The sequence below is a fragment of the Ferrovibrio sp. GW821-FHT12E11 genome (assembly GCF_058806975.1).
In genome coordinates this window covers 3,679,736-3,787,027 of sequence record NZ_JBXAQG010000001.1, presented here as the reverse complement: position 1 = coordinate 3,787,027, position 107,292 = coordinate 3,679,736, and the positions used below count along the sequence as shown (strand labels likewise).

Sequence of the window (107,292 nt, the reverse complement as noted above, 5' to 3'; positions counted from 1 at the left end):
TGCCGGCGGCAGCGTCCAGTTGGGTCAACACGACGTCTGCGCCATTGACCCGCAACACCAGCGCCGGATGCCGGGCCGCTATGGTGACCTGCAGGTCCTGAGTATCGGCAGTGAAAGATGTCAGCATGATGCCTCTCAGTTCCGCCAGTGACCGATAGCCGCATGCAGCGCCGGCACCGCGAACAGTGCCGGCTGCAGATCGGCCTGCACCAGGGTCGCGGCGGCAGCGGCGATGGCCATCTGGGCCGGATCGGGAGCCGGTTGACGCAGATCCTGCTCATGCTCCAGCAGGAAGCCCGTATGCAGCCGGCCTTCCAGGAAAACCGGATGCGCCAGCACGCGCGCCAGATAATCGGCATTGTTGGCCACGCCCAGAACCGCGATGTCTGCCATGGCGGCCTGAAGCCGCGTCGCCGCCATCAGGCGATTCTCGCCATGGGCAATGACCTTGGCCAGCATGGAATCGAAGGCCGGCGTGACCGACTGTCCTTCGCGGATGCCGCTGTCGAACCGCAAACCCGGGCCCGATGGCGCACGCAGCAGACCGATGCGGCCGATGGCGGGACGGAAATCCTTATCCGGCTCTTCAGCACACAACCGGCATTCGATCGCATGGCCGTGACGCTTCAATTCAGACTGCGCGAACGGCAGACCTTCACCCGCCGCGACCTTGAGCTGCAATTCGACCAGGTCGATGCCATAAACAAACTCCGTCACCGGATGCTCGACCTGCAGTCGGGTGTTCATCTCCAGGAAATAGAAATCGCCGTCGGACGCCAGGATGAACTCGACGGTCCCGGCATTCCGGTATTTCGCCGCGGCAGCCAGCTGCACGCCCGCTGCACAGATCCGTGCGCGCAGGTCATCGGACAGGTTCGGCGCCGGCGCCTCCTCGACGATCTTCTGATACCGGCGCTGCAACGAACATTCGCGTTCGCCAAAATGCAGGACATTGCCGGTGCCGTCGCCCAGAACCTGCACTTCTATATGGCGGGGCTTCTCGATCAGACGTTCGGCGTAGATTCGGGGATCGCCGAAATAGCGCTCGGCCTCACTGCGCGCCAGTAGGACCGCCTCTGCCAGTTCGGCGGCGTTACGAACAACCTTCATGCCCTTGCCGCCGCCACCGGCCGAGGCCTTGATCAGCAGCGGAAAGCCGAGGGCGCTGGCAGCGGCGGGCAGATTGCCGGTGCCGTCGATCTGGATACTCGGCGCGACCGGCACGCCCTGTGCGCGGGCAAAGTCCCGCGAGCGGATTTTATCGCCCATCAGCAGCATGGTTTCAGCATCGGGGCCGACAAAGGTGAAACCGGCCTTGGCGACCAGGGCAGCAAAGCCGGCATTCTCCGACAGGAAGCCATAGCCCGGGTGAATGGCATCGACAGCCTCGGCCCGGCAAACAGACAGGATCTGTTCCTGATCCAGATAGGCCGCCGTCGGGACCGCGCCGAACAGTTCAACGGCGGTATCCGCCATGGATACATGGGGCGCGTTGCGATCCTCGTGGTGATAAACTGCGACAGCCCGCAGGCCCAATCGCTGCACTGTCCGTATTACGCGACAGGCGATTTCGCCGCGGTTGGCCACCAGCACAGTCCGGAATGTCGTCACGCCAGGGCCTCCGGTATTAATGAACCAAGTTCATTATGCGATGCTGCGTTTGCGCGAACAGCCATGGGCATCTCAGGCGAGCCAGCGCCGGCGGCGGCGATAGTGTTTGACGGCGTGATAATCGACGCGATGCGCGCCACCCAGATAGGCCGCCTGCACATCCGGATTGGCTTTCAGCACATCCACCGCGCCATGCATCACCACCCGTCCGTTCTCGATCAGATAGGCCGTCTGCGCCACATCCAGGGCGGCGGCGGCATTCTGCTCGACCAGCAGAACTGCAACCTTCGTTTCCGTGTTGATGCGGCGGACGATGTCAAAAATTTCGTCGACCAGATACGGCGCGAGGCCCAGGCTGGGCTCGTCCAGCATGATCAGCTTCGGTTCGGTCATCAGAGCGCGGGCAATCGCCAGCATCTGTTGCTCGCCGCCGGAAAGATAGCCGGCCTTGGCCTTGGCGCGCTCCGCCAGTCGCGGAAACAGCGTGAACATCTGGTCGATCAGGGTGCGGACATGGGCGCGGTCACGGTGCATCGTGGTCGCGGCAATCAGATTCTCGGCTGGCGTCAGATGGCCGAAGACCCGTCGTCCTTCCAGGCAGTGGACGATGCCGCAGCGAACCCGCTCGGGTGGATCGAGGCGCAGGATATCCCGCCCCTCGAATGTCACCTCGCCGCGGGTCACCGAACCGCGCTCGGGCTTCAGCAAACCGCTGATAGTCTTCAGGACCGTACTCTTGCCAGCACCATTCGCACCGAGCAAGGCGACCAGACCGCCAGCGGGCACGGCAATGGAAATGCCCTTCACCGCCAGGAAGACTTGGTCGTAGACGACCTCGATGTTGTTCAGCTCGAGAAGCGGCATGGCAGCGTGACTGTTCTCCGGCAGCAGAAAGACCGGCCCGGCACCACCGAAGCAGCGCCGGACCGAGGGGTTACTTGCCCGTCTTGGCAAACTCGGACGAGTATTTCTTCACTTCTGTCCAAACGACATCCTGGTTGGCAGAGAACCAGTCGGTCACCGGCACAAACTTGGCGCCATCCCAACGGGAGATCCGGCCCTTGCCGCCACCCTGGTGATCCGCCGTGGAGATCGTGGTCGCCGGGATCATGCCGTCGGCCGTGAAGTCCTTGATGCCATGCAGGCCGGCATTCAGCCATTCACCCGTGATCGGCCCGTTCGGATTCTTCTCGAAGGCCTTGCGCACGCCTTCGACAATCAGGGCCGTGATCATGACACCATAGCTGTAATAAACCGTGCCGACCTTGTTCTCGGGTCCCGATCCCTTACCGGCGGCAATCACGGTCCTCTGGATTTCCTGGATCGGCTTGGCCTCACGACCCAGCACGCAGGGATCGACCTTGAGCACGCCCTTGGCCTGGTCGCGGCCGACCACATCCATGTCGGATTCCGAGACCCAGACGCTGGACGACAGGCGGTCCATGCGGATGCCGTTGCGGATGGCTTCGGTCAGCGCCACGGTCTGGCCGACGCCAGCACCCCAGAAGATGACCCAGTCCGGCCGCGCCCGGCGAACCTGCGGCCAGATCGCCGACTGGTCATTGCCCGGCGGCGTGTAGGGGAAAGTCTGCAACTCGTAGCCGAGCTTGTCGCGCAGCGCTTCGAGAATCGGCAGCGGTTCTTTGCCAAACGGCGTGTCGATATGCACGAAGCAGATCTTCTTGCCCTTCAAATCGCCGTCTGTCTGCCGGAAATAGTCGATCAGCAGGCCCATCTGCGTCCAGTAATTGGGCGACAGCGGGAAGATATACGGAAAGACCGAGCCATCGGCGGCATCGGAACGGCCGGAGAAGGCCGTAATCATGTTGACCTTGTCCTGCAGAACGCGGGTGACAAGCGCGCGCGCAACCGGCGTCGAGAGCGGATCGACCAGCACCGTGCCTTGCCCCTTGGCGCGTTCATAGGACTCGATGGCGCGCGGCAGATCATTGCCATGATCGGTGACTTCGGCCGCGATCTTGTAGCCGTTGATGCCACCGCGCTCGTTGATCAGCGTAATATAGTCGCGCTGGCCCTGGCTGTATTCCGCGGTCACAAAGGTATAAACGCGGGTGAAATCCTGGGTCATCAGGAAGCGGATGGTCTTGTCCTGGCCGAAGGCGATCTTCACCGGCAGGTTGGCCAAAATGGCGGCGGCGGAAGCGCCGGCAATCAGGTTGCGACGATCGATCTGCATAGTTTCTCTCCCATCTTCTGGTTATACGCGGTTGATTGGCTCACCGTTGGGCATGGCGGAATGGCCACACCAGAAAGTAATTCCGGGCATTGTTGTAGATCTTGGCCAGGCCAAGCGGTTCCCAGAGCAGGAAGGCGATGATCAGGCCGCCATAAAGCATCATGGGCACATGCGAACGCAGATCGGTGCTGATCGACAGGTCCATCGTCGTTGCCAGCAGGCCGATAACGTTGTTCAAGACAATCGGCGCAAACAGGATCAGGGCGGCCCCGAAGAACGAGCCCAGCACGCTACCCATGCCGCCGACGATGACCATGGCCACCAGCTGGATCGAAAGCTCGATGTGAAACTGGTCCGGCGAAATGCTGCGCAGATAGCAGACGGCCAGGACCGATCCAACGACACCGCCGATGAAGGAACTGACCCAGAAGGCCAGCAGCTTGAAGCGGAAGGTGTCGACACCGATCACTTCGGCCGCATAATCCTTCTCGCGCACCGCCGCCAGCGCCCGGCCGAAGCTGGTGCGCCGCACATTCAGCATGAACAGCGTGACAAGAATGCAGACGGCCAGCGCCATATAATAGGTCGCGGTATCGCCGACGATGGGAATGCCAAAGAACCGCACGGCGGGCACGGTGATCGTGGCCTGTCCGCCACCGCTGATCGCCGGCACATGGGAGATGACGAAATCGACGATGTACTGCATGGCCAGCGTCGCCATCGCCAGATACAGACCCTTCACCCGCAGGGCCGCTGCGCCGAACACAATGCCGACGGCGGCACTGATCAGCCCGCCGGCCAGCATGGCCAGCTCCAGCGGCGCGCCGGCCCGCACCAGATGCACCGACCCATAGGCGCCCATCCCGATCACAGCGCCATAGCCCAGATGGACCTGCCCCGCCGTGCCCATCAGCAGGTTGAGGCCCAATGCCGCAGTGGCCCAGATGATCCAGGGCAGCATGTAACCGACCAGGTAAAGCCGATCCAGCAGATAAGGCGCGGCCAGCGCCAGCAGCAGGACCAGCAGCATCAATCGCCGGTCCAGCGGCAATGGCCAGATCTGCCGCTCATCGCGGTAGCGGGTAAAACGGATACCGGCGCGGCGATAGAACATCAGATCCTCTCGATATGCTCACGGCCGAACAGGCCGTGCGGCTTGAGAAGCAGGGTCAGCAGGATGATGGCGGAGGCGACAATGTCCCGGGTGCCGCCACCGACGATCGGATCGAGCACGCCGGTCGCGATGCTTTCCGCAACACCGACAATCACGCCGGCGATCAGCACGCCCGGAATGGAATCGAGACCGCCCAGGATGGCGATGGCCAGCGCCTTGATCAGCAGCAGCGACAGGGACCAGTCGACGCCCTGTGTTGCCCCCCAGATCACGCCCGCAACCGTGGCGCTGGCCGCAGCCAATCCCCAGGAAATCGCAATCGCGCGTTCCACGCGGATTCCGACTGCCCAGGATGCCGTCTGGTCATCGGACACCGCCCGCATGACCACGCCAAGCCGCGAGTTGAACAGGAACAGCGACAGCAGGATCATGACGAAGGCGACGCCGCCCCCGATCATCGTCGCGCGATTGAGGAGTAGTTCACCAAAGAAAATCGGCGCATTGGGAATGCCGATATCGAGCCGCTTGACCGCAGATCCGGCCAGGCCGGGCAGCAGGCCGCGCAGCATGATCTCGATGCCAAGCGTCAGCATGATGGCCATGATGACCGGCTGGCCGATCATGCGCCGCAGCGCCAGCCGCTCGGTCGCCATACCGAAGCCGAACATGATGATGAGAGCGACGGGAATCGCCAGCCAGATCGGCAGTCCGAGCGGGCCGGAAATGGCCCAGGTAGCGTAGCCGCCAGCCATCGCCAGCGCACCCTGCGCCAGATTGGCCAGCCCCGATGTCTTGTAGATCAGTACAATCCCGAGCGCGACGAGGGCGTACATCAGGCCAACGAAGATACCGTTGATACCGAGTTCCGAAAGCAGCAGAACATCCATCAGACCGGCACCTCCCGAACCGCCAGTACGCGACTGAGCTTGCCGCGCGTCCCATCCTCGTAGGTAATCTCGGCGTCGAAGGCGACCTCACCGGTTCCGGTATAGAGCGCCCGGATCAGGGTGTCGTAACGGCTTTCGATGACGGTACGCCGCAGCTTGCGGGTCCGGGTAATTTCGCCGTCATCCGCGTCGAAATCCTTGTGCAGATTGACGAAGCGCCGCACACGCAGCCCTTCGGGCTGCATCGCGTTCAGCCGCCGGATGACATCGGCGACGAGATTGTAAACATCATCATGCTGTGACAGGTCGGCATAGGATGAATAGGCGATCGCGCGCCGTTGTGCCCAGTGCCCTGTCGCTTCCATATCGATACAGACGATGGCCGTCAGGTCGGCACGCCCGCTGCCGACAACGGCGACATTGCGCACATAGGGGCTGAACTTGATGCGGTTCTCGATGTAATTGGGAATGTAACGTTCGCCGGCAGCGGTGCGCACCACCTCGCTGACACGGCCCAGCACCACCAGATGGCCGTCGTCATCCAGGTATCCGGCATCACCGGTATGCAGCCAGCCACCCTCCAGCGCCTTTGCGGTGGCTTCGGCATCATCGAAATACCCCTGGATAACCGAGGCCGAGCGGATCAGGATTTCGCCGCTGTCATCGATCCGGATATCGACATTGGGCATCGGGCGCCCGACGCTGTTGAGCTTGACCTGCCCTTCGCTTTGCGCCGCCGACAGGGCCGATGTTTCGGTCTGGCCGTAGAACTGCTTCAGCTTAATGCCCAGGGCGCGGAAGAACAGGAAGGTATCCTCCCCCATCGCCTCGCCGCCGGTGAAGGCCCGTTCGGCACGCGACAGCCCCAGCAGATCCTTGATCGGACCATAGACCAAGGCCTCGCCGAACAGGTGCAGCACACGCTCGCCCAGGCTGGGATCCTGGCCGGCGAGCCGGCGGCGCTCCAGCTCGATAGCGCGCGGCATGAAGAAATCGAACAGCCGGCGCTTCAGCGGCGTCGAATCCGCCATGCCAACCTGGATGCGGGTCAGCATGTTGTCCCAGGCCCGTGGCGCCGCGAGATAGAAGGTCGGTGCGATGGCGCGCAGATCCTGCAATACGGTTTCCTGGCGCTCGGGGATATTGATGGTGGCAACCAGCAGCAGGCCGGCGCCGAGCGTGAACACAAAATCGCCAACCCAGGCGGTCGGCAGATAGGCGAACAGCTCTTCATGCTGGCGGAAATAATCGCCCAGCTCGGCATTGCGAATGCCGCCCACAACATTGCTGTGCCGCAACGGAATGCCTTTGGGCAGGCCCGTGGTACCGGAAGAATACAGCAGCACGGCGATATCATCCGGCCTGCTGCGTGCCAGCAGATCAGCCGCCAGTCCGCTCTCGGCTTTCAGGCGCTCCCGACCCTGGGCTTCCACTTCGGCCAGCGACAGCACGCCTTCCGGCCGGTCTTGCCCCAGACCGCGCGGATCGTCGAACAGGATGACGCGCGGCCGGCCGGACCGTTCGCGTAGTCCCAGAAGCTTGTCGACCTGCTCCTGATCCTCAGCTACCGCGAGGGCCGGATCGCCGAAGCGGGTGTAAGTTTCCAACTCATCGACCGGCACATCCGGGAAGATCGGCGCGGGAAAGGCCCGCAGCACATTGGCGGCCAGCATGGAATAATAAAGATTGGCGCGGTTGTCGCCGACCACGATAACTGCATGGCCCGGTGCCACCCCCAGCATCTCGAACCCGGCGGCGAGCGCCAGAACACGGTCGCGCACCGCGCTCCAGGTCTCTTCCTGCCAGATCCCGAAATCGCGCTCGCGAAAAGCAATGCGATTGCCATGTTCGAGTGCATTGCGGGCCAGCGCGGCGACCAGCGTCTCGGGCACAGCCGGATTTGCCGTGGTCATCGTGTTTCCTCGATGACACGCGCCGCAGCCCGTTTGCCCAGATAAGCCGCGATCACTTTCGGGTCGGCGATGGCGGCCTTCGGCTCGCCCTGCGCGATGATCTCGCCATAGCTTAGCACCACGATGCGGTCGCAGATGGCCGTGACCACATCCATGTGATGTTCGATCAGCAGGATGCTGACATTGCGCTCATCGCGGGCATCCAGGATGAACCGGGCGATATACTCCTTCTCTTCCTGGTTCATGCCGGCCATCGGCTCGTCGAGAATCAGGAAGCGCGGTTCCGCTACCAGGGCGCGCGCCAATTCGACACGCTTCTGCAGACCCATCGGGATGACCTCGACCGGTTCGTCGCGGATATCCTGCAGCTGCATGAAATCGATCACATCCTCCGCAACCCGGCGGTGCGCGATTTCGTTGCGGGCGGCCCAGACCCAGTAAAACAGCGTGGACAACGCGCTGGGCTGCATATGCACATGCCGGCCGAGCAGAATATTGTCGAGCACGCTCATGCCCCGGAACAACGCCAGATTCTGGAAGGTGCGCGCCACGCCCTGATGCGCGATCCGATTCGGCTTGCGGCCAGTGATGTCCTCGCCGAACAGATGGATAGTGCCGGCATTGGGCGGATAGAAACCGGTAATGACATTGACCATCGTGGTCTTGCCCGAACCGTTCGGTCCGACCAGGCCGAATATCTCACCCTTATCGACGTGAAGATCGATGCCCTTCAGGGCCTTGAGGCCGCCGAACGAACGCTCGATCCCACGGCAGTCCAGTATCCGATCCGGATCAGGTTGCTGCACAGGTCACACAGAATCGCATAGCCACACGGGCATCGCGCCGGGCGAGATCACGCTTGTTTCCTCCACGTTTTATTCGGCTTCTGCGAGCCTTTGTGTCACAAGCTGGTTCTTATTGAATGCGGTTCATTAAGAGGAGTCAATCACCATTTCAGTGTCGGGTTTGTTTTAGAATTGCAAAGCCTGACCGTGCTGCAGCGCACTGTCTCAGCTTGTCGAAAATCAAACGCACAAAGAATAAGGAGCGATGAGCAGTCAGTCGCTCATTGGGCCTGCAAGGATGATCGCTTGAGGAAACAGATATCTACCAGCCAATGCTCATCGGCCTGGCGTTACCACAGCTGCCACTGTTTCTCTGTGGACTGCGCATTCGGTGATCCGCCATTTCCAGCACAGCGGCTGAACCAGTCTCGCCGACATGGAAAATCGACAGGATGGCCGCAGCTGTTGCGGACAGTCTCCCGCACTGCCCCGACCTTCTCCGGCACGGCATATTTTCTGGAATCCGGGGAGCCGATCATCTGACCGTTCATTGGCAACTCCCGGTTGCCCGGACAGAGTGCAGCCGAACCGGTTGAACGGGTTTGGGGGACCGTGGCAGGCCGGGCAGCCAGCAGAAGCGCGAATGCCCGCCGAACGAAAATGGCCGACCAATGGTTAAGCCATTGATCGGCCATTAGAATTAATGGGGCGAGGAACGGGACTTGAACCCGCGACCCCCAGAGCCACAATCCTGCGTGATCGCAGCAATTTCAATGACGGTTTGCAAAAAGCCGTCCGCAGGATTACGCCGCTGCATGATGTCTGTCCTGCGATTTGCAATCCTCGGCGCGCTGTCGATTCTCACCATTGCCGCCCTGCCCGTTCGCGCCGAACCGCCGCGCCCTGAACCGATTCCGGGCGAATACCGCCTGGCCGGCACGGTGCTGCAGGTGGAAGACGGCGACACGCTGACTATCCGCGGCGCGCGCCATGGCAAGCGGCATCGCATCCGCCTCTCCGATATCGACGCGCCCGAGACGCGCCACAAGGATCGCGCCGGCCAGCCATTCGGCCAGGCCGCTGGCGCTGCCCTGCGCAGCCTCGCACTCGGCCGGCAGGCCGCGGCCGAGTGCTTCGAGGCCGACAGCTATGGCCGCCATGTCTGCCTGGTTTATATCGACGGCCGCCAGGTGAACGCCGCCCTGCTCGATGCCGGCCTCGCCTGGCCGGCCGAACGCGGCGCATGGCAGCGCGATCCGCAAACCCCGGCGCGCGCCGCCGCCGCCCAGGCCGCCGGCCGCGGCCTCTGGGCCAGCCAAGACAGAATCAGCCCCTGGGCCTGGCGCCGTGTCTGCTGGCAGCAGCAGGTCTGCCCCAACGGGGAGTAGCGCCGGCGCCGCCCGGCCCCATCATCTTGGGGTTAGCTAAGTGAATATTTTCCTGTAGAAACGGGCGAATGTTCTGCTTTATGTCTCACGGCATGCCATACCGTGTCGACACCATCCAGTCCTGCCGCGCCGCCCGCCGCCTCGCCCGCCTGCAGATCGATCTCTATGCCGTCTGCGACACGTGCAGCGGCCACTGGATGGTCAACAAGGCCGAGGCCGTGCGCGAACTGGGCGAGGCCGCCACCATCCTGTCGCTGATCGGCCGCGCCCGCTGCCAGTTCTGCGACTCCGGCCACTGCGGCGATGTGATGCTGGATATCGGCAAGGATGTATCCGACCCGAGCCAGCGGCCGGCGACATGGACCTTCGGCAGTTTCGAAAAGGCCGATGGCGACAGCGTGTTCGGCACGGTACGGCCGCACCGCCGTGGCAAGCCGCGGCCCGAGCGCAAGCCCTGGGAATGGGACGAAGGCTGATGTGCAACGCCGTCGCCATCTTCACCGACCTGCGCGTGATGGCCAGCCGCTTCGGCGCCCAGCGCAGCAGCGGCATGCCCGAGCGTTATCCGCCGCGATCGCTGATCAAGCCGAAGGACACCCTGCCGGTGATTGCGCTCGGCCGCGATGAATCGCCCGAGGCCCGGGCTGGCCGCGCGGCGCCGGGCCGCCTGGTGCGCAAACTGGTGCCGATGCGCTGGTGGCTGGTGCCGCCGTTCGAACCGGTGCCGGAAACCAAGCTGACCACCTTCAATGCCCGCGCCGAGAAACTGTCGCGCGGCCCGGTCTTCGGCCCCAGCTTCCACATGCAGAAGGGCAAGGGCGGCCGCTGCCTGGTGCCGTTCGACCAGTTCTATGAATGGAGCGGCCCGCGCCGGCCGAACACCATCCGCGTGCGCAGCAACCGCATGCCGGCCTTTGCCGGCCTGTGGGCGCACTGGCAGCCGCCGGCGGGATCGCCGCATGCGCCGCTGCTCAGCTGCACCATCATCACCGTGCCGGCGAACGAGACCGTGGCCCCGTTCAACGACCGCATGCCGGCGATCCTGGACGAAGACGCCTGGCCGATCTGGCTGGCCGAGACCGCCACCGGCGACCGCGAACTGGTCGACCTGCTGCAGCCCTATCCCGATGACCGCATGACGGCCACCGAGGGCGCGCCGTTCTAGGCCGAGTCAGCCCAGCCAGCGGTCCAGCAAAAGAAATAGCGTGATCAGGTCAATACGGAATACGAATTTGAAATGGCGCATGTCGGCGCTCCACTGCATGCGGCGCCCAACAGAGCGCGGCCGTGATTTAAGGATCAATGTGGAGATCGTCGGACATCTGTACGGCGGCGGAGTGCCTTTGGCATGCGGCCGTACGAGCGTTTCGATCTGCAGGGCGGCCTATTCTGGCGCCGGGCAATCAGGACAATAACCGATTCCGGAACGGCCGGCACCAACAAAAAAAAAGCCCCGCCCTGCACCGGCGCGAGGCCGGGCAGGACGGGGCTAGTCGTTACAGGGAGGAGCCGGCCGAAGCCGGTCGTGGCACCCCTTGCGGGGATCTCAGGCCGGCGCGAGTTCCACGCCGGACGTTTCGGCCGCGGCGGGCGCAAGCGGCGAGGCCGTCTCGGGCAGATCGGCAATATGCTCGGCATCGCCATCGATGGCGCGCAGCATCACACCGGTGTTGATCGCGCCGAAGTGTTCCTTCGTGCCGTCCGGCCGGCGGCCGATGACGCTTTCGGCGCTGACGTTGCAATACTCTTCGCCGGCATGCAGGGCGGTGATCTTTGCCGGAATCAGAACGGTGTCGCCGACCTTCAGCGGTCGGCCCTTGGCATCATGCATGGTAATCATCCTGGTTTGAGTAGCCGCCGCGCCGGCCGATGCTCCACTGTCGCGGGCTTTGGATTCTGGTCAGCTACGTCGACGCAGGCGCCGTCCGGCGATGTAGTCATCAACCGCAGGCGTATCGTCTCCGTCCTCGCTGTCAGTGAAAGCGTGCGCTCCACGCGCATCCCAGCCTGCGCCGGCGTTGCTCTCCGGGGGCGCCCATACCTTTTTCTTTGTGGCCGCATCAAGCGGTACGATGCGCTTCAGCGGCATGGTCATTTCACCTTGCCAGCCATTTTCTCTGCAGTACGCAGGCCGCCGAGACCCAGCATGGCAAACACCAGTTCCTGCAGCCCGGCGATCTCGCTGACCGGATAGGCAACGACGCCATCGGCCAGCAGGCACAGCTTGATCCAGATCACCGAGGCCAGCGCGAATTGCGGCCAGTAGAACAGCGCCAGCGACAGCGCGCAGACCCAGCCCACGGCCGGGCGCCAGCCCGCCACGAACCAGTTGCTGCTGGCCGCCTCGATCTTGTTCAGCTCGACCTGCAGTTCCGCCGGATGCTGCCGCAGCTTCTCCAGCACGGCCTGCGCCTGCGCCTTCTCGTCGTCGCTGGTGAACAGCTTGTCGAACACGTTGCCGATCGCCTCGATCGGCGCGGCAACACCCTTGCCGGCCTCGGCCGCGCCGCCGCCCAGCAGACTCATCAGCCAGCCCATGCCCCTACCCCCTCAGTTCGAAATGCGGCAGATCCACAAAGCGTTCGTCCGCGTCGCCGTCATGGCGCGCCTTGCCGTCGCCATCCCAGTCGCCGCCCCAGCGCAAGGCCACGCCCAGCCGTTCGGCATGGCCCCAGATATGGTCGCGCAGCGAGCGGAACACCGCATACAGCCGCGCATCGATCTCGGCCGCGCTCGCGCCGGCGGCCTTCTGATCGGCCAGCCAGCCCCAGGCATTGCGGCCATCGATCACCGGCAGGATGTCGACGGCGCGCGACGGCAGCCGGTTATGCTCGCCCTGCGGCCATTTCAGTTTCGACAGGCCCTTGGCAAAGGCCTCGTTCTGCTCGGCCTCGTTGCGATGGCCGCAGGCGATGCCGAAATCATGCGGCGCATCGGCGATGGCGGCGCGCATCACGCGCTGCAGGTCGGTATGGCAGCTGTTCAGCCGCGCGATGCTGGTGGCGCCGAAGTTAAACATGGCCGTTGCCCTTGGTGGATTTCTTGCGGATGGCCAGCAGGATCAGGGCCTCGATGCCCTTCGGCCCGAACCAGGCGGTCATACCCACGATGGCCAGCTGCATCTTCGGGCCGGTCTCGACAAACTCGGCGGCGCCGGCGCCGACGAAGATGCAGAACACCGCCGTCAGTGCTTCGAAGACCAGGTGCCAGGACCAGAATTCGCGGCGGCCGTCCTGCACCATGTGCCAGTGCCACAGCATCCGGGCGGCGCCGGCCGGCACGAACAGCAGGATGAAGGTGCTGCCGGCATCGATCAGCGAGGCGATCACCTTTTCCATTACAGCGCGCCCCTGCCGCCCGGCGTGACAGACGGCGCGGCAGACGGCGCCGGCTTCATCCGCTCGGCCCAGCCGTCGCCGCCGGTCTCAATGCAGCTCCAGCCCTGCAGCGTGGTGCGGATCAGGCTCCAGCTGCCGGATGTGGGATTGACCAGCAGTTCGGCGATCGCAGTCTCGCCGACCACGCCGGCCGCCCAGGGCTGTTCGCCGAAGCGGTCCTCCAGCATCTGCACGATCTCGGCCCGCGGGCCGCAGAGCCGCCGCGCCGTCGTCGGCTGCGCCAGGGCCGGCGCCGCCAGGTCCATCAGGCAAAGCCCGCAAAGACCAAGAATCGCCGCTGCCGCGGCCAAGGCTGTCCGCTTCATGTCGCCCCCCCCTGCATGGAATTGTCCGGTTGGTATTCGTTGCCGCGCCGTCAGCTCCGGCCGGTCGACTTCGGATGCTCGGCCTTGATCGCATCGAAATCCGCAATCATATGATCCAACTTGGTGCGGTCGCCTCCGGCCGCATCGACCAGCGCTTCCAACTGCGCGGACGGCGGCCATTGCCGGAGATAGGCTTCGCGCCGCGCGCGCTTCCAGGACTTGCCTAAAGATTCACCCATGGTTTACTCCTAGAAAAGCGGCACGCAGCCGACCGCCTGCTTGAAACGGATTTCCTTGCCGTTCGCCGTCTCGATGCTGTAGCGCAAGGTCGATCCAGACTTGGCCGACATATCGGCATCAAGTCGCCACAATTCGAAGGCGCTGCCATAGGCGCCGATCTTGGTCCAGGTGCCGATAACCCAGTCCGGACTGCCGCCATCGGCGATACTGATCTTGCCCACCACATCAGTGCCGAAGGTGACGGCGTCCACCGGGTCGAACAGGAAATACCCCATCACATCGAGTGGATCTGGCGCCGGCAGCGTGGCCGGGGAAGCGCGCAGGGTCATGTCACCGGATACACCAGCTTCGAAGAATTGCACTTCAGCGAACGCACCCTCGCCGCCGGCCGAGGTATACGCCACCCAGTGATAACGGTAGGCCGTTGTCGTGGTGATGCCGCTGTTGACAGTGATGACTTCGTTGGGGCTGGCATTCGCCGCCGCCGTGGAATTCAGCAGCGTGCCGTCGGTGGGCGAGGACGGGGCTGTGGCCTTGCCGTAAAGATTGACCGTGAAGGCCCCGCCGGAATTGCCAGAGATCGTGGCATTGTTCGGCCCGTAGACTTTGTATTCGACGATGGTGCGGGTGACGCCGCTGCCCCAGTCCTTGCCGACATATCCAGAGGTGGCGGACTTGCGCGCCGAGGCCGCAGCGGCCTGGCTTGTGACGCCGTCGAAGGCCGCAGCATTGCCGCCGCCACCGCCCGACGCCATATCCCCGATCACACTACCGGTGCCGGCAGCAACCATCACCGGCGTATCGGGATTGCTATACCAGTCGTTGATGCTGTCATAGGTGGCGTTGGTCTTGGTTGCCAGGGAATCCGAGGTAAAGGGATCAGCCAGGTAAAAGGCGCCCACAGGCCCGGCGACGCCGGTGGCATCGGCCAGCGCCATCGCCGAGGCCGCCATATCACGGGCCACCTGGTCGGCCACAGCAGCCCAGCCATCGGTGCGGAGATACTTGCCGGCGTCCGCCACGGCGGGCGCAGGCGCCAAGCCGGCCGTGCCGGGCTGCGGCGGACTGTCAGTCAGGGTCGGCCCGGTGAATTCCGGCGCCGAGCCGCCAACGCGAAGATCATCGATCTCGGCATTGGTGATCTCGGAGATACCGGGAGTCAGACGCAGCCGCGCCACCGCGGTCTTGCCGGCCGGTATCACCGGATCCGCAGGGCTGGGCGCTTCCGTCCCGAAGACCAGTCCCAACGTACCGGTGGCGCTGTCGATATAGACGATGTCCCGGCGGGGATTGCTGACCGGTGCGACGATGGGTCCGCTTGCCTGCTGGGCCACCTCCAGCGGCACAAGGCCGGCGCGCGTCAACGCGCCGGCATCCACAACCACCATCATGTTCGGCGCAGCCGGACTTCCAAGCGTGTTCTGGTGACAGGCAAAGGCGCCACCGATGCGGTCATGCACATGGGTGATGCCGTCGATCGCCGTCTTATAGGCCGCCCCCACCTGTGCGGTATGGTCGGGCTGCACCTTGGTGGAAACGCTCATGCTGGACTCCCTGACATCATGGTCCGACCGCCTGCCAGTCGATCACGCCACCGACATCGCTGCCGGCGGCATCGAAGACGCGGGCGCGGAAGCCGGTCGCGGTCTTGGCTTCCCAGGTACCGAAGCGCGCCGCCGGCGGGCTGCCGGTGGCCGCAGCCGTCACCATCACATTGGGGGCGCCATGGAAGCGCTCTGTGAAATCGATCTGCAGGCCACCGGGCGGCACCACGATGACACTGCCGGTCTCGATGCGCTCCGCCACATCCATCATCGGACGGAACTGCCGCAGGAAGGCGCATCCGGTGACGGAATCGAGGGCGACGCGGAACAGGCCGTAGCGCGCGTCGATATAGCCGATAGTCCACGGTTCGAATCCGTCGAAACTGCCGGCGTCGAGGCGGTAATCGATTTCCAGTTCCGGATTGGCCAGACCGGTGGTCTCACCCGGACCCAGAGACGCATCCATGCCGGCATAGGCCCGCATCTGCATGGCGTCGAAGCCGATATCCAGCAACGGCGCGGTGTAAATGGCGCGCGGCACCGGAAATGCGTTGAAGCGATCCCAAAGATCCTCATCAGACATCGCGGATGCCAGCACGGTTGAATCGGGAACCAAGGTTCCACTCACGTCATGGCGCAGGAATCCTGAAAGCGCGCCACGCCAGCGCGGGCCCTCGACGCCGGCGAAGATGACATCGTTGCCGCTGGTGACAGTGATGGCGAAGGTTGTGGCAATGATCGAGTAGTTGCCGCTGGTGTCGCGCGCCTTGATGCCCAGAACCCAGTCGCCTGGCGGGATAGAGGCATTCGTCACCAGCGTGCCGCGCGTTACCGAGGTCAGCACGGTAGCGTTGGCCCAGACAAACGGCGCGGTCATATAGCGCAGTTCGTAGCCGGCCAGATCGGCATCAGGCACCTGATTCCATCGTTCGGTAACCACGTTACCATTCTGCTGGGCGGAAAAACCGGTAACATCGCTTGGCGCTGCCGATTTGCCCTCCACCACATGAGTGGCGCTGACCCAGGCTTGACTGCCATCGTCGTTGAGCGGCCGAACGCCCGCGGCATTCTGCGCGATCGCCTGCACTTCATAGTGTTCGCCATCCTGTACATCCAGGATATACAGGGAATTGACGCTGCCATTCAGAAACAGTGATGGCTGGAAATCCGCCAACGGACTGTCACCCAACCGCCTGTAGCGGACCTCGATGCGACCGCCGGAGGTGACAAAAACATCAGCAGGCGCCGTCCAGCTCACCTTCAAGCGGCTGAACACCGTACCGTCCTGCCGCGTGTAGAGTTCGGCCGAACCGCTCTGCAGCGTCAGGCCGGACAGGTTCGCCACGCTGAAAGCATCCGGCAGGTCGGTTGTCGGTGCCGGCGTCAGCGTCGCCTCGTCGACGGTTTCATCCCAGGCAAAGACGCTGGCGTCGATCTCGGTCAGCGACAGGTCGACGCCCAGGCGCTGGTCCTCGCCCTCGCCGCGGCCGTCGCGCGAGACGAAACCCAGCGTCGTCGCCTCGAAGGTTTTTCCCGTCCAGCCCCACAGCCGGTTGCTCAGCGCTACCGTATCCATCGCCTGGGCCAGCAGGCCGCGCAGACTCAGCGGCCAGCGCGTGGTCACCTGACGGCGCAGGCGCTCCAGGGCGATGCGGGCGCAGCGCTGCGCCATCGATGGCGAGTTGGTCCAGGGCAGTTCGTAATCGAGCCAGATATCCTCGCCGTTATCCTCGGCCACATAGGCGGCGCTGATATAGGCCGGATAGTCGGTGGCCTGGAAATTGTCGTCGGGATTGGAAAAGATGCCCTTGATGCCGTTGGCGAGATCGCGGCGCGAACGGCGCGTCTGTACGGTGATGCCGCCGTCGCAGTCGCCTTCGTCGAAACTGACGGTTGCCATGCGCCAGACACCGGCATAGAGGTGCCACTGGCCGCCGCTCCAGACCAGGCCGCCGGCCATGGCCGACAGCATGTCCTCCAGGATCTCGCGCGGCTTGTCGCTGGTGCGGAAACTGCCGTTCAGGGTGTAGCGCGGCTCGGCATTGACGGTCAGCGCCACGATGCCGCTGCTGTCGGCCGACAGCGCGATCGCGGTGCCGGCGCGGGCATCCGCCAGGCTCAGCGCCAGGCGGCCGCGCAGGTAATCCAGCGGCATCCAGAAATAGTCGGTGCCGGCGGTCAGGCCGCCCGGCAGTACACCGGGCGGCGAGCCGGCCGGCGCCACGCGCAGGCGGGTGCCCAGACGCAGGGCGGCATCGCGGCTGGCCACGGTCAGCACGCCGTCCGCTGCTGTCGCGGTGAAGTCGACGCTCACCGGCTTGCGCGCCACCATTTCGTCGCAGGCATTGGCGGCAGAGATCAGCGCGTCGTCGTAGATTTCGAAACTGGTGGCGCCCAGGCCGCCATCCACCGCCGGGGTGCGGATATAATCGGCGATGCACAGCGGCGGATTGTCGGTGAAGCCGGTGAAGTCCGGCGAGGCGGCGACGCGCGGATCGCGGATGCCATAGGCGGTATCGAGGATCACCGAGGCATTCGGCAGCGAGCCGGGGAACTTGTCGCTGCTGTATTTCAGCCGCAGATACATCTTGGTGCAGCCGGTCTGCCGGTGCCGCTCGGTCCACTTGTCCGGGCAATGCTCGATCAGCTTGGCTTTCCAGGTGGCATCGGAGTCCGGCGTGCCCAGGCCGAACCAGCAGGACACATAGCCGGCATATTTGCCGGTGGCGTTGCCGTCATCATCCAGGGGAACGACTTCATCATCCAGCAGCAGGGCCCGCACACCGCGGCACGGATGCCCCAGCACCGTCACCACCATATGCAGATATTCGCGGCTGCTGCCGCTGGTATGCAGGAAGGTCTGGCCGCCCGACAGCCGCGTCTGCCCGTAGGCGCGGCTGCGCACCATGATGGCCTGGCGCACCGACAGCGTGCGGTCCTGCACGGCGGCGGCGAACCCACCGGCATCCTGGCTTTTCGGTTTCTTCGCCGTCGCCGCGGTCACGGCGGTGCTGATCACCGTGGTGACCACCGAGGTGATAAAGGCGGCCAGCGAGATATAGCCGGCTGCATAGCTGGCGGCGGCGACGGCGACGGCGGCTATGGCCGGCGGCATCGTCAGCCCACCCGCCAGGCACGGCGGCAGCTGCGCAGGGTCACGCGCACCAGGCCGCGATCCTGCAGGAATATCGCCGTGCGGCCATCGGGGGCGGTCACGCCCAGCGCCGGATCGGGCACATCGGCCAGCACCAGGTCGCCGCGCTGCGCCAGCAGCCGCGGAATCTCGACGCCGCCCCACTGGCTGCGAAAGGCCTCCGCCGCCGCATCCATCGTGGTGACGCCGAAGAGACTGCGCATGCGGCGCAGCGCGCCGGGGCCGCTGCTGTAATGGCCGCGCAGGCCGGTCGTGAAATCGCCGCCGGTGACGGCCTCGGCCGCGCCGAGCGCGAACAGTACGCAGTCGTGATGCCCCCAGGCAAAGGGCTGCCGTTCGGCAGCGGTCAGATACAAGGCCAGTCGTTGCGGCCAGTCGCTCAGCCTTGCGATCGCGGCCATCAGTCTCTCCCGCCAGACAGGTCGATGCCCGGCAGGTCGATGCCCGACCCGGCGGCCCGTGATCCTGCATCATGGGCCTGCAATGCGATGGCATGGCCGGCATTGGCCGGCGCACCGACCCAGTCCAGCCCAACCGTGGATGGCCGGCCGGACAGCCAATGCTGCACCGACAGGAAGGCGGCGCCACCGCCAAACACCGTCAGGTCATGCCAGTCCTGCGGCCCCACCCGCACACCCCGCCCCCACCAGCGCGACAGGCCATCGGGCCGGCGGTCCTGCAGGTGATCGAGCGGGATGGCGCTGACGCCGTTGACGCGGAAATCGTAGTCTCCCGCCACATGCATCTCGATCGTGTCGACATGCGGATGACGATGTGGCGGCACCGTACTGTGCGGCGGAAAGATAAACAGCTGCACCTGGAAGGCGCCATGCCGGTACAGCGCCAGGCCGGGCAGATTGCCGGCCCAGACAAGGCCATCGGCCGGCGCCATCGGCATGGCGGCGCCATGGACGCCGAACCAGGCGAGGAAATCCTGCAGCGGATCGGCCGAACCGGCAGCCGGCGTAAAAGGCGGCGCCGGCATAGCCCCGCTGCGCAGCCAGCGCGGCAGGCTGGAACGCCGGCTGTTCGTGGCGGGATTTGTCATGCCTTGCCCCAGACGCCGTTCCAGTCCTGCAGGCCCGGCACGAATTCAAAGCCGAGATCATCGGCATCGGCGATTTTCTGATCCTCGCTGGTGTAGCGCCGCTCGCGCGGGCGCTCCAGGTCGATCAGGCGGTTCTCGGCGGTGATGCGGATGGTGACGGTGGCGCCGTCATCCACGATCTCGGGCACATCGGTCAGGCCGCCGAATATCTGCTTGGGCGTGCCGTCGAAGCGGTTGCCCTGCAGGACCCCGAGCCAGACCCGCGCGGTGCGGCCCCAGCGCATGGAGGCAAGGCTGATCGCCAGCAGGTCGGACGGGATGCCGGCCAGTTCGAAGGTGACGCCGCCGGCTTTCAGTTCGGCGGTTTCCTCGATCGCCGAAATCTTGCCGAAAATGCCGGTGCCCAGGAAGGTCTTGCCGTCCCAGTCCAGGTTGCCGATGCCGTTCCAGCAGCGCACCGGGTTGTCGGGATCCGCCGTGCCGATCTCGGCCAGCAGCACCGGTTCCAGCACGGCATCGGACAGCGGCAGGTCGGTATCGCGGCTCATGATTCAAGCTCACTCATGATCTGGGCTCACTCGTTGCCGAGGGCTTCGAAGATGCTGAAACCGAGCCCGTAGATTTTCGCCTCGCCGACATCCCAGTCCATTTCACCGGGCATCATGCGGAACACGCCCTGCGGATTGACCAGGGTCACCGCCTCGCCATGAGCGATGTTGCGCCGCAGGCGCGGCCAGATATCCAGCGCGGCATAGCCGCCGGCATCGGCATTCACGGCGGTCAGGTTCACATGCAGGGTCGCCGTGCTGCCGGCGCCAAGCATCAGGTAGTCGCGCGGGCGCAGCACATTGGCGGCCAGCGGTGTCCAGCCCGCGGTGTACAGAACCTCATCGCGCACCAGGTTGCGGGTCGGGCTGCCGCTGCTGGCGGCGACCGGATTGCCGGCACCGCTGCCGCGCGGCAGGCGCTTGGAAACGTCGCCGAACAGGAAGGTTCCGAAACTGCCTTTCAGGCTCAGCCGGAAGGCGATCCAGGCGTCGGCCTGTTCCTCGGTCATCGGCGGCAGCATGCAGTCGAAGGCCCAGAGCTGGCCCTGATGGCGCTGCACCTGCTGCTGGAAGGTGAAGGGCGAGCGGTTGATGCCGATCGCCTCGGCGGCACGCACCTTCAGGCTGCTGAAGGTCGGCGCAGCCGGCATGGTCAGGGGATAGGTGATGGTCATTTCCAGGCCGAACGGTTGCGCTGCCAGTCGGAACGCGAGGCATTCACCGCACGTTTCTCGATGCTGCCGTTCATGTCGCGCACCGTCTGCTCCAGCCGTCGTATGCCATCGCTGTCGGCACCGCGCGCATCGATATAGACGGTCGGGCCACCGCCAAGGCTGCCGACCTGGTCGCTGCGCAGCACCTGCTCGCCGCCACGGAAGTTGACGAATTCCGTACCGCGCTCGCCCACCTTGGCCCAGCCGGCCGCTGCACTGCTGGTGCCGGTGGCGTAGCCGCCGAGCGCCATGGCGTAATCCGCCGCCATGGCGGACGAATAGTCGCCACCCGGGCCGCCGCCACCGCCGAACAGGCTGGAGAAGAAACCGCCGAGACCGCCGCCGCCTCCCCCGCCACCGCTGCCGGCGGTGGAGAACACGCTGGCCATGGTCTTCTGCAGCTGCAGCAGCGCCGGCTGCAGCACCAGCATGTCGAAAATGGCATCGGTCAGATCCAGCACGGCATTGCGCAGGATATCGGCGCCGGTGGCGCCCTCGCGGAAGCCGCGCTTCAGGTTGCTGCCGATCACGTTGGTCAGCTCGCGGGCATTTTCATTCGAGCGCCGCACCTGCTCGTTGACGCCATCGGTGCTGCGCTTGATCTCCTGCTGCGCATCCACGTAATCGGTGGCCAGCTGGCGCGCCTGCTCGGCGGTCAGCGCCAGATTCTCGCGCAGCAGCGACTGGGTGCGGATCACGATCTGCAGCTCGCGGTCGAACAGGTAGAAGCTGCCGGTCAGATCGTCGAAGGCGACCGTGGATTTGGCCGCCGCCTCGGCCTGCTCGCGCAGCAGCCGCACATCCTCGTCATTGGCCTGCGTCACCTTGATGACCTGGCCGCCCAGCGCCGCCGCGGCCTGCTCGGCCGCCAGCATGGCGTCGACCTGCTCGCCCAGCGCATTGGCGAAGGCCTTGACGTTCTCGGTCTCGGTTTTCTGCGCCTCGATGCGGCGGGTCTGCACGCCCAGGCTGTTGATCAGCGCCACCTGTTCGGCATTCAGCGCCGACACGCCCTTGCTGCGCAGCATGGCCAGCGCTTCCTCGGTGGCCCGCGCCCGCGCCTTCACCTCTTCGGAGGCATTGACCGTGTCGGCCTCGGCCTTCAGCGCCGCGACCTTTTTCTGCAGCTGGTCGGTGACGCTCTTGATGGCGTCGGATTCTTCCTTGCTCTGCGGGTTGCGGTTGGCGCCGCCTGCGCCAGTCCCCGCGCCGCCGGCCGCGCCCGGGGCCGCGGCCGAGGGCTGCCGCAGCCGGTCGGCCAGGGCCAGCAGGGCCTGGTAGCGCGCCTGCAGATCATCTAGCTCTTTCTGCAGCGGGCCGTTCTTCAGCTTGCCGATATTGCCGAAGGGTCCGAGATTTTCGTTTTCCTTGATCTTGGACTGCAGCTCGGTGATGCGCACCAGCAGCGAGCCCAGCTCGTCATCGATGCTGGCGATCGAGCGCGCCGTGTCCGGGCGGAAGCGCTCGAACAGCAGGTTGATCTTGGTGATCAGGTCGAGCAGTCCCGGCGCCGCGAAAGCCGCGCCCAGCTGCGACAGCTTTTCGAACTGCTTGACCAGCGCCGCCAGCTGGTCCGCCGCCTTGTCGGCATCGGCGATCATGGTCTCGTTGATCACCGCGCCGGCATTGCGCGCCTCGGCGGTGAATTTGCGGATACCATCGGCGCCGCCGGTCAGCAGCGGCAGCAGCCGCTGGCCCGACCGCCCGAACAGGTCGACCACCAGGGCGGCGCGGCGCGCCGGATCGTCGATCTTCGACAGGCCATCGGCCACATCCAGCAGGATCGCTTCGGTGCTGCGCAGATTGCCGGCCGCATCCAGGATGCCGACATCCAGCTTGGCAAAGGCATCGATCGCCGCCTTGTTGCCATCGGCGGCATCGCCGATAGTGCGGCTGATGCGGGCCAGGCCGGATTCCAGCTCCTGGGTGCTGACCCCGGCCTGGGTGGCGGCATACTGATAGGCCTGCAGCGCATCGGTGCTGATGCCCAGCTGCTCGGCCAGTTCGCTCAGGCCGCCAACGGCATCCAGCGAGCGTTTGGCAAAGGCGGCCAGGCCCACCACGCCGAGGCCGCCGGTGAAGACCGACGCCGCCGAGGCGACGCTGCGAAACCCTTTTTCGATATTGGCCAGCGAACGGTTCATCTGCACGCTGGTGCTGGCCAGATTCTGTCGCACCCGTGCCAGGCCGGAATCGAACTGCCCGGTATTGGCGACGAAATCGGCGGACACCACACCGGCTTTGGTCATGCGGCGCCGCCTTTCCCGTCAATGCTTCGTCTGTTTGGACTTGAACCAGGCCGCAAGTTCGGCCTCGGTCATGCCCGCCTGTTTCCGCACCGGCCTGGGCAGCAGGCTGTCCAGCGCCGGCAGTTTCTTGGCGCGGGTCAGGGCCGCCAGGTTCCAGGCCAGGGTGACGCGCTGGCTGTGGACGCCGCCGGCCAGCCGCACGGTCTGGTGCGGCGTCAGGGACCAGAATTCGGATGGCGCGATCCCGGCAGCCGCAGCCACCTCGAAAGCCGTCTGTAGAGTGTCGCCATCCGCCCCGGAGGGTTTTCCGGGGCATCCTCCGGCATGCCGTCCATACCCCAGATCGCCAGATCGAGCGCCGCCTTAACCGCGCTCAGGGTCGGCATCAGCGGCGGCGACAGCGCCCGGATGCTGTCGGCCGTCAGGTCCGGATGATGGCGGCGCAGGCCGATGCTGACCAGCACCGCCAGCTTCGGCATGTCCATGCCGGTCAGCACCAGGCCCAGCACGCCGTCGCCGACCTCGTCCTTGATGCGGGCCTGCGCATCCCAGTCATAGACCAGGATGCAGTTGCGCCCGCCCAGCTGGATTGCCGCTTCGCCGCGGTAGCGGTTTGGCATGGCTTACGGATCCAGCGGGCCGAGCGGTTCGCCCGAAATCTTGATGCTGAAATTGCCGTCGGTCTTGGCATCGACGCCGCCCGACAGCGGGTTGCTCTTCACGCCGCCGTTGAACAGGAAGTATTTGCCGTCCGACAGCGCGAACTTGAACTGGCGCTGGGCGCGGTCGGCCTTGGCGGCGCGCATCTGGATCTGGCCAGGGTCCTCGGGCAGGTAGTTGCCCGAGAAGGCGAAGTTGCCGAAATCCTGCAGGCCGGTCAGGAATTCCTTGGCGGTGGAATCCAGATCGGTGACATCGATATCGGAGGCCTCGCCGTCAAAGGCGGTGAAACTCTGCATGCCCTTGACCTGCACCCAGGCCGTGGGCGAGCCCACGCCGATATAGAGCTTGGAGCCCTGGGTTTCGATAGCGCCATTCGCAGCGGCCATGATGATAGTCCTTTCTGTTTTTCGGGTTAGTCGGGTTCGGTGCCGGTGACGAGATATTCCAGCAGCACACGGTGCAGCATCGGATCGATATCGGATTCCACCAGGTCGGTGCTGCCGATGCGGGCCACCGCCTTCACGATGCAGAGCAGCGCCGGACTGTCGGCGCTGACCGCCACCGCGCCGTGGTAATCGCTGATCGCGGCATGCACGGCGCGCGCCGCCTGCTGGGCCAGCAGATAGGTCTGGGCATAGACATCGATCTGCACGCGCGGCTGCAGCAGGCCGCTTTCGCCATCCAGGTCGCGGGCGATATCGGGCTTGTCGACGCCAAGCACCACGATGTAAGGCCCGGCGACATCCTGGCCGGCCAGACCGGGATAGACCCGTGTGCCCGCCAGCGCCTGCACGCCCGCATCCGCCGCCAGCAGTTTCAGGATCGCCAGCGCCAGCATGGTCAGCGGCTCCGGAGCAGCGCACGGCGGACGCTGCCGTATTTGCCGGCCAGCCGGGTCACCTCGCGTTCCAGCCCCTTCAGCAGGCCACTGCGCATGACATCGAAGGCTTCCGGTGCGGTCTGGTCGAAGGCCGGCCGGAACCAGGGATGGGCGCGCATGCGGCTGGTGCCGTATTCCAGGAACCAGCCCCAGAAGGCCCGGCCGGTGCTGACCGTGTAGCCGACCAGGCCGCGGCGCAGACGGCGCCAGCGGCGCAGGCGCAGGTTGCGCGACAGCCGGCCGTATTTCCGGCTCGCCGCCGAAGCCTGTTCACCGCGCGGGGCATTGGCGCGCGCCGCTTTCAGGGTCGGCTGCGCCGCCGCCCGCACGGCGGTGTCGTAGACGCGGGATTCCATTGCATCGGGCAGTTCGCGCGCCAGCGCGATCAGGTCTTCGAAACCCTGAAGGCTGGTCTTGACCTGCATCATGGCGAAAGCAGCCCCTTAAGCAGCGGTATTCCTGACCACGACCACCCGGGCCAGGATCTGCAGCCATTCGCGGCGGCCGATCTCGGCCGGCCGTCCGGCGATGTCATACTCGACGCCCTCGCAGATCAGGCGGTGCTGTTCGGTCACATCGCTGCGCCAGCGGATATGAAACTTGGCGGTCGCTTCGCTGTTCACCTGCTGCGCGGCGAAAACTTCGCGGCCCAGCAGGTCCAGCCGTTCGGCCCAGACCACGGCCAGATCGACATAGGTGACGATTTCCTGGTTGGCGAAGTCGCGCGCCTTCACCGGCCGCAGGATGGTCAGGCGACGGTCAAGCTGGCCGATCTTCATGAGAGGTGCCTATCGCTGCGCGCGTGGGTTGACAGGGCGGCCACGCGCGCAGCGTCAGCCAAAGAGATCGACACGGTAGGGCGCCAGCAGCGTCGCCACCGCCAGCGGCAGTTCGGTCACGATATTGCCGACATTGACCGTTTCGCGGTTCTGGTAGAGGTGCCCCAGATGCAGCAGCATCGCCTGGGTCAGCGGCTTGGGCACATCGCCGATCGCATCATTCGCTGCGTCATAACCGCAGGTGAAGGCGATGCAGACGCTGTCCGGGCTGCGCCGCGCCGCCGGCCAGCTGCGGCCATAGGCCGGCGCCAGCCGGCCCCGCATGCCCTTGCGCAGGATGAAATCGCTGCCTTCGGTCAGGGTCTGCGTCACCCCGGCGCTGTCGGTATAACTGACGCTGTCGACGCTCTGCAGCGGCGGCAGCGGCAGCCGGATTTCACCGCCGGTGCCATCGGCGCCGCAGGGAAAACCGTCAAGCCACAGTTCCCAGGACTGGGTCACCAGGGCGCGGCCGAGGATGCCGGCTTCGCCGTCCAGATGCTGACGCATCGCGGTAATCAGGCCCTGCACCAGCGCATCGTCGGGATGGCTGGCGGGCGAGCCGCCGCTGGCATCCAGCTTCAGGTGCAGGCGCGCCTGGGCCAGGGTCAGCGGCTCGGTGGTCGGCGGCGTCACCAGCACCAGTGCCATGTCAGCCCTCGCCAATCCCGAGATACCGCTGCGCCCAGGGCGCCATCAGATGCTTGCGCGGGCCCTTGAAATGCACCACGCAGGCCGGCGACGGATCGATGCTGGTGGCCGGCGTGTCGTTGAACTGCCGCATCGGTGCGAACTTCACCCGCATGCTGCAGCGCCACTGCACGCCATGCTCGGCCGGAATCGGCGCCAGCGCCTGGCTGAGTGCAATCATGTCATCGCCCCAGACCGGGCCGCAGGCGGCGGCGATATCGGCATACAGCGCCGCGACGCCGGCCAGCGCATGATCGGGGATGAAAACCGCGCCGTTGTTGATCGGCCAGCGATGGCTGGGCCGCCGGCTGGTGACCAGCAGGTCGAAACTGCCATCGAAAACCGGCGTGAGGTCGCGGGTCACCAGGCAGTCGGCGCCGACCAGCACGACGCGGCCGTCGGCGTGGCGCGCGCGATCCAGCAGGAACTGCGCCTGGCCGCGGCAGAAGGCCTGCATCAGGTTGACCGGCAGGTCGGTGACATAGGTTTCAAGATCGCCCTGCTGGCGGTCGCTGATCACGACATGGCGATGGCCGGCGCGGTCGCAGCTTTTCTGCAAAAGGCGCAGCAGCGGCAGATAGTCGACGGCATCCGGAAACTGATCCGGGCGCGGCGCGTAGAAGCTGGCGACGGTGATCCTGCTCATTGCCACACCGCCACCGCCGCCTTCGACAGCGCCATCCTGCCGGCCGGCACATCGCTGACCACCAGGGCGCCGGCTGCAACAACCCCACGGGCGCCGATGGTGATGCCCGGCGTCAGCACCGCGCCGGCGCCTATGCGGGCGCCGGCGCCGATGCGCGGTCCCGCGACGGTGGCCGGATCGAAATCGTAACGGGCCGGATCGAGCTGGCGCTGGTTCGCCATCACCACGCCGGGACCGAGGAAGGCGCCGGGGAAGATGACCGTGCACCCGATCACCACGCAGGCATCGTTGATCCGCACATCATGGCCGATTTCGCAGTCATAGCCGATGCGGCTGCCGCCGCCGATCACGCAGCGGTCGCCGATGCGGCTGCCCTCGCGGATCACCGCGCCGTCGCCGATCAGGCAGTTCTCGCCGATATGCACATCGGCATAGATGCGCGCGCCGGCCATGATCACGGTGCCGGCGCCGATCTGCACCCGGGCGGATTTCACCGCCGGCTGGCGGGCCAGCGCCGGCGAAGCCTGCGGCATCAGCCCGATGCAGACGAAGGGCCCGATGGTGACCGAGTCGCAGACGATCTGCACGGCCGGATTGAACCAGGCCGTCAGATCGATGCCATCACGGCAGGCGATCGCTTCGTCTCCGGTGATCGAATGCGCATTCATACGAGGCCTTCCGATTTCAGATGGCGCCAGCAGGCGCCCAGCGCCAGTTCGCGCAGCGACCACTGGCACCAGGCCAGGTCAGCCATGAACTGCGCGCGGTCCTCTGCCGGCGGCAGAGCGATCCGCTCGATATCGTCCAGCGCCGCGCAGCCGTTCAGCAGGCTGGCAACGCCGGTTTCGGCAAAGACCGGCACGCCGAGCAGCAGGGCATCCACCGCCACATTGCTCTGCCGCGTGACCACCGCATGGGCGGTGGTGAGCAGCATGGCAATCGGATCGGCGGTATTCATGCGGATGCCCTGAATCGCCGGCGGCGCGCCGACCTTGCGATAGGGTTTCGGTCGATAGACCAGCGGCCGGCGGGTGATGCCCAGCAGCCGCTGCAGTACGGTTTTTTCCCAGGACTGGAACGGCACGCCATCGCGCAGGCCGGATTTCGGACCCGAGGCGGCAACCACGATACTGTCGCCGGCCATGCGCGACGGGCGCACCGCCAGGCGATGCGCGGCGAAACGGTCGGCCGGCATCGGCCGCTGGCGGAAATAGGCGGTCGGATGCGGCGAACCGACACTGACCTTGACGAAGGTATCGAGGCCGCGCAGATGCCGGCCGAAATACGGCAGGTCCATGGTGACGACACGGCGTCCGGTGGTCGCGGCACTGGCCGCGACCTGCGCGGCGGCGCCGAACCAGCCATAGACCACCAGCACATCGCAGTCTTCCATGCCGGTGACACGGTCGCCGGCGGCCAGCACGCCGGCGCGAAAGGCCGCGATGGCCTCGTCATGGGCCGGCTTTTCGGTCATCCAGCTGAAGGCAACTTTCATGGTGCAGCCATCACGACAACAAGGCCGCGAAGGGCGCGCCGGTGGCGATCTCGTCCACGCTCCACTGGTTGCTGGCGGCCAGGGTCAGCGCCGGCAGGCGGTCACCCAGAAACGGCACATCCAGATCGGCGGTGATGCGTTTGGCCGCCGCCGCCGCGATCCAGGCCGGTGCGGCATAGAAAACCGGGATGCCCGCCAGCAGGGCCGTCAGTCCGCCATTGCTGCACCAGACGACGCAGGCATGGGCGCCCTGCAGTTCGGCGCGCAGGGATATGTCGCTCTCGGCCGGCGGCACATTGCCGGGATGCTGGCGCACGTTCACCGGCCGGCGGGTGCGGTTGCGCAGATCCTGCGCCATGCGCTCGGCCCAGTTGGGCGGTGACGCCATCAGATCGGAGCCGAAGCCACGCTGGCCCAGCACCAGGATATGGTCACCCTCGCGCCGCCAGGGCCGCAGCTGCGACAGCAACGATCCTGTGCCGGTGCGGCTGGCGTCATACTGGCAGCCATGGTGATGCTGGTTCGGGCTGATCGCGTAGAGCCGGCGGCCGAGATTGTCCTGACCAAAATAGCCGTTCTCGGCCACCAGCACGCGGGCGCCGACCGCCTCGAAGGCGCGCGCCATGCGGTCGCGCTCGGCATAGCGGTTCCAGATCACCAGCACATCGCCGCGATTGGGATGCATGCAGTAGTCATGGCTGACGCGGTAGCCACACGCCGCCAGGCCGGCATCAAAGGCCTCGCGGCGGTAATGCACCGCCGCCTGTAGCAGGTTATAGGCCACTGGTTGCATGGACAGGCCTGTCAGGTGGAACGGTGAGGACAGCAGCGATCTCGGTGGCGAGGTCGCCGCGCGGAAAACAGTCGATCGCCGAGCCCGGCGTGCAGTTGACGACACTGACACCGGCGGCGCGCAATGCCGGCAGCGCGCCGGGAAACAGGCTGCGCCAGCGGTCGAGATCGGGCTGGCAGGGATTCTCCAGTCCATGGCCATGGTCGCCATGCCAGTGCGATTCCTGCGCCGGGCCGCGCCGCATGTCATAGCCGAGCAGCAGGATGCGACGGGCGCCCAGCAGCACCGCCAGGTTCAGCGCCTGGAAACCGGAGTTGTTGCCCTGGTGGATGCGAAGGGGATCGAGCGACAGGCCGGGCTGGTCTTCGCTCGGCACGCGCAGGATATCGGGCCGCTCGACGCAGATGGCCGCATCCTGGCTGACCCTGACGCCGGCAAAGCCGGCGGTGTCGTAGGCGCGCCAGAAGCGGTCATCGGCCGCATAGAGCATATCCGCGCCCGGGATCAGTTCCCAGGCGCGGTTGATGGTTATGACGCGGCAGCGGCCGGCGGCGCGGCTGCGCCGGAGGTGGTCGAGGTCGCACCGCCCGCGGGGGCTGGCGAGGCTTGGTCCGCCGGCGACGCAGACGACGGTTGCGCCGGGCCAGAGTCGGGGGACGGGCGGCCATCGGCCGATTTGTCCTTCTCGGCCGCTTCCTTCTCGGCGGCTGCCTTCTCGGCGGCGGCGCGGCGCTTGGCTTCGGCCGTCGCCTTCAGGTCCAAAGGGTCGGGCTTCACCCAGCCCTCGGCATCGGCGATCAGGGCGCAGCGGTCGGTCATGTCCTGCGCCACCGGCTTGCCGGCCGGATCGGTCTTCGGTTCGTATTCGATGACCGCGATGCCGTCAGGCGAGAATTTGAAGCTGCGAACAACAATGCGTTTGGGCATCGCGCCCTCCGTGTTTGGCTGTATCGGGAGATTGGCTATCGGGAAAAAGGAGCGGTCACTGCCCGCCGCAGAGGAAACGGCGGGCAGTGACCAGGCAGCGCGGCCGGCCCCAGCAGCGGCCGCGACAGGGGTGGGCGGGGATCAGGCCGCGTCGGCCACCGGTGCGATGGACGGATGACCGAGAATCATCAACACGCTGATCGGCGTGGCGCCGGGCGTGTTGGCTGCGGTGGCCACAACGCGGGCATACCGCTTGGTGCCGCGATACCCCACCGTGTAGGCCAGATCATCCTCGGCAGCGGCGTCGATGCGGGCGAAGATGCCGTTGGCCACATTGCCCTCGCCGACATTGCGGCCATTGGGCAGGATCATGTCGGCCTCGGCCACGGCGGTGAAACCGCTGTTGACCGTGTCCGATTCCTGCAGGGCCAGCGTCCAGACCGGCGAGGGAGAATTCGCCGCATTGGTCACCGCGCCGACGGCCGCGGCGATCAGCGCCGAACCAAAACCGGCAAGATCGATGCCATTGGTCGGCGTTTCCGTCGCGGTAACGGTCTTGGCCCAGTGAAGGACGGTCTTCAGATTGGAAATGAGGTCGCGCTGCATGGGTGTCTCCTTCAGGCTGCGCGTGAAAAGGAAGGGCCGGCAGTCTGACTGCCGGCCCCGGGTTTCACTTCACTGTGAGAGTGCGCGCCCGCTCAGGCGGCCGCGAACTTCAGCAGCTTGATGGCGTCGAAGTTGTTCACGTCGCCGCCGACACGCTTGCGCATGTAGAAGCCGACATAGGGCTTGTTGGTGAACGGATCGATCAGCACCACCAGGCCCAGCCGATCGATGATCAGATAGCCTTCCTGCCAGTTGCCGAAGGCGATCGACAGGCTGTCGGCCGCGATGTCGGGCATATCCTCCATTTCGCTGATCGGATAATTCAGCAGGCTGGAGGGCTGGGCCGCCTGGATGCCCGGCTGCCAGAGATAATGGCCATGCGCATCCTTCAGTTTGCGAACAGCCGCAACCGTCAGGCTGTTCATGGTCCAGCGCGCACCCTGGCGATAAGCCGCCTTCAGGGCGTAGATGGCGCTGATCAGCGCATCCGGATTGGCCGCGCCATCGGCGGCGCCACCCGAGATGGTCGGGAAGGCGCCGGCCGCACCGATGGGGATATACTGCAGCTTGCCCCAGGGGCGGTTCGCCTTGTCGCTGGTGGTCACCGCATCGGCGCCATAGGCCAGGAAGCCTTTGGGCCGCGTTTGGCCGTTGCCGCTGACGAACCCGGTGTTTTCGGTGCGCACCATCTTGTCCAGCGTCTTGCCCTCCAGCCAGGCCGCCGGATTGATCAGCACCGCATCTTCCAGCATTTTCTGGGTCAGATGCGGGTAGGCATACTGCTCATGCACCTCGATACGCTGCATGCCAAGCGCCGGCGTATCGGTCTGGGTGCGCGGAGCCCGCTCACCGACCCAGCCGCCGCTGGTGGCGTCATTGGTGTCCAGCGGCTGCTCCCAGGCGTCGCGGGCGATGGTCTGCACGCGGGCGATCTGGCGCATCGGCGAGGTTTCGAACAGGCGCTTCTGGAACTGGGTCGACACCTCCGGCGGCACCGCATAGCCGCCCGAGGGATCGCTGCCGACCTGCAGGGCATTCCGCAGGTCAGACGACAACATGTTGACATTGCCGTTGCAGGCGATCAGGTGGTTGAAGGCGGCGGTATACTTGGCATAGGCCTCGATATCGACGCCCTTGACCAGCGCGGCCGAGATTTCCTGCGGCGAGGCATCGCGCAGCGCCATCACCTCGCGCACGAAGGCGCGGGCATTCTTCTCGGCATTTTCGTTGGCGGGATTGGCGGTACCGCCGGCGGTCAGGCGGGCGATATGCTTAGCCTGGTCATCCAGAGCCTTGGACTGCGCGTCCACAGCTTCCTTCAGCTTGGCCTGCAGGTCGGTGATCGAAGCATTGATCCGGTCGGCGGTATCCTTGTTGCCCTTGTCGTTGGCGGCCTTGAAGGCCTCCCAGGCGCCATTGATCGCGCCAACTATGGCGGCCGGATCGGTGAGATCGGGTTTGATCAACGGTTCGGCCGGGCCGGCATAGGCCGGCATGGTGAGTGCGGTGGTGGCCGCCAGCGCGAGCGCGGCGGTCTTCAGATGCGAGCGAGCCATGAAGCTGGCCTTTCCTGTCAAAATTGTTGTTCGGAGGGTTCAGCCCCGGGCGGTAGCCAACAGCTTGTCGAGCTGGGCCTTCAGCGCGGGATTGCGAGCAGCGTCCCACTGGTCGCGGTCGTCGACCGGTTCCGGCGTCCCGCCGGGCCCGGTCTGGAAGCCACGCGCCATGATAGCGCGGGCCTGGGATCTCGAAGCGCCCGCATCCCGCAGGGCGCGTTCGAAATCACGTTCGGTGCGCGGCGTGAAATCCGCCGCCTTGTGCATCGCCGCCACCGCCGGCGGCAAGTTGCGGAAGGCCGAAAGGTCGAACCGCGCCTGCGCCTCGTCCGCAGGGGCATCCGCCGCCACGCTGTCGGCCAGGCCAAGTTCGACCGCGCGTTCCGCGCCGAGCCAGGTTTCGGCTGCCATCATCTGCTGAATTTCAGCCAGCGCGGCATCGCCGCGATCCACATAAGTCTGGGCCAGGCCGCGGTCGATCACCTTCAGGTCTTCCGCCAGCTTGGCAAAGACCTGGGTGTCGCCGACACCGACGGTCCAGGCATTGTGGATCATCAGGAAGCCATTCTTGGCCATGGTGACGGTGTCGCCGGCCAGGGCGACGATGCTGGCGATCGAGGCGGCGAGGCCGACGACAATCACATTGACCTTGGCCGGATGGGCCAGCAGGTCGTTATACATGGTGATGCCGTCGAAGACGCTGCCGCCCGGTGAGTTGATGCGCAGGTTGATCACCGGCGCGGTAATCGCATCCAGCCGCGCCTTGAAACTCTTGGCATCGGTGCCCCACCAGCCGATCTCGTCATACAGATCGATATCGGCCGACTGCTCGGCCGCGCGAACGTCGAAACGCCGGCCCGATGCACGGTTGAAAAACGGACGCCGCTGCATGTCAGCCATCAGTCCGGCCGGCAGCGCGATGCCATTGCAGGCCGTGACCGTCGCGCCGGCCATCTGCAGGTGTATCGGACGCTTGGTCATGCCGGGTCTCCGGGTTTCGGGGCAGGCTTGTTCTGGTTGTTCATGTTGGCGGCGACGATGTATTCATCGCCGCCAGGATCGGTACGTCTGTTGAAGTTCATCAGACGCCGCCATTCATTGGCGTTGATCACGCCGTTCTGCCGCATCAGCTGCAGGCCTTCCTGCTGGGTCTTGAAATCGCCGCGCAGCAGGGCCGCAACCAGGAATTCGACAAAGCGCTTGGGATCGCCCTGCAGCACATGCAGGTTGATGCCATCCTGCACCAGCACGAACAGCGGCATCATGGTGTAGATCACGAAGCCGAGCGACTGATGCTCGATGTTGCTGAAGGTCGAGCGGTCGAGATCGGCGACCATATGCGGCGGTACACCCCAGATGCCGCAGATTTCGCTGCGCGACAGCTTGCGGCTGTCGAGGTATTCCGCATCCTCATGCGACATGCTGACGGGTTTGTAATCCAGACCCTGGTCAAGCACAGGCGTTGAGAATATCTGCTCCCCGCCGGTGACCAGATGCCAGTCCTCACGGGCTTCCTTCTTGCCCGGCGCCGTCATCTTCTGTTCAGTTTTAAGCACGCCCAACGGCCGGGCGCCGTTGGCATAGAATTTCGAGTTGTGGTCGCGCATGGTCTGCGCGTCACCATAGGTTTCGCGGTGACGCTGGATCGGCGAAATGCCGTCGATGCCGTCGCGACTGTACTGCCACAGGTGCAGGATTTCCGAGGGTTCGAACCGGATCAGCGCACCTGACGGATGACGGTACTCAAAATGGAACTTTAACGTGACCGGATCCTGCACCTTGCGGGTGCGATCCGGGTGCAGGCGATTGAGGTTCAGCACGCGACCGCCGACACCACGCACGATATGGGCGTAGAAGCGCCCACGGTAGAACAGGTCGCCGCCCAGCAGCATCAGCCACTGCGACGCGGTCAGGCCCTCCATCGGCGAACTGCGCAGCACGAAATAAAGCGGATTATCCTGGTCCCGTTCGCGATCTTCGCCCGACAAACGCAGATACAGGATCAGCGGCAACTGCGCCATGCTGGTGCAGATGACCCGCTCGCAACCCGCCACCACCGACAGGCGGGATGCAGATTCCTCGGTCACCACGGCACCGCTGGCCGAGGCCATACCAACGCCCATCTGCCGCGCCAGTTCCTCCACCGACATGCCGGTGGTGATCTGATTCCGGACATCCAGCTTCGGCTCGATGCGCGACAGCACATGCGGCGCAGGCTGGTTGCCGGCGATCAGGCGGTCGAACAGGGTCATGGAAAGCCTTTCAGCCGAACATGTCGCCGCGCTTGTAATCCAGCACGTCGTTCGCCGGCTCGCGCACTGCGATGGCACGGCCCAGCGCCATGCCGCTGGCGACAAAGCCGTCAATCTTTTCCGTCGAACGGTTCTTTGCCGGCTTCATGTTGCCGGCCGGGTCGACATCGGCGACGACGTTGTGACCGTTCCAGCGCAGCACCGGATTCTCGCCCCAGGTGATCGCCGTGCCGGTGACCAGGCCCACGATCTCGCGCATCGGTGCCGCCATCGACGCATAGCCCTGGCCGAACGGCACCATGGTAAAGCCATCGCCCATCAGCTCGGTGACCAGCTGGGTGGCGTTCCAGCGGTCGTAGGCGATTTCCTCGATTTCGAACAACTCTTTCAGCGCGTTTGCCTTGCGGCGGATGGCGCTGTAATCGACGATGTTGCCTTCGGTCAGTTCAATCCAGCCGTCTGCTGACCAGGTATCATAAGGCACTCGATCCTTGTCGATGCGCTTCTGCATGTTGGCTTTGGGCAGCCAGTAATAGACCAGAATCTTCCAGGGTTCGCCTTCAGCTACTGGCGGAAAGACCAGCGCCAGCGCCGTGAGGTCGATGGTGCTGGATAGGTCGAGCGCGGCGAAGCATTTCCGGCCCAGCAGACTGTCCGGCGTGAACGGCAGGCCGCAGGCATCCCAGGCATCCGGGTCGAGCAGCGGATCGTCGGCGCCCTCCACCCAGATGTTCAGGTGCAGGCGCTTGAAGGTGTTGAGCGCGGCGGGCGAGACCTTCGCTTTGGCAAGTTTACGCTGCAGCTGGTTGATAAAACACGAAACGCCGAGGTTGGGATTGGCCTTGGCCCAGGTGGCCGGATCGTCCCATTTGTCGTCGGCATCGATCGAATAGATGATGCCGAAGAAGGCATCGTCGCTGATCACGCCGCGCAGCACCTGCTGGGTATGATCGTGCTGTTCGCCGCAGATCGTCTTCTTGCGCTTGCCGGCCGTGGTGATTGCAAGCATCAGCGGCTGGTGGCGCGCGCCGGTGGCGGTATCGAGAATATCCCAAAGGTCGCGCGATTTATGCGCATGCAGTTCGTCCACCACCGCGCAGTGGACGTTCAGGCCATCCTGGTTGTCGGAGTCCGCGCCCAAGGGCTCGAACTTCGCCTCCATGGTCGGCACGTTCATGTTCGCGGCGAAGACCCGCACGCGCTGGGCCAGCTCGGGCGAGGTCGAGACCATACGCTTGGCCTCGTTGAAGACGATCTTTGCCTGGTCTTTCTTGGTCGCCGCCGCGTAGACCTCGGCGCCCTGCTCGCCATCGGCGGTCAGCATGTAGAGCGCGACCCCGGACGCCAGTGTCGACTTGCCGTTTTTGCGCGGCACCTCCACATAGCCGGTGCTGAAGCGGCGCGCGCCGTCGGCATTTTTCCAGCCGAACAGGCTGCCGATGATGAAGGCCTGCCAGTCTGACAGCGAGAAAGTCTGCTTGGCCCACTTTCCTTTCGAGTGCCGCAGGTAGGTTTCGAAGAAGCCGATGGCCCGACGCTCGGCCGCCAGATCGTATGTCAGGCCGCGGGCATGGCCCTCGGCCAGATCGGTCAGGTGCCGCTTGCAGGCAAGCCGCACCCAGAGACAGGCCGGCACCGCACCGCCGGTCACCGCCAGGGCATAGCGCTCGGCGCGCGACTCAGTTGACGTAGCCGAAATACTCGCTGGCGGGGTCGAGCTGCGGCGTCGCCGGCTTCGCTTCGCCGGCGACTGCGGCTCCGGTGGATTCAGGCTGGCTGCCATGGGTTGCCGGCTTTGGTTGCGGCGCGCCCTGGGACAGCGGCAAGGTCAGTTGGTTGCCGGTCTGCGCTGCGGCGGCGGAAAGGCGGAAGCGCGCCAGCGGCGACAGGCCGAGCTGCGCCCCCAGGCGCGTCATGGATTTTTCGGCATCCTGCGCCAGTCGCACATTGGGATCGATGCGACGCAGATTGCCATGCTTGGATTGGGTCTCGTAGGTCGCGCCATTGGCGGCGATCTTGGACTGGGCTTCGACATAGTGCTGGCAGGCCTGGCAATACTGGGCCAACGCCAGCGCATCCATTTCCGACAACACCCGCATGCGCGAAAGCTCGGGTGCCAGCCGCTTCCATTCGATCAGGGCCGCATCGCCCAGCCAGGCCGGAGGCGACAAGCCCAGCGGCGCCAGCACCGGAGCCGGCTTGGCGGAATCAGTGCTGGCTGCGGCCTGTTTCTTTGCGCGCTTTCCGGCATCGCCGTTCAGCGCCCGCTCTTCCGCGGTCAGCTGGCGACGCCCCATGGCCGAAATCCTCTCGCTGCCGAAAAAATAATTTCCGAAAATTTCGCGGCCGCGCGACCTTTGCTGGGGACGCGGTCTACAGAAGCAAGGCGGCAGAGATTTGACCCCACCCCCTATGTGTCTGATCAGACTTGCGTTTTCGGATTTCCAAATCCACCGTCCTGCCGTGCCGTCTTGCGATCGTGATGCGGTTTGAAGTAGCTGCGCCACTTCGACTGATCCCAGAAGATCACTGGATCGCCATGGTGCGGCACATCATGGTCGACCACATCGGCCGCATGCAACTCGCCTGTCCTGCGACAGTCATCGCAGTCACACAGCGGATGATCCACCAGGAACTGCCGCCGCGCCTTCTGCCACGCCCGGCCATAGAGCCGCTTCGATGCCGAGCCCCGCAGCCGATCCTGTTCCTGCCGTCGCGCATCGCGCTGGGCCTGATGCGCAGCGCAGTAGCGGGCATCTACCAGCGCGCCGCATCCGGGATGCGCGCATGGCTTCTTTGGTGCCCAGGGCATGATGGAACCTGAAACGAAAAAGCCCGCCGGGATTATCCAGCGGGCGCGGCTTTGCCGTAGTGTTCGGACACCATGTCAAGTTTTCTGCGCAGTGTCAAGCTGCTCTTCCCGCCATCGGCATGCCATGGCACGGCAGGCGCGCGCACCGACACGATGCGATGCTCGGCCAGCAGCTTCGGATTGTCGATCAGCGCCTCGGCCACCTTGAGCAGCGCCAGCACCCAGGCGAGATAGGTCTGCTTCGCCAGCACGATGCTTTCCATCGACAAATACTCGCGCACCAGGCAATAGCCGTAACGCCGCGCCGGCATGAACATTTCGGTTTCCGGACGGCCCTTGCCATCCAGCACCGCGCCGAGCCGCGGCACCGCGCCCGGCATCCAGTCCGGTCGCCCCGCCACCCGTGCATGCACGATCAGCAGGCCGCGCTGCAGCGGCGGCTGCGCCATCACCAGGTTATGCACGGCCAGCGCATCGGGATGCACATCCACCATGCCGCCACCGCCGCCGGCCCCATCCCAGTTCGCCGCCCGCGCCGAGCCCGGCCGCGCCGCCGCCGCCGTATCCGACACGATCTGGTCGACCAGTTGGTCCCGGTAAGACCAGATCAGCACATCCTCGATATCACGATCCCGTTGCACAGCCATGCCTGCCCTTCTCCCGTCCAGTCCGTCCATGCCGGTCTGCCCGGCCGCGCCCCACTGGACGGGCGGCAAGGCCTTGCCCTGCTTGGCCCCGTCCAGTCCGTCCATTTATTTTCCTGAAATCCTGTTCTCTCTCACGCCCGCCTGTATGCGATTACGAAAATCCACTGGACGGACTGGACGGCATGGACGGAACCGCAATCCATGCGGGTCCGCCACCGTCCAGTCATGCCATGCCGTCCAGTCGCGCGACTGGACGGCGCGCCTAAAGCCCGTCGCCCTCCGCATGCCAGGCCATCGGCTGCGACATCGCCTCTTCGAAGGCGGCGCGGCAATCGGCCAGCTCGGGGAAGACATACATCCACGGCCGCGCCGGCTCGCCGCTGCGTTCCGACAGCGGGTCATACGTCGCGCGGTCGGGCCGCTTCGTGGTCAGGTCGGGCACCAGCTTGTGCAGCTTGGTGCCGAAGCTGCTGGGTGAATCCTTGTGCCGGAAACCGCGCCGCTCGGCATAATCGACATACTGCTTGTACAGCACATCCTTCTTCACCATCGGCCGCCAGCCGTCGTCGTCGGGCAGTTGCGAGCCGCGCACCAGGCATTCGAACCAGAAGGATTCCTCCGGCTTCAGCGAGGCCAGCTTCTGTTCCAGCAGCGCCCCGGTCTTCGGAATCTGCCGCAGGTTCACGCTGCCGAGATCGAAATCCAGCAGGTAGCGCAGCAGCGCCTCGCGCCCCCCGTTGTCCATTTCCGCATCGATGGCGGCGAAATATTCGTGATTCTGCTTGGCCCCGTCGCCCACATCCAGCACGGCGAAGCGCCGCTCTTCCATGCCGGCCGGCACCACCCAGTCGCTGTTCGATGAAATATACAGCCGCACGAAGTTGCGCATGAACACCGCATCCACGTTCTTCGGCTCGATCATCTGGTGCGCGCTGGTCACCAGGCTTTTCAGCTTGCCCTCGGCCTTCTTGTCGCCGGCCCAGAAGCCCTCATCCGCCTGCAGCAGCAGCAGCGACTTCATATGGCTGTTATGCTTGCCGGTGATGTGGTCGGGGTTGTCCACCATGATGTAATAGCGCTGGATCATCGAGCCCACGATCTCGCCCAGCTTTGATTTGCCGGTGCCCATCTTGCCGCGCAGCACCAGCGCCGTGCCCAGCCGCTCGGTCGGGCACTGGATCATATGGGCGAACCAGGCGAGGATCCATTGCGCCAGGTCGCCATCGCCCTGGGCGATATTCACCCGCACATGATCGAGGAACAGCCGGATGCTGCCGCGCCCGCGCTCGGCCACGCGCGCTGCTGGTTCAACGCTGAAACCCTGCCACAGGTTATAGAAGCCCTCGGGCGGCGCGCCGCTGCCATCCTTGTTCACCGGCGCGAACACCACGCCGCGATACTGCCGGCGGTCGCGCGACTTCAGCCACAGCTTGCCGATGCTTTCGGATTCGCCGTCATAAACATATTCCTCAGCCATATGCCACAGCAGGAAATCCTGCGGCAGCATGAATTCGATCTTCGGCTGGCCTTCTGAATCGAGGCTTTCCTCCAGCACCACGGTCTTGCCGCCCATGCGCACCACGGCATATTTGCGGTTCAGCCGCTCGATCGCCCGCGCGATGCCGGCGGTATCGGTGGCGCCGCGCGCCGGCGCGAAGCCCGGCATGTAGCCCTGCATCGGCACGCTCGGCCGCACGCCATCCTCGCCATAGCCGGCCGGCACGCCGGCGCCAGCCTGCGCGCCAACGCTGCCGGCCGCAGCCTTGCCGGCCAGGCCCGTTCTCTTGCCGCCTGTACGCTTCCCCGCCATCACCGATCCTGACTGAAATCCGTTACGCCGCGCGCTCGATTGCCGATGGATCGCCGGCGCTGTCCCCATCCTCTGCGTCGCCGGCATCTGCCTCCGCGTCAGCCACTACAGCGCCGCCGCCGGCATCGCGCAGCAGCACCGGCGGCAGTGCCGCTTCCTTCGCCCGCCTCCGGTTGCGCGCCGCCTTGATCGCCTTGGCCAGGTCATGGCCGAACACCGGATCATCCACATGCACGGCATTCACGCCAACAAACAGCCGCTCGTGGTCATGGCCATGGCCCAGCAGGCAGCAGCCTTCATCCTCCCAGCTGGGCAATGACAGCAGCGCCGTCGCCGCCACCAGGCTGCGCTTGGCCTCATAGACCATTTCGGTGATCGGCAGCTGCGCCTGCGCCTGGGCATCGCCGACGGCGGCGCGCGCGTCATCCTCGGCCGCCATGCGTTTCAGCGCATCCAGTTCCGCCTGCGCCGCCGCCAGCGCCGCGCCATGGGCGGCCCAGCGTGCGCAATGGCTGCGCAGCATCGCCAGCGGGCTGTCATGCACCTGGATGCCGCGGCCATCCTCGCGCGCCCGCTCCAGCGCCGCCTCGCCCAGCAGTTCGGCCGTGCCGTGGCGCAGCCAGTGATGCCGCGCATCGTCGGGCTTCAGCGCCAGCAGGTCGATCAGCGCGCCCTGCGCATCCTGCACCGGCAGCACGATCGCCGGCCCGCCGATGCGCAGCTCGGCATCGCCATGGGGCCGCCACAGCAGCGTGCCGCCATCCACGGCAATGCGCGCCACCCCGATCATCATGCGGCGCAGCGGCCTGGCATCCTGCGCGCCGATGGTCTGTTTCAGCCAGTCATAAATCCAGCCCGCCTTGGCCGGATCGGCCAGCGGCTTCATATAGGCCAGCATTTCGCGCCGCAGATCGCCCGACAGACTCACAGCAGCCTCCCCTGTTGCGCCGGCTCGGTGCCGATGAACTCTGCCGGCGGCAAAGCCGCGGCCTGTGTCGGCGCCGTGTACAGCGCCAGATGCGGCCGGCAGTACCAGCGCCCGCGCCGGCCCTTCAGCAGTGCCACGCCGATGCCATAGCTGCCCCAGGCGCTGCAGCCGGGATGCTCGCAATCGTGCAGAAAGTGTCCGTCGCTCATTCCGCCACCATCGCGTAGCTGGCTGGCGCCACGCGCCGCGCCACACGGTTGACGGTCTGTCTGATCTTCGGCCGCCAGTTGCGATTGGCCTGCGACTTGGGATGCGTTTCAAGATAGGCATAGAGCGAGGACAGATCGGCCGTGCCGCCGAAATGCCGCAACGCATCGCGCACCACCTCGCGCCAGCAGACGCCGCCGCCATCGCCACGCGACAGCAGGAAGATGCCGGCCACCGGCGTCAGCGGCACCAGCGCGCCATGCAGATCGGCCCGGCGCAGGCTGTCCAGGTCCTCGGCGCCATAGGCCACCAGCATGCTCGGCGCACCGGCATTGCGCACCGCGCGCTGGCCGTCGGGCAGATGGAAATTCAGGCGGCCATGCAGGAACAGGATGCCGCTGGCGGCACGCCACACGCTGTCCTCGGCCCATCGCGTTTCGGTGCGGGCAAAGACCAGGGCCGTGCCGCGGCCATGCTCGGCCATGCGCCGCATGAACACCGGGATGACGGTGGGAGAGTATGGCGGATTCAGCCACACGCGCCCAAACCAGGCGAGCGACAACCCGTCTTCGGCTTCCGTCACCATGCGCCGCGCGGTCGGCCACGGCATGGCCGGTGCCGCAGCAGGATCGAGATCGAAACTCTCCGGCCCGCCCAGCGCCGCGATGATGTAAGGCGGCGTCAGCCAGGTATTGGTCCCCGACCGCGACGATTGATGGCTGCCCATGGCGCGGCCGCTCATTCCGCCACCGCCTCGGCAACGGTAGTCAGCGCACTTCGCCGCAGCAGCGCCTGCTTGTGCCGCAGATGCCGCAGCAGGCCGGCCTTGAACAGGGCATCGGCCGCCGCGTCGATTTTCGGCCGCCCGTCGGTGGCGTCGCTTTTGCCCTCGCACGGCACATGGTCGCGCTGGCGCTTGAACCGGATACCCCGATGCGACGCCATGCGGTTGATCGCATCCAGCGACCGGCCGATCGCCGCCACCGCGTCATGCCGGCTCGCGCCGGCCTTGGCCAGGCGCCGCAGCGTTTCCACTTCGGCCTCGGTCCAGTTTCGCTGGGGAATGCCCGCCGCCGTCATCACGCGCCCCACGGCGGCGTCGGGTTGTTGCGCATCGCATGACGCTGCCTGGCCATTCCACCAAGCCGGCCGCGCGGCTTGTGATCGACAGGTTTTTCTGGCGGCGCCACCATTTCGGCCGTCACCGGCGGCCCGACCAGGCGGTAACCCATCGCCCAGATACACTCGACCGCCCTTCCCGTCGGCTGCACATATCGCCGCAGCTTATGCGCATAGACCTTGATGTTATTGTCGGCGGCCTCGGGCTCGTCGCCATCCCAAAGCATGGTGATCAGCGCATCGGTGCGGACCAGTTCACCATGGCGCGCCATCAGGCATGCCAGCATCATGCCCAGCTTCGGCGACAGTCGCCGCCCTCCGTACCATATGACCGGTTCCGGATGGTTCGCCACGCTGCCGGCGCCGCCACAGGTCGGGCACAGATGCGTCATGGCCGGTCCTGCCGGCTGTCGTCTTCCACATCGCTCAGGCCCAGCTCGCGCCGCCAGCGCGCCTGCCCTTCCCGGTGCCAGTGCAGCAGCCGCGGCACCCAGCCGCGCAGCAACCAGCCGACCACCAGGCCGACAGCGCCCACGAACATCATGCCTGCATTCATGCCGCAGTCCTCCCTGTCGCTGTTTGACCCGCTTCGATCAGCGCGGCGATCGCCCGCGCCCGTTCCGGATTGCCAAAGGCCGCCGCCACGGCGCGACGGTCTTCCCGCGCCAGCGCGTCGGCCGCCAGCATGGAAACAACCGTTTCCCGTGAAACATCGGCCAGCCAGTAGAAGCCGCGCGCCGGCGTCTCGATCCCGATGCCGGCCTGGCGCAGCCGCCGCACCAGCACACCGATGCTGCTGCGCGCCGTCGCCGGCCGCTTCGGCCCGTAGACCAGGCCCACCAGTTCCACCATGCTGACCGACCGCGTGCAGCCGGCCAGCACCGCCAGCAGCTGCCGCGTCACCGGCGCCGCCATCAGCAGCGCTCGGCGATGCATCACCGGATCGACAAAACCGCCGCGACCATCACTCATGGCATCACCCCGATTTCCGCCGCCAGCCGGTTCAGCTCGGCCACGGTCTGCTGGATTTCACGCAGAACCTGCTTGCGCTCGGCCGGCGTCACCCGGCCATCGGCCATCGCGTCCTGCACGGCGCGGCCCACATCGCCCATTTCCGCCATGGCGCGCAGCAGCCGGTTGCGCGGGTCCATCGGCTGCAGGCTGATCGACAGCCCGGCCTGTTCCAGCCGCGCGGCATAGACTTCGAAGATCGGCGCCATGGTCACGCCTTCGGTGCCCAGGCAGGCGAGATCGAGCGCCAGCGCCTGCTCCAGCGACGGGCTTTCCGGCAGGTCTTCGTTGCTCCAGCGCCGCAGCAGGTCGGCCGAGCGCTTCACCACGGCGGCAGCACCGGCCGGCGTCAGCAGGCCCATGATGCGGGTGATGGCGTCTTCGAAACTGTTGGGCGTGCGCAGCTTGGTCATGCCGGCATACCTCCCCCGGCATACTCACGACGGCGGGATGGCGACTCACGAATGCGCCGGCGATTGGAGGCGACAGTGCCCCACCAATGCAGCACGATGATGCCATGACGATCAAAACCGAACCACAACTCCCGATCCTGGAATCTGTTGGTCAGCGGGATGATCACGTGCAGGTCGCCGTCGACGTCGCGCACCAGGTAGCACAGGATGCAGCAGCCCGGCTTGATGCGGATGATCCCGGCAGCCCCGCGGCGGCGCATCTGCGCGCGCAGCTCGGCTTTCTCGAACTCTGCCTGCAGACAGGCATCGCCGCCGGCGCCGCTCATGCCGCCGCCTCATCGGCCGGCAGCAGGTCTTCCAGACGGCGGTCCACACCATGATCGCGGCACAGCTTCACGATGCGGTTCGCCACCGCCAGCTCCAGCGCCGCCCGCCCGCTCTCCAGCCGCGACACGGCCATCTGCGCTGCCGCGCCGCTGCCAAGACCTATCGCCTCGCCGAATTCGGTCTGGTTCATCTGGCAGGCCAGACGGGCCTGTTTGGTCGGATTGGTGGTTTCGGCATCCTGCGTCATGCCGGTGACTTTAAACGTGAATGTTTAAACTGGCAAGTTTATTTAAACCTGCCGCCGCAATTAGCGTCTGGCGCTAAGTCAGTCCGCATTGGGCGTAGACCGAAGCCCGCTAAGCCGGTAAATTTAAACATATTTGTTTAAGATGCTGGCCACCGTGAACGATCTCACCATCCCGCCCGGCGCAGCCATCCGCGCCCGCCGCAAGGCGCTGAAATGGACCCAGGCCAAGCTCGCCGCCGATCTGGGCGTCAGTCAGATGCATGTCTCCAGGCTGGAAGATGACCGCGTGGCCGAGATCAGCGAAAAGGTGCGGCGCAAGCTGGTCGCCTTCGTCGCCGGCGCGGACGCACCCCCGGCCGGCAAGGCCCACAAGGTCGCCTTCAAGGTCGAGGCCGGCCCGCGCGGCGGCCGCACCATCACCATTCCGCCCGGCGATCTCGCCGATGATACGCTGAAACTGCTGCAGCTCTATGCCGCCGCAGCGCCCGAGGACCGCACCGCCATTCTCATGCGGCTGCAGCATCCCGGCCTAACCGCCACCCCCGCCGGTTCCGGTCTGGCCGGACTCGATGACGACGCCTTCGAGGCCCTGGTCCGCACCGGCCTGCGTGCCACCGGCATCCCGCTGACCCGCGCGCAAGAGCACAAGGCCATCGCCCGTGCGCTGGAGGCTCGCGAGCAGAATGCCGCTGGCCGGCCGCTGGCCGACATCATCACGGATATCCGCCAGACGGATGACGTTGCCGGCGCGCCCGCCGCGCGGCGGCGCAGCAAGTCGCCCGCCTGACCCTGCCCCGCCTGACCCTGCCCCGCCCTGCATGCTGCAGGCGATTTCCACGCCCAGCATGATCGCCGCGATCCGCGCCACATCATGGTCGGTCATGCCAGTTTTCCCTGGCTGCCATTCAGATGCGCCGCCGCGTCCCGCTCCACCGCGTCCCGCTCCACCGCCTCGCGCTCGGGCGCCAGCGGCAGGGGCGCCAGCAGGCTCTCGCCCCGGCGATAGTTCATGTCCTCGGTGACACTCAGCTTGACGTCGCCGCGGGTGGCAAACATCAGATGCTGCCACTTCTCCGGCTGGCGCTGTCCCGGCGGATAGACATACAGGCCACGCGCGAAACTGGTCATGCCGCTGGCCGGCGCCGAGAACCGCATCGCCATCGCCTCGCCGCCGCGCGCGATCATCCAGCTCCAGCGCAGATGCACCAGCGCCAGCGCCTGCGCCAACCGCAGCATGCGCCAACTGGTCTTCGCCTGCGCTTTCGGCACGATCATGTCTTCATCCTGCCCCGCCATGCGGTAACAGCAGTTGTAGATCACCGGGCAGTTGGCGATCGCCGCCGTCTGCGCCACCCGGCACTCCGCCTGCCAGCCGGCAGGTTTGTTCGCCGGATCGTCGCCGTAGAAAAAGCGGCCGCTCTGGAAAGCGTCCTGCAGTGTGTCCTCCAGCCATATCAGCCGCATCGCGCTGACACCGATCACCATGCGGTCGCGCCGCAGCAGCACGGCGATGGTCGCATCCGGCCGGCTGTCCAGCGGCCAGTAATCCGGATTCGCGGTCGCCGGCAGACGCGCGCCCCAGCTGTCGAACACGCCAGCCAGGTAATGCAGGTCATGCGTCACCAGCGCCTCGATACCGTCGGCATGTAGATCCGCATCCAGCTGCCAGATGGCGCTCGCCGCGGCCGCGCGCAGCGGATAGGGCAGCGCCTGCCCTTCGGCGTAATCCCGCACAGCGATGGCCATCAGCGCACCAGGTAGCCGGCGTTGCTGCGGATGTCGAACGGCACCGCCACCACTTCCACCGCAGAGGCCCGGCGCGAGGCACGGAACGGAATCCGCAGACTGCGGTAGCTGTTGCCCTGGCTGTCTTCCAGCCTGTGCAGCGTCGGCGCGGCACTGGCGCCCACCACCTGCGCATGGATCAGTCCGGCATAACTGGTGTTGGCGCGATCGCGGATGTCGCGTCCGCGCAGATCGGGCGACACCACCGTGGCGCTGCCGATATGCGTGCTGATCGCGCGGCCGTCAGCCAGCAGGATCACATGCGCCTTCGCCAGCAGCCCGGCGCGTTCCAAGGCTTCCATCGCATTGCCGCCCGGCTGTTTCGCGGCGGCGATCAGCCCGCGGAACTGTTTGGCCTTGGCGATGGCGACCGATTCGCGTTCGGCCTTCCATTCCGCCATCGCCAGGGCCGGCTGGCCCAGAACGGCGGTCAGGAACCCCGCGCGGCCGCGCCGGGCGAACCACTGGTCCAGCCGCAGAAGGGCCGCCACATCCAGGTTGCCGGTCGCGGCCCAGCGCCCCAGCGTGGTGCGGTGCGTCTGCGCCACGATCGGCAGTTGCCGTTCCTCGTCATCGCTCAGGCCATGGCCGTATTGCTGCATCGCTGCGGCGAAGCGCTGGCCCAGTGCCAGCTGCACGCCATCCTGAACCTGCTGCGATTTCCGCATCTGTCCACCCCGGTTCGTCCGCCCTGCCCCTGAGGCTGCAACCCTTGATCTGGTCGCTACCTCCGGCGTGCATCGCTGCACGCCAGTGCAACTATGCACAGGACCGTCACACAGGCAACCGGGAAAGTTGCATATCCCTTCAAATTTGGTTGTAGCGAGCCATTCGCATCATCGGCCCGATTTTAAACTTGCCTGTTTAAACTTTCTGGTTTAAATAAACCTCATCGACACGCACAGAGGCCGTCCGATGACCACCACAGCCAGCCGCGCCACCGAACCCGTCAACCAGACGATCCCCCGCTGCGGCACCTGCCGCTTCTGGTCACGCGACAATGGCGGCCCCGGCGTCTGCCGCCGCTTCCCGCCCCAGGGCGTCGAGGAACACCGCGGCAGCAATGGCGGCACCGTGGTGGTGCTGCATGGCGCCTGGTCGCGCACCGAGGCCGAGGAATGGTGCGGCGAATACCAGGCGCGGAAGATTGCCGCATGACCATGCCCAGTGCCGTCACCACCACGCGCCACGGCCTCGCCGATCCCGGCCGCGCGCCCTCCTGCACCGAACGCATGGCCGCCGCCATCGCCAAAGCCGCGCAGCAGGTCGGCCGCTGCGACAACTACCACCTGCTGGATGCCGGCTTCACCCCGGACGAGATCGCCCTGCATGGCGACCGCGCCCGCGCCCTGTTCGCGCGCCAGCACCCCGACCTGGCGCAGAAGCTGGCGGAGGCCTGAGAAATGGAAACCGTCATCATCGGTGATCCGGGCCGCCAGTTCACGGAAACGCCACGCGCGCTGACAACGGAAGAGACCGGCCGCATCAAGGGCGCATACAGCGCCGGCGGCAGACCTGCCGCTGTCCGGCTGTTCCGCGACCTCACAGACGCAACGCTTGCCGCGGCGGTGCGCGAGGTCGACATCATCTGCGCCGCGAAGGTGGAGGCATGGCGATGACCTGGCAGCAGGAAACCTTCCAGGTCATGCGGGCCAAGCACCCGCCCATTACTGTCGATGGCTGGACATTCAATGGCATGTTCGGCGTGGCCCACCCGAATCCCGCCAATGTTGATCACCACGACAGGTACTGGGTGATTACGCATTTGCCGACCGGTTTGTCGCTAGCGAATGTTGCTGGCCTCTATTCCAAACCGGAAGAAGCAAAGCGCGCGACGGAAGTCATTGCCGGAATCGATATCGAAACCTGGCATCTGCAACCGGACCATCCTCCGGAGGCCATGAATGCCATCCCCAAGAAGGTGCAGCAAAGAATCATTGCTGACTTCGGCTATGGACCTTTTGAACTGCATAGAAGGGCAGGCTACCGCGCGCGGCCGGCCGCCCGCATGCGGGTTCCAACTCTTAATGGTGGCCGAGGATGATCGCCGACCTGCGCCCCTATCTCCCGCGCACCGCGCTCGGCTGGCTCGGCTATGCCGCCGGCGTCTTCGGCTGCGGCTTCGCGCTCGGCCTGATCATCGCCGGGGTCCATGTCTTCGGCATGATCAAGCACCCGCATCTGATCGCCGAAACCTTCATCTTCGGGGCGCTGTGATGGCTGGCAAATACCGCCGCATGCTCACCGGTGGCCGCCTGCCGCGCGGCATGGGCCGCGAGCCGCGCACCCGGCAGGACAAGCCCCCTTTCGAAAGACCGGGCGCGCCCGACTACGCCACGCTGCAGATGTCCTTTGCCGAACGCCAGCGCCGCCAGGCCGAGACCGACGCCCAGGCGCTGCGCCTCCAGGCTGCCACCGCCGCCCGCTGCGGCGACCGCGCCGAAGCCGAAGACCTGCTGCAGCGGGCCGCAACCATCGAAGGGACCGCGACGCCATGAGAAAGAAACCCAGAAGCCGGATTGCCACTTGGTGGCTGCATCTGCGCCGCCGCATCGCCAGCGCCGTGGTGTCTGGCCTTGGCGTGACCAGCACCTGGTGGGATGCCGACAATCCGGAATCCGGCTGGGACAGCGTGGAGGAATGGGCGATCCACTGTTTCGATGGTCACAACGATGTCTTCACCCGCGACCTGAACGCCGCGCCGATCACCATCGAGGTCGATTTCATGCGGGGTTTCACCCTGTGGAGCGACCAGCGCTACCGCATCACCCGGCATCCCGAGTGCAAAGGCCAGGAAGCGCGATTTGAGATCGAGCGGGTGCGCGCATGACCCTGCTCAGTGAAAGCGCGGCGCAGCAGGCGACCTGCATCGGGCCGGCCGGTTGCGGCAGGCAAACAGTCGATGAAGGCAATCCGGATTTTAACACCGCCGTTGGCCCATGGCCGACCATCCGCCACTGCATTGGCAGCGCCTGCCGCATGGCCTGGCGCTGGGACAGCATCGGCGAAACCGGCCAACCACGCATCACCATGCGCGGCGGCGGTGCCAGCGCGGCACTGGGCTATTGCGGCCTGGCGGGAAGGCCCACGGAATGACCGCCATGCTCACCCTGCGCGGCAACCGCGTGGACCTGGCCGCGCCCGCGCCCGGCGCCATCGCCTTTGTCGAGATCGCCGACAGCCTGGCCAAGCTCTGCCGGCTCGGCGGCCATGCCGCCAGCTTCTATTCCGAGGCCCAGCATGCCCGCCTGGTGGCCGATATCCTGGCGCGGCGGCAAGACCTGCCGCAGCCCCAGACCGAGGCCTACGGCCTGCTGCACAATGCCCATCTGGCCTATCTGCGCGGCATCGCGCCGGCGGTGCGGCAGAGCCTGTCCATGGCCATCCCGGATTTTCCCATTGTCTGGCGCGGCCTGGTCGGGCCCTTCGATCGCGCCATCTTCGCCCGCGCCGGCCTGCCGCCCGACATGCCGCCGGCGATCGAGCGCGCGCAGGCCGAGGCCGTGCGCATCATGGAAGCGGCCGAACTGACCGACCTGCTGCCCGATACCGTGGCCCGCCGCGCCGTGCTGCGCGGCCTGCCGCCGGTGTCGCTGCGCATCGGCACCATCCGCCCCGAAAGCTGGGTGCAGGCCGCCGAACGCTGGCGCCGCCGCCTGGAGCAGCTGCAGGACCGCCTCGGCCCCGCCGCCTTCATGCCCGGGCGCTACGCCGCGGATCTGTCGGCATCCGATATCGCGGCCGAGGTGGCGCAGTGACCGCCGCAATCATGTCCGGATCAGTCCTGTGCGGATCAGTCCACCCGCACCCAGCCCTGCCGCAGGTATTTCTGCCGCAGCGCATCGGGCACGCCCAGCGCCACGATGAAATTCGGCAGGAAAAGCAAGGCGAGCAGCACCAGCATGTTGCCCGACAGCATCACGGCGGCGGCCACATACCAGACGATCAGGCACAGGATCGGCACCAGCAGCAGCCACCACAGCAGGTAGGACCACAGGCCGCAGCCCAGCAGGTAGAACGGCCCCAGCAGCGTCGCCCAGACCACCGGCAGCAGGCCCACCGTCTCGCGGTGCCCGTTCATCGGATGCTCGAATACGGCCATCGGTCTGCCCCTCGCCCAATCCTTGCGATTCAACCTGCCCCTTTCCACCACCCTGCCGCGCCCGTCCGGGCCGGTCAACTCCAATTCAGCCAGCCGACGGGAGCCGCCCGATGACCGATTCAGCCAGCACCAGCACCGCCAACGAAAACCAGCCCTTCCCCGCTGATGGCCCCGATCTGCTGGCCTGTCCCTTCTGTGGCGCGGCGGCGGAATACGCGCTGATCCATCTGTCCGAGCCCTACGACCGCGCCGTGCAGGCGCAGATATCTGGCAGCGCCGATCTGCACCAGGTGGTCTGCACCGGCTGCGGTGTCGCCACCGAGGGCGTGAACTTTCACACATCGCAGATCGAAGCCGGCAAGGCCTGGAACATGCGGTCGGGCCCGCCGATGGACGCGCGCCTTGTGCCCATCTTCACCGAACTGGCCCGCGCCACCGTGAAGTTTCCCACCTGGCCGACCGATCCCATCCACGCCCTTGCCGTGCTGGGCGAGGAATATGGCGAACTCGACAAGGCCATCCTGCAGGCCATCTACGAGCCGCATAAATCGACGCCGGAGGATGTCCGCGAGGAAGCGATTCAGACGGCCGCCATGGCGCTGCGCTTCGTCCTCAGTCTGGATGCTTACGTTTACTCGGCCGGCCTTCAGCACGAGCAGAAGGCCGTCTCCTGATGGACTGGGCCGACCGCTTCGCCCGCGATGTTGTCAGCGCCGTGGAAGCCGCGCTGCCGCTGCCCAAGGCCATCCGCGAAAAGCTGGTGGAGCTGCTGGCCGTCAAGCTGCGCGGCGCCTGGCGCCAGCGCTACGCGAAATTCGCACCGCCTCTCGCCCCGCCCATCGCCATGCCACCCGAGGAAACCGCATCATGAAACTGCACCGCGCCATCGTGGCCATTATCACCGAGTCCGGCCGGATCGAAGCCGCGCGCCGCGCCCCCGATATCGTCATCGGCGGCACTGACCGGCCGTATCTCCGCCGCTGGTATCTGATCCCGCGCAATCGCTGGTTCAACATCTACCTGCACCACTTCCTGCGCAGCGACGATGACCGCGCGCTGCACGATCACCCATGGGTGAACTGCAGCCTGCTGCTCGACGGCGAATATACCGAGATCCTGCCCACGCGCGGCGGCACCACCACCCGGCGGGTCCTGCGCGCTGGCACCCTCGCCTTCCGCCGCCCCAGCCAGGCGCATCGCGTGCTGCTGCATGCCGGCCCGTGCTGGACCCTCTTCATCACCGGCCCGCGCGTGCGCGAATGGGGCTTCTGGTGCCCGCAGGGCTGGCGGCACTGGAAAATATTCACGGCTGGCCATCGCGGCGAGATCGTCGGCAAAGGCTGCGAGTAACGCCAAGACCTTTTCATCAGAACCGCGCCGGCGGTTTCCGGCATTCAGAGGAGCTTTCGCGTGACCAAACCTGCGAAGAAAAAGAAGGCCGCGAAGCCCGCGGCAAAGACGAAGAAAATCACCCGGCAGGCAGCCCGCAAGGCGGCAGCGCCGAAATCTCGGCGCTTGCTGGCCCGGCCGGCGGTCAAGGCCGCTCCCACAGCCGCTGTCAAACGCCCGCCCAGACTCCCAAAGATCGGCGCACCGATCCAGGGCGGCTTCTTCGCCGGAAAATTCTTTGGCGCCGATGGCAAGCCCTACGGTCTGATCGTCGCGCCGAAGGATGGTGGCGAAACCGAAGGCGTGTTCAAGACCGCGCGCACCGATGACTTGGCCGCGCGCGGCCTGCGTGATGGCCTAGCCAACTCGGACGCCATGAATGATGACGCCCATCCCGCCGCCAAGTTCTGCCGCAGCCTGCGCATTGGCGGTTACGACGACTGGTATCTGCCCAGCCGTCACGAGGCCGCATTGCTGGCCGAGACCCTGATGCCCGGCAAGGACTATGTGCCGGAGCAGACGGTTGCAGACGCCTTCAAAGAAGGCGGCGCGCAGGCATTCAGCCGCACATGGTACTGGACCAGCACAGAGCATTCGGACGGCTACGCGTGGGTTCAGTACGTCAACTACGGCTACCAGGACAACTTCGACAAGGCCTGGAGCTGCCGGGTCCGCGCTGTCCGCAAATACCCCCTTTAACCCTTAATCACTTCCCGGGCCGCTAAGCGGCCCGGGCGCGCTGTTTCAACCAGGAGAAAATCCATGAACGACATGACCACATCGATTCCCAAAGAGGCCGCCATTGCGATCCCCGCAATCGGCGCGGCCTTCGGCGGCGGCTTCTTCGCCGGCCTCTATTACGAACACGGCATCCGCCATGCGCTGATCGTCGCGCCGAAGACCGAGGGTCAGGCCGCCGCCAAACTTGAATGGGGCGGCAGCGGCAAACAGACCGAGGCGCGCTCGCTGGTCGATGGCCTCGCCAACACCAAGGCACTGGATGACAATCACCCGGCTGCCAGGTTCTGCCACGATCTGCGCATCGGCGGATTCGATGACTGGCATCTTCCGGCGCTGGAGCAGATGTCGGTGCTGCGCGCCAACCTGACGCCGGAAGACGATCACGTCCCGGTGCAGACCACCGCCGAGGACTTCTTGGAAGGCGGCCCGGAAGCCTTCGATCTCGACGCCTGGTACTGGACCAGCACCGAATGGTCGGCCGGCTACGCGTGGGTTCAGAACTTCTACGGCGGCGGCCAGCTCAGCGACGGCAAGGCCTGGAGCTGCCGGGTCCGCGCTGTCCGCAAATGTCCAATTTAACCCTTCATCCATTCCCGGGCCGCTGAGCGGCCCGGGTGTTGCGGCCTGAGGAGATTTTGCATGGCGCGCGCCGAGACTCTGCCGATTTACCAGCCGTGTTACGAACTGCTGCAACTCATCATGAAGCTGACGCAGCAGTATGCGCGCGGGTATCGGCAGGGTCTGGCGCGCGATGTATCCACCGAAGCCCAGACGCTGGTTACCGGAATCTTCCGCGCCAACAGCGCTTCCGACAAGTCGCCGCATCTGGAGAAGCTGCGAGAGAAACTCGAAACACTCAAGCTGCAGCTTCGGCTTTCCAAGGATCTTCACCTGATCTCAGCGGGCCAATTCGGGGCCACGGTCGAACTCACCGACGTGATCGGCAAACAGCTGACGGGATGGCTGAATTACTACAAGGACCGCGCCTGATGCCCGAGGGTCATGGCCTTCGGGTCCGTGCGCATCATTTGGTCGGGGTAGCGGCGAGACGGATGCCATATGTCGCCGCTCCATGCGCCACCAGGGATACGGCGGGACTGCTCCCCCGCGCGTCCCGGCGCAGCCTGGCTGGCGTCGATGCCCAATCTTCATTCGAAGCTGCAGCAATCGCCGGCCCGGCCTGTAAACCCCCGTCTGTACGGCTACGCGTGGATTCAGAACTTCAACAACGGCAACCAGAACAACAACGACAAGGACTGGAGCTGCCGGGTCCGCGCTGTCCGCAAATGGAATCCTATATGCCATCAGAGATCACCGTGGCCCAGCTTTTCGAAGCCTATTACGACTGCCGCCGGGCGAAGCGCAACACGCGTGCCGCTCTAGAATTCGAGGTCAATCTGGAAGATAACCTGCTCGCCCTGCTGCGCGAACTGCAGGCGGGCACCTGGTCGCCGGCACCGGCCACCGTGTTTGCCATCACCAGGCCAAAGCCACGCGAGGTCTGGGCCGCCAACTTCCGCGATCGCATTGTGCATCATCTGGTCTATCGTGCCATCGCACCGCTGTATGAACCGTCATTCATTGCCGGGTCCTGCGCCTGCATCCCCGGGCGCGGCACCCTCTATGGCGCCGACAGGCTGCGGCGTCATCTGCTGAGCGTATCCAAGTCTTGGACCAGACCCGCCTTCGTGCTGAAGGCCGACATCGCCAATTTCTTCGGCTCGATCCGGCAGGCCGATCTGTTCGGCATGCTGTCACATCGCGTGCAAGACCAGACCATGCTGGACCTGTGCCGCAAGCTGGTGTTTCAGGACGTTCGCCAGGGTGCGATCCAGCGCGGCGATGCACGCCACATGGCCATGGTGCCGCGCCACAAGAGCCTGTTCCATGCGCCGCTCGGAACCGGCCTGCCGATCGGCAATCTCTCAAGCCAGTTCTTCGCCAATGTCTATCTCGACGGCCTCGACCAGATGATCAAGCGGCGCCTCGGCATGCGCTGCTATGTCCGCTACGTCGATGACATGGTGCTGGTCCATGCAGATCCGAAGGTGCTGCTGCGCGCGGCGGATACCATCCGCGATCACCTGGGCACGATCGGTCTGAAACTGGCCGAGAGCAAGACCAGCATCCAACCCGCCGAACGCGGCGTCGATTTCGTCGGCCAGGTCATCCGCCCGTATCGCACCATCGGCCGCGCCAGGACGCACAGGGCGGCCATGCACCGGCTTTCCACCATGCCGAGGGAAGACCTGGCCGAAAGCGTAAACTCCTACCTCGGGCTGTTCCGCCACACCGGCAGCCGCAATCAATGCACAGCCATCGCCCGCCTCGCCCACCGGCGCGGGCTTAAGGTTGCCCGTGACCTGACCAAGGTGAAGCCGGCATGAGCGATAACGACTTGAGAGAACGGCTTGCCATGATGGCAGCCACGGCGGTGAAAAATAAAGAGTGCGACGTATATGGCGCGATGGCCAGCCTGATGGGCGCAGCTGCTGTTCTTATCGCTGTGCAGCCTGCGAAAGACCACGAAATGCTAACCAGAATTTTGGTAGACGCACTGCCTATGCAAGTTAAGGCCAGGCATATGGAGATTGTTGCCGGCCGAGCGGGAGGCGAAGCCTAACCATGTACAGGCCCGGTGTAGACGGAGCCATGGATTGCCCCACATGAGCGCCCGCATCCGCCGCCTTCGTTCCGGCATCCTGTCGGCTGCGCAGGTGGCGGCCATGCACGAGCATTCCGCCAGCTGGTTCTGGGCCCATTGGGAAGACCTGAAGGCGGCCGGCCACCCGCTGCGCGATCCGCTGCTGGGCGGCTGGCACCGCACGGCCGTGCAGAAGTGGATTGACAACCGCGCCGATCAGACGCTTGGATCAGGCACGCCCGCCGCCAAGACCCCCTACCAGGCCGCCCTGGAGCATGCCTAAGAAGTCTGTCATCCCTTATGTCAACACCACCCGCAAGCCGGACGGGCGGGTCTATTATTACCATCGCCCCACCGGCACGCGGCTGCCCGGCCTACCCGGCTCACCCGAATTCATCGCCCGCCTGGCCGAACTCAATGCCCAGATGGAACGGCCCGACCAGGCCGCCAGTGCGGCCGATGCCGAAGGCGACCGCGCCATCATCCCCGGCAGCTGGCGCGCCCTGTTCGCCGAATGGCAGCAGCATCCCGACTGGATCAATCTCGCCGCCAGCACCCGCGATCTTTACCAGACCCATATCGATTTCGTCTCGGCCAGATGGGGCGACCTGCCGGTCGGCGGCACCGAGCGCGAAGACTGCGTAGCGCTGCAGGATGCGATCTCGAAACCGCGCAAGGTGCAGCGCCAGGTGGATGGCGCCGCCGTCACCGTCACGGTCAGCACCACCCGCAAGGCCGATACCTGCATCGACGTGATCTCGACCGCCTTCAACTTCGCGCTCGATCGCCCCAGCCGCTACGGCGGCCTGAAATACAATCCCGCCTTCCGCATGCGGCGCCAGCACAAGGCCGGCATCGGCATCCCGCGCTGGCCCGAAGACGTGATCGCCACGGCGCTCGATCGCGCGCCGAAAGAACTGCGCCGCGCCCTGGTCGCCTTCCTCTACACCGGCCAGCGGATCAGCGACGTGGCCGCCCTGCGCTGGCCGCAATACGATGGCGACGGCATCGAGGTGGTGACGCGCAAGACCGGCCGCAAGGTCTGGATCCCCGCCCATCCGGCGCTGAAGCTGATGCTGGACGAAGCCTGGGCCGAGAATGCCGCCCGCGACCAGCCGTCCACCTTCATCCTGCTGGCGCCGCATAACGGCCAGCCCTGGCAGGTCGACTGGCTGAAACACAGCATCACCCGGTTCATGCGGTCGATCGGCCATCCGGGCTATTCGGCCCATGGCCTGCGCAAGTCGGCCTGCGCCCGCCTGGTGGAAGCCGGCTGCGATGAACGCGAGGGCGCCGATGCGGTCGGCATGACGGTGCAGATGTTCCAGCACTATACCCGCGAGGTCCGCCAGAAACTGGTGGCCCGCCGCGCCGGCGGCAAGCTGGCCCGCTTCGATCCGCGCCAGCGCTGACATGGCCGTTTGCAAACCGGCAGCGGCCCCGCAGGCGGTTTTATTGCAAACCGCCCAAAAGACGAACGGCGGATCAGAGGCTAAGCCTTTGATCCGCCGTCATAATATTTGGGGCGAGGAACGGGACTTGAACCCGCGACCCCCAGAGCCACAATCTGGTGCTCTAACCAACTGAGCTACCCCCGCCACAGGTACGCGCTTCATAAACCGGGCCGATTACCCGGGTCAAGCGTCCTCGGGAGGCCCTGCGCCCAGGCTCTTAAACTTTTTGCCGGTAATTCAGCATCTTGTGGGGATTTTCCGGCTCCGGTAAGACATTTGGCATGTCCGGTTTCTTCCTCGTCTTGGTCGCACTGCTGATCGGTGTGCCTGGAGCCGTCTTCATTGTGCTGCACCTTGTCGCCCAGCATAAGAAGCAGGTCATGGCCTATGAGTGGAGCTCGGCCGAGGTGATCCGGCGCGGTCAGCGTCTGGATGAACTGGAAAAATTCACCAAGACCGCCCAGACGAAAATCACCGAGCTGAACAAGCAGAAGTTCGAGCTTGAGGCCCAGGTGGCAAAACTGGAAAAGATGGCCAGCGCGGCCGTCGCCAAGGAAGCCAACACCAAGACCTTCAGCATCGGCATCTTCAATCAGGAAGTTCGCCGCGCCCATATGATGGGTGAAAAACACCGCCAGCTCGACGACAAGTGGAGCGAAATCAATTACCTGGAACTGCAGGCCAGCAGCGAGGACGAAGTGCGTCGCACCATGATGCGCAAATTCCCGCCCGAGCGCGGTTTCGTCATCGAGACTGTGCAGCTGATCAAGAAGTAGTCTTCGCGACACCCAGTCTCGCGGCCTGCACCGTCATTTCCAAACCAGCCTCAGGATCGATTTCGCCACGGGGGGCCACCGGCCAGATCCAGCTTTTCTGCGGCGGAGGCAGGGTCACGTCGATCACGGCACTCTCGCTCATGACCGCTTCCCCCGCCCGGCTGCGCCAGACCCGCTTCGCATCGGCAACCAGCCCCACCGGGCAGTTGAACCGCGCCAGGGCAGCCAGATGGGCACGCAGGATGTCCCGGCCGAAACCGTCGGCGGCTGTCATCGTGATACCCTGACGCCGTATATAATCCATCGGCAGCAACGGCAGCTGCGACAGAATGTTCAGCGACAAGACGCAGTCTGGCGGCACGGGATCGAGAGTGCCGAGGATGTCGTCGGACGGGATCGGCAGTGGCATGCCGCGTCGCCATTCTGCCAAGGGCTGAACAACGCCGGTCACATCGGCCAGTCGCAGTTCCAGATTGGGAAACCGACGGGCAGTCCGGCGCGCACCCGGCAGCAGCGCAATGTCAAAAACGATAACATGCGCGAACATCTTGCTCAGTTCGGTCAGCGGCAGGTCGGCAAGAGTACCGGCCCCGAGCAGCCAGGCCGTCTCCCGGCGCCGGCAATCCTGCGCCACCTGCAGCGCGAAGGCTTTGGTATTGGCTTCATGCTCTGCCCAGACGCTGGCGCAGCGCCGGTGCCGCGACCACAGGCTGACGGCCGCTTTCGCATAACCCAGCTGCCGCGCCGGCGGATCGGCCGAGACGCCAGCCCAGACCGCCAGTTCGGCCAGCATCGGTTACTCGGCGGCCGATTTGGCTTGCGGCATTACGCCGAAGCGGTCGGCAATCTGCTTCGGCGTGTAATAGCCACGCTCGATATCACGGGCGACTTCGGCCGGATCGCGTTTGGCCGGATCGCCATAACCACCGCCGCCCGGGGTGGAGACATGCAGGCGATCGCCCACCTTGATCTCGATATCCTGGTCCTTGGACAGATGTGGCGGCACATAGGATTTCACGCCATCCTTCTGCTGCAGATCGATCCGCACGGTGTTGAGGCCGCCGTCTTCACCGCCCAGCACGCCGCGCGGCCCGCTGCGGCCATGGTCCATCACCATCGAGGCGCGCGCCTCGCCGCGGCGCAAACGAATGGTGTAATTGACCCCGAAACCGCCGCGATGCTGGCCGGCGCCGCCGGAACCTTCATGCAGCGAGTATTCCTCGAACAGCACGGGGTAATACTGCTCCATCACCTCGATCGGCGTGGTCTTGGAAATACCAATCGTAGAACAGCCGTTGCTGATGCCATCCCCACCATGCCAGCCGCCATAGCCGCCGCCGGAGATGACATACATCACGTAACTGCGGTCGCGCTTCGGGTCGTAGCCGCCGAGCGCCAGATTGCCCGAGGTGCCCGCCGGCGCGGCGAACAGCCGGTCCGGCATTGCCTGCACCAGCGCGTTGAACACGGCTTCAGCGATGCGCTGGCTGACTTCAGCCGCACAGCCGGAAACCGGGCGCGGATATTTCGCATAGAGGAACGTGCCGTGCGGATCGAGGACTTTCAGCGGCTCGAAGGTGCCGGCATTGATCGGCACATCGGGGAAGATGTGCTTCACGGCGAGATAGATCGACGAATAGGTCGTCGCGATCACGCTGTTCATCGGGCCCCGGCAGGGCGGGCTGGAGCCCGTCATGTCGAAATGCATTTCCTCGCCTGATTTGGTGACCTTCATCTTGATCACCAGCGGCTCATCCACCACGCCATCGGAATCGACCACAGCCTCGCCGTGATAGATACCATCGGGAATGGTACGGATGCGCGCCCGCATCTGCTGGCTGGCACGCTGCTTCAGCTCCTCGATGGCCTGCGCCACCACATCGGCGCCGTAGCGGTCAAGCAGGGCGGTCAGCCGCTTCTCACCGATAGTCAGCGCGGCAGCCTGCGCCTTGATATCGCCGATGCGCTGGTCGGCGATGCGAATGTTGCTGAGGATGATGGAAAGGATTTCCTCGTCCAGCACACCCTGTTTGTAGAGCTTGACCGGTGGCAGGCGCAGGCCTTCCTGCTCCACTTCGGTCGCGTTGGCCGAGAATCCGCCCGGCACCATGCCGCCGATATCAGGCCAGTGCCCGGTATTGGCCAGCCAGGAAAACAGCTTGCCCTTGTAGAAGAACGGCTTCACGAAACGCACATCCATCAGATGCGTGCCGCCCAGATAGGGATCGTTGACGATATAGACATCACCGGGCTTGGGGGCCAGAACGGGCGTATTGCGCGCGCGCTCGATCACCGCCTGGGTGGAGAACTGCATGGTGCCGACAAAGACCGGCAGGCCGAGCTCGCCCTGGGCGATCAGTTCGCCAGTTTCGCCATGATAGATACCGTCCGAACGGTCGAGCGCTTCGGAGATCACCGGCGAGAAGGCGGCGCGGCAGAAGGTCAGGTCCATTTCGTTGCAGACCTGCTGCAGGCCGTTCTGGATGACGACGAGGGTGACCGGATCGATCGGCGTTTTTGCCATGCTCCCTACTCCGCGCTGATGGCAACGATCAGGTTGCCGAGCTTGTCCACACGCACCTGATTACCCGGATCGATAACAATGGTCGTATCGAGCTGTTCCAGAATGGCCGGTCCGGCGAAGCTGGCGCCGCGCGGCAGCCGCTCGCGATCATAAACCGGTGTTTCCTGCCAGCCGCCTGCATCATACCATACCTGGCGGCTGCCTCTCTTCGCACCGGCAACATCCCTGGCCGGCTCGGCGGCCAGCAGGCGATCCAGCGACAGCTGCGGGCGGCGACCGATCACAGCCGTGTGCAGATTGACCAGCACGGCACGGATTTCCGGCAGTTCGACCTCGAAGCGCTGCCAGTAGGCCTCATCGAAAGCCTTCTGCAGGGCGTCGCGGCTGATGCTCTTGTCCGGCACTGCCACGGTCAGCAGATGGCTCTGGCCCTGGAACTGCATGTCAGCGGTGTGCAGGACCAGCACCTCCTCGACCTCGATACCGTCGCGCGCAATGGTGGCGCGGCCTTCGGCAACCTGGGCAGCCAGCACCTCGGCCACCAGACCATCATCGAGCACGGACAGCGGCTTGTTCACCGTGCGCACATAATCATGGCGCAGATCGGCCACCACGCAGCCCAGCGCATTTGTGATGCCCGGGCGCGCCGGGATCAGCAGCTTGGGGATGCCCAGCTCGCGCGCCAGGGCAGCCGCATGCAGCGGTCCGGCGCCCCCGAAGGCAAACAGCGCGAAGTCGCGCGGATCGTGGCCGCGGCTTAAACTGACCATGCGGATGGCACCGGCCATCTTGTCGTTGGCAATACGCAGGATGGCAGCGGCAGCATCGTCGGTGCTGATGCCCAGCGGCTTGCCCACATCGCGGGCGATGGCATCCTTCACATCCTGCAGCGACACCTTGCTGTCGACCGCCAGCAGGCCATCGGGATTGAGGCGTCCAAGCGCCAGATTGGCATCGGTGATGGTCGGCCGCGTGCCCCCGCGCCCGTAGCAGATCGGACCCGGGCGGGCACCGGCGCTTTCCGGGCCGACCTGCAGCATGCCGGCCTCGTTGATGAAAGCGATCGAGCCGCCACCGGCGCCGATGGTATGCACATCCACCATTGGCACATGGATCGGCATGGCATATTCGAGTTCCAGCTCCGACGAGACCTGTGGCACGCCATCCTGGATCAGGCCCACGTCCGACGACGTGCCGCCCATATCATAGGTAATCACATTGGGCAGGCCGGCGGCGCGCGCCGTATAGGCCGCTGCCATCACGCCGGATGCCGGACCGGACATCACGGTGTTGACCGCCGCCTCGGCCACGATGCCGGCCGCAATCGTGCCGCCATTGCCCTGCATGACCAGAAGGTCACGCGCAAAGCCCTTGGCCTTCAGTTCGCCATTCAGGCGTTCGATATAGCGATGCAGCACCGGCTGCACGGAAGCGTTCACACAGGCCGTGGTGCCGCGCTCATACTCCCGGTACTCGGAGAGCAACTGGTGTCCGGCGGTGATATAACTGTTCGGCCAGACTTCAGCGACGATTTCCAGCGCCCGTTTTTCGTGACTCTGGTTGATATAGCTATGCAGGAAATGGATCACCAGCGCCTCGCAGCCGGCATCCTTCAGCTGGATCGCAGCCGCGCGAACGGCGGCTTCGTCCAGAGGAATGACCACATCGCCATCGGCATCCATGCGCTCGGGCACTTCCAGCCGCCACTGGCGCGGCACCAGCGGCTCGAAATTCCCGGTCAGGCCGTAAGGCTGCGGCCGGGTGCGGCGGCCAAGCTCGAGACTGTCACGGAAGCCCTTGGTCGTGATGAGCCCGATCCTGGCCACCTTGCGCTCAAGCAAGGCATTGGTCGTCGTGGTCGTGCCGTGCACGATGGTATCGGTCTCGGACAGCGCGATGCCGCCCTTTTCCAGAGCCGCAAGTACGCCAAAGGCCTGGTTGTCGAGCGTGGTCGGCACCTTGGCCAGCGCCACCTTGCCCAGTTGCGGTTCGATGCCGATCAGGTCGGTGAAGGTGCCGCCCACATCGATTCCGACAATCCAGCCCATACGTAAACCCTCACACCGACAGATACTGTTCGCGCACCGCTGCATCGGCAGCAAGTTCGGTCATCGTTCCCGAATAGCGGATGCGGCCCTTTTCGATGATGTAGGCGCGATCCGCCACCATCTGGGCAAAATGCAGGTTCTGTTCCGACAGCAGGACGCAAAGGCCTTCAGCCTTTAACTGAAGAATGGTACGCGCCATCTGCTCGACGATCACCGGCGCCAGGCCTTCCGATGGCTCATCCAGCAGGATCAGGCGTGGATTGCCCATCAGGGTGCGGGCGATGGTCAGCATCTGCTGCTCGCCGCCCGACATACGGCCGCCGGGGCGGTCCTTCATGCGGCCGAGATTGGGGAACAGTTCGAACAGGCGCTCGGGCGTCCAGGTCGGCGCACCTTCGCGCGGCTTCTGTTTGCCGACCGCCAGATTCTCCATCACGGTGAGATCCGTGAAAATGCGGCGGTCCTCGGGTACATAGCCCAGCCCCAGCCGGGCGATCCGATGCGGCGACAGGCGGTCGATGCGGCTGCCGTCAAAGCTGATCTGACCGCTCTGCGCCGTCACCAGGCCGATGACGGATTTCATGGTGGTCGATTTGCCGGCGCCGTTGCGGCCCAGCAGCACGGCCACCTCGCCGGGATGGGCGTTCAGTGCCAGGTCGGCCAGGATATGGGCACGACCATAATAGGTGTGGAGGCCTTCGATGCTCAGCATGTCAGTGCACCTCCCCGAACACGGCGCCGGACCCGAGATAGACCGCCTGCACTTCTGCGTTGCCGCGCACCTGCTCCGGACTGCCTTCCGCGATCAGCTTGCCGCGATTGAGCACTATGATGCGGTCGGCCTGGGCGAAGACCACATCCATGTCATGTTCCGTGAACAGCACGGCGATATTGTCCTGCCGCGCCAGCTTCGCCGTCAGGTCCATGAGCGCAATACGTTCGTTCGGCGCCATGCCGGCCGTCGGCTCATCCATCAGCAGCAGCCTGGGCTGGTTGGCCAGTGCGACGGCCAGTTCCACCCGCTTGAGATCGCCATAGGCAAGAATGCCACAGGGCCGTTCGCTCTGGTCCGCCATGCCGACGCGCGCCAGTAGGGTCATCGCCTCGTCGCGATACATGGTGTTGGCCGGCTTCCAGAAGGACATCAGGCCGTTATGGAAGGACAACAGCGCCATCTGGATATTCTCGCGCACCGTCATCGAGTTGAACGTCGCGGTGATCTGGAAGGTGCGGCCAACGCCCAGACGCCAGATATCGCGCGGGGCCATGCCGACAAGACTGCGACCGTTCAGGGTCACGCTGCCGCTATCGGGCTTCAGCTGGCCGTTCAGCATGTTGAAACAGGTGCTTTTGCCGGCGCCATTTGGGCCGATCAGGGCCAGCAACTCACCGGCCGCCACCGAGAAAGCGACATCCTGCACGGCCTGCACGCCGCCGAAAGACTTGTTGAGACCACTTACGGCAAGGACGCTCATCGCACGGCCTCCGGAGCAGCACGGCGTCGTTGCAACACCCAGCCCGTTGCCTGCTTGAGGAAGCCGGCGATGCCCTGCGGGAAGGCCAGCACGATCACCAGGATCGTCAGACCGAGAATGGCGCGCCAGTAATTGGTGTTCCGTGCGATTTCATCCTGCAGCCAGGTGAACACGGCCGCGCCGGCAACAGGCCCGGTCAGCGTCTGCACACCACCCAGCAACACCATGACCAGGCCATCCACCGAGCGCGAGACCGACAGCGCTTCCGGCGAGATGCTGCCCTTGGAGAAAGCGAACAGGCCGCCGGCCAGGCCAGCGAAAGCGCCGGCCAGGGTGAAGCCGAACCACTGGAAACGCCGGACATTGATGCCGATCGCATCGGCGCGCAGCGGCGAGTCGCGCCCGGCGCGCAGCACATAGCCGAACGGGGCATGCACCATGCGCCACAGCAGAATGATCGCTGCGACGCAGAGCGTGAGGGCAAAATAGTAGAACGCCGTGCGATCCTTCAGCCAGTCGGTCGGCCACAGGCCGATCAGACCGTTCGAACCACCGGTGAAGGCGTCCCACTGGTAGATCACCGACCAGGCGATCTGCGCGAAAGCCAGCGTCAGCATGGCAAGATAGACGCCCGACAGCCGCACGCAGAACCAGCCGAAGACCAACGCGCCCAGGCCACCGGCCATCGGCGCGCCAAGCAGCGCCAGTTCCATAGGCAGCTTCAGCTTGAGGAAGACCAGTGCAGCGCCATAGCAGCCGAGCCCGAAATAGGCAGCGTGGCCGAACGACACCATGCCCGCCGGACCCATCAGGAAATGCAGCGTGGCAGCGAAGAGCGCGAAGACCGCAATATCGATCAGCAGCACCAGCATGTAACTGTCGCTGGCCAGCGGCACCAGCGCGAGGAAGATCACCGCCCCCAGCACGGCGAGCCAGAACGGGCGATTGAGCGGATAGAGCGGCGGTTCGACCATGAAGGCGCCGCGCTGGACGCCCTGCTGCTTGCCGAGCAGGCCCCAGGGCCGCACCACCAGGACAACGGCCATGATGACGAACTCGACCACCAGGGTGAATTTGCTGAAGGAGAATACGGTGCCGAAAATCGTCACATCACCCAGGCCGATGCAGAAGGCCTTGGCCTGGGCAATCAGCAGTGCGGCCAGGAAAGCGCCACCGATCGAACCCATGCCGCCAACCACGACCACGACGAAGGCGTCGGAGATCACGGTGATGTCCAGCATCAGCTGCGCCGGTTCGCGTGGCGTCTGCACGGCACCGCCAAGACCGGCGAGGAAGGCGCCAAGGAAGAAGACACTGGTGAACAGCCAGCTCTGGTTGACGCCGAGCGCACCGACCATTTCGCGATCCTGGGTGGCGGCGCGGACCAGCGTGCCCCAGCGCGTGCGGTTCATCAGCAGCCACAGCAGGCCCAGCACCAGCGGGCCGATGGCGATCAGTAGCAGGTCATATTCCGGGAAGCGCTTGCCCATGATTTCGACGGCGCCGCGCAGGCCCGGCGCGCGCGGACCAAGCAGGTCTTCCGCGCCCCAGAAATAGAGGGCGGCATCCTTGATGACGAGAACCAGGGCGAAGGTGGCGAGCAACTGGAACAATTCCGGCGCCTTGTAGATACGGCGCAACACCAGAACTTCGATGACCACACCGATCAGGCCGACAGCAACCGCACTCAACAGGACGCCGGCCCAGAAATTCGGGATCGAGCCGCGGCCGAGGAAATTGATCAGGCTCCAGGACAGGTAGACGCCCAGCATATAAAGCGAGCCATGGGCGAAATTCACGATCCGGCTGACGCCGAAGATGATCGAGAGGCCGGCGGCCACCATGAACAGCGACGACGCACCGGCGAGGCCATTCATGAACTGGATGACGATATTGGCGAGCAAAGCCTGGTCCCGATCAGAGTCTGGAGAGAGAGAAAGACTCCCGCCGGCCGAAACCGGCGGGAGCATGCAGGCGTGACGTCAGACTCAGTCGGCCGGACGCATTTTGGCGACTTCGGCATCCGACGGCAGGAACTTCGCGCCATCGGCATAGTACCAGTCGGTCATGACACCCTTGCCGTTCTTCAAGCCGAGCTTGCCGACATAGGCACCCATGGTCGACTGATGGTCCTGCGGACGATAGGTAACATCGCCCAGCGGGGTGCTGTGGGTCAGGCCCTTCATGGCCGCCACCAGCTTTTCCATATCGAGCGTGCCGGCCTTCTTGATGACCGCCGCCGCGCTCAGCACGGTGGAATAACCCACGATCGAACCCAGGCGCGGATAGTCCTTGAACTTCGCCTGATAGGCCGCCAGGAACTTCTTGTGCTCGGGCGTAGCGATGTCCTGCCAGGGATAACCGGTGACATACCAGCCCACCGGCACTTCATCTTCCAGCGGATCGAGATATTCCGGTTCGCCGGCCAGCAGGTTGAAGCCTTCCTTGCCCTTGAACAGACCGCGCGTATTGCCTTCGCGGACGAACTTGGTCAGGTCGGCGCCGAACAGCGAGGAGAAGATCGCATCCGGCTTGGCGGCCGCAATCGCATCGGCCACGGCACCGGCTTCGATCTTGCCCAGCGGCACGGCCTGCTCGATCACGAACTCGATATCCGGCTGCTTCTCGAGCATCAGCTTCTTGAACGCGGCCGTAGCCGACTGGCCGTATTCGTAGTTCGGATACACGATGGCCCAGCGCTTTTTCTTCACCTTCAGGGCGTCGGGCACCAGCATGGCCGTCTGCATGTAGGTCGAAGCGCGCAGGCGGAAGGTGTACTTGTTGCCCTGTTCCCAGACGATCTTGTCGGTCAGCGGCTCGGCACCGATGAACAGCGTCTTCTTCTCCTTGGCGAAGCTGGCAACCGCCAGGCCGACATTGGAGGGGAAGGTGCCGATCAGGAACGAGACCTTTTCACGGGTCAGCAGTTCCTCGGCGATGCGCACAGCATCGCCGGTCTGGCCGTTATCATCGCGGCTGATAACCTCGAACTTCTTGCCGAGCAGGCCGCCACTGGCATTGATCTCTTCAACCGCCAGATCCATGCCCTTCTTGTAAGGCTCGAGGAAGGCGGCGAAGACCTTGTAGGAATTCAGCTCGCCCACCTTGATGGTGTCCTGCGCCTGCGCGCCACCTGCCATCAATCCAAATGCTGCCGCACCGAATGCTGCACTCCACTTCAACCAGGTCCTGCGGTTCATGATGTAAGCCCCTCCTGTGTGTGTATTGTGGATTCCGAACGCGTAAATCTGTCCCTATCTCTGGCCGTCCTCGCCTTTGATCTCGTGCACCTGCAATCCGCCAACCCGGGCATGCACACGGCCGCCCGTGCTCATGGCCAGAATGAAGGCGATCTCGTTCTCGCGCGGACCATCGGCGACGCCCCATTCGATGGCGTCGAAATGGCTGCGCACATAGGCCGCATTGATGTGATGCAGGGGAATATCGATCCGCGCCCCCGGTCCGCCGACTTTTGTGGTCGACGGCACGATGGCCTTGGCGTTACCCAGAATCTCACGCATGGAATAACCGCCGGGCACATGCCACAGCGCACCATGCTCCAGCTCGCCGCCCGCACCGATCAGCGCCCCTTTGCCATAGGCTTCGATGGCCCTGGGATCATTGCCCAGCGCCGCGACCAGGCGTTTGGTCAGATCGAGGCCCAGCGGCTTCAGCGCATCCATCATCGGTGTGATGTCGGATTCATAGCGGCCGGCATAGGGATTCTTCACCAGCGCACCGATCGCGCCACGACGCGGCGGTTTGGCGGCCCTGGGGCCGCCCTCGTGGAAAATCTCGTCGGTGATGCAGACGATCTTGCGCACTTCTACCAGGCTCATCCCTGCCCCACTGCTTTCTGATCCCGCGCCAGCAGCGCTTCGCCACCGACAATCCTGCTGTCGCCCTGCAGCGACAAAAATGCGGCCTGAATCAGACCGCTGCGGCGCAAATCTTGCGCGCGCTGCATCCCGGCCGACAAGGCCTCCTCGATGGCAAAAACCGGCAGTGTACCTACAGATACGGTCACCGGCAGCGCACCCAGATCGCTATCGTCCCGCAATGAGTGTGCGGGCTGCCGCTGAATCGCGTCATGCTCCACAGTTACTGCATTGGCGATGATGGTTGCCGCCGCGTCGGCCATGGCGGCGTTTTCCGCCAGCACGGTGACGGCATCGGCAATGCCAAGGGAAAATGAGCGGCCGCGCCAACCAGACGTCGCGATTCCGCGCGATGGCTGTGCGGCGTCAAGACTGGCGATGGCGTCCAGATGCGGCAGATCGGGATTACACACAACCGCGGCCCGCAGGGTTTCGCCGGCGGCAACATGGAACGCGATATCGCCACCATTATTCACATAGGCTCGCGCCAGGTCATTACCGCTCAGCAGTGCCGCCAGAATCTCGTCTGCCACCGAACCGGCCACCGCCGCCATCGGCGTGATGTAGACATTGCGGTAGGGCCAGCAGGCCGCAGCCATACGGCGCGCCACCGGGCCACGGAACAGCGGGTGCGCCGCCACCAGCGGACGACGCAGGTCAGACAACTCCGCCACCAGCACCGACAGGATATCCTGGAACCGCGCCACGGCCTGGTCGTAGCCGCGTGCCACGGCGTCGCGGTCGCCGAAAGCCTCAACGATCAGGTCGATCGGGCCGTGCTGCAGATGCAGCCGGCGGCTTTTCCCGTCGAGCCAGGTTGCGGTGGGCGCCGCGCCACTCATGGCTGCTCCTCCGCCGTGTGTCGCGTGATCGGCCAGGGATTGTCCTGCCGCCAGCTCTGCCGGCTGAGCCGGCCGCCCTGCAGCACATCGCTGAGCTGCACCACATAATCCATATGGCCGCCAAGCGCCGCATAATCAGCCTTGCTCATGGTGAATTCGATAGGCGCGACCAGCGCCGGCGTCGGCACATAGCCAAAGGAATTGTCAGGCATGCGCGCCACATCCACCATGTAGGTGATGCCGCCACCGGGCCAGACATAGACCGGCGCGCCCCCGGAGGTGACACGGGTCAGGCGATCCTTCACCGAGATGGTGAGCCGCACCGGATTTTCGGTCACGCCCGCACGCAAGCTGCCGCCGGCACCGGCCATGAACAGAACGGTGCAGAGGGACGGTTCGCAATTCTCGGCGATGCGGTCGACCACCACACGCACCGGCGCCGGCATCTCGGCTGGCTGCGGCTTGAGCTGGTCATCCAGCACATACCAGGCGCTGTGTTCGCCGGTGGTGGAGACCATCAGCAGCTTCATGCCGGGCCAAGCGGTCTTGGCGTCGATGCTCTCGATAATGTCCAGAGGATCGGAAACATTGGTGCCGCCCCAGCCCAGGCCGGGTTCGGCAACCTGGAAATAGCGGCCCGGCGTGGATTTACGACCACGCACGCGGATGCCGGCCAGCGGCATATCGAGGAAACGGCCGGCCTGGTGTTCGCTCAGCACGCCGGTAATATGGTCGTCGACCACGATCACTTCGTCGGCATGGCCGAGCCACTGCTTGGCGAAGATACCGATGGTGGCCGACCCGCAGCCGACGCGCATGCGCGCCTCGGGCGTGCCATTGACGATGGGCGGCTGATTGGCCTGGATGGTGACTTCGGCGCCGCCGTCGATCTGCACGGTGACCGCCTGCTTGTTGCACAGCGCCAGCATGGCATCGCAGGTGGTGTTGCCTTCCTTCTTGCTGCCGCCGGTCAGGTGATGCACGCCGCCGAGCGACAGCATCTGCGAGCCATATTCCGCCGTGGTGACATGGCCGATAGCCTCGCCGTTCACGCGCACGGCCGCCTGTTCAGGGCCGAGATGCCGGTCGGTGTCGATTTTTACCTTCACGCCACAGTAGCTGAAGATGCCTTCGGTCACCACCGTGACCATGTCGACGCCGTCATGCTGCGACGACACGATGAAGGGCGCAGGCTTGTAGTCCGGATAGGTGGTGCCGGCGCCGATACCGGTGACAAACACGGGTGCCGGGGCGGCGACACTGCCATTCCAGCCTTCGCTGCCGGCCAGGAAGGGGACAACCGTGCCTTCGGAAGCGGCGCGTTCGGTGACCACCAGCGGGTCGACGCGGGTCAGCACGCCCTCGACATTGGCATAGCGGTCGCAGGCGCCGGCCTTGCCGGGACGGATACGACAGAGCACCGGACAGGCATCGCAACGGACGACGTCATCTTTCGAGGCAGTTTCGGCGACGGCGTGGCTCATGCTGTCCTCCTACTCCGCGGCCTGAGGCAGGGCTTTCAGTGCCGCATGCAGGCGATGCGGCAGCACTGGCACCGATGTGACCCGCACGCCAGTGGCATGACGGATGGCGCCGAGGATGGCCGGCGCCGTCGGCACCAGACCCGGCTCGCCCACGCCCTTTGCGCCGAAGGGACCCAGCGGCTCGGCATCCTCGATCATGATCACGTCGATCTCGGGAATATCACCAACTGTAGGAATCAAATAATCGTGCAGGTTCTCCGTACGGCCGGGCAGGAATTCCTCCATCAGCGCCAGGCCTAACCCTTGCGCGATGCCGCCGTGAATCTGGCCTTCCACCTGCGTCGGGTTCACGGCCTTGCCCACGTCATGGGCGGCGATGATCTTCTTCACCTTGACGGTCGCAAGCTCGGTATCGACTTCAACCAATGCCATCTGCGCGGCGAAACCGTATGTGGCATAGGGTACGCCCTGGCCATTGTCGTCCAGCATGGTGGTGGGCGGATCGAAACGGCCCTCGCCCAGCAGCACATCGGCCTTGTCGTTCAGGCGCGGCAAAGCGGCAAGATCGATCCTGCGCACCGCGCCGCCGCCTTCCACGGTCAGATGCGGGCCGTCGAGCTTCAGCACGGCATCAGTCCCGGCATTGGCCAGCCGCAGAATCTGACTGCGCAGATCCTGCGCGGCAAGCTGGGCAGCCTTGCCTGAAACAAAGGTTTGGCGCGAGGCCGAGGTCTTGCCGGCATCCAGCGTCTTGTCGGTATCGCCCATCACGTAATCGATGCGATCCATGGTAACGCCCAGCGCATCGGCCACGATCTGCACGAAGATGGTGTTCGACCCCTGCCCGATATCGACCGCGCCGTTGTAGAAGAACACGCGTCCATCGGCGCGCAGGGAAACCTGCATGGTGGAGGGATTGGAAATCGAGGTATTGCCCAGGCCATACCACATGCAGCCGATGCCGATGCCGCGCCGCACATGCTTGCGGCGCGCATTGAAGGCCTCCACCTCGGCCGCCAGCGCTTGCCATTGCGGCCGCAACGCCGCGATGCATTCGGCCAGGCCGGCGGAATGCTCCAGCTTCTGGCCGGTGGCGGTCAGGTCGCCGGCGCGGATGGCGTTGATGTAGCGCATTTCCAGCCGGTCCAGCCCCAGTTGGGCAGCTAGGTCGTCCATCAGGGTTTCATGCGCGATGGCGGCCTGCGGCACACCGAAGCCGCGGAAGGCGCCCGACGGCGGCGCATTGGTGAACAGCGCACGGCTGCGGTTCTTCACATGCGGCACCAGATACGGCCCGGTCGCATGCACCGGCACGCGGTTGGCGACCGTCGGGCCCCAGCTTGCATAGGCGCCGGTATCGAAATCGGCATGGGTCTCGACCGCAGTGAGACGGCCGGTCTTGTCGGCGGCGAATTTCGCCGTGATGCGCGCCGGGTGCCGCTTGGTGCTGGAGGCCATGCTTTCCGGTCGCGTGTAAATGCAGGCCACCGGCTTGTCCAGATGCCAGGCCGCCAGCGCAATCAGCGGCTGCACGGCCACGTCCAGCTTGCCGCCGAAGCCGCCGCCGCAGGCGGTTGGCACGATCCGCACGCGATCCGGCGGCAACTGCATCACGCCGGCCACTTCGTCGCGATCCATATAAGGCGCCTGTGTCGAGGCATGGATTTCGATGCGGTCGCCGATGCGCACCGCCCAGCCGGCCTCCGGCTCGATATAGGCATGCTCGACAAAACTGGTCTGGAACAGGCCTTCAGCGGTGGCGGCGGCTTCGGCAAAGCCCTGGGCCACATCGCCCTTGGTGACATTGCCGCGGATCAGCACGTTTTCAGGTTTGTCGGCCTGCACCAGCTTGGCGCCGGGCGCGGCGGCGGCAATCACGCCGCTGACCGGCTCGTCCGGAGTATAGACGATGGGCAGGTCTTCCGGCTTTACGGCTTCGATGGCCTCGCGGCTGCCAACCAGCGCCACCACGGTCTCGCCCTTGTAGCGCACCAGCCCATCGGCGATCACCGGCTGGTCCTTGGTCTCGAAAATGGCAAAGCCATTGCGCGGAACGTCGGCGGCGGTGAAGACCCGCGCCAGACCATATTTGCGGATGGCATCCGAGAAATCGCCCAAGGTGAAAGTCGCGCGGGCATGCGGGCTGCGGATCGCCCGCAGCCACAGGGCGTCATGCGGAATGTAATCGGCGCCGTATTTCTCGGTGCCCTCGACTTTCGCAAGGCCATCGACTTTCAGGGTCCGCGCACCGACAGCCCGGCCCATCTCGGGATTCTCCGGCAGGTCCGGCGTCCGTGTGGCATCCAGCACGGCTTCGACGATCTTGCGATATCCGGTGCAGCGGCACAGCACGCCGCCAATGGCATCCCGCACCTGCTGTTCGCTGGGTCTGGACACTTCGGCCAGCAGTTCCGTAGCCGACATCAACATGCCCGGCGTGCAGATGCCGCACTGCGCCGCGCCATGCTTGAGAAACGCCGTCTGCAGGCGCGACAGGGCGCCATGGGCTTTCAGGCCTTCGACCGTAACCACCGGGCGCGCCGCAGCCTGCGCCACCGGTGTCAGGCAGGCGCAAACCTGTTTGCCTTCCAGCAGCACCGTACAGGCGCCGCAATCGCCGGCATTGCAGCCGACCTTGGTGCCGGTCAGCCCCAGATCGTCGCGCAGGACATCGCTCAGGCGCTTGCCCGGCGAGCCGTGATAGCTATGCGGTTTGCCGTTGACGATCAGGCGCATCGCCTCAGCCCCCCTTTTTGCCAAGCGCGGTAAGCGCACGCCGCACCAGAATCTCGGCGGCCTCACGCCGGTATGCGCCGCTGGCCCGCAGGTCATCGATGGGCGTCAAGGCGTCGAAATGCTCGGGCTTCACACGATTGGCCAGCGCACTGTTCAGGCGCCGCCCCGTGAGTTCGGATTCCAGCGCGACCAGACGCTGCGCCACGGCGGAACAGGCGCCGACCGCCACGCTGGCACCCGCCACCACATTGCCTTCGGTTTCCAGCACAATGGCGATCATGGCAATCGAGATGACCAGGTATTCCCGCGCGCCCAGCTTGAGGAAAACGCTCTGGGCCTCCTTCTTCGGCTTCGGCACCAGCACGGCAGACAGCAATTCCGCGGGTTTCAGCACCGTGCGACGATTGCCGGTGATGAAGTCACCGATCGGGATTTCGCGCCGCCCAGCCGCGCTGCGCAATTCAATACGGGCGCGCATGGCCAAGAGTGGCGGCACGCTGTCGGCCGCCGGCGATGCATTGCAGAGATTGCCGGCAATCGTGGCGGAATTCTGAATCTGCACTCCGCCAATCTGGCGCGCCGCCTGCCGCAGCGCGTCGAACAGCGGCGGCAGATCGGCAACGATCAGCTGGCTCCAGGTCGTGGTGGCGCCCAGCCGCCAGCCGTCGTCGGTTTCGCTTATGCCCTGCAGATCGGGGATGGCGGTGACGTCCAGGACATCTTCGTCCAGAGCGCGGCCGACACGGGCGGGATAGTAATCCGTGCCACCGGCCAGAATGGCGGGTCCGGCCGCATTCAGATTGGCGGCACTAAGATGATCCAGCGCTTCGGCCAGGCTTGTCGGACGCAGATAAGACGCCATCGGTGTTGGGGCCTCCCGTCGGCATACAAACGCCACGCCCACCCCCGCAGGCCACATCGTTCGTACGCATATGATGCTGCGTCGCTGCCTCGAAAGAGTCAACGTCAAAATATGAGCATCGCCTGCCCTGAAATGCGGCAATGCAACATCGTGGTTTTGTACGCGGAAACCCTAGGTGAGACGCTTGAGCAGTGCGACGAACTGCTGCTGCTCGGCCGCCGAAAGCGGATCGAGCGTGGCCTTGCTGACCTTCGGGCCATTATTCAGCAGGCGGGCGACCAGGTCGCGACCCTGTGCTGTCAGGCTGAGGCAGCGGCGGCGTTTATCATTCTTGTCTGGACGATGCGAGATCAGCTTGCGGCCGGTCAGACGACGGATCACGCCCTGGATAGTGGCAGGATCCATCGCGGTCAGACGGCCGAGATGATTCTGCGACAGCTCCCCCATCTCATGGAGTTTCACCAGCGCCGCATATTGCGTGGGCGTCACCTGGGCGTCGCCGATCATGGCCAGAAAGAGGGCGGTATGGCGCTGGTGGGCACGACGGATCAGATGGCCGACCTGGTCTTCCAGCACATAGCCATCCGGCATCGCAGCGGGTTCAGCCTTGATTTCCGGTTTGGCATTCATACTGGCTCACCCTTGCGTAACGCCGCTGCCCGTCACCTTATCTAGAAGCCGCGATCCGGCCAAGGTTTTCCGGTGCCGGCCCGTCGCAACGTATGCACAAGCCGGAGCGGTAAAATGGCGCGGCGTCAGCACCTCGGCGTCAGAGCACCTTGGTTGTCGCTTCCACGCCACGCGAGATCAGCGCCAGGCCGCGTGAACTGGTCTCGACCACCGTGCAGGAACAATAGTCGGGATTCAGCACCACCACGCGCTCATCGCTCATGGCCGCGCCCAGGGCCGCGTTGATCACCATGAAATGCGTGAAGATGATGGTGTCGCTGCGGCACGACTTCAGCATGCCGATCAGGCCCTCGCGCCAGGCGCGGATGATCGGAGGCTGAGCCGGATATTTCTGGGCAGCGATCTGCTGCAGCCATGGGCCGCGCGCGGCCAGACCCTTTTCTGCAATGTCATTGGGCGTCGGGATTTCGGTAAAGGCCGCACTGACCTCCGGCACCACGCCCCAGCGATTGGCCAGCGGCATGGCAGTTTCGCGCGCCCGCTCCATCGGCGAGGTATAGATCGGCATCGGGCCGAGCGACTCCAGCTCCAGAGCCAGCTCGACGGCCGCTTCCTTGCCCTCTTCCGACAGACCGGGATCGGGGTCTTCATCAAATCGTGCCGCTGCCTTGGCATGCCGCACCAGATACAACCGCGCCATTGTTCCCCCTACAGCAGATTCACGCGCATGTTTTCACGCGCCACCATGGCTCCTGACCAGAGTTGCCGCGCTTCGGCCTCCAGCGTTTCCATAAACTGGTCCTCATGATCGGGATCATGATGGAAAATCGCAAGCGCCTTCACCCCGGCGGTGCGACACAGCCGCACGCCTTCCTGCCAGGTCGAATGGCCCCAGCCGACATGATCTTCGTATTCCTCATCGGTATAGGTGCTGTCATAGATCACCAGATCGGCGCCTTCGATCAGACCGAGGATATTCTGGTCCGGCTTGCCGGGCGTGTGTTCGGTGTCGGTGACATAACACAGCGCCTTGCCGCCATATTCGAACCGGTAACCGGTGGCCCCGTCAGGGTGATTGAGCGTCGTCGTTCGCACCCGGATATTGTCGCCCAGGCTGAAACTGTCGCCGGCGCGGAAGTCGAGGCTCTCGATCCGCGCGCCCATCTTGTCCAGCGGCACGGGAAAGAACGGCTGCGCCATCTGCGACTGCAGGGCATTGCCGATCCCGCCCTTGTCGCTGAGATGACCGGCATGGATGGTGAAGTGGCGGTCATCCTTGAAGGCCGGCGAGAAGAACGGGAAGCCGTTGATGTGATCCCAGTGCGTGTGGGACAGGAAGATGTCGCCCTGCGTCACGTTGCGCTTCAGCAGCCAGTGACCGAGATTGCGGATGCCGGTGCCGGCATCGAGGATAATCAGGCGGTCGCCGATCTTCAGCTCGACGCAGGAGGTATTGCCGCCGAACACCATGTGACGCGGGGATGGCGTCGCGATACTGCCGCGAACACCCCAGAACTTGACCTTGAAGCCCATCCCCGCCTCCGCCCTGCCGGCTATGAAGCTGGCAGTATGGTTTCGACCAGGCGGGACCAGTAGCTGGCGCCGATCGGCAGAACGTCGTCGTTGAAGTCGTAACGCGGGTTGTGAACCATGCAGCTCTCTTCGCCGGCGCCATTGCCGATCCAGACATAAGAGCCCGGCTTTTCGCGCAGCATCCAGGCGAAATCTTCCGCCCCCATGCTCGGGTTCACGTTGCGCAGCACATTCTCGCCACCCACAACGATGGCGGCGGCATTGGCAGCCAGCTCCGTCTCGTCAGCCGTATTGATGGTCGGCGGATAGCGGCGCTGGTAATCCAGCTTGGCGGTGGCGCCATGGGCAGCGGCGATGCCGGTGACGATCTGGTTCATGCGCGCCTCGATCATATCCTGCACTTCCGGCAGGAAGGCGCGCGTGGTGCCGGCGATCATCACGTCTTCAGGAATCACGTTGGTGGTATGGCCGCCCTGGATCTGGCAGCAGCTGACCACCGCGCATTGCAGCGGGTCGACATTGCGCGCCACGATATTCTGCAGCGCCAGCACGATTTCAGCGGCGATCACCACCGGATCGACACCGCGATGCGGGTAGGCGCCATGGGCGCCGACGCCCTTGATCTTGATCCAGAACATATCGGCCGACGCCATCATCGGACCGGTTCGCACGGCGAACTTACCCACATCGATGCCCGGCATGTTGTGCATGCCGAACACGGATTCGCAGGGGAATTTGGTGAAAAGGCCTTCATCGACCATCACTTTGCCACCGGCGACGTTCTCCTCGGCCGGCTGGAAGATGAAATGCACGGTGCCGTCGAAGGACTTCGACTTGGCCAGATACTGCGCGGCGCCCAGCAGCATGATGGTGTGGCCGTCATGGCCGCAGCCATGCATCTTGCCCTCATGCTTGGACTTGTGGCCGAAGTCGTTCATCTCGACCAGGTCGAGCGCATCCATGTCGGCGCGCAGGCCGATGGCGCGGTTGCCCTTGCCGGCCTTCAGCGTGCCGACCACGCCGGTCTTGGCCAGACCCCGATGCACCGGCATGCCGAAGGACTCCAGCGTCCTGGCGACGAACTCGGATGTGCGATGCTCCTCGAAAGCGGTCTCGGGATGCATGTGCAGGTCCTGCCGCCAGGCGGTCAACTGGGTCTTGTTGGCGACGATGTCATCAATCAACTTCATGGGGCTCTCCGCCAAGGAATGGGCTGGGGGAAAAATGTCGGGCTGGCGACGATAACCGATTGATTTTGTTGTTTCCAGCCGCTCAAATTCGCATTGACTCAGGGGGTCCGCTATGGTCTTGTCCGCCCGCGGACGGTGCGCATCTGCGCTGCTGCCGTCAAGATAATACGGAAATCCATGGAATTCGCTGATCTAGGCTTGAGCGAGCCTGTCCTCAAGGCCGTTTCCGAAGCCGGTTATACCACACCCACCCCGATCCAGGCCCAGGCCATTCCGATCGTGCTCATGGGTCGCGACGTGCTCGGCACCGCCCAGACCGGCACCGGCAAGACCGCCGGGTTCACCCTGCCCCTGATCGATATCCTGGCCGGTGGCCGCGCCCGCGCCCGCATGCCGCGCGCGCTGATCCTGGAGCCGACCCGCGAACTGGCCGACCAGGTCGCCCAGAGCTTCGACAAATACGGCAAGAACTCTCCGCTTTCGATGGCGCTGCTGATCGGCGGCGTGAATTACACCGAGCAGGAAAAGCTGCTTGATCGCGGCGTCGACGTGCTGATCGCCACGCCGGGTCGCCTGATCGACCATTTCGAGCGCGGCAAGGTCATGCTGACCGGCGTGCAGATATTCGTCATCGACGAAGCCGACCGCATGCTGGACATGGGCTTCATGCCCGATATCGAGCGGATCGGCAAAATGCTGCCGCCGCTGCGCCAGACGCTGTTCTTTTCGGCCACCATGGCTGCGGACATGCGCAAGCTGGCTGACAAATTCCTGAGCAACCCCAAGGAAATCGAGGTTGCGCGCCAGGCCACGACGGCCGAATCGATCGCCCAGTTCCAGATCGTCGTGCCGCACAAGCTGAAGCGCGAAGCGCTGCGCACCCTGATCCGCAACGAAGATGTGAAGAACGCCATCATCTTCTGCAACCGCAAGCGCGACGTGGATATCCTGGCGAAATCGCTGGCCCGTCACGGTTTCGACGCTCAGCCGCTGCATGGCGACATGGACCAGTCGGTTCGTACCGCCACGCTGGAGAAGTTCAAGAAGGGTGAGATCGGCATTCTGGTCGCCTCCGACGTCGCCGCCCGCGGCCTCGACGTCCAGGGCCTGACCCACGTCTTCAATTTCGACGTCCCGACCCATCCGGAAGATTATGTCCATCGCATCGGCCGCACCGGTCGCGCCGGCATGAACGGCCGCGCCTTCACGCTGGTCGCCGGCGAAGACGGCAAGTATCTCTCGGCCATCACCCGCCTGATCCAGCGCGAAATTCCGGTGATGGAACTGCATGGCTTTTCCCAGGAAGAGAATGCCGCTGCGATTGCTGCCGGTGGCGGCGAAGAGCGCAGCGAACGCGGTGGTGAACGCAGCAGCAAGGGCCGCGGTCGCGGCGGTCGTGGGCGTGATCGCGAAGGCGATCGCACCCGCAGCCGGGATCGTACCCGCGAACCCCGCACCAGCGATGCCTCCATGCAGCCGCAGGAGGCCGTTGCCGTTGCCGTCGAACCGCAGGGCGAACAGCCCCAGCAGGAAGCCCGCGCCGAGCAGCCGCGCCAGGAACGTCAACCGCGTCCGGAACGCCAGCCGCGTGCGGAAAAGCCGCGTCCGGAACCGCGTGCTGAGCAGCCGCGCGAAGCCCGCGACCAGGTTCAGCCCCGCCGCGAACGCAACGACCGCGACCGCAATGACCGCGGCCGTCGCGATCATCGTGAAGATCGCGAGCCGCCGGTTGTCGGCATGGGCGACCATGTCCCGGACTTCCTGCTCCGCCCGAGCCGCCGCGCCTCCTGATCCATCGCCGACTCCGGCCGGCTGATTGCAGGCCGCCGCGGAGTTCGTTTACAGTCGCGGCAGGACGATAGAACGGAGCCCGGCGATGCAGACGATTTTCGTGATGGTGAAGTGCGAGCTGGGCCGCGCCTACGATGTTGCCGTGAAGGCCGTCGAAGAGGTGGAACAGGTTTCAGAAGTGCATTCGATCTCGGGCCAGTATGACCTGATGATGAAATGCTACCTGTCCGATGGCCAGGACATCGGCCATTTCGTCGTCAACAAGCTGCAGACGATCACCGGCGTGAAGGACACCTTCACCCTGATCACCTTCAAAGCGTTCAACTAAACGAAATTAGCGGCGGCTGCCTGCGGCCCGCGGCGCCGTGGTCACCGTGCTGCCGGTTGACGGCGCCACGGTCATATCGACCTTCGAGCCATACAGCGTTGAGCGCACAATCATGACCGAGGCGACGCGATCGCCGCCGCCGGACAGGAAGGTCAGCTGGCTGGTTTCTGCCCGCACCACGGCCACTTCCGTCCAGCCGTAATTTCCCATCTCGCGGCGGATGAAATCGAACATCTGGTCCGCCGAGGAATTCACACTGTAGGACAGGCGGCCGATCCAACGGTCGCCCTCGCCCAGGATGATCGTGCGATTGGAATCCAGCGTATAACCGTCCGGCAGCGCCACGCCGGCAATCTGGGTCGGCGGCCCGCTGCCGGCCTTGCCGGAATCAGCCGAGGATCCGCCACTGCTGTTCCAGGCCGAGCAACCGGCAAGCGCGCCGATGATGGCGACAAGCGCCAGGGCCCTGACAACCGGGCGGCTCGTAAAGCTAGCACTGACCATAGTCGTCCGACGTCCCCCGGCGAATCGCTCAGTATTTTGTTTACCATACTTGCCCGGACAAGTCGCCTTCACCCTTCCGGATACCAGTCCACCGTGTTCGGCGATGCCCGCTGAAGGTGATCTTGTCGCCCCGGCAAATTTATTTTATACTTAAAATAATAACGACGCCCTCGGGAGGCTTGGGTTTGACCGTGCCAGTGCAGGACAGAGGTTCAGCAGGCGATTTTACCGGCCGGCATGTGCTGGTGACCGGCGCCAGCCGTGGCATCGGCTGGGCGGTCGCGCAGAGCTTTGCCCGCCAGGGCGCCCGGATCAGTCTGGCGGGACGCGACACCGCGCTGCTGGACCAGCGCCGCGTCAGTCTTGCCGGCTCCCATGCCGCATTCACCGCCGATCTCACTGACGCCGCCGCCGCCACAACCATGATGCAGCAGGCCGTCGCGGCCGCCGGGCCGATCGATATTCTGGTCAACAATGCCGGCTTCGGTGCCAGCCAGGCCTTTGCCAGGATGACCGCTGCCCATTGGGACCAGATGCTGGCCGTGAATCTTTCCAGCGTCTTCCATGTCACCCGCGCCGCCATCGACGGCATGCTGCCGCGCAAATCCGGCCGCATCATCAACATCGCCTCGACCGCGGGCCTGACCGGCTATGCCTATGTCGCCGCCTACGTCGCCGCCAAGCATGGCGTGGTCGGACTGACCCGGGCACTGGCACGCGAATTCGCCACCAGCGGCATCACCGTCAATGCCATCTGCCCCGGTTATGTCGACACCGATATGACGGCGACCACCATTGAAACCATCGTGAAGAAAACCGGTCGCAGCGCCGAAGACGCGCGGGCCGAACTGGCCAAAAGCAATCCGCAGGGCCGCCTGATCCAGCCGCAGGAAGTGGCCGATGCCGCACTGTGGCTCGCCAGCGATGCAGCTGCCTCCGTGACCGGACAGGCCATCGCGATTGCCGGGGGAGAAGTGATGTCATGAGTGAAATCCGCCAGACCGTCCCGCCGCCGGCCAATGATCGGGAAACCTCGGCCACCCGCGACGACAAGCTGGAGTTGCGGCTCTGGCTACGGCTGCTCACCTGCTCCAGCCTGATCGAGCAAAATGTGCGCGGTGCGCTGCGCACCCAGTTCGACACCACCCTGCCCCGTTTCGATCTGCTGGCTCAGCTCGATCGTGCGCCCGACGGCCTGACCATGAGCGAGCTGTCGGCCCGCATGATGGTCTCAAACGGCAATATCACCGGTCTCGCCGACCGTCTGGTCGATGAAGGCCTGGTCAAGCGCACGCCGTCGCAGCGCGACCGCCGGTCCAGCCATATCAGCCTGACCCCGGCCGGCAAGAAGGCCTTCGATGCCATGACGCCGGTCCATGAGGACTGGATCGACCGCATGATGGGCGGCCTCAGCCGTCAGGACATGCAGCAGCTGTTCCAGTTGCTGGGCAAGCTGAAGCAGTCGGTGCACCAGAACGCCGTCGAGCCGGATGAGGGAGACAAGCCGTGAGTCAGCTGGCAAAGGATTTCAAACCGAAGCATTTCGGCTGGTCGGTCGATGGCAAGGCGGCGACGGTCACGCTGAACCGGCCCGAGCGCAAGAATCCCCTCACCTTCGAGTCTTATGCCGAACTGCGCGATACCTTCCGCGCCCTGAATTATGTCACCGACGTGAAGACGGTCGTCATCACCGGCGAGGGCGGCAATTTCTGCTCCGGCGGCGATGTGCACGAGATCATCGGCCCGCTGGTGAAGATGAAAGAGGCCGGTGACATGGCCGGCCTGCTGGCCTTCACCCGCATGACCGGCGACCTGGTCAAGGCGATCCAGCATTGCCCGCAGCCGGTGATTGCCGCCGTCGACGGCATCTGTGCCGGCGCCGGCGCGATCCTGGCCATGGCCTCCGATCTGCGTATCGGCACGCCGCGCACCAAGACCGCCTTCCTGTTCGTGCGGGTTGGCCTTGCCGGCGCCGATATGGGCGCCTGCAACATCCTGCCGCGCATCATCGGCTCGGGTCGCGCCGCCGAACTGCTGTTCACCGGCCGCAGCATGAGCGCCGAGGAAGGCGAGCGCTGGGGCTTCTACAACCGCCTGGTGGCGCCCGAACAGATGCTGGCCGATGCGATGGCGCTGGCGAAAGAACTCGCCGACGGCCCGACCTTCGCTCATGGCATCACCAAGACCTGCCTGCATCAGGAATGGTCGATGGATTTGGATGCCGCCATCGAAGCCGAGGCGCAGGCCCAGGCGATCTGCATGCAGACGCAGGATTTCGCCCGCGCCTATCACGCCTTTGTCGCCAAGCAGAAACCCGTCTTCGAGGGCAACTGAGATGGCGGATATCAGCTATCTGAACTGGCCGTTTTTCGAGGAGCGTCATCGCAAGCTGGCCGCATCGCTGCAGGCCTGGGCGAAGCAGCATGCCAGCCATCATGACGAAAACGAGGATATCGATGCTGTCTGCCGCGGCTTTGTCGCGCAGCTCGGCAGGGACGGCTTCCTCGGCCTGACCGTGCCAAAGGATGGCGGCGGCACCTATGACAAGCTGGAAGTGCGCTCGCTGGCCATCGCCCGCGAGACACTGGCCTACCACCACGGCCTCGCCGACTTCTCCTTCGTGATGCAGGGCCTGGGCTCCGGCCCGATCAGCCAGTTCGGCACAGCCGAGCAAAAAAATCGCTGGCTGCCCGGTGTGGCCAACGGCACGAAGATCGCCGCGCTCGCCATGTCCGAACCCGATGCCGGCTCCGATGTCGCCGCCGTCAGCACCGTAGCCGTGCCGGATGGGCAGGGCTATCGGCTGAACGGCGTGAAAACCTGGATTTCCAACGGCGGCATCGCCGACCAGTACACGGTCGTTGCCCGCCTGGGCGACGCGCCGGGCGCCAAAGGCCTCGCCATCTTCGTGGTGGAAGCCGGCACGCCGGGCTTCAGCGTGCCCGAACGCATCGACGTCACCGCGCCGCATCCGCTCGGCCGCCTGGAATTCAAGGATTGTGTGATCCCTGCCGGCAACCTGATCGGCAAGCCCGGCGAAGGCTTCAAGATCGCCATGAGCAATCTCGATGTCTTCCGCTCCACCGTTGGCGCCGCCGCACTCGGTTTTGCAAGGCGCGCGCTCGACGAGGCGCTCCGCCGCGTGCATGAGCGCAAGGTCTTCGACCAGAAGCTGGCGGATTACCAGCTCACCCAGGCCAGGATCGCCGATATGGCCACCGAGATCGATGCCTCGGCCCTGCTGATCTATCGCGCCGCCTGGACCAAGGATATGGGCGCGGCGCGTGTCACGCGCGAAGCCTCGATGGCCAAGATGTATGCCACCGAAGCGGCCCAGCGCGTGGTCGATTCCGCCGTGCAGCTCTGGGGTGGGCTTGGCGTCAAACGCGGTACCATGGTGGAAAGCCTGTATCGCGAAGTCCGCGCGCTCCGCATCTATGAAGGCACCACCGAGATCAACAAGCTGGTGATCGCCGGCCAGACCTATGCGGCCTTCGCCAGCGAGGATGGCCAGCCATGAAGATTCTCGAACCGCTCAAGCTCAATGGCGTGACGCTGCCCAACCGCATCGCCGTGCCGGCCATGGTGACGCGGCTCTCGGGCGAGGATGGCTACGTCAACCAGCCGATCATCGACCGCTATGTGCGCTACGCCCAGGGCCATGTGGGACTCATCGTTGTCGAAGCGACCGCCGTGCACAGCAACAAGTCGGGTCCGCTCCTGCGGATTTCGGATGACGAATTCATTCCCGGCCATCGCGACCTGGTCGATCAGGTGCACAGCGCCTCCGACAGCAAGGTCGTGCCGCAGATCATCCACTTCCTGAAAGTGGCGCGCTCCGGCTGGCGCCAGACCATCGATAGTCTCAGCGAAGACGACATCGAGCGCATCATTGAGGAGTTCGGCCGGGCCGCCGCCCGCGTCCGCACCGCCGGCTATGACGGCGTCGAGCTGCATTCGGCCCATGCCTATACGCTCTCCTCCTTCCTCTCGCGCCGCAACCCGCGCCGCGACGACTACGACGGCCGCACCCTGGAAGGACGGCTGGCCATGTTCGGCCGCGTCATGCAGAGCGTGCGCCGGCATGTCGGTCACGACTGGACCGTAGGCGTGCGCTTCCTGGCAGAAGAAGCCATCAAGGAAGGCTACACCGTCGAGGATGCCAAGCTGATCGCTCTGCGCATGGCGCAGCTCGGCGTCGATTACATCTCGCTCTCGGTTGGCGGCAAGTTCGAGGATGCCGTGCATCGCGAAGGCCAGCCGCTCTATCCTTACACGGGCTATTCCGGCGACCGCTGCATGCCTGGCGACTGGTATCCGCCGCTGCCGCACGCCCATCTGGCCGCCGGCATCAAGCAGTTCATCAATTCAAAAGGCTACACCGTGCCGGTGATCTCGGTTGGCAAGATCAGTGCCCCGAGCGAGGCGGAGCATCTTCTGAACAGCGGCCAGGCCGATATGATCGGCATGGCGCGCCAGCTGCTGGCCGATCCGGACTGGGTCAAGAAGATCGAGGAAAAGCGCAACGACCAGATCGTGCGCTGCATCTACTGCAACGTCTGCAAGCAGCTCGACGAGAAGTTCAAGGAAGTGACCTGCTTCCTCTGGCCCAAGGGCCTGATGCAGGCGCCGCCCGATGTCACCGACGGCAATGCGCCGCACTGGCCCGAAGGCGGTGCCGGCCTGGCTGCCACCGTCGAGAAGGGCCAGATCAAGCTGACCTGGAACAAGGCGGTGGCCGGCAGCGAACAGATCGCCGGCTACAATATCTACCGCGCCGAGGACGATGGCGATGCCCATGTCACCGAAGCGGTGAAATCCACCAAGCATGCCGACAAGGTGGTGCTTGGCGGCCTGCGCTACACCTATTACGTCCGCGGCCATGATGCCGCCGGCCGTGCAACACCGCCGTCAGATGCGGTGCGTATCGACCTCCCCGTCCCGATCGCCGAACCTGCTTTGCCTTCGTCCGAGGTTCGCCATGCATAACTTTGAGCCATCAGCCCATATCGACACCTTCCCGCGTGATCATCTGCCGCCACAGGATCAGTGGCCGGTGATGTTGTGGGACACGCTGCCGGAACTGAAAGCCTATCCAAAGCGCATGAACTGCGCCCGCGAGCTGCTCGACAAGCAGGCGGCGATCCACGGCGACCGCCCGGTGATCCACTACAACGATGAAGTCTGGACCTACCGGCAGCTGCTGGAGACCGCCAACCGCATCGCCCATGTGCTGGTGCAGGACCTCGGCGTAAAACCCGGAAATCGCGTGCTGCTGCGCTCGCCCAACAATCCCATGTATGTCGCCTGCTGGTTCGCGGTGATGAAGGTTGGCGCCGTCGCCGTCGCCACCATGCCGCTCTACCGCTGGCGCGAACTCACCTTCATGACCGAGAAGGCCGAGATCGACCTGGCGATCTGCGACTGGCGCCTGCGCGACGAGATGGAGACGACCCTCAAGGAGTCAAAAAACCTCAAGCGCGTCTGTTATTTTTACAACGAAGGCGCGCCGGACTCGCTCGAAGCCCGCATGGCGGGCAAGCCGGCCAGCTTCGAGACGCTGGACACCGCCTGGGACGATGTCTGCCTGATCGCCTTCACCTCCGGCACCACCGGGCCGGCCAAGGGCTGCATGCATTTCCACCGCGACGTGATGGCGATCTGCGACACCTTCAACCGCTATCTGCTGCGTCCCACGAAAGACGATATCTTCACCGGCAGCCCGCCGCTGGCCTTCACCTTCGGGCTCGGCGCGCTGGTCACCTTCCCCATGCATGTGGGCGCCAGCACGGTGCTGGTCGAACAGTACAATCCGCAAAAGATGCTGGAGACCATCCAGGCCAAGAAGGTGACGATCCTGTTCACCGCGCCGACCGCCTATCGCGCCATGACCGACATGGCGAAGAACTACGACATCTCCTCGCTGAAAAAAGGCGTCTCTGCCGGCGAGACCCTGCCGCTCGCCACCTATCAGGGCTGGTATGACGTCAGCGGGGTCAAGCTGATCGACGGCTTGGGCGGCACCGAGATCCTGCATATCTTCATCACCTCCGAAGGCGACGGCATCCGTCCCGGTGCCACCGGCAAGCCGATCCCGGGTTACGAAGCCGCGATCTTCGACAAGGATGGCAAACCGGTGCCACCCGGCACCGTGGGACGACTGGCCATTCGCGGTCCGGTCGGCTGCCGTTATCTCGACAACCCGGAACGCCAGACCACCTATGTGCAGAACGGCTGGAACTTCACCGGCGACGCTTATATGTGCGACGAGGACGGGTATTACTGGTACCAGGCCCGCGCCGACGACATGATCATTTCGGCCGGCTACAACATCTCCGGTCCGGAAGTGGAATCCGTGCTGCTGCTGCATCCGCTGGTGCAGGACTGCGCCGTGGTCGGTGCCCCCGATGGCGAGCGCGGCCAGGTGGTGAAGGCCTATGTGGTCCTGCGCGAAAAGGACAAGGCCGCGCCCGATACGGCCAAGGCGCTCCAGGATTTCGTCAAGGCCGAGATCGCGCCCTACAAATATCCGCGCGCCGTGGAATTCATCGATGCCCTGCCGCGCACCGAAAGCGGCAAGGTCCAGCGCTTCGTGCTGCGCAAGCAGGGCTGAACCGCCGGACGACGGGGGAAAAGTGCAAGTTTCCCTCCTCTCCGTCCATTGGCGGGCAGCCGGGATTGCTTATGGTTGCAGGCGGGGACGGGACGATATCGAGTATGCACGATAGTGCTTGCGGCGGTCAAAACCGGCACTATAGTACCTGTCATATAAGGAATATGAGGAAGCGCCGCGAGGCAGAGATCGTGCGGTTTTCGCACCGGGCAGCCCCGGCCGGACCGCCACTCCCCCGCAGCAACACAAGAGTACCGGTGCGCCCGCTCGGCTTGAAGGTCGGTTTGGACGCATCGTGCAAGCGTAGAGTAAGCTGTGCGTACAGGGGCATGCGCCGCATGACGTTGCGGCAGGGGCCATAACAGAGGAGCCGCGGGCCGGATCAACCGGCACCGCGCAGGGAGAGGAGCTCATTATGAAGATGTCGACCGCACTTCGGCTGACCAGCGCACTGGCGCTCGCGGCAGTGCCGTTTGTTGCCCAGCCGGCGGCAGCCCAGGCCAAGAAAATCAAGATCGGCTTCGTCACCACGCTGTCGGGTCCCAACGCCGCCTATGGCGTGGACATGAAGAACAGCGTCGAGCTGGCGCTCGCTCACCTTGGCGGCAAGATGGGCGGCATCCCGGTCGAGGTCATCTATGAAGATGACGAGCAGAAGCCGGAAGTCGGCAAGCAGAAGACCGAAAAGCTGATGCAGCGCGACAAGGTCGACTTCGTCGCCGGTTACATCTGGTCGAACGTCCTGCTCGCCTCCTACAAGTCGGTGGTCGATGAGGGCACCTTCCTGATCAGCGCCAATGCCGGTCCCTCGCCGCTGGCCGGTGAGCAGTGCCACAAGAATTTCTTCGCCGCCTCCTGGCAGAACGACCAGAACACCATGGCCGCCGGCGAAGTGCTGAACCAGAAGGGCGTGAAGAGCCTCTATATCGTGGCGCCCAACTACGCTGCCGGCCAGGACATGGCCAATGGCGTGAAGTCCACCTTCAAGGGCCAGGTGGTCGGCCAGGACATGACCAAGTGGCCTGACCAGCTCGACTTCTCGGCCGAAATCTCGAAGATCCGTGCCGCCAAGCCCGGCGCCGTCTTCGTCTTCTTCCCCGGCCGCGCCGGCGTGCAGTTCTTCCAGCAGTACAGCCAGGCCGGTCTGAAGAAGGACATCCCGCTCTACTCCACCTTCACGGTCGACTCCGTCACGCTGAAGCTGCAGAAGGATCTGACGCTGGATACCTACCAGACGCTGTGGTGGGCTTCGGATCTGCCCTATGCCGCCAACCAGAAGTTCGTCGGCGAGTACAAGAAGAAGCACAAGGACACGCCGACCTTCTACGGCGCGCAGTCCTACGACACCATCAACCTGATCAACTCGGCCGTGGTCGCCACCAAGGGCAAGGTTTCCGACAAGGATGCCGTGCGCAAGGCGCTCGAAGCCGCCAAGTTCGATTCGGTGCGTGGTCCGATGCGCTTCGGCAAGAACCACTTCCCGATCCACAACATCTACCAGCAGGAAGTCTACAAGGTCTCGGAGACCGAGTATGACATCCGCACGGTCAGCACGGTCTACACCGATCTGACTGACCCCTACGCTGCCAAATGCGCGATGAAATAAGCGGCATTTGACCTGCAAATCGGCGGGGCGTCGGATTCCTCCGGCGCCCCGTTTTGCATCCGGGTTTTCTGAGACTGTTTGATTGCCTCGCAGAGTATTTGATGCTTAAAATATCTCAACGGGGGGCTCCCAAGGGCTTGCAACACAGACGCTGTGTAGCGGCGGTGCATCGCAAGATGGGCCGGTCCGCAGGCATGTCACTCAAGGAGACACGAACGATGCGTTTCAGCTTTAAAAGTCTTGCCGTCCTCGCCACTGCGCTCACGGCCCTGCCATTCATGGCCCATGATGCCGCCGCCCAGGCCGCCAAGAAGATCAAGATCGGTTACGTCACCACGCTGTCGGGCCCCAACGCGGCCTACGGCCAGGACATGAAGAATGCCTTCGAACTGGCGCTCGACCATATGGGTCGCAAGATGGGCGGCGTGCCGGTCGAGGTGATCTACGAAGACGACGAGCAGAAGCCGGAAGTCGGCAAGCAGAAGACCGAGAAGCTGCTACAGCGCGACAAGGTCGATTTCGTCGCCGGCTATATCTGGTCGAACGTGCTGCTGGCCTCCTACAAGCCGGTGATCGACTCCGAGACCTTCCTGATCAGCGCCAATGCCGGTCCGTCGCAGCTCGCCGGCGAAGGCTGCAGTCCCTATTTCTTCGCCGCCTCCTGGCAGAACGACCAGAACCACATGGCTGTGGGTGAGCTGCTGAACCAGAAGGGCATCAAGAAGCTCTATATGGTGGCGCCGAACTATGCCGCCGGTGTCGACGGCACCAACGGCGTGAAGTCGCTCTACAAGGGCGAAGTGGTCGGCCAGGACATGACCAAGTGGCCCGACCAGCTCGACTTCTCGGGCGAGATTTCCAAGATCCGCGCGGCCAAGCCGGAAGCCGTCTACATCTTCTTCCCCGGCCGCGCCGGCGTGCAGTTCTACCAGCAGTACAGTCAGGCCGGCCTGAAGAAGGACATCCCCGTCTATTCGGCCTTCACCATCGATGCCGTCACGCTGAAGCTGCAGAAGGATCTGGTGCTCGACACCTATCTGACGTCCACCTGGGGCACCGATCTGCCCTATGCGGCGAACCAGAAGTTCGTCACCGATTACAAGAAGAAGTACAAGGAGACGCCGGCCTTCTACGGCGCCCAGGCCTATGACGCCGCCAACCTGATCGCTTCTGCCGTCGCCGCCACCAAGGGCAACCTGAAGGACAAGCAAGCGGTCGGCGCGGCGCTCAAGGCGGCGAAGTTCGACTCCGTGCGCGGCGCGTTCAGGTTCGGCAACAACAACTTCCCGATCCAGAACGTCTACCAGCAGGAAGCCTTCAAGGTCAGCGACACGGAATACGACCTGCGCACCGTCAGCACCGTGCTGACCGCGCATCAGGATCCGCATGCCGCCAAGTGCAAGATGTAAACCAGCCCTGGATGCGCCGCGTGCAAGCGCGGCGCATCCGTCTTTTCGATGAGTGCCCCTAAATCATGATGCTTCTGTTCGAGCAATTCCTGAACGGCCTGCAAATCGGCCTGCTGCTGTTCCTGCTGGCCGCCGGCCTCACCCTGGTCTTCGGCATCATGGACCTGGTGAACCTGGCGCATGGCTCGCTCTATATGATGGGCGCCTATTTCGCCGCGGTCTTCACACAATGGACCGGCAACTTCTTCCTCGGCGCGCTGCTCGCCCTGCCGGCCGGCGCCCTGCTCGGCATCGCCGTCGAAGTGGTGGCGCTGCGTACGCTTTACACCCGCGACCATCTCGACCAGGTGCTGGCCACCTTCGGCCTGATCCTGTTCTTCAATGAACTGGCCCGCCTGATGTTCGGCGTCGGCGGCATGACCATCGCCCTGCCCGAATGGCTCAGCGGCCAGATCATGGTGCTGCCCGGCCTGCCCTATCCGTCCTACCGCTTCCTCATCATCGTCGTCGGCCTGCTCTGCGCCCTCTTCCTCTATGTTCTGGTCCAGCGTACGCGGCTCGGCATGCTGATCCGCGCCGGCGCCTCCAACCGCGAAATGGTCGGCGCGCTCGGCGTCGACATCAAACTGCTGTTCACCCTGGTCTTCGGCCTCGGTTCGGCGCTGGCGGCGCTGGCCGGCCTGATGGCCGGTCCGGTCACCACCGTGCAGATCGGCATGGGCGACAACATCCTGATCCTGGCCTTGGTGGTGATCGTGATCGGCGGCATCGGCTCGATCCGCGGCGCCTTCATCGCCGCCATCGCCATCGGCATCATCGACACCATAGGGCGCGCCTTCCTGCCCAATATCCTGGGCACCGTCCTCAATCCTTCGGAAGCCGGCACGCTGGCGACCGCGCTGTCCTCCATGCTGATCTACATCCTGATGGCTGCCGTTCTGGTGTTGCGTCCCGCGGGCCTGTTCCCCGCACCCGGCCGCTGAGGAGCTTTGTCCGTGTCCGTACTCGCTGCTCAGCCGAGCCCCAGCGCATCGCGCAACATCACCACCCTGGTCGGCCTGATCGTCCTGGCATTCCTCGGCCTCGTGCCGGTCTTTGCCGTTGTCTTCGACGATCCCTTCCTGCTGACGCTCTTCACCCGCATCGTCATCATGGCGATCGCAGCGGTCAGCCTGAACCTGATCCTGGGCTATGGCGGCCTGGTCAGCTTCGGCCATGCCGCCTATATCGGCATCGGCGGCTATACCGTCGGCATCCTCGCCTTCCATGGCGTGCATGCCGCCTGGATCCAGTGGCCACTGGCGATTGTCATCAGCGGCATCGCCGCGGCCCTTATCGGCCTGCTGTCGCTGCGGACCAAGGGCATCTTCTTCATCATGATCACGCTGGCGCTGGCCCAGCTGGTCTACTACATCGGCAACGGCGCCTTCGCCTATGGCGGCGACGATGGCCTGACCATTATGAAGCGCTCGGATTTCGGCGGCCTGATCGACCTCAACCACAAGCCGAGCTTCTATTACCTCTGCTGGCTGCTGCTGGCCGTCACCATCTATCTCTGCCATCGCGCGGTGAATTCCCGCTTCGGCATGGTGCTGCAGGGCGCCAAGTCGAACGACCGCCGCATGGCCACGATTGGCTTCCCGGTACATCGCTATCGCCTCACCGCCTTCATCATCGCCGGCATGGTCTGCGGCCTGGCCGGCGTGCTGACCGCCACCTTCACCAATTTCATCAGCCCGGCGATGATGCACTGGAGCCGCTCCGGCGATCTCATTGTCATGGTGGTGCTCGGCGGCATGGGCAGCCTGTTCGGCCCGCTGTTCGGCACGGTGGCCTTCCTGCTGCTGGAAGAAATCCTCTCGAGCTGGACCGAATTCTGGAAGATCGTCTTCGGCCCGATCCTGGTGCTGGTGGTGATCTTCGCCCGCGGCGGCATCGATGGCGCCATCCTGCGCGGCCAGACCGGCAAGCTGATGGCCGGCTTGGGCCTGTTCTACATCGTCTATGGCATTCATCTGGTCTATGAGCGCGACTGGCTGGTGCCGGCGCTGATCTTTGCCGGCGCGCTCGGCCTGCTGGCCCTGTCGATCTGGTGGGAGCAGCGCCAGCGTGGCGACGCCGCGGCGGCGGAGGGCCACGGCCATGACTGAGCCCATGCTGAAAGTCCCTGTTCTCAAAGTAGATGGTCTGGTCAAGCGCTTCGGCGGATTGACCGCGACCGACAATCTCTCGCTCGATATCCGCGCTGGCGAAATCCATGCGGTGATCGGCCCCAACGGCGCCGGCAAGACCACGATGATCGGCCAGCTGATCGGCGAACTGCGCCCCGATGCCGGCACCATCCATTTCATGGGCCGCGACATCACCGCGCTGCCGGTGCATCTGCGCTCGGCACTCGGCATCGCCCGCTCGTTCCAGATCACCTCGATCTTCCCGAACTTCACCGCGCTCGATAACGTCGCGCTCGCCGTGCAGGCCCATGATGGCCATTCCTTCCGCTTCTGGGCCGCCGCCCGCGCCGATCGCAGTTTGCGCGACCCCGCAATGGCGGCGCTGGAGCAGGTCGGCCTGGCCCATCGCGCCGATGTCATCGCCAGCGTGCTGAGCCACGGCGAACATCGCCAGCTGGAAATCGCCATGGCACTGGCCACGCGGCCGAAGCTGCTGCTGCTGGATGAGCCGATGGCCGGCATGGGCCCTGAGGATTCCGCCCGCATGGTCACCATGCTGGGCCGCATTAAGGGCAGCGTCACCATGCTGCTGATCGAACACGACATGGACGCCGTCTTTGCCCTGGCCGACCGCATCACCGTGCTGGTCTACGGCCATGGCATCGCCACCGGCACGCCCGACGAGATCCGCCGCAACGAACAGGTGCGCCAGGCCTATCTCGGCGACGAAGCGGAGGCCGTGTGATGACCGACCTGCTCACCGTCGACGCCATCGACACCTTCTACGGCCGCAGCCAGGTGCTGTTCGGCATGTCGCTCAGCATCAAGGCCGGCGAAGTGGTCACGCTCATGGGCCGCAACGGCATGGGCAAGTCCACCACCATCCGCTCGATCATGGGCATGACGCCGGCCGCGCGCGGCCATATCCGCTTCCGCAACGACGAAATCCGCGGCCTGCCCTCCTACCGCGTCGCCAAGATCGGTGTTGGCCTGGTGCCGGAAGGCCGCCAGATTTTCCCCAACCTGTCGGTGAAAGAGAATCTGATCGCTACAGCCGCCAACCGCAGTGGCACCAGCAATCCCTGGCATTACGAGCGCGTGGTCGAGCTGTTCCCCCGCCTCGCCGAGCGGGTGAATAACATGGGCAACCAGCTCTCGGGGGGCGAGCAGCAGATGCTGGCCGTCGGCCGGGCCCTGATGACCAATCCGCATCTGCTGATCCTCGACGAGGCGACCGAAGGCCTCGCACCGCTGATCCGCCTGGAAATCTGGCATTGCCTGGAGCGCCTGAAACAGGCCGGCCAGGCCATCCTGGTTGTGGATAAGAATGTGCAGGCCCTGACCCGGCTGGCCGACCGGCATTACGTGATCGAAAAGGGCCGCGTGGTCTGGCAGGGCAATTCGGCCGAACTGAAGGCCGCCCCCGATATCCAGCACCGTTATCTCGGCATCTGAATTTCATCTTTGGCCCCATGGACACCGGGGGCCGGCCGCAGCAAAGTAGGCACCGCGCGGGGCCGTGATCGGGGGATACCGGCCCGCCGCCCGAGGGGAGCGGTCATGTATCACGACGACCTGCATCATGCAGCGGAACTCGCCCACGCGGCGGTGACCAGCATGACGCGGTTCGGCATCGCGCCGACCCCGATCAATTTCACCATCTGGTACGAATACCACGCTGGCCGCGACCCGGCCCTGAGCCGCGCCATCGATGCGCTGCTGGCCTCCAGCAAGCCGTTCACGCCCGACACCACGCTGCAGCTCTACGAGGAATTCCTCAATCCGGCGCGCATGCTGCGGGCTTCGCGCGACACCACCGAAAAACTGCAGCAGGCGATGGAAGAACTGCGCAGCTTTGTCGGCGCCGCCGAGGAAGACACCCGCTCCTACGGCGAGAAGCTGGAAGATTTCTCCGACAAGCTCGACAGCCACGGCAACGGCCCGGCCTTCGGCTCTCTGGTCGGCGCCATGCTGCAGGAAACCCGCAGCATGCAGGAGCGCAACCAGTCGCTGGAGGACCGCTTGGCCGAGACGACGGCCGAGGTGCAGCAGCTGCGCGAGCATTTCGAGCAGGCCCGCCGCGAGGCGCTGTCGGACAGCCTCACCGGTCTGGCCAACCGCAAGAATTTCGAACAGACCCTGACTCTGTTCACCAAGGCGGCGCAGGACAGTCACGAGCCGCTCTGCCTGATGCTGCTCGATATCGATCATTTCAAGCTGTTCAACGACCGCCATGGCCACCAGACCGGCGACACCGTGCTGCAGCTGGTGGCCCGCACGCTCAGCGACAATGTGAAGGGCCAGGACCTGGCCGCGCGCTACGGCGGCGAGGAATTCGCCCTGCTGCTGCCGCGCACCCGCGCCGACCAGGCCGTCAAACTCGGCGACAACATCCGCGCGCTGATTGCCACCCGCAAACTGGTCAAGCGCGCCTCGGGCGAAGAGCTTGGCCGCATCACCATTTCGGCCGGCGTCGCCGAATACCGGGTGGGCGAAGCGCTCAGCGCCTTTGTGCAGCGCGCCGATGGCGCGCTCTACAACGCCAAGAATCACGGCCGCAACCGTGTGCTTGCCGCAACGGAAACCTCCAGTCTGACCGAGACGGTTCTCCGCTCCTGACAAATCGGCTAGCGTTGCCTCCATCAAGGGAGAGAAACGCATGGCTTGGACCACGCTCATTGTCGAGAAGGCCGATGGTATCGCCACGGTCACCCTCAACCGCCCCGAACGGCTGAACGCGCTCAGCACCGACCTGATGGTCGAACTGGGCCAGGCGCTCGCCGAGATCGAGGCCGATGCCGCGATCCGCTGCCTGCTGCTCACCGGCGCCGGCCGCGGCTTTTGCTCCGGCGCCGATCTCGCCAGCGGCGACCTGATGAAAGACGGCGGCCCGCCCGATTTGGGCCAGGCGCTGCATCAGAACTATCATCCGGTGATCCGCAAGCTTGCCAGCTTTCGTATGCCGGTGGTCTGCGCCGTCAACGGCCCGGCGGCCGGCGCCGGCATGAGCCTGGCGCTGACCGGCGATATCGTCATCGCGGCGAAATCGGCCAGCTTCCTGCAGGCGTTTGCCAATATCGGCCTGGTGCCCGATGCCGGCAGCACCTATTTCCTGCCGCGGCTGGTCGGCTCGGCCCGTGCGCTCGGCCTCACCATGCTGGGCGAACCGCTGCCGGCCGAGACGGCGGCCGCCTGGGGCCTGGTGTGGAAATGCGTCGACGATGCCGCCCTGATGGATGAAGCCCGCAAAGTGGCGCAGAAATTCGCTTTGGGCCCCACCATCGGCCTGGGCCAGATCCGTAAGCTGATCCGCCAGTCGGCCAGCAACGGCCTCGATGCGCAGCTGGAAGCCGAGCGCGAATCCCAGGTGATCGCCGGCCGCAGCCGCGACTTCATCGAGGGCGTGATGGCCTTCCTGCAGAAGCGCGCGGCCAAGTTTACCGGCAAGTGACGATGACGCCGCAGGAGCTGGCCGATGCCATCGGCAAGGTGGCGCATGAGCGCGATCTCGCGGCTCAGCGGCTCGGCGTCGAGCTGCTGGCGATGGCGCCCGGCGGCTGCACGCTGCGCATGACCGTACGGCCCGACATGGTGAACAGCCACGGCACCTGCCATGGCGGCATGATCTTCACGCTGGCGGACTCAGCCTTCGGCTATGCCTGCAATTCCTTCAACGCGGCGACGGTGGCGCAGCAATGCGACATCACCTTTTTGCGGCCGGTGCCGGTCGGCACGGTGCTGACGGCGAAGGCGGAACTGAAATCGGCCTCGGGCCGCAGCAGCATCTACGATATGACAGTGACGGATGCGGACGGCACCGTCATGGCGGTGTTCCGTGGCCTCGCCCGCATGGTGAAAGGTGAAACGCTGCCCGGCGCGGCAGCGGCAAAGGCCTAGCGCCAGCGGCGCGCGGCGCCGACGACCCGGCGCGAGGGCGGCGGCACGGCGGTCTTGGCCGCACGCGCGACTTCGAGGGCGGTCTTCGCCCACTCCACCGCCTGTTCGGCATCATCAACCAGCTCGGCCGGCATCTTCCAGTAGCTCATCTGCACCGGCTTGCCCTTGCCGTCATAGACGAAGGGCTCGCAGCCCTTGTCCTGGTAGGCCTTCTGGCTCTCGGCGTCGGCCTTCAGGTAGATCGTATCGTCATCCACCAGGCCGAACATCACGCCACGGCTGTATATCCCCGCCCCGCCGAACATGCGGCGGACTGCAATGCCGCCCAGCGGGGCGAACAGCTCCTGGACGAACTCGATGAAGTCGGGACTCGCGCTCATGGGCCGGCAGACTAGCCAACCCGTTCGCGCCGGCCAAGAGCGCTTTGACCGCCTGCGGCACTTTTGCTAATCTCGCTGGCGATGGGGATGGAGTCCCCCGATAACCGCCGCCGGCCCACCTGAAACAACCAAGGGCCCGGTCGCTGATGGCTCCTACCGCAAGTCGATGGCGGTGGGAGTCTGTCCGGAATACCCCCCTCCGCTCTCGATCACAAAGACCAACGCCGTCCCGTGGGGCGGCCATGACGATGGAGCGAGGAATGATCGGGTATTTCTATATTGCTGCCGGCGGCGCGCTCGGCAGCATCGCCCGTTACTGGATGACCGAAGCCGTCGACGCCCGGCTGAACGCCGATTTTCCCTGGGGCACGATCCTGGTGAATGTCAGCGGCTCGTTCGTGATCGGCGCGCTCGGCGCGCTGGCCTTTGGCGAAGGACGCTGGACGCTGAGCGATGGCGGCCGTCTGTTCCTGATGGTCGGCATCTGCGGCGGCTTCACGACATTTTCCAGCTTCAGCCTGCAGACCCTCGTGCTGCTGCGCGAGGGCCTGCTGCTGCGGGCCGGCGGCAATGTGGCGCTGTCAGTGTTCGCCTGCCTGCTGGCCACCTGGGCCGGCCTGGCGCTGATGCAGGCCCTGAAAGGCGGCGCCTGAGGTTTACTGTTCGACGAAGGCTTTCTCGATCACGTAATGGCCGGCGCCGGTGGTGCTGCCCTCTTCCCACTTCAGGCCGTCCAGCATCTCGCGCATTTCGCTCAGCATCTGCGGGCTGCCGCAGAGCATCAGGCGGTCGGTCTCGATGTTGAGCGGCGGCAGGCCCAGATCGCTGAACAGCTTGCCGCTGCGGATCAGGTCGGTGATGCGGCCCTGGTTGCGGAAATCCTCGCGCGTCACGGTCGGATAATACAGCAGCTTGGCTTTCACCTCGTCGCCGAAGAACTCGTTCTCCGGCAGCTCGCGCGTGATGTAATCCTGGTAGGCCAGTTCACCCACGGTGCGCACGCCATGCACCAGCACCACGCGGTCGTAGCGCTCGTAGGCTTCATGGTCCTTGATGATCGACATGAAGGGCGCGAGGCCAGTGCCGGTGCCCAGCAGATACAGCGTCTTGCCCGGATGCAGGTTGTCCTGCAGCAGCGTGCCGACCGACTTGCGGCCGACGATGATCTTCTCGCCCACCTTCAGATGCTGCAGCCTGGAGGTCAGCGGGCCGTCCGGCACCTTAATCGAGAAGAATTCCAGATGCTCTTCGTAATTGGCGCTCGCCATCGAATAGGCGCGCAGCAGCGGCTTGTTGTCGACGATCAGACCGATCATCGCAAACTGGCCGTTGATGAACCGGAAGGTCGGATCGCGGCTGGTGCGGAAGGTGAAGAGATTGTCGGTCCAGTGATGGACGAAGGTGACCGTCTCCTCACGCAGATTGCCGCCGGGCTTGAGCAGCGGATGCGAGGGCGTGGCAGGAACGACGGCGGCGGCAGCGGAAGATGACATGGGCTTGAAATCCGTTTGGGGGGCAGCGCGGGATACTACGGGGCTGACCAGAACTCACGGCCTAAATCATATGTACACATATAATATGGTTCCGGCCGCTTGAACAGCGCATATTTCGCATTCCACGGCCAAAATCAAGGTTTAGGTGGAATACACAATAATTCAGTGTTTAAAAGCTCGCCTTCGTGCCGGCGGCGGCGCCATATTATTTTAAGTATAAAATAATTCTGAGGCCGCGCAAGCAGGTTTTAACTGCGCCAGCCGCAGCTTTGCCGCCATGCATAGGCCTTCGCGCAAAGCGCAATGGCCGAGGGTGCCGGTTTTTTGTGAGGCTTCCTTACCGGCCCTTCTGCTTGCGCCAGGCTTCGAAGTCCACCTTGGTCTGCGGATCGGTGGCCGGATAAAGCCCGCGGATCGACCGCCCGCCCAGCACCTGCTCGGTGACGAAATCCTCGAACGCCGTCATCTCGACGGCTTCGGTGGCGATCTCGTCGGCGATCTCCGCCGGGATCACCATGACGCCATCGGCATCGCCGACGATCACGTCGCCGGGGAAGACCGCCGCATCGCCGCAGCCGATCGGCACGTTGATGTCGATGGCTTCATGCAGCGTCAGGTTGGTCGGCGCAGAGGGACGGCTGTGGAAGGCCGGAATCTTGAGCTGCGCGATCTCGCCGGAATCGCGGAAGCCGCCATCGGTCACCACGCCGGCCACGCCGCGCATCATCAGGCGCGAGATCAGGATCGAACCGGCCGAAGCGGCACGCGCATCCTTGCGGCTGTCCATCACCAGCACGGCGCCGGGCGGGCAGATCTCCACCGCCTTGCGCTGCGGATGCTCAGGGTTCTGGAACACCGTGATCGGATTGCGGTCCTCGCGCGCCGGCATGTAGCGCAGCGTGAAGGCCTCGCCCACCATGGTCGGCAGCGACGGGTTGAGCGGCACCACATCCTGGATGAACTGGTTGCGCAGGCCGCGCTTGTAGAGCGCGGTGGCCAGCGTCGGCGTGCTGACGGTCTTCAGCTTGGCAAGGGTTTCGGCTTTGAGAGTCACGGGAAGGTCCTTCTTTTTTAAAAACTCAAGACAGCGTCGCGCCCTGGGTATCCACATACAGCGCATAGAGCGACTGGCTCGAGGCCATGAACAGGCGGTTGCGCATCTCGCCGCCGAAACACAGATTGGCGCAGCGTTCGGGCAGCGCAATGCGCCCGATCCCCTTGCCGTCGGCGTTGAACACCATCACGCCGTCCAGATCGTCGCTGCCCATGCCCCAGCCACACCACAGGTTGCCGCCGGTATCGACACGGAAACCATCGGCCGTGCCGGCACCGCAGTCGATCAGCACCTTGCGATTGGTGAGCGTCTTGCCGCCCACCACGTCATAGGCATGGATCAGGCGGTTCGGCGCCGCCAGCGACTCAACGATATAGAGCCGGCTTTCATCGGGCGAGAAGGCCAGGCCGTTCGGCCCGTTGAGGCCCTCGGCCGCCACGCTCAGATCGCCGGTCGCCGGATCGAGGCGATAGACATGCTGCGGCAGCTCGGACTGCCCCTTGCGGCTTTCGTAATTGCTGTTGACGCCGAAGATCGGATCGGTAAACCAGACGCTGCCGTCGGATTTCACCACGATGTCGTTCGGCGAGTTGAAGCGCTTGCCCTCGAAGCGGTCGGCCAGCACGGTGATGCTGCCGTCGTATTCGGTACGGGTGATGCGGCGCGTCTGATGCTCGCAGGTGACCAGCCGGCCCTGGCGGTCGCGCGTATTGCCGTTGGCGTAATTGCTGGGCTTGCGGAAGACGCTGACCGCACCGGTCTGCTCGTCCCAGCGCAGCATCTGGTTGTTCGGGATATCGCTCCAGATCAGGCAGCGCTGGTCGCCGAACCACACCGGACCTTCGGCCCAGCGAAAGCCGGTGGCCAGCCGTTCGACCGCCGCCGTGCGCAGGCGCAGCTTCATGAAACTGTCGTCCAGCACCTGCACGGCCGGATCGGGATAACGGGGTGTGGGCGTCCACATCAGAAGATGTCCGGTTCGCGCACCGGCGCACCGAAGCCGGTTTCAAGGAAGTCGAAGTCGCAGCCCTGATCGGCCTGCTTGATATGCTTGCTGAACATCCAGCCATAGCCGCGCTCGTAGCGCACCTCGGGCTGCTGCCAGGCCGCCTTGCGTTTTTCCAGTTCGGCGTCGGGCACATCCAGCGTGATGGTGCGCTTGTCGACATCGAGCGAGATGATGTCGCCGTTCTTCACCAGCGCCAGCGGTCCGCCGATATAGGATTCCGGCGCCACATGCAGGATGCAGGCGCCGTAAGACGTGCCGCTCATGCGCGCATCCGACAGCCGCACCATGTCGCGCACGCCCTGCTTCACCAGTTTCTTCGGGATCGGCAGCATGCCCCATTCCGGCATGCCCGGACCGCCGAGCGGACCCGCATTGCGCAGGATCAGGACGTGATCTGCCGTGACGTCGAGATTCTCGTCATCCACCGCCTTCTTCATCGACGGATAATCGTCGAACACCAGCGCCGGGCCGGAATGCTTGAGGAAACGCGGATCGCAGGCGCTCGGCTTGATCACGCAGCCATCGGGCGCCAGGTTGCCCTTCAGCACCGCCAGCGCACCCTCGGCATAGATCGCCGTCTCCACCGTACGGATGACATCATCGTTATGCACGGCAGCATGGGCGATATTCTCGGCCAGGGTCTGGCCCGTCACGGTGACCGCGTCCATGTGCAGATGATCCTTGATGCGGGTCATCAGCGCCGGCAGGCCGCCGGCATAGAAGAAGTCCTCCATCAGATAGTCTTCGCCCGAGGGACGGATATTGGCGATCACTGGGACTTTCCGTGACGCGATCTCGAAATCGTCCAGCGAGATATCCTGCCCGGCGCGGCGCGCCATGGCGATCAGGTGAATGATCGCGTTGGTCGAGCAGCCCATGGCCATGGCCACCGCGATGGCATTTTCATAGGCCTTGCGGGTCTGGATCGCCGTCGGCACCAGGTCTTCCCAGACCATGTCGACGATGCGGCGGCCGCAATCGCTGCTCATGCGGATGTGGTTGGCATCGGCGGCGGGAATGGAAGACGCGCCCGGCAGGGTCATGCCGATGGCCTCGGTGATCGCCATCATGGTGGCGGCCGTGCCCATGGTCATGCAGGTGCCGTAGGAGCGCGCGATGCCGGCCTCGATGTCGTTCCATTCCTGGTTCGAGATATTGCCGGCGCGGCGCTCGTCCCAGAACTTCCAGGCATCCGAGCCGGAGCCGAGGATCTTGCCCTTCCAGTTGCCGCGCAGCATCGGCCCGGCCGGCAGGTAGATCATCGGCAGGCCGGCGCTGGTGGCGCCCATCAGCAGACCCGGCGTGGACTTGTCGCAGCCGCCCATCAGCACCACGCCGTCGACCGGATGGCTGCGGATCAGCTCCTCGGTCTCCATCGCCAGCATATTGCGATAGAGCATGGTGGTCGGCTTGACGAAACTTTCCGAAACGGAGATCGCCGGCAGCTCGATCGGCAGCCCGCCGGCCTGCAGCACGCCACGCTTCACGTCTTCGACGCGATGCTTGAAATGCGCATGGCAGGGATTGATGTCGGACCAGGTGTTGACGATGGCGATCAGCGGCTTGCCGGTCCATTCGACGCTGGCATAGCCCATCTGCATGATGCGCGAGCGGTGACCGAAACTGCGCAGGTCGTCCGGCGCGAACCAGCGGGCGGAACGGAGCTGGTCTGGGGTCTTCTTCTTGCTGGCCATGGTTTACTCGTCAGAAAAAGAAATGGGGCGGACATGATGTCCGCCCCGGGGACTGCCTTCAATTACTCCGGCGTGATTTTGCCGACTTCGATCACGGTCTTCCAGCGGGCGATCTCGGCCGTCAGGAAGGTCTCGAACTCCTTGCCGGTGTTGGCGACGACATCGAAACCGATATCATTGAACTTCGCCTTCATGTCCGGCGCGGTCAGGCCGGCGATCATGTCCTTCTCCAGACGGGCGCGGACGGCCGGGGGCAGGCCCTTGGGCGCAGCCGCTGCCTGCCAGGAATAGACTTCCACATCCTTCACGCCGGCTTCGGCCATGGTCGGCACGTCCGGCAGCGCGGCATTGCGCTTGTCGGCGGTGACGGCCAGCGCCTTCAGCTTGCCGCCGCGCACATGGTTGGCGATGGCGCCCAGATTCTGGAAGGACACATTGGCATGGCCGCCGATCAGGTCGGTGATGGCCGGCCCGCCGCCCTTGTAGGGCACATGCACGCCCTTGGTGTTGGTCTTCTGCAGGAACAGTTCGGCGGTCAGATGGTCGGACGAGCCGGTGCCCGACGAGGCGAACGACACCTTGTCCGGGTTCTTCTTCAGATACTCGATCAGCTCGGCCACGGTATTGGCCGGGAAGCCCGGATAGGCGACCAGCACATTCGGGGTGCGGACGGCCACCGTCAGCAGGTCGAAGTCCTTCAGCGGATCGTATTTCAGATCCTTGAACAGCGCCGGGTTGATGCCGAAGACGCCGATCGAGCCGACCAGGATGGTGTAGCCATCGGGCGCCGCCTGCTTGAGCAGCGTGGCGCCGAGCGAGCCGTTGGCGCCGGCGCGGTTATCCACCACCACGGTCTTGCCCAGGCTTTCAGTCAGCTTGGACGCCAGGTTGCGGCCGGCGATGTCGGACGAACCGCCCGCCGGGAAAGGCACGATCATGGTGACGTTGCGGTCAGGATATTGCTGGGCCAGCGCGGGGCTGGCGATAGCCAGCGCGAGGGCAGCCGCCCCCATCAGGGATTTCAGGATCATGGTCTCGTTTCCTCCAAGGTTCTTTGTTTATGAGTCGGATCAGACCACTAATGCATTAGTGCGTCAATTGCCGAACCATGCTAGAAGCCTGCCATGACCGTGGTCGTCACCCCCCTCGCCCTTACCCCGCTCCGGGACAAATCCCGGCAGGCCGCCCCGCAGGTCTTCGATCACCTGCGCGACGCCATCATCAATCTGGACCTGGTGCCGGGCACGGTGCTGTCGCGCCAGGAGCTGCAGCTGCGGTTCGGCCTCAGCTCCACGCCGATCCGCGACGCGCTGATGAAGCTGGCCGAGGAAGCGCTGGTCGATATCTTCCCGCAGCACGCCACCATGGTGAGCCGCATCGACCTCGATCATGCCCGCCAGGCCGCCTTCCTGCGTCGCTCGGTCGAGGTGGAAACCGTCCATACGCTGGCCAGCGCGCCCGATACAGGCCTGATCGAACGCCTGCGCCAGACCCTGCGGCTGCAGCAGGCCTTCGGCGACAATGGCGACCTGGCGCAGTTCGATGCGCAGGACCGGCTGTTCCATCGCCAGATGTATGAGGCGGCCGGCGTGCCGGACCTGTGGGCGCTGGCGCGACGCAACAGCGGCCATATCGACCGCCTGCGCCGCCTGCATCTGCCCATGGCCGGCAAGGTGCACCAGATCATGCGCGACCACACCGCCATCGTCGATGCCATCGCCGCCGGCGATCCGGTGGCCGCCAGCCGCGAAGTGCGCGCCCATCTGTCGCGCTCGCTGGCCTTCGTGGAAGGCATCCGCGCGCAGTATCCGGCCAGCTATTTCCGCGACTAGTTCAGCCGCGCCAGCCCCGAGGCCAGCATCGCCAGGCCGGACGCGGTCAGCAGCCCGAGCACGATGCGGCGGAAGGCCTGCTCGCTGATGCCGATATAGAGCTTTGCGCCGAGCAGGCTGGGGATCAGCATGGCCGGCAGCACCACGGCCAGCAGCGGCAGGGTCTGCCGGGTGACGATGCCGGTGGCGACATAGCTGCCGAAGGTGACGGCCAGAAGCGCCAGGTTGAAAGTCTGGATCACGCTGCGCTGGGTGTCCTTAGGCATGCCGCGCAAGGTGCACCAGAGCGTCGGGATCACGCCGGAGAAGCCGCCGATCCCGCCCAGCACCCCGCCGACCAGACCGATGCCGCCATCGGCGGCCCGGGCCAGGCCGGCATGGGCGATGGCGATCCGGGGCAGCCGGGGCGCCAGCAGCATCAGCGGACAGACCACGATGAGCAGGCCGCCGAGTGTGATCTTGAAGACCTGCACATCCAGGAGCGGCAGGATCCAGACGCCGACCGGGATTCCGGCGAGGCCGCCGGCGACGTAGGGCAGCAGCAGGCGCCGGTCGAAGCCGCGCCGCAGCGTAACGGCGGCGAGCACCTGGCCGGTCAGGCCGCCGGCGACGGCAAGCGCCGAGGCGAGCTGGGGCTCCAGCCACCAGGCCCAGACCGACATGGCGACCAGGGCGAAGGCGAAGCCCGAGAGACCCTGGACGAAACCGGCGAGCGCCGCCCCCAGGGCGACGACCAGGATCAGGCTGTCCACTTACATCATGTTCCGGGTGGCGGTCGGCAGGCTGACCACCAGGCCGTCGAGCGCCTCGGTGATGATGAGCTGGCAGCCGAGCCGGGAGGTCTTGGTCAGGCCGAAGGCGAGGTCGAGCATGTCTTCCTCGTCGGGCTTGGCGGCGGGCAGCTTGCCATACCAGTCCGGGTCGATGACCACATGGCAGGTCGAGCAGGCCAGCGAGCCCTCGCAGGCGCCCTCGATATCCACCCCATGCTTGTGGGCGACTTCCAGCACCGAGAGGCCGACAGGCGCATCGACTTCGACGCGGCTGCCATCGGGCTGGACAAAGGTCATCTTCGGCATCGACTGCTGATCTCCTGAAAGGCCGCCCGGATATATCGTCTGGCAGCCGAACCGGCAACCGATCCGGCCCGGGTTTTCCCGCCTGCCCTTTTCGCCTAAATCACTTCAATAAAAAACATAATATTATTAAAAATCATATATATAATATAAATATATCATGTTTAAGATTACTTCCGTTTGCGCGCCCAGAAGCCGGCCCAGATCTCGATCGCACGCTCAATATCCTCAGGCTTGGTGTCCCAGCCGAGGCTGAAGCGCACGGCCTCGCGGGCGACCTGTTCGGACAGCCCCATGGCGGTCAGCACATGGCTGGGCGCGACCTTGCCCGAGGAACAGGCCGAGCCGGCAGAGACCGCTAGGCCGGCCAGGTCGAAAGCCATCACCTGGGTCTCGGCCGGCACGCCCGGCATGCCGATGCAAAGGGTGTTGGGCAGACGCCCGAGCCGGGCATCGCCGCCATGGATGGGAGCCTCCGGGCAGGCCGCCAGCAGGGCGGCCTGGAGCCGGTCGCGCAGTGCCAGCGTCGTCTTCATTTCCACCAGGCCATAGGGCGCCGCCGCCGCCGCGGCCCCGAAGCCGGCGATGCCGCCCAGGTTCTCGGTGCCGGCCCGCATGCCCTGCTCCTGGCCGCCGCCGCGGATCATCGGAGCCGGGACCCAGTCGTCGCGCAGCACCAGGGCCCCCACCCCGGTGGGACCGCCGAGCTTGTGGCCGGACAGGGTGAGGAAGTCGCAGCCGAGTTTCCCCAGGTCGACCTCGATCTTGCCGGCCGCCTGCACCGCGTCGCAAAGCAGCAGGCCGCCGGCCGCATGGGTCAGCCGGGTGGCCGCGGTCACCGGCTGAATCGCGCCAGTCTCGTTGTTGGCCAGCATCAGGCAGACCAGCGCCGGCTTCGGCAGGGTCGCCAGCGCCTCTTCCAGGGCCGCCTGGGCCAGCACGCCATCGGACTCGGCCGGCAGCTCGCGGCAGCTCAGATTGAAGGGGGGCAGCCCGAGTTCGCGGGCGGGGCGGAGCACCGAGTCGTGCTCGATGCCGGCAACGATGACGCTTTTCACCCCTGCCTTCTCGACCGCCAGGCGCAAAGCGAGATTGTTGGCCTCGGTGCCGCCGCCGGTGAAGACCACGCGCCGGGCCTCGGCGCCGACCAGCGCTGCCACCTGGGCCCGCGCAGTATCCGCGATTCCCCGCGCCGCACGGCCGAAACGGTGCACCGAAGACGGGTTGCCCGGGGCCGCCAGCGCCGCCAGCAGCGCCGCGCGGGCCTCGGGCCGCAGGGGTGCCGTAGCGTTATAGTCCAGGTAGGTGACGTTCATTTCCTGCTTTTAAGCTTGAATTTCGCTCTGCCGAGTATGGTAAAACCCAAGGGACCGGACCCTAAGGCCCGATCAACCGATTATCCAGCGCCGGCGATGTTACGCTGCGGCGCCGGCAGCCCCAGAAGCGGCGAAAGTGACGTACCGTAATGCCTGATATCATTTTTCCTGGTCCCGACGGACGGCTGGAAGGCCGTTACCATCCGGGCCCGGAAGCCAATGCCCCGATCGCCCTGATTCTTCATCCGCACCCGCTGTATGGCGGGACGATGAATAACAAGGTGACCTACAACCTGTTCCATGTCTTCGCCAAACGCGGCTTCTCGGTGCTGCGGTTCAACTTCCGCGGCGTCGGCCGCAGCCAGGGCAGCTTCGACCAGGGCATCGGTGAACTCTCCGACGCCGCCTCGGCGCTCGACTGGCTGCAGAGCTTCAACGCCAATGCCTCGGCGGTGTGGATCGCCGGCTTTTCGTTCGGCGCCTGGATCTCGATGCAGCTCCTGATGCGCCGCCCGGAAATCGACGGCTTCATCTCGGTGGCGCCGCCGGCCGGCATGTTCGACTTCGGCTTCCTCGCGCCCTGCCCGTCTTCGGGCCTGATCATCCAGGGCACCGAGGACAAGATCGTGTCGGAGAACGAAGTGGCCAAGCTGGCCCAGCGTCTGGCGCTGCAGAAGGGCATCAAGATCGACTACAAGAAGGTCGCCGGTGCCGATCACTTCTTCGAAGGCAAGCTGGACGAACTGACCGCCGCCGCCGACAAGTATGTGAAGGCCAGCTTCCTGCCGACCTCCGCCCGTGCCGGCAAGGGCGCGCAGACGGCGAGCTGATAGCTGGCGGCCAGTTGGCTGGCGACGCCATTCCCATCCTTTTTCCGTCATGCCAACGCGCCAGCGGTGGCATCCCCGTCTTTGCCCGCGCGGCGACAGCCGCACCGCGACAACCACACCGGCGGCCGCACAGTCGTGGATGCCACGCCAGCGTGGCATGACGCGGTGATGGATTTCGTCATCCCCGCGCCAGGCGACATTCACCCCGGCGGCTCGTCGGGGAAAGTGACGCCGGGCAGCGGGCGGCCGTAGATATCGGTGAGATCGACAATCGTCGGATTCGGACGCGACGGGCGATGATCGCGCAGCGCCGCGCGCGGACGCGGCGGTGACGATGCTGCTGCAACCGGCGCCGTGGCCGCCGGGACGACCTTATCCGGTGCTATTGGCATCTTATCCGATGCTGTTTGAATCTTATCCGGTGCTATTGGAGTCTTATCCGACGCTGTTTGAGTCTTATCCGGCGTTATTGGAGTCTTATCCGGCGTTATTTGAATCCTGTCCGGAGCCGGCACCGGCGCATCGACGCGAACAGCAGACTCCGCCGGCAGCGGGTTGGCGGCGACATGGCGGGCGAGCGCCTCGCGGCTGGCCGCCACGAAGGCATCCATTTTCACCTTCTCGGCTGCCAGGCGCTGACGCAGTTTCTGGTTCGGATAGCGCCCGCCCGTGGCGCGCAGCTGCTCGACCAGACCCGGCGTCGCGCCATCGCCGGCGGCGCCGGGCTTTGGTTGCTGCGGCATCACATCGGTCAGCCATTGCAGATGCGCGCCCTCGGGCGGTGCATCCTGCAGGCAGCGCTGCACAACCGCGCCCGGCAGTGCTGCGTCATACTGGATCTGCGCCAGCAGACGCCGGCGATCCATGGCGCGCTGGATATGCACGGCAAAGCGCAGGCTGTGATGCAGATGCTTCCACAGCCGCTCTTCGCTGATGCCAAGCGCGGCGGCGACCGCATCCGGACGGCCGCCCTCCACCAGCAGGGTGGCGCCCCGCTTCCAGTCGATCCGGTGCCGCCGCACCGGCTGGGGCGCGGCATCCGGGATTGCCGCCGGTTCTAGAATTCCGCTCATTCAGGCCTCCTTGGTCAGAGGCGGATCATGATAGCGCGGAAATCGAGAAATGAGAACAAAAAAAGAATTAATAGGAATTAAAAGTCTTGCCATCAACAATAGCCTTTACGTTACAGAGGCTTAGCCATTTACTGCCGGCATGTCCGTCCCGCCCCTCATCCGCCCCGCCAGTCCCGACGATGTCGCCGGCCTGAGCGCGCTGGTCCAGCGCACGGTGCGGATCAGCAATGCCGCCGATTACAGCGCGGCGACCATCGCGGTGATCTGCAGCAACTTCACGCCCGACAAGGTGCTGGAGAAGATGGGCGTGCGCGACGTCTTCGTTGTGCTGCTGGACGGCACGCTCCGCGGCACCGTCAGCCTGGGCAATATCCGCGGCGAGAGCGGACAGCTGCATTCCATGTTCGTGGCGCCCGAACAACAAAAGACCGGTCTCGGCCGCGCACTGGTGCGGCATCTGGAACGGCATGCGCAAGACGAAAAGCGGCTGCGCGAGCTGTGGCTGCTGTCCTCGCTTACCGCACGGCCCTTCTACGAGCGGCTCGGCTTCCGCATGCTGCAGGCCGAACGGCAGGGCGATATCGACATGTGGCGGATGACGAAGTCACTCGCCTGACGACTGAAACAGGCGAAAACCGGCATCTGTCCGGTTTTGACATATCCGGAAAGTTAGCTTTCTCCGCCTTGGGGTAACCGGGAAGTTCTCTGGGCAGTTTCCATATCCGGCTCATAGTGGGAGCAGGAGGAAGCGATCATGTCTGCCCTGCACCGGATGAAAAACTTTCTGTTTGGCGGCGACGAGACGGAGGCCGCATCACGCAAGGCGCCGACGGCACCCCGGCTCAAGGTGGTCTCCAGTCCCGCACGCCTGTCCGGCAAGATCCAGGCCGGCAATCTGCAGATGATCGGCCTGCAGGCGATCCGCGAGGCACTGGGCGATGAATGGCCGCAGCGCCGCGACAGCATCAACCAGATCGTCGACGGTGTGATCCGTCACCGTCTCGATGCCGGTGACGTGCATTACCATCTGGACAATGACGAATACCTGGTGCTGTTCACCCATCTCACGCATAGCCAGGCGAAAATGAAAGCGGCCGCCATCGCCGACGAGGCCGAGCGGCTGATCCTGGGCGAAGTGCCCGGCTGCGATATCCGCATCGCGTCCACCGTGGCCGAGGTCGA

At 64.9% G+C, this 107,292-nt stretch carries 130 protein-coding genes, 1 tRNA gene and 1 riboswitch (2 of these 132 only partly in view); of the genes, 46 read left to right on the top strand and 85 right to left on the bottom strand.

Going from position 1 to position 107,292, the window contains the following annotated elements:
• The 8 genes from AC1ROT_RS18830 to AC1ROT_RS18795 all read right to left on the bottom strand — a co-directional run.
• Positions 1–127, bottom strand: partial view of an acyl-CoA carboxylase biotin carboxyl carrier protein subunit gene (locus tag AC1ROT_RS18830; RefSeq protein WP_493000854.1) — the start only. It extends 383 nt beyond the left edge of the window; 127 of the gene's 510 nt are visible here — the first part of the coding sequence; its start codon is at positions 125–127; its stop codon lies off the left edge, out of view.
• 8 nt (positions 128–135) lie between these two features.
• The gene (locus tag AC1ROT_RS18825) at positions 136–1,611 is read right to left on the bottom strand and encodes an acetyl-CoA carboxylase biotin carboxylase subunit (protein ID WP_493000853.1); all 1,476 of its coding nucleotides are present in this window, start codon (positions 1,609–1,611) and stop codon (positions 136–138) included.
• 72 nt (positions 1,612–1,683) lie between these two features.
• A complete protein-coding gene (locus AC1ROT_RS18820; protein WP_492971013.1) occupies positions 1,684–2,475 on the bottom strand; it encodes an ABC transporter ATP-binding protein in 792 nt (263 codons plus the stop codon).
• Positions 2,476–2,545: 70 nt separating this feature from the next.
• Entirely contained in the window at positions 2,546–3,808 is a 1,263-nt protein-coding gene (locus tag AC1ROT_RS18815; RefSeq protein ID WP_492971014.1) for an ABC transporter substrate-binding protein, read from the bottom strand.
• A 40-nt stretch (positions 3,809–3,848) separates the two neighbouring features.
• The gene (locus AC1ROT_RS18810; RefSeq protein WP_492971015.1) at positions 3,849–4,922 is read right to left on the bottom strand and encodes a branched-chain amino acid ABC transporter permease; all 1,074 of its coding nucleotides are present in this window, start codon (positions 4,920–4,922) and stop codon (positions 3,849–3,851) included.
• Positions 4,922–5,809 (bottom strand): branched-chain amino acid ABC transporter permease, encoded by an 888-nt coding sequence (locus AC1ROT_RS18805; protein WP_492971016.1) that lies wholly within the window; start codon positions 5,807–5,809, stop codon positions 4,922–4,924. Before AC1ROT_RS18805 ends, AC1ROT_RS18810 begins: the two co-directional genes overlap by 1 nt.
• The gene (locus AC1ROT_RS18800) at positions 5,809–7,722 is read right to left on the bottom strand and encodes an AMP-dependent synthetase/ligase (RefSeq protein ID WP_493000851.1); all 1,914 of its coding nucleotides are present in this window, start codon (positions 7,720–7,722) and stop codon (positions 5,809–5,811) included. The genes AC1ROT_RS18805 and AC1ROT_RS18800 overlap by 1 nt, the downstream gene beginning before the upstream one ends.
• Positions 7,719–8,528 (bottom strand): ABC transporter ATP-binding protein, encoded by an 810-nt coding sequence (locus AC1ROT_RS18795; protein WP_492971018.1) that lies wholly within the window; start codon positions 8,526–8,528, stop codon positions 7,719–7,721. The genes AC1ROT_RS18800 and AC1ROT_RS18795 overlap by 4 nt, the downstream gene beginning before the upstream one ends.
• 794 nt (positions 8,529–9,322) lie before the next feature.
• Between AC1ROT_RS18795 and AC1ROT_RS18790 the strand changes: the two genes are divergently transcribed.
• The 3 genes from AC1ROT_RS18790 to AC1ROT_RS18780 all read left to right on the top strand — a co-directional run bounded on the left by AC1ROT_RS18790 (position 9,323) and on the right by AC1ROT_RS18780 (position 11,060).
• Positions 9,323–9,895 (top strand): thermonuclease family protein, encoded by a 573-nt coding sequence (locus AC1ROT_RS18790; RefSeq protein ID WP_493000850.1) that lies wholly within the window; start codon positions 9,323–9,325, stop codon positions 9,893–9,895.
• A 92-nt stretch (positions 9,896–9,987) separates the two neighbouring features.
• A complete protein-coding gene (locus AC1ROT_RS18785; protein ID WP_493000849.1) occupies positions 9,988–10,371 on the top strand; it encodes a hypothetical protein in 384 nt (127 codons plus the stop codon).
• The gene (locus tag AC1ROT_RS18780; protein WP_493000848.1) at positions 10,371–11,060 is read left to right on the top strand and encodes an SOS response-associated peptidase; all 690 of its coding nucleotides are present in this window, start codon (positions 10,371–10,373) and stop codon (positions 11,058–11,060) included. Before AC1ROT_RS18785 ends, AC1ROT_RS18780 begins: the two co-directional genes overlap by 1 nt.
• A gap of 381 nt (positions 11,061–11,441) precedes the next feature.
• Here AC1ROT_RS18780 and AC1ROT_RS18775 read toward each other — a convergent pair whose 3' ends face one another.
• From AC1ROT_RS18775 to AC1ROT_RS18550, 46 genes are all read right to left on the bottom strand, one after another.
• A complete protein-coding gene (locus tag AC1ROT_RS18775; protein WP_493000847.1) occupies positions 11,442–11,726 on the bottom strand; it encodes a hypothetical protein in 285 nt (94 codons plus the stop codon).
• Positions 11,727–11,795: 69 nt separating this feature from the next.
• Positions 11,796–11,990, bottom strand: coding sequence for a hypothetical protein (locus AC1ROT_RS18770; protein ID WP_493000845.1), 195 nt, complete (start codon positions 11,988–11,990; stop codon positions 11,796–11,798).
• Complete coding sequence (locus AC1ROT_RS18765) at positions 11,987–12,433, bottom strand: 3TM-type holin (protein ID WP_493000843.1); 447 nt, start codon at positions 12,431–12,433, stop codon at positions 11,987–11,989. Before AC1ROT_RS18765 ends, AC1ROT_RS18770 begins: the two co-directional genes overlap by 4 nt.
• A gap of 4 nt (positions 12,434–12,437) precedes the next feature.
• Positions 12,438–12,914: a M15 family metallopeptidase domain-containing protein gene (locus AC1ROT_RS18760; protein ID WP_493000841.1), complete on the bottom strand. Its 477-nt coding sequence runs from the start codon at positions 12,912–12,914 to the stop codon at positions 12,438–12,440.
• The gene (locus AC1ROT_RS18755; protein ID WP_492971026.1) at positions 12,907–13,233 is read right to left on the bottom strand and encodes a phage holin family protein; all 327 of its coding nucleotides are present in this window, start codon (positions 13,231–13,233) and stop codon (positions 12,907–12,909) included. The genes AC1ROT_RS18760 and AC1ROT_RS18755 overlap by 8 nt, the downstream gene beginning before the upstream one ends.
• Entirely contained in the window at positions 13,233–13,598 is a 366-nt protein-coding gene (locus AC1ROT_RS18750; RefSeq protein WP_493000839.1) for a hypothetical protein, read from the bottom strand. The genes AC1ROT_RS18755 and AC1ROT_RS18750 overlap by 1 nt, the downstream gene beginning before the upstream one ends.
• Positions 13,599–13,648: 50 nt before the next feature.
• Positions 13,649–13,837 (bottom strand): hypothetical protein, encoded by a 189-nt coding sequence (locus AC1ROT_RS18745; protein ID WP_493000838.1) that lies wholly within the window; start codon positions 13,835–13,837, stop codon positions 13,649–13,651.
• A 9-nt stretch (positions 13,838–13,846) separates the two neighbouring features.
• Entirely contained in the window at positions 13,847–15,382 is a 1,536-nt protein-coding gene (locus AC1ROT_RS18740) for a hypothetical protein (RefSeq protein WP_493000836.1), read from the bottom strand.
• Positions 15,383–15,398: 16 nt separating this feature from the next.
• Positions 15,399–18,497 carry a phage tail protein gene (locus AC1ROT_RS18735; RefSeq protein ID WP_493000835.1) on the bottom strand — a complete coding sequence of 1,033 codons (3,099 nt, stop codon included), beginning with the start codon at positions 18,495–18,497 and terminating at the stop codon, positions 15,399–15,401.
• A 2-nt stretch (positions 18,498–18,499) separates the two neighbouring features.
• A complete protein-coding gene (locus tag AC1ROT_RS18730; protein WP_493000833.1) occupies positions 18,500–18,937 on the bottom strand; it encodes a DUF6950 family protein in 438 nt (145 codons plus the stop codon).
• Positions 18,937–19,584, bottom strand: coding sequence for a cupin domain-containing protein (locus tag AC1ROT_RS18725; protein WP_493000831.1), 648 nt, complete (start codon positions 19,582–19,584; stop codon positions 18,937–18,939). The genes AC1ROT_RS18730 and AC1ROT_RS18725 overlap by 1 nt, the downstream gene beginning before the upstream one ends.
• The gene (locus AC1ROT_RS18720; RefSeq protein WP_493000829.1) at positions 19,581–20,132 is read right to left on the bottom strand and encodes a hypothetical protein; all 552 of its coding nucleotides are present in this window, start codon (positions 20,130–20,132) and stop codon (positions 19,581–19,583) included. Before AC1ROT_RS18720 ends, AC1ROT_RS18725 begins: the two co-directional genes overlap by 4 nt.
• Positions 20,133–20,158: 26 nt before the next feature.
• On the bottom strand, positions 20,159–20,806 hold the full coding sequence (locus AC1ROT_RS18715; RefSeq protein WP_493000827.1) for a hypothetical protein: 648 nt from the start codon (positions 20,804–20,806) through the stop codon (positions 20,159–20,161).
• Complete coding sequence (locus tag AC1ROT_RS18710; RefSeq protein WP_493000826.1) at positions 20,803–23,094, bottom strand: phage tail tape measure protein; 2,292 nt, start codon at positions 23,092–23,094, stop codon at positions 20,803–20,805. The genes AC1ROT_RS18715 and AC1ROT_RS18710 overlap by 4 nt, the downstream gene beginning before the upstream one ends.
• An 18-nt stretch (positions 23,095–23,112) precedes the next feature.
• Positions 23,113–23,355 carry a hypothetical protein gene (locus AC1ROT_RS18705; RefSeq protein WP_493000824.1) on the bottom strand — a complete coding sequence of 81 codons (243 nt, stop codon included), beginning with the start codon at positions 23,353–23,355 and terminating at the stop codon, positions 23,113–23,115.
• Positions 23,310–23,714 (bottom strand): hypothetical protein, encoded by a 405-nt coding sequence (locus tag AC1ROT_RS18700; RefSeq protein WP_492971037.1) that lies wholly within the window; start codon positions 23,712–23,714, stop codon positions 23,310–23,312. Before AC1ROT_RS18700 ends, AC1ROT_RS18705 begins: the two co-directional genes overlap by 46 nt.
• 3 nt (positions 23,715–23,717) lie before the next feature.
• Positions 23,718–24,143: a phage tail tube protein gene (locus tag AC1ROT_RS18695; protein WP_492971038.1), complete on the bottom strand. Its 426-nt coding sequence runs from the start codon at positions 24,141–24,143 to the stop codon at positions 23,718–23,720.
• A 26-nt stretch (positions 24,144–24,169) separates the two neighbouring features.
• Positions 24,170–24,595 (bottom strand): tail completion protein gp17, encoded by a 426-nt coding sequence (gp17, locus tag AC1ROT_RS18690; protein ID WP_493000822.1) that lies wholly within the window; start codon positions 24,593–24,595, stop codon positions 24,170–24,172.
• A 2-nt stretch (positions 24,596–24,597) separates the two neighbouring features.
• Complete coding sequence (locus AC1ROT_RS18685) at positions 24,598–25,065, bottom strand: HK97-gp10 family putative phage morphogenesis protein (RefSeq protein ID WP_493000821.1); 468 nt, start codon at positions 25,063–25,065, stop codon at positions 24,598–24,600.
• A 15-nt stretch (positions 25,066–25,080) separates the two neighbouring features.
• Entirely contained in the window at positions 25,081–25,416 is a 336-nt protein-coding gene (locus tag AC1ROT_RS18680; RefSeq protein WP_493000819.1) for a phage head closure protein, read from the bottom strand.
• 54 nt (positions 25,417–25,470) lie between these two features.
• The gene (locus tag AC1ROT_RS18675; protein WP_493000817.1) at positions 25,471–26,106 is read right to left on the bottom strand and encodes a head-tail connector protein; all 636 of its coding nucleotides are present in this window, start codon (positions 26,104–26,106) and stop codon (positions 25,471–25,473) included.
• 1 nt (position 26,107) lies between these two features.
• Positions 26,108–26,791, bottom strand: a complete 684-nt coding sequence (locus AC1ROT_RS18670; RefSeq protein WP_492971043.1) for a hypothetical protein — start codon at positions 26,789–26,791, stop codon at positions 26,108–26,110.
• Positions 26,788–27,459 (bottom strand): DapH/DapD/GlmU-related protein, encoded by a 672-nt coding sequence (locus AC1ROT_RS18665; protein WP_493000816.1) that lies wholly within the window; start codon positions 27,457–27,459, stop codon positions 26,788–26,790. Before AC1ROT_RS18665 ends, AC1ROT_RS18670 begins: the two co-directional genes overlap by 4 nt.
• Entirely contained in the window at positions 27,456–28,286 is an 831-nt protein-coding gene (locus AC1ROT_RS18660; RefSeq protein WP_493000815.1) for a hypothetical protein, read from the bottom strand. Before AC1ROT_RS18660 ends, AC1ROT_RS18665 begins: the two co-directional genes overlap by 4 nt.
• Before the next feature lie 10 nt (positions 28,287–28,296).
• Positions 28,297–29,079, bottom strand: coding sequence for a hypothetical protein (locus AC1ROT_RS18655; protein ID WP_493000813.1), 783 nt, complete (start codon positions 29,077–29,079; stop codon positions 28,297–28,299).
• Complete coding sequence (locus AC1ROT_RS18650; protein ID WP_493000812.1) at positions 29,060–29,569, bottom strand: hypothetical protein; 510 nt, start codon at positions 29,567–29,569, stop codon at positions 29,060–29,062. Before AC1ROT_RS18650 ends, AC1ROT_RS18655 begins: the two co-directional genes overlap by 20 nt.
• 38 nt (positions 29,570–29,607) lie before the next feature.
• Entirely contained in the window at positions 29,608–30,006 is a 399-nt protein-coding gene (locus tag AC1ROT_RS18645; protein WP_493000811.1) for a hypothetical protein, read from the bottom strand.
• 141 nt (positions 30,007–30,147) lie between these two features.
• On the bottom strand, positions 30,148–30,612 hold the full coding sequence (locus AC1ROT_RS18640; RefSeq protein WP_492971049.1) for a hypothetical protein: 465 nt from the start codon (positions 30,610–30,612) through the stop codon (positions 30,148–30,150).
• Between the two features lie 92 nt (positions 30,613–30,704).
• On the bottom strand, positions 30,705–32,168 hold the full coding sequence (locus tag AC1ROT_RS18635) for a phage major capsid protein (RefSeq protein ID WP_493000809.1): 1,464 nt from the start codon (positions 32,166–32,168) through the stop codon (positions 30,705–30,707).
• Between the two features lie 39 nt (positions 32,169–32,207).
• A complete protein-coding gene (locus tag AC1ROT_RS18630) occupies positions 32,208–33,149 on the bottom strand; it encodes a head maturation protease, ClpP-related (protein ID WP_493000807.1) in 942 nt (313 codons plus the stop codon).
• A complete protein-coding gene (locus AC1ROT_RS18625; protein ID WP_493000805.1) occupies positions 33,146–34,420 on the bottom strand; it encodes a phage portal protein in 1,275 nt (424 codons plus the stop codon). Before AC1ROT_RS18625 ends, AC1ROT_RS18630 begins: the two co-directional genes overlap by 4 nt.
• Before the next feature lie 10 nt (positions 34,421–34,430).
• Complete coding sequence (locus AC1ROT_RS18620) at positions 34,431–36,071, bottom strand: terminase large subunit (protein WP_493000803.1); 1,641 nt, start codon at positions 36,069–36,071, stop codon at positions 34,431–34,433.
• Positions 36,072–36,099: 28 nt separating this feature from the next.
• Positions 36,100–36,717, bottom strand: a complete 618-nt coding sequence (locus AC1ROT_RS18615) for a phage terminase small subunit P27 family (protein ID WP_493000801.1) — start codon at positions 36,715–36,717, stop codon at positions 36,100–36,102.
• A 125-nt stretch (positions 36,718–36,842) separates the two neighbouring features.
• Positions 36,843–37,232 (bottom strand): DUF8602 domain-containing protein, encoded by a 390-nt coding sequence (locus tag AC1ROT_RS18610; RefSeq protein WP_493000799.1) that lies wholly within the window; start codon positions 37,230–37,232, stop codon positions 36,843–36,845.
• A 32-nt stretch (positions 37,233–37,264) separates the two neighbouring features.
• Complete coding sequence (locus AC1ROT_RS18605; protein WP_493000797.1) at positions 37,265–37,984, bottom strand: hypothetical protein; 720 nt, start codon at positions 37,982–37,984, stop codon at positions 37,265–37,267.
• Between the two features lie 157 nt (positions 37,985–38,141).
• On the bottom strand, positions 38,142–39,689 hold the full coding sequence (locus AC1ROT_RS18600; protein WP_493000795.1) for a DUF5906 domain-containing protein: 1,548 nt from the start codon (positions 39,687–39,689) through the stop codon (positions 38,142–38,144).
• A 22-nt stretch (positions 39,690–39,711) separates the two neighbouring features.
• Complete coding sequence (locus AC1ROT_RS18595) at positions 39,712–40,617, bottom strand: hypothetical protein (RefSeq protein ID WP_493000793.1); 906 nt, start codon at positions 40,615–40,617, stop codon at positions 39,712–39,714.
• Positions 40,614–40,826 carry a hypothetical protein gene (locus AC1ROT_RS18590; RefSeq protein ID WP_493000792.1) on the bottom strand — a complete coding sequence of 71 codons (213 nt, stop codon included), beginning with the start codon at positions 40,824–40,826 and terminating at the stop codon, positions 40,614–40,616. Before AC1ROT_RS18590 ends, AC1ROT_RS18595 begins: the two co-directional genes overlap by 4 nt.
• On the bottom strand, positions 40,823–41,566 hold the full coding sequence (locus AC1ROT_RS18585; RefSeq protein ID WP_493000791.1) for a DNA N-6-adenine-methyltransferase: 744 nt from the start codon (positions 41,564–41,566) through the stop codon (positions 40,823–40,825). Before AC1ROT_RS18585 ends, AC1ROT_RS18590 begins: the two co-directional genes overlap by 4 nt.
• Positions 41,563–41,904 (bottom strand): hypothetical protein, encoded by a 342-nt coding sequence (locus tag AC1ROT_RS18580; RefSeq protein WP_493000789.1) that lies wholly within the window; start codon positions 41,902–41,904, stop codon positions 41,563–41,565. The genes AC1ROT_RS18585 and AC1ROT_RS18580 overlap by 4 nt, the downstream gene beginning before the upstream one ends.
• On the bottom strand, positions 41,904–42,335 hold the full coding sequence (locus tag AC1ROT_RS18575) for a helix-turn-helix domain-containing protein (protein ID WP_493000787.1): 432 nt from the start codon (positions 42,333–42,335) through the stop codon (positions 41,904–41,906). The genes AC1ROT_RS18580 and AC1ROT_RS18575 overlap by 1 nt, the downstream gene beginning before the upstream one ends.
• Positions 42,332–42,499, bottom strand: a complete 168-nt coding sequence (locus AC1ROT_RS18570) for a hypothetical protein (protein ID WP_493000785.1) — start codon at positions 42,497–42,499, stop codon at positions 42,332–42,334. The genes AC1ROT_RS18575 and AC1ROT_RS18570 overlap by 4 nt, the downstream gene beginning before the upstream one ends.
• Positions 42,496–42,915: a hypothetical protein gene (locus tag AC1ROT_RS18565; RefSeq protein ID WP_493000783.1), complete on the bottom strand. Its 420-nt coding sequence runs from the start codon at positions 42,913–42,915 to the stop codon at positions 42,496–42,498. The genes AC1ROT_RS18570 and AC1ROT_RS18565 overlap by 4 nt, the downstream gene beginning before the upstream one ends.
• Complete coding sequence (locus AC1ROT_RS18560) at positions 42,912–43,367, bottom strand: phage regulatory CII family protein (protein WP_492971067.1); 456 nt, start codon at positions 43,365–43,367, stop codon at positions 42,912–42,914. Before AC1ROT_RS18560 ends, AC1ROT_RS18565 begins: the two co-directional genes overlap by 4 nt.
• Positions 43,364–43,693, bottom strand: a complete 330-nt coding sequence (locus tag AC1ROT_RS18555; protein WP_493000781.1) for a hypothetical protein — start codon at positions 43,691–43,693, stop codon at positions 43,364–43,366. The genes AC1ROT_RS18560 and AC1ROT_RS18555 overlap by 4 nt, the downstream gene beginning before the upstream one ends.
• The gene (locus AC1ROT_RS18550; RefSeq protein ID WP_493000780.1) at positions 43,690–43,941 is read right to left on the bottom strand and encodes a hypothetical protein; all 252 of its coding nucleotides are present in this window, start codon (positions 43,939–43,941) and stop codon (positions 43,690–43,692) included. The genes AC1ROT_RS18555 and AC1ROT_RS18550 overlap by 4 nt, the downstream gene beginning before the upstream one ends.
• A 154-nt stretch (positions 43,942–44,095) precedes the next feature.
• Here AC1ROT_RS18550 and AC1ROT_RS18545 point away from each other — a divergent pair, with 154 nt between their 5' ends.
• The gene (locus AC1ROT_RS18545) at positions 44,096–44,728 is read left to right on the top strand and encodes a helix-turn-helix domain-containing protein (protein WP_493000779.1); all 633 of its coding nucleotides are present in this window, start codon (positions 44,096–44,098) and stop codon (positions 44,726–44,728) included.
• 92 nt (positions 44,729–44,820) lie between these two features.
• On the opposite strand, the gene AC1ROT_RS18540 is transcribed toward AC1ROT_RS18545, so the two are convergent.
• Positions 44,821–45,687 (bottom strand): hypothetical protein, encoded by an 867-nt coding sequence (locus AC1ROT_RS18540; protein WP_493000777.1) that lies wholly within the window; start codon positions 45,685–45,687, stop codon positions 44,821–44,823.
• Positions 45,687–46,394, bottom strand: coding sequence for a hypothetical protein (locus AC1ROT_RS18535; RefSeq protein ID WP_493000775.1), 708 nt, complete (start codon positions 46,392–46,394; stop codon positions 45,687–45,689). The genes AC1ROT_RS18540 and AC1ROT_RS18535 overlap by 1 nt, the downstream gene beginning before the upstream one ends.
• Positions 46,395–46,641: 247 nt before the next feature.
• On the opposite strand from AC1ROT_RS18535, the gene AC1ROT_RS18530 reads away from it, so the two are divergent.
• The 9 genes from AC1ROT_RS18530 to AC1ROT_RS18490 are packed head-to-tail and all read left to right on the top strand — an operon-like array spanning position 46,642 to position 49,484.
• Positions 46,642–46,884 carry a hypothetical protein gene (locus tag AC1ROT_RS18530; protein WP_493000773.1) on the top strand — a complete coding sequence of 81 codons (243 nt, stop codon included), beginning with the start codon at positions 46,642–46,644 and terminating at the stop codon, positions 46,882–46,884.
• Positions 46,881–47,126: a hypothetical protein gene (locus AC1ROT_RS18525; protein WP_493000771.1), complete on the top strand. Its 246-nt coding sequence runs from the start codon at positions 46,881–46,883 to the stop codon at positions 47,124–47,126. Before AC1ROT_RS18530 ends, AC1ROT_RS18525 begins: the two co-directional genes overlap by 4 nt.
• A 3-nt stretch (positions 47,127–47,129) precedes the next feature.
• Positions 47,130–47,345, top strand: a complete 216-nt coding sequence (locus AC1ROT_RS18520; RefSeq protein WP_493000770.1) for a hypothetical protein — start codon at positions 47,130–47,132, stop codon at positions 47,343–47,345.
• Positions 47,336–47,770 carry a hypothetical protein gene (locus AC1ROT_RS18515; RefSeq protein ID WP_493000768.1) on the top strand — a complete coding sequence of 145 codons (435 nt, stop codon included), beginning with the start codon at positions 47,336–47,338 and terminating at the stop codon, positions 47,768–47,770. Before AC1ROT_RS18520 ends, AC1ROT_RS18515 begins: the two co-directional genes overlap by 10 nt.
• A complete protein-coding gene (locus AC1ROT_RS18510; RefSeq protein ID WP_493000766.1) occupies positions 47,767–47,943 on the top strand; it encodes a hypothetical protein in 177 nt (58 codons plus the stop codon). The genes AC1ROT_RS18515 and AC1ROT_RS18510 overlap by 4 nt, the downstream gene beginning before the upstream one ends.
• Positions 47,943–48,224: a hypothetical protein gene (locus tag AC1ROT_RS18505; protein WP_493000765.1), complete on the top strand. Its 282-nt coding sequence runs from the start codon at positions 47,943–47,945 to the stop codon at positions 48,222–48,224. The genes AC1ROT_RS18510 and AC1ROT_RS18505 overlap by 1 nt, the downstream gene beginning before the upstream one ends.
• Positions 48,221–48,556 (top strand): hypothetical protein, encoded by a 336-nt coding sequence (locus AC1ROT_RS18500; protein ID WP_493000763.1) that lies wholly within the window; start codon positions 48,221–48,223, stop codon positions 48,554–48,556. Before AC1ROT_RS18505 ends, AC1ROT_RS18500 begins: the two co-directional genes overlap by 4 nt.
• On the top strand, positions 48,553–48,822 hold the full coding sequence (locus tag AC1ROT_RS18495; RefSeq protein ID WP_493000762.1) for a hypothetical protein: 270 nt from the start codon (positions 48,553–48,555) through the stop codon (positions 48,820–48,822). Before AC1ROT_RS18500 ends, AC1ROT_RS18495 begins: the two co-directional genes overlap by 4 nt.
• Positions 48,819–49,484, top strand: a complete 666-nt coding sequence (locus AC1ROT_RS18490; protein WP_493000760.1) for a hypothetical protein — start codon at positions 48,819–48,821, stop codon at positions 49,482–49,484. Before AC1ROT_RS18495 ends, AC1ROT_RS18490 begins: the two co-directional genes overlap by 4 nt.
• 35 nt (positions 49,485–49,519) lie before the next feature.
• Here the strand turns inward: AC1ROT_RS18490 and AC1ROT_RS18485 are convergent, their stop codons facing one another.
• A complete protein-coding gene (locus AC1ROT_RS18485; RefSeq protein ID WP_492971080.1) occupies positions 49,520–49,828 on the bottom strand; it encodes a hypothetical protein in 309 nt (102 codons plus the stop codon).
• A gap of 110 nt (positions 49,829–49,938) precedes the next feature.
• On the opposite strand from AC1ROT_RS18485, the gene AC1ROT_RS18480 reads away from it, so the two are divergent.
• The 10 genes from AC1ROT_RS18480 (at position 49,939) to AC1ROT_RS18435 (ending at position 56,014) form a co-directional block, all read left to right on the top strand.
• Positions 49,939–50,502, top strand: coding sequence for a hypothetical protein (locus tag AC1ROT_RS18480; protein WP_493000758.1), 564 nt, complete (start codon positions 49,939–49,941; stop codon positions 50,500–50,502).
• Positions 50,502–50,699, top strand: coding sequence for a hypothetical protein (locus AC1ROT_RS18475; RefSeq protein ID WP_493000756.1), 198 nt, complete (start codon positions 50,502–50,504; stop codon positions 50,697–50,699). Before AC1ROT_RS18480 ends, AC1ROT_RS18475 begins: the two co-directional genes overlap by 1 nt.
• Positions 50,696–51,178: a hypothetical protein gene (locus tag AC1ROT_RS18470; RefSeq protein WP_493000754.1), complete on the top strand. Its 483-nt coding sequence runs from the start codon at positions 50,696–50,698 to the stop codon at positions 51,176–51,178. The genes AC1ROT_RS18475 and AC1ROT_RS18470 overlap by 4 nt, the downstream gene beginning before the upstream one ends.
• Positions 51,179–51,238: 60 nt before the next feature.
• Positions 51,239–51,916, top strand: a complete 678-nt coding sequence (locus AC1ROT_RS18465) for an Lcl C-terminal domain-containing protein (protein WP_493000753.1) — start codon at positions 51,239–51,241, stop codon at positions 51,914–51,916.
• Between the two features lie 63 nt (positions 51,917–51,979).
• Positions 51,980–52,537 (top strand): Lcl domain-containing protein, encoded by a 558-nt coding sequence (locus AC1ROT_RS18460; RefSeq protein ID WP_493000751.1) that lies wholly within the window; start codon positions 51,980–51,982, stop codon positions 52,535–52,537.
• 60 nt (positions 52,538–52,597) lie between these two features.
• Positions 52,598–52,948, top strand: a complete 351-nt coding sequence (locus tag AC1ROT_RS18455) for a four helix bundle protein (RefSeq protein ID WP_493000750.1) — start codon at positions 52,598–52,600, stop codon at positions 52,946–52,948.
• A 308-nt stretch (positions 52,949–53,256) separates the two neighbouring features.
• The gene (locus tag AC1ROT_RS18450) at positions 53,257–54,345 is read left to right on the top strand and encodes a reverse transcriptase domain-containing protein (RefSeq protein WP_493000748.1); all 1,089 of its coding nucleotides are present in this window, start codon (positions 53,257–53,259) and stop codon (positions 54,343–54,345) included.
• Entirely contained in the window at positions 54,342–54,581 is a 240-nt protein-coding gene (locus AC1ROT_RS18445) for a hypothetical protein (protein WP_493000746.1), read from the top strand. The genes AC1ROT_RS18450 and AC1ROT_RS18445 overlap by 4 nt, the downstream gene beginning before the upstream one ends.
• A 43-nt stretch (positions 54,582–54,624) precedes the next feature.
• Entirely contained in the window at positions 54,625–54,885 is a 261-nt protein-coding gene (locus AC1ROT_RS18440; protein ID WP_493000745.1) for a hypothetical protein, read from the top strand.
• Positions 54,878–56,014: a tyrosine-type recombinase/integrase gene (locus tag AC1ROT_RS18435; protein WP_493000744.1), complete on the top strand. Its 1,137-nt coding sequence runs from the start codon at positions 54,878–54,880 to the stop codon at positions 56,012–56,014. The genes AC1ROT_RS18440 and AC1ROT_RS18435 overlap by 8 nt, the downstream gene beginning before the upstream one ends.
• A 109-nt stretch (positions 56,015–56,123) precedes the next feature.
• Here AC1ROT_RS18435 and AC1ROT_RS18430 read toward each other — a convergent pair.
• Positions 56,124–56,200 (bottom strand) — tRNA-His (locus tag AC1ROT_RS18430).
• A gap of 137 nt (positions 56,201–56,337) precedes the next feature.
• On the opposite strand from AC1ROT_RS18430, the gene AC1ROT_RS18425 reads away from it, so the two are divergent.
• Complete coding sequence (locus AC1ROT_RS18425) at positions 56,338–56,832, top strand: hypothetical protein (protein WP_492971089.1); 495 nt, start codon at positions 56,338–56,340, stop codon at positions 56,830–56,832.
• Here AC1ROT_RS18425 and AC1ROT_RS18420 read toward each other — a convergent pair.
• The 16 genes from AC1ROT_RS18420 to AC1ROT_RS18345 form a co-directional block, all read right to left on the bottom strand.
• Positions 56,822–57,625: a hypothetical protein gene (locus tag AC1ROT_RS18420; protein WP_493000743.1), complete on the bottom strand. Its 804-nt coding sequence runs from the start codon at positions 57,623–57,625 to the stop codon at positions 56,822–56,824. The genes AC1ROT_RS18425 and AC1ROT_RS18420 overlap by 11 nt on opposite strands.
• A gap of 3 nt (positions 57,626–57,628) precedes the next feature.
• Positions 57,629–59,356 carry a hydantoinase B/oxoprolinase family protein gene (locus tag AC1ROT_RS18415; RefSeq protein ID WP_493000741.1) on the bottom strand — a complete coding sequence of 576 codons (1,728 nt, stop codon included), beginning with the start codon at positions 59,354–59,356 and terminating at the stop codon, positions 57,629–57,631.
• A 5-nt stretch (positions 59,357–59,361) separates the two neighbouring features.
• Positions 59,362–61,404: a hydantoinase/oxoprolinase family protein gene (locus AC1ROT_RS18410; protein WP_493000740.1), complete on the bottom strand. Its 2,043-nt coding sequence runs from the start codon at positions 61,402–61,404 to the stop codon at positions 59,362–59,364.
• Positions 61,405–61,414: 10 nt separating this feature from the next.
• Positions 61,415–62,116, bottom strand: a complete 702-nt coding sequence (locus AC1ROT_RS18405; RefSeq protein ID WP_493000738.1) for an ABC transporter ATP-binding protein — start codon at positions 62,114–62,116, stop codon at positions 61,415–61,417.
• 1 nt (position 62,117) lies between these two features.
• On the bottom strand, positions 62,118–62,879 hold the full coding sequence (locus AC1ROT_RS18400; RefSeq protein ID WP_492971094.1) for an ABC transporter ATP-binding protein: 762 nt from the start codon (positions 62,877–62,879) through the stop codon (positions 62,118–62,120).
• Positions 62,876–64,783 (bottom strand): ABC transporter permease, encoded by a 1,908-nt coding sequence (locus AC1ROT_RS18395; protein ID WP_493000737.1) that lies wholly within the window; start codon positions 64,781–64,783, stop codon positions 62,876–62,878. The genes AC1ROT_RS18400 and AC1ROT_RS18395 overlap by 4 nt, the downstream gene beginning before the upstream one ends.
• Before the next feature lie 84 nt (positions 64,784–64,867).
• Entirely contained in the window at positions 64,868–66,079 is a 1,212-nt protein-coding gene (locus AC1ROT_RS18390; RefSeq protein WP_492971096.1) for an ABC transporter substrate-binding protein, read from the bottom strand.
• A gap of 54 nt (positions 66,080–66,133) precedes the next feature.
• Positions 66,134–66,718, bottom strand: a complete 585-nt coding sequence (locus tag AC1ROT_RS18385) for an amino acid synthesis family protein (RefSeq protein ID WP_493000735.1) — start codon at positions 66,716–66,718, stop codon at positions 66,134–66,136.
• On the bottom strand, positions 66,715–67,599 hold the full coding sequence (locus AC1ROT_RS18380; RefSeq protein WP_493000734.1) for a UPF0280 family protein: 885 nt from the start codon (positions 67,597–67,599) through the stop codon (positions 66,715–66,717). Before AC1ROT_RS18380 ends, AC1ROT_RS18385 begins: the two co-directional genes overlap by 4 nt.
• The gene (locus AC1ROT_RS18375) at positions 67,596–69,083 is read right to left on the bottom strand and encodes a 6-hydroxynicotinate reductase (protein WP_493000733.1); all 1,488 of its coding nucleotides are present in this window, start codon (positions 69,081–69,083) and stop codon (positions 67,596–67,598) included. The genes AC1ROT_RS18380 and AC1ROT_RS18375 overlap by 4 nt, the downstream gene beginning before the upstream one ends.
• 9 nt (positions 69,084–69,092) lie before the next feature.
• Positions 69,093–71,819 carry a molybdopterin-dependent oxidoreductase gene (locus AC1ROT_RS18370; protein ID WP_493000732.1) on the bottom strand — a complete coding sequence of 909 codons (2,727 nt, stop codon included), beginning with the start codon at positions 71,817–71,819 and terminating at the stop codon, positions 69,093–69,095.
• Positions 71,820–71,823: 4 nt separating this feature from the next.
• Positions 71,824–72,681, bottom strand: a complete 858-nt coding sequence (locus AC1ROT_RS18365) for an FAD binding domain-containing protein (RefSeq protein WP_492971101.1) — start codon at positions 72,679–72,681, stop codon at positions 71,824–71,826.
• Between the two features lie 171 nt (positions 72,682–72,852).
• A complete protein-coding gene (locus AC1ROT_RS18360) occupies positions 72,853–73,311 on the bottom strand; it encodes a MarR family winged helix-turn-helix transcriptional regulator (protein ID WP_492971102.1) in 459 nt (152 codons plus the stop codon).
• Between the two features lie 139 nt (positions 73,312–73,450).
• Complete coding sequence (locus AC1ROT_RS18355; RefSeq protein ID WP_492971103.1) at positions 73,451–74,011, bottom strand: histidine phosphatase family protein; 561 nt, start codon at positions 74,009–74,011, stop codon at positions 73,451–73,453.
• Between the two features lie 8 nt (positions 74,012–74,019).
• On the bottom strand, positions 74,020–74,844 hold the full coding sequence (locus tag AC1ROT_RS18350; RefSeq protein WP_492971104.1) for an MBL fold metallo-hydrolase: 825 nt from the start codon (positions 74,842–74,844) through the stop codon (positions 74,020–74,022).
• Between the two features lie 20 nt (positions 74,845–74,864).
• The gene (locus AC1ROT_RS18345; RefSeq protein WP_492971105.1) at positions 74,865–76,034 is read right to left on the bottom strand and encodes a M20 aminoacylase family protein; all 1,170 of its coding nucleotides are present in this window, start codon (positions 76,032–76,034) and stop codon (positions 74,865–74,867) included.
• A 198-nt stretch (positions 76,035–76,232) separates the two neighbouring features.
• On the opposite strand from AC1ROT_RS18345, the gene AC1ROT_RS18340 reads away from it, so the two are divergent.
• Positions 76,233–77,825 carry a DEAD/DEAH box helicase gene (locus AC1ROT_RS18340; protein WP_493000730.1) on the top strand — a complete coding sequence of 531 codons (1,593 nt, stop codon included), beginning with the start codon at positions 76,233–76,235 and terminating at the stop codon, positions 77,823–77,825.
• Between the two features lie 85 nt (positions 77,826–77,910).
• Positions 77,911–78,153 (top strand): Lrp/AsnC ligand binding domain-containing protein, encoded by a 243-nt coding sequence (locus AC1ROT_RS18335; RefSeq protein WP_492971107.1) that lies wholly within the window; start codon positions 77,911–77,913, stop codon positions 78,151–78,153.
• A gap of 6 nt (positions 78,154–78,159) precedes the next feature.
• On the opposite strand, the gene AC1ROT_RS18330 is transcribed toward AC1ROT_RS18335, so the two are convergent.
• Positions 78,160–78,657 (bottom strand): hypothetical protein, encoded by a 498-nt coding sequence (locus AC1ROT_RS18330; protein ID WP_492971108.1) that lies wholly within the window; start codon positions 78,655–78,657, stop codon positions 78,160–78,162.
• Positions 78,658–78,848: 191 nt separating this feature from the next.
• Between AC1ROT_RS18330 and AC1ROT_RS18325 the strand changes: the two genes are divergently transcribed.
• The 15 genes from AC1ROT_RS18325 to paaI all read left to right on the top strand — a co-directional run bounded on the left by AC1ROT_RS18325 (position 78,849) and on the right by paaI (position 94,353).
• A complete protein-coding gene (locus AC1ROT_RS18325; protein WP_493001172.1) occupies positions 78,849–79,643 on the top strand; it encodes an SDR family NAD(P)-dependent oxidoreductase in 795 nt (264 codons plus the stop codon).
• A complete protein-coding gene (locus AC1ROT_RS18320) occupies positions 79,640–80,167 on the top strand; it encodes a MarR family winged helix-turn-helix transcriptional regulator (RefSeq protein WP_492971109.1) in 528 nt (175 codons plus the stop codon). The genes AC1ROT_RS18325 and AC1ROT_RS18320 overlap by 4 nt, the downstream gene beginning before the upstream one ends.
• Entirely contained in the window at positions 80,164–80,991 is an 828-nt protein-coding gene (locus tag AC1ROT_RS18315) for an enoyl-CoA hydratase family protein (RefSeq protein ID WP_493000729.1), read from the top strand. The genes AC1ROT_RS18320 and AC1ROT_RS18315 overlap by 4 nt, the downstream gene beginning before the upstream one ends.
• A gap of 1 nt (position 80,992) precedes the next feature.
• Positions 80,993–82,177, top strand: a complete 1,185-nt coding sequence (locus AC1ROT_RS18310) for an acyl-CoA dehydrogenase family protein (protein ID WP_493000728.1) — start codon at positions 80,993–80,995, stop codon at positions 82,175–82,177.
• Positions 82,174–83,646 carry an oxidoreductase gene (locus AC1ROT_RS18305; protein WP_492971112.1) on the top strand — a complete coding sequence of 491 codons (1,473 nt, stop codon included), beginning with the start codon at positions 82,174–82,176 and terminating at the stop codon, positions 83,644–83,646. The genes AC1ROT_RS18310 and AC1ROT_RS18305 overlap by 4 nt, the downstream gene beginning before the upstream one ends.
• Positions 83,639–85,270 carry an AMP-binding protein gene (locus AC1ROT_RS18300; protein WP_493000726.1) on the top strand — a complete coding sequence of 544 codons (1,632 nt, stop codon included), beginning with the start codon at positions 83,639–83,641 and terminating at the stop codon, positions 85,268–85,270. The genes AC1ROT_RS18305 and AC1ROT_RS18300 overlap by 8 nt, the downstream gene beginning before the upstream one ends.
• 421 nt (positions 85,271–85,691) lie before the next feature.
• Positions 85,692–86,876 carry an ABC transporter substrate-binding protein gene (locus tag AC1ROT_RS18295; RefSeq protein ID WP_492971114.1) on the top strand — a complete coding sequence of 395 codons (1,185 nt, stop codon included), beginning with the start codon at positions 85,692–85,694 and terminating at the stop codon, positions 86,874–86,876.
• 218 nt (positions 86,877–87,094) lie between these two features.
• On the top strand, positions 87,095–88,285 hold the full coding sequence (locus tag AC1ROT_RS18290) for an ABC transporter substrate-binding protein (RefSeq protein WP_493000725.1): 1,191 nt from the start codon (positions 87,095–87,097) through the stop codon (positions 88,283–88,285).
• 65 nt (positions 88,286–88,350) lie between these two features.
• A complete protein-coding gene (locus AC1ROT_RS18285) occupies positions 88,351–89,268 on the top strand; it encodes a branched-chain amino acid ABC transporter permease (RefSeq protein ID WP_492971116.1) in 918 nt (305 codons plus the stop codon).
• 12 nt (positions 89,269–89,280) lie between these two features.
• A complete protein-coding gene (locus tag AC1ROT_RS18280; protein ID WP_493000724.1) occupies positions 89,281–90,435 on the top strand; it encodes a branched-chain amino acid ABC transporter permease in 1,155 nt (384 codons plus the stop codon).
• A complete protein-coding gene (locus AC1ROT_RS18275) occupies positions 90,428–91,201 on the top strand; it encodes an ABC transporter ATP-binding protein (protein ID WP_492971118.1) in 774 nt (257 codons plus the stop codon). The genes AC1ROT_RS18280 and AC1ROT_RS18275 overlap by 8 nt, the downstream gene beginning before the upstream one ends.
• Positions 91,201–91,911, top strand: a complete 711-nt coding sequence (locus AC1ROT_RS18270) for an ABC transporter ATP-binding protein (protein WP_493000722.1) — start codon at positions 91,201–91,203, stop codon at positions 91,909–91,911. The genes AC1ROT_RS18275 and AC1ROT_RS18270 overlap by 1 nt, the downstream gene beginning before the upstream one ends.
• A 105-nt stretch (positions 91,912–92,016) precedes the next feature.
• The gene (locus tag AC1ROT_RS18265) at positions 92,017–93,075 is read left to right on the top strand and encodes a diguanylate cyclase (protein ID WP_492971120.1); all 1,059 of its coding nucleotides are present in this window, start codon (positions 92,017–92,019) and stop codon (positions 93,073–93,075) included.
• A 40-nt stretch (positions 93,076–93,115) separates the two neighbouring features.
• Positions 93,116–93,907: an enoyl-CoA hydratase-related protein gene (locus tag AC1ROT_RS18260; protein WP_493000721.1), complete on the top strand. Its 792-nt coding sequence runs from the start codon at positions 93,116–93,118 to the stop codon at positions 93,905–93,907.
• A gap of 2 nt (positions 93,908–93,909) precedes the next feature.
• Positions 93,910–94,353 carry a hydroxyphenylacetyl-CoA thioesterase PaaI gene (gene paaI / locus AC1ROT_RS18255; protein ID WP_492971122.1) on the top strand — a complete coding sequence of 148 codons (444 nt, stop codon included), beginning with the start codon at positions 93,910–93,912 and terminating at the stop codon, positions 94,351–94,353.
• On the opposite strand, the gene AC1ROT_RS18250 is transcribed toward paaI, so the two are convergent.
• On the bottom strand, positions 94,350–94,733 hold the full coding sequence (locus AC1ROT_RS18250; RefSeq protein WP_492971123.1) for a TfoX/Sxy family protein: 384 nt from the start codon (positions 94,731–94,733) through the stop codon (positions 94,350–94,352). The two genes, paaI and AC1ROT_RS18250, sit on opposite strands and share 4 nt — an antisense overlap.
• A gap of 74 nt (positions 94,734–94,807) precedes the next feature.
• Positions 94,808–94,896: riboswitch (Fluoride riboswitch) on the top strand.
• Between the two features lie 100 nt (positions 94,897–94,996).
• Between AC1ROT_RS18250 and crcB the strand changes: the two genes are divergently transcribed.
• A complete protein-coding gene (gene crcB, locus AC1ROT_RS18245; protein WP_492972203.1) occupies positions 94,997–95,386 on the top strand; it encodes a fluoride efflux transporter CrcB in 390 nt (129 codons plus the stop codon).
• Positions 95,387–95,389: 3 nt separating this feature from the next.
• Here the strand turns inward: crcB and AC1ROT_RS18240 are convergent, their stop codons facing one another.
• The 5 genes from AC1ROT_RS18240 to AC1ROT_RS18220 all read right to left on the bottom strand — a co-directional run bounded on the left by AC1ROT_RS18240 (position 95,390) and on the right by AC1ROT_RS18220 (position 101,014).
• Complete coding sequence (locus tag AC1ROT_RS18240; RefSeq protein ID WP_492971124.1) at positions 95,390–96,226, bottom strand: ferredoxin--NADP reductase; 837 nt, start codon at positions 96,224–96,226, stop codon at positions 95,390–95,392.
• Between the two features lie 337 nt (positions 96,227–96,563).
• Entirely contained in the window at positions 96,564–97,280 is a 717-nt protein-coding gene (locus tag AC1ROT_RS18235) for a ribonuclease activity regulator RraA (protein WP_493000719.1), read from the bottom strand.
• 25 nt (positions 97,281–97,305) lie between these two features.
• The gene (locus AC1ROT_RS18230) at positions 97,306–98,244 is read right to left on the bottom strand and encodes an SMP-30/gluconolactonase/LRE family protein (protein WP_493000717.1); all 939 of its coding nucleotides are present in this window, start codon (positions 98,242–98,244) and stop codon (positions 97,306–97,308) included.
• On the bottom strand, positions 98,244–99,983 hold the full coding sequence (araD, locus tag AC1ROT_RS18225) for an L-arabinonate dehydratase (protein WP_493000716.1): 1,740 nt from the start codon (positions 99,981–99,983) through the stop codon (positions 98,244–98,246). The genes AC1ROT_RS18230 and araD overlap by 1 nt, the downstream gene beginning before the upstream one ends.
• A gap of 62 nt (positions 99,984–100,045) precedes the next feature.
• Positions 100,046–101,014, bottom strand: coding sequence for a Bug family tripartite tricarboxylate transporter substrate binding protein (locus tag AC1ROT_RS18220; RefSeq protein ID WP_493000714.1), 969 nt, complete (start codon positions 101,012–101,014; stop codon positions 100,046–100,048).
• A 93-nt stretch (positions 101,015–101,107) separates the two neighbouring features.
• On the opposite strand from AC1ROT_RS18220, the gene AC1ROT_RS18215 reads away from it, so the two are divergent.
• Complete coding sequence (locus tag AC1ROT_RS18215) at positions 101,108–101,815, top strand: GntR family transcriptional regulator (RefSeq protein WP_493000712.1); 708 nt, start codon at positions 101,108–101,110, stop codon at positions 101,813–101,815.
• Here the strand turns inward: AC1ROT_RS18215 and AC1ROT_RS18210 are convergent.
• From AC1ROT_RS18210 to AC1ROT_RS18200, 3 genes are all read right to left on the bottom strand, one after another.
• Positions 101,812–102,567, bottom strand: a complete 756-nt coding sequence (locus tag AC1ROT_RS18210; protein ID WP_493000710.1) for a sulfite exporter TauE/SafE family protein — start codon at positions 102,565–102,567, stop codon at positions 101,812–101,814. The two genes, AC1ROT_RS18215 and AC1ROT_RS18210, sit on opposite strands and share 4 nt — an antisense overlap.
• A complete protein-coding gene (locus AC1ROT_RS18205; protein WP_492971131.1) occupies positions 102,568–102,894 on the bottom strand; it encodes a ferredoxin family 2Fe-2S iron-sulfur cluster binding protein in 327 nt (108 codons plus the stop codon).
• 167 nt (positions 102,895–103,061) lie between these two features.
• The gene (locus AC1ROT_RS18200; RefSeq protein ID WP_493000708.1) at positions 103,062–104,207 is read right to left on the bottom strand and encodes a cysteine desulfurase family protein; all 1,146 of its coding nucleotides are present in this window, start codon (positions 104,205–104,207) and stop codon (positions 103,062–103,064) included.
• A 149-nt stretch (positions 104,208–104,356) separates the two neighbouring features.
• Between AC1ROT_RS18200 and AC1ROT_RS18195 the strand changes: the two genes are divergently transcribed.
• The gene (locus tag AC1ROT_RS18195; protein ID WP_493000707.1) at positions 104,357–105,037 is read left to right on the top strand and encodes an alpha/beta hydrolase; all 681 of its coding nucleotides are present in this window, start codon (positions 104,357–104,359) and stop codon (positions 105,035–105,037) included.
• Positions 105,038–105,237: 200 nt separating this feature from the next.
• Here the strand turns inward: AC1ROT_RS18195 and AC1ROT_RS18190 are convergent, their stop codons facing one another.
• Complete coding sequence (locus AC1ROT_RS18190; protein ID WP_493000705.1) at positions 105,238–106,110, bottom strand: hypothetical protein; 873 nt, start codon at positions 106,108–106,110, stop codon at positions 105,238–105,240.
• Positions 106,111–106,249: 139 nt separating this feature from the next.
• On the opposite strand from AC1ROT_RS18190, the gene AC1ROT_RS18185 reads away from it, so the two are divergent.
• Both AC1ROT_RS18185 and AC1ROT_RS18180 read left to right on the top strand, forming a co-directional pair.
• Positions 106,250–106,726, top strand: a complete 477-nt coding sequence (locus AC1ROT_RS18185; RefSeq protein ID WP_493000703.1) for a GNAT family N-acetyltransferase — start codon at positions 106,250–106,252, stop codon at positions 106,724–106,726.
• Positions 106,727–106,864: 138 nt separating this feature from the next.
• On the top strand, positions 106,865–107,292 hold the 5' portion of the coding sequence (locus AC1ROT_RS18180; RefSeq protein WP_493000701.1) for a hypothetical protein. Its footprint extends 1,012 nt past the window's final position; the window shows 428 of its 1,440 coding nt (coding positions 1–428); the start codon lies at positions 106,865–106,867; its stop codon lies off the right edge, out of view.

Bases quoted from the DNA above. Each gene is read 5' to 3' on its own strand.
- AC1ROT_RS18425 (WP_492971089.1), top strand. From the start codon at position 56,338: ATGTCCGGTTTCTTCCTCGTCTTGGTCGCACTGCTGATCGGTGTGCCT.
- AC1ROT_RS18820 (WP_492971013.1), bottom strand. From the start codon at position 2,475: ATGCCGCTTCTCGAGCTGAACAACATCGAGGTCGTCTACGACCAAGTC.
- AC1ROT_RS18230 (WP_493000717.1), bottom strand. From the start codon at position 98,244: ATGTGGACGCCCACACCCCGTTATCCCGATCCGGCCGTGCAGGTGCTG.
- AC1ROT_RS18260 (WP_493000721.1), top strand. From the start codon at position 93,116: ATGGCTTGGACCACGCTCATTGTCGAGAAGGCCGATGGTATCGCCACG.
- AC1ROT_RS18355 (WP_492971103.1), bottom strand. From the start codon at position 74,011: ATGGCGCGGTTGTATCTGGTGCGGCATGCCAAGGCAGCGGCACGATTT.
- AC1ROT_RS18640 (WP_492971049.1), bottom strand. From the start codon at position 30,612: ATGCAGCGCGACCTCATTTCCAATCTGAAGACCGTCCTTCACTGGGCC.
- AC1ROT_RS18720 (WP_493000829.1), bottom strand. From the start codon at position 20,132: ATGAGCCGCGATACCGACCTGCCGCTGTCCGATGCCGTGCTGGAACCG.
- AC1ROT_RS18700 (WP_492971037.1), bottom strand. From the start codon at position 23,714: ATGCCAAACCGCTACCGCGGCGAAGCGGCAATCCAGCTGGGCGGGCGC.
- AC1ROT_RS18310 (WP_493000728.1), top strand. From the start codon at position 80,993: ATGGCGGATATCAGCTATCTGAACTGGCCGTTTTTCGAGGAGCGTCAT.
- AC1ROT_RS18570 (WP_493000785.1), bottom strand. From the start codon at position 42,499: ATGAATGCAGGCATGATGTTCGTGGGCGCTGTCGGCCTGGTGGTCGGC.
- AC1ROT_RS18675 (WP_493000817.1), bottom strand. From the start codon at position 26,106: ATGGCACTGGTGCTGGTGACGCCGCCGACCACCGAGCCGCTGACCCTG.
- AC1ROT_RS18790 (WP_493000850.1), top strand. From the start codon at position 9,323: ATGATGTCTGTCCTGCGATTTGCAATCCTCGGCGCGCTGTCGATTCTC.
- AC1ROT_RS18265 (WP_492971120.1), top strand. From the start codon at position 92,017: ATGTATCACGACGACCTGCATCATGCAGCGGAACTCGCCCACGCGGCG.
- AC1ROT_RS18410 (WP_493000740.1), bottom strand. From the start codon at position 61,404: ATGGGCTGGATTGTCGGAATCGATGTGGGCGGCACCTTCACCGACCTG.
- AC1ROT_RS18710 (WP_493000826.1), bottom strand. From the start codon at position 23,094: ATGACCAAAGCCGGTGTGGTGTCCGCCGATTTCGTCGCCAATACCGGG.
- AC1ROT_RS18600 (WP_493000795.1), bottom strand. From the start codon at position 39,689: ATGGCGGGGAAGCGTACAGGCGGCAAGAGAACGGGCCTGGCCGGCAAG.
- AC1ROT_RS18500 (WP_493000763.1), top strand. From the start codon at position 48,221: ATGAGAAAGAAACCCAGAAGCCGGATTGCCACTTGGTGGCTGCATCTG.
- AC1ROT_RS18650 (WP_493000812.1), bottom strand. From the start codon at position 29,569: ATGCTCTATGCGGCCGATGACCGCTTCTGGCGCGCCTACGACACCGCC.
- AC1ROT_RS18390 (WP_492971096.1), bottom strand. From the start codon at position 66,079: ATGAACCGCAGGACCTGGTTGAAGTGGAGTGCAGCATTCGGTGCGGCA.
- AC1ROT_RS18350 (WP_492971104.1), bottom strand. From the start codon at position 74,844: ATGGGCTTCAAGGTCAAGTTCTGGGGTGTTCGCGGCAGTATCGCGACG.
- AC1ROT_RS18435 (WP_493000744.1), top strand. From the start codon at position 54,878: ATGCCTAAGAAGTCTGTCATCCCTTATGTCAACACCACCCGCAAGCCG.
- AC1ROT_RS18495 (WP_493000762.1), top strand. From the start codon at position 48,553: ATGACCCTGCTCAGTGAAAGCGCGGCGCAGCAGGCGACCTGCATCGGG.
- AC1ROT_RS18475 (WP_493000756.1), top strand. From the start codon at position 50,502: ATGGACTGGGCCGACCGCTTCGCCCGCGATGTTGTCAGCGCCGTGGAA.
- AC1ROT_RS18220 (WP_493000714.1), bottom strand. From the start codon at position 101,014: ATGATCCTGAAATCCCTGATGGGGGCGGCTGCCCTCGCGCTGGCTATC.
- AC1ROT_RS18765 (WP_493000843.1), bottom strand. From the start codon at position 12,433: ATGGGCTGGCTGATGAGTCTGCTGGGCGGCGGCGCGGCCGAGGCCGGC.
- AC1ROT_RS18195 (WP_493000707.1), top strand. From the start codon at position 104,357: ATGCCTGATATCATTTTTCCTGGTCCCGACGGACGGCTGGAAGGCCGT.
- gp17 (WP_493000822.1), bottom strand. From the start codon at position 24,595: ATGCTGGCGCTGGCGATCCTGAAACTGCTGGCGGCGGATGCGGGCGTG.
- AC1ROT_RS18735 (WP_493000835.1), bottom strand. From the start codon at position 18,497: ATGCCGCCGGCCATAGCCGCCGTCGCCGTCGCCGCCGCCAGCTATGCA.
- AC1ROT_RS18530 (WP_493000773.1), top strand. From the start codon at position 46,642: ATGACCACCACAGCCAGCCGCGCCACCGAACCCGTCAACCAGACGATC.
- AC1ROT_RS18370 (WP_493000732.1), bottom strand. From the start codon at position 71,819: ATGCGCCTGATCGTCAACGGCAAACCGCATAGCTATCACGGCTCGCCG.
- AC1ROT_RS18680 (WP_493000819.1), bottom strand. From the start codon at position 25,416: ATGAAGATCGGCCAGCTTGACCGTCGCCTGACCATCCTGCGGCCGGTG.
- AC1ROT_RS18460 (WP_493000751.1), top strand. From the start codon at position 51,980: ATGAACGACATGACCACATCGATTCCCAAAGAGGCCGCCATTGCGATC.
- AC1ROT_RS18715 (WP_493000827.1), bottom strand. From the start codon at position 20,806: ATGACCATCACCTATCCCCTGACCATGCCGGCTGCGCCGACCTTCAGC.
- AC1ROT_RS18760 (WP_493000841.1), bottom strand. From the start codon at position 12,914: ATGTTTAACTTCGGCGCCACCAGCATCGCGCGGCTGAACAGCTGCCAT.
- AC1ROT_RS18585 (WP_493000791.1), bottom strand. From the start codon at position 41,566: ATGAGCGGCCGCGCCATGGGCAGCCATCAATCGTCGCGGTCGGGGACC.
- AC1ROT_RS18625 (WP_493000805.1), bottom strand. From the start codon at position 34,420: ATGACCCTGTTCGACCGCCTGATCGCCGGCAACCAGCCTGCGCCGCAT.
- AC1ROT_RS18200 (WP_493000708.1), bottom strand. From the start codon at position 104,207: ATGAACGTCACCTACCTGGACTATAACGCTACGGCACCCCTGCGGCCC.
- AC1ROT_RS18815 (WP_492971014.1), bottom strand. From the start codon at position 3,808: ATGCAGATCGATCGTCGCAACCTGATTGCCGGCGCTTCCGCCGCCGCC.
- AC1ROT_RS18750 (WP_493000839.1), bottom strand. From the start codon at position 13,598: ATGAAGCGGACAGCCTTGGCCGCGGCAGCGGCGATTCTTGGTCTTTGC.
- AC1ROT_RS18300 (WP_493000726.1), top strand. From the start codon at position 83,639: ATGCATAACTTTGAGCCATCAGCCCATATCGACACCTTCCCGCGTGAT.
- AC1ROT_RS18385 (WP_493000735.1), bottom strand. From the start codon at position 66,718: ATGAGCCTGGTAGAAGTGCGCAAGATCGTCTGCATCACCGACGAGATT.
- AC1ROT_RS18550 (WP_493000780.1), bottom strand. From the start codon at position 43,941: ATGACGCAGGATGCCGAAACCACCAATCCGACCAAACAGGCCCGTCTG.
- AC1ROT_RS18345 (WP_492971105.1), bottom strand. From the start codon at position 76,034: ATGAAGTTGATTGATGACATCGTCGCCAACAAGACCCAGTTGACCGCC.
- AC1ROT_RS18520 (WP_493000770.1), top strand. From the start codon at position 47,130: ATGGAAACCGTCATCATCGGTGATCCGGGCCGCCAGTTCACGGAAACG.
- AC1ROT_RS18660 (WP_493000815.1), bottom strand. From the start codon at position 28,286: ATGAAAGTTGCCTTCAGCTGGATGACCGAAAAGCCGGCCCATGACGAG.
- AC1ROT_RS18800 (WP_493000851.1), bottom strand. From the start codon at position 7,722: ATGACCACGGCAAATCCGGCTGTGCCCGAGACGCTGGTCGCCGCGCTG.
- AC1ROT_RS18320 (WP_492971109.1), top strand. From the start codon at position 79,640: ATGAGTGAAATCCGCCAGACCGTCCCGCCGCCGGCCAATGATCGGGAA.
- AC1ROT_RS18775 (WP_493000847.1), bottom strand. From the start codon at position 11,726: ATGCATGATGCCAAGGGCCGACCGCTGAAGGTCGGCGACACCGTTCTG.
- AC1ROT_RS18190 (WP_493000705.1), bottom strand. From the start codon at position 106,110: ATGAGCGGAATTCTAGAACCGGCGGCAATCCCGGATGCCGCGCCCCAG.
- AC1ROT_RS18455 (WP_493000750.1), top strand. From the start codon at position 52,598: ATGGCGCGCGCCGAGACTCTGCCGATTTACCAGCCGTGTTACGAACTG.
- AC1ROT_RS18805 (WP_492971016.1), bottom strand. From the start codon at position 5,809: ATGGATGTTCTGCTGCTTTCGGAACTCGGTATCAACGGTATCTTCGTT.
- AC1ROT_RS18290 (WP_493000725.1), top strand. From the start codon at position 87,095: ATGCGTTTCAGCTTTAAAAGTCTTGCCGTCCTCGCCACTGCGCTCACG.
- AC1ROT_RS18730 (WP_493000833.1), bottom strand. From the start codon at position 18,937: ATGGCCGCGATCGCAAGGCTGAGCGACTGGCCGCAACGACTGGCCTTG.
- AC1ROT_RS18580 (WP_493000789.1), bottom strand. From the start codon at position 41,904: ATGACGGCGGCGGGCATTCCCCAGCGAAACTGGACCGAGGCCGAAGTG.
- AC1ROT_RS18250 (WP_492971123.1), bottom strand. From the start codon at position 94,733: ATGAGCGCGAGTCCCGACTTCATCGAGTTCGTCCAGGAGCTGTTCGCC.
- AC1ROT_RS18635 (WP_493000809.1), bottom strand. From the start codon at position 32,168: ATGGCTCGCTCGCATCTGAAGACCGCCGCGCTCGCGCTGGCGGCCACC.
- AC1ROT_RS18240 (WP_492971124.1), bottom strand. From the start codon at position 96,226: ATGTCATCTTCCGCTGCCGCCGCCGTCGTTCCTGCCACGCCCTCGCAT.
- AC1ROT_RS18295 (WP_492971114.1), top strand. From the start codon at position 85,692: ATGTCGACCGCACTTCGGCTGACCAGCGCACTGGCGCTCGCGGCAGTG.
- AC1ROT_RS18215 (WP_493000712.1), top strand. From the start codon at position 101,108: ATGACCGTGGTCGTCACCCCCCTCGCCCTTACCCCGCTCCGGGACAAA.
- AC1ROT_RS18785 (WP_493000849.1), top strand. From the start codon at position 9,988: ATGCCATACCGTGTCGACACCATCCAGTCCTGCCGCGCCGCCCGCCGC.
- AC1ROT_RS18375 (WP_493000733.1), bottom strand. From the start codon at position 69,083: ATGAGCCACGCCGTCGCCGAAACTGCCTCGAAAGATGACGTCGTCCGT.
- AC1ROT_RS18560 (WP_492971067.1), bottom strand. From the start codon at position 43,367: ATGACCAAGCTGCGCACGCCCAACAGTTTCGAAGACGCCATCACCCGC.
- AC1ROT_RS18515 (WP_493000768.1), top strand. From the start codon at position 47,336: ATGGCGATGACCTGGCAGCAGGAAACCTTCCAGGTCATGCGGGCCAAG.
- AC1ROT_RS18400 (WP_492971094.1), bottom strand. From the start codon at position 62,879: ATGAGCGTCCTTGCCGTAAGTGGTCTCAACAAGTCTTTCGGCGGCGTG.
- AC1ROT_RS18615 (WP_493000801.1), bottom strand. From the start codon at position 36,717: ATGGGGCGTCGCCAGCTGACCGCGGAAGAGCGGGCGCTGAACGGCGAT.
- AC1ROT_RS18780 (WP_493000848.1), top strand. From the start codon at position 10,371: ATGTGCAACGCCGTCGCCATCTTCACCGACCTGCGCGTGATGGCCAGC.
- AC1ROT_RS18185 (WP_493000703.1), top strand. From the start codon at position 106,250: ATGTCCGTCCCGCCCCTCATCCGCCCCGCCAGTCCCGACGATGTCGCC.
- AC1ROT_RS18645 (WP_493000811.1), bottom strand. From the start codon at position 30,006: ATGCCCAAACGCATTGTTGTTCGCAGCTTCAAATTCTCGCCTGACGGC.
- AC1ROT_RS18485 (WP_492971080.1), bottom strand. From the start codon at position 49,828: ATGGCCGTATTCGAGCATCCGATGAACGGGCACCGCGAGACGGTGGGC.
- AC1ROT_RS18380 (WP_493000734.1), bottom strand. From the start codon at position 67,599: ATGAGTGGCGCGGCGCCCACCGCAACCTGGCTCGACGGGAAAAGCCGC.
- paaI (WP_492971122.1), top strand. From the start codon at position 93,910: ATGACGCCGCAGGAGCTGGCCGATGCCATCGGCAAGGTGGCGCATGAG.
- AC1ROT_RS18655 (WP_493000813.1), bottom strand. From the start codon at position 29,079: ATGCAACCAGTGGCCTATAACCTGCTACAGGCGGCGGTGCATTACCGC.
- AC1ROT_RS18445 (WP_493000746.1), top strand. From the start codon at position 54,342: ATGAGCGATAACGACTTGAGAGAACGGCTTGCCATGATGGCAGCCACG.
- AC1ROT_RS18590 (WP_493000792.1), bottom strand. From the start codon at position 40,826: ATGAGCGACGGACACTTTCTGCACGATTGCGAGCATCCCGGCTGCAGC.
- AC1ROT_RS18510 (WP_493000766.1), top strand. From the start codon at position 47,767: ATGATCGCCGACCTGCGCCCCTATCTCCCGCGCACCGCGCTCGGCTGG.
- AC1ROT_RS18670 (WP_492971043.1), bottom strand. From the start codon at position 26,791: ATGAGCAGGATCACCGTCGCCAGCTTCTACGCGCCGCGCCCGGATCAG.
- AC1ROT_RS18770 (WP_493000845.1), bottom strand. From the start codon at position 11,990: ATGACCATGCCGCTGAAGCGCATCGTACCGCTTGATGCGGCCACAAAG.
- AC1ROT_RS18205 (WP_492971131.1), bottom strand. From the start codon at position 102,894: ATGCCGAAGATGACCTTTGTCCAGCCCGATGGCAGCCGCGTCGAAGTC.
- AC1ROT_RS18450 (WP_493000748.1), top strand. From the start codon at position 53,257: ATGCCATCAGAGATCACCGTGGCCCAGCTTTTCGAAGCCTATTACGAC.
- AC1ROT_RS18685 (WP_493000821.1), bottom strand. From the start codon at position 25,065: ATGATGCAGGTCAAGACCAGCCTTCAGGGTTTCGAAGACCTGATCGCG.
- AC1ROT_RS18275 (WP_492971118.1), top strand. From the start codon at position 90,428: ATGACTGAGCCCATGCTGAAAGTCCCTGTTCTCAAAGTAGATGGTCTG.
- AC1ROT_RS18285 (WP_492971116.1), top strand. From the start codon at position 88,351: ATGATGCTTCTGTTCGAGCAATTCCTGAACGGCCTGCAAATCGGCCTG.
- AC1ROT_RS18490 (WP_493000760.1), top strand. From the start codon at position 48,819: ATGACCGCCATGCTCACCCTGCGCGGCAACCGCGTGGACCTGGCCGCG.
- AC1ROT_RS18725 (WP_493000831.1), bottom strand. From the start codon at position 19,584: ATGACAAATCCCGCCACGAACAGCCGGCGTTCCAGCCTGCCGCGCTGG.
- AC1ROT_RS18360 (WP_492971102.1), bottom strand. From the start codon at position 73,311: ATGAATGCCAAACCGGAAATCAAGGCTGAACCCGCTGCGATGCCGGAT.
- AC1ROT_RS18630 (WP_493000807.1), bottom strand. From the start codon at position 33,149: ATGACCAAGCGTCCGATACACCTGCAGATGGCCGGCGCGACGGTCACG.
- AC1ROT_RS18810 (WP_492971015.1), bottom strand. From the start codon at position 4,922: ATGTTCTATCGCCGCGCCGGTATCCGTTTTACCCGCTACCGCGATGAG.
- AC1ROT_RS18505 (WP_493000765.1), top strand. From the start codon at position 47,943: ATGGCTGGCAAATACCGCCGCATGCTCACCGGTGGCCGCCTGCCGCGC.
- AC1ROT_RS18365 (WP_492971101.1), bottom strand. From the start codon at position 72,681: ATGGCGTCTTATCTGCGTCCGACAAGCCTGGCCGAAGCGCTGGATCAT.
- AC1ROT_RS18330 (WP_492971108.1), bottom strand. From the start codon at position 78,657: ATGGTCAGTGCTAGCTTTACGAGCCGCCCGGTTGTCAGGGCCCTGGCG.
- AC1ROT_RS18415 (WP_493000741.1), bottom strand. From the start codon at position 59,356: ATGGCAAAAACGCCGATCGATCCGGTCACCCTCGTCGTCATCCAGAAC.
- AC1ROT_RS18755 (WP_492971026.1), bottom strand. From the start codon at position 13,233: ATGGAAAAGGTGATCGCCTCGCTGATCGATGCCGGCAGCACCTTCATC.
- AC1ROT_RS18695 (WP_492971038.1), bottom strand. From the start codon at position 24,143: ATGGCCGCTGCGAATGGCGCTATCGAAACCCAGGGCTCCAAGCTCTAT.
- AC1ROT_RS18610 (WP_493000799.1), bottom strand. From the start codon at position 37,232: ATGCCCTGGGCACCAAAGAAGCCATGCGCGCATCCCGGATGCGGCGCG.
- araD (WP_493000716.1), bottom strand. From the start codon at position 99,983: ATGGCCAGCAAGAAGAAGACCCCAGACCAGCTCCGTTCCGCCCGCTGG.
- AC1ROT_RS18740 (WP_493000836.1), bottom strand. From the start codon at position 15,382: ATGAGCGTTTCCACCAAGGTGCAGCCCGACCATACCGCACAGGTGGGG.
- AC1ROT_RS18470 (WP_493000754.1), top strand. From the start codon at position 50,696: ATGAAACTGCACCGCGCCATCGTGGCCATTATCACCGAGTCCGGCCGG.
- AC1ROT_RS18665 (WP_493000816.1), bottom strand. From the start codon at position 27,459: ATGAATGCGCATTCGATCACCGGAGACGAAGCGATCGCCTGCCGTGAT.
- AC1ROT_RS18525 (WP_493000771.1), top strand. From the start codon at position 46,881: ATGACCATGCCCAGTGCCGTCACCACCACGCGCCACGGCCTCGCCGAT.
- AC1ROT_RS18405 (WP_493000738.1), bottom strand. From the start codon at position 62,116: ATGCTGAGCATCGAAGGCCTCCACACCTATTATGGTCGTGCCCATATC.
- AC1ROT_RS18480 (WP_493000758.1), top strand. From the start codon at position 49,939: ATGACCGATTCAGCCAGCACCAGCACCGCCAACGAAAACCAGCCCTTC.
- AC1ROT_RS18555 (WP_493000781.1), bottom strand. From the start codon at position 43,693: ATGAGCGGCGCCGGCGGCGATGCCTGTCTGCAGGCAGAGTTCGAGAAA.
- AC1ROT_RS18440 (WP_493000745.1), top strand. From the start codon at position 54,625: ATGAGCGCCCGCATCCGCCGCCTTCGTTCCGGCATCCTGTCGGCTGCG.
- AC1ROT_RS18270 (WP_493000722.1), top strand. From the start codon at position 91,201: ATGACCGACCTGCTCACCGTCGACGCCATCGACACCTTCTACGGCCGC.
- AC1ROT_RS18420 (WP_493000743.1), bottom strand. From the start codon at position 57,625: ATGCTGGCCGAACTGGCGGTCTGGGCTGGCGTCTCGGCCGATCCGCCG.
- AC1ROT_RS18565 (WP_493000783.1), bottom strand. From the start codon at position 42,915: ATGAGTGATGGTCGCGGCGGTTTTGTCGATCCGGTGATGCATCGCCGA.
- AC1ROT_RS18745 (WP_493000838.1), bottom strand. From the start codon at position 13,837: ATGGGTGAATCTTTAGGCAAGTCCTGGAAGCGCGCGCGGCGCGAAGCC.
- AC1ROT_RS18535 (WP_493000775.1), bottom strand. From the start codon at position 46,394: ATGCGGAAATCGCAGCAGGTTCAGGATGGCGTGCAGCTGGCACTGGGC.
- AC1ROT_RS18605 (WP_493000797.1), bottom strand. From the start codon at position 37,984: ATGGACGGACTGGACGGGGCCAAGCAGGGCAAGGCCTTGCCGCCCGTC.
- AC1ROT_RS18335 (WP_492971107.1), top strand. From the start codon at position 77,911: ATGCAGACGATTTTCGTGATGGTGAAGTGCGAGCTGGGCCGCGCCTAC.
- AC1ROT_RS18305 (WP_492971112.1), top strand. From the start codon at position 82,174: ATGAAGATTCTCGAACCGCTCAAGCTCAATGGCGTGACGCTGCCCAAC.
- AC1ROT_RS18540 (WP_493000777.1), bottom strand. From the start codon at position 45,687: ATGGCCATCGCTGTGCGGGATTACGCCGAAGGGCAGGCGCTGCCCTAT.
- AC1ROT_RS18575 (WP_493000787.1), bottom strand. From the start codon at position 42,335: ATGACGCATCTGTGCCCGACCTGTGGCGGCGCCGGCAGCGTGGCGAAC.